The organism is Streptomyces sp. AC512_CC834, from assembly GCF_019049325.1.
Taxonomy (GTDB): domain Bacteria; phylum Actinomycetota; class Actinomycetes; order Streptomycetales; family Streptomycetaceae; genus Streptomyces.
This window is the reverse complement of sequence record NZ_JAGMUO010000120.1, coordinates 218-112,717: the sequence shown is the minus strand read 5'-3', so window position 1 is coordinate 112,717 and position 112,500 is coordinate 218. Positions and strand designations below refer to the sequence as shown.

Annotated in this window: 103 protein-coding genes, 7 tRNA genes and 2 pseudogenes (1 of these 112 running past the window's edge); 80 read left to right on the top strand and 32 right to left on the bottom strand. The window is 72.2% G+C overall.

The features are described 5' to 3' along the window. The 10 genes from KUM40_RS37290 to KUM40_RS37245 all read left to right on the top strand — a co-directional run. Window positions 1-224, top strand: the 3' portion of a protein-coding gene (locus KUM40_RS37290; protein WP_053142264.1) for a hypothetical protein. It extends 37 nt beyond the left edge of the window; 224 of the gene's 261 nt are visible here — the last part of the coding sequence; the start codon falls outside the window, past its left edge; its stop codon occupies window positions 222-224. Between the two features lie 10 nt (window positions 225-234). Further along, complete coding sequence (locus tag KUM40_RS37285; protein ID WP_217170751.1) at window positions 235-429, top strand: hypothetical protein; 195 nt, start codon at window positions 235-237, stop codon at window positions 427-429. A 277-nt stretch (window positions 430-706) separates the two neighbouring features. Further along, window positions 707-994 (top strand): Sec-independent protein translocase subunit TatA, encoded by a 288-nt coding sequence (gene tatA / locus KUM40_RS37280; RefSeq protein ID WP_217170750.1) that lies wholly within the window; start codon window positions 707-709, stop codon window positions 992-994. A 47-nt stretch (window positions 995-1,041) separates the two neighbouring features. After that, the gene (gene tatC / locus KUM40_RS37275) at window positions 1,042-1,992 is read left to right on the top strand and encodes a twin-arginine translocase subunit TatC (RefSeq protein ID WP_217170749.1); all 951 of its coding nucleotides are present in this window, start codon (window positions 1,042-1,044) and stop codon (window positions 1,990-1,992) included. Window positions 1,993-2,091: 99 nt separating this feature from the next. Beyond that, window positions 2,092-4,944, top strand: coding sequence for an RNA helicase (locus KUM40_RS37270; RefSeq protein WP_217170748.1), 2,853 nt, complete (start codon window positions 2,092-2,094; stop codon window positions 4,942-4,944). 391 nt (window positions 4,945-5,335) lie between these two features. Continuing rightward, entirely contained in the window at window positions 5,336-6,958 is a 1,623-nt protein-coding gene (locus KUM40_RS37265) for a sensor histidine kinase KdpD (RefSeq protein WP_217170747.1), read from the top strand. Window positions 6,959-6,984: 26 nt separating this feature from the next. After that, window positions 6,985-7,362 (top strand): roadblock/LC7 domain-containing protein, encoded by a 378-nt coding sequence (locus tag KUM40_RS37260; protein ID WP_167308645.1) that lies wholly within the window; start codon window positions 6,985-6,987, stop codon window positions 7,360-7,362. Continuing rightward, the gene (locus KUM40_RS37255) at window positions 7,359-7,784 is read left to right on the top strand and encodes a DUF742 domain-containing protein (protein WP_217170746.1); all 426 of its coding nucleotides are present in this window, start codon (window positions 7,359-7,361) and stop codon (window positions 7,782-7,784) included. Before KUM40_RS37260 ends, KUM40_RS37255 begins: the two co-directional genes overlap by 4 nt. Further along, window positions 7,765-8,385 (top strand): ATP/GTP-binding protein, encoded by a 621-nt coding sequence (locus tag KUM40_RS37250; protein WP_217170745.1) that lies wholly within the window; start codon window positions 7,765-7,767, stop codon window positions 8,383-8,385. The genes KUM40_RS37255 and KUM40_RS37250 overlap by 20 nt, the downstream gene beginning before the upstream one ends. A 66-nt stretch (window positions 8,386-8,451) precedes the next feature. Next, the gene (locus KUM40_RS37245) at window positions 8,452-9,951 is read left to right on the top strand and encodes a cytochrome P450 (protein WP_217170744.1); all 1,500 of its coding nucleotides are present in this window, start codon (window positions 8,452-8,454) and stop codon (window positions 9,949-9,951) included. Between the two features lie 25 nt (window positions 9,952-9,976). Here KUM40_RS37245 and KUM40_RS37240 read toward each other — a convergent pair whose 3' ends face one another. Then, a complete protein-coding gene (locus KUM40_RS37240) occupies window positions 9,977-10,945 on the bottom strand; it encodes an RluA family pseudouridine synthase (RefSeq protein WP_217170743.1) in 969 nt (322 codons plus the stop codon). Window positions 10,946-11,052: 107 nt separating this feature from the next. Between KUM40_RS37240 and KUM40_RS37235 the strand changes: the two genes are divergently transcribed. Further along, window positions 11,053-11,634, top strand: coding sequence for a GNAT family N-acetyltransferase (locus KUM40_RS37235; protein WP_217170742.1), 582 nt, complete (start codon window positions 11,053-11,055; stop codon window positions 11,632-11,634). 52 nt (window positions 11,635-11,686) lie between these two features. On the opposite strand, the gene KUM40_RS37230 is transcribed toward KUM40_RS37235, so the two are convergent. Both KUM40_RS37230 and KUM40_RS37225 read right to left on the bottom strand, forming a co-directional pair. Further along, the gene (locus KUM40_RS37230; protein ID WP_217170741.1) at window positions 11,687-12,532 is read right to left on the bottom strand and encodes a siderophore-interacting protein; all 846 of its coding nucleotides are present in this window, start codon (window positions 12,530-12,532) and stop codon (window positions 11,687-11,689) included. Between the two features lie 126 nt (window positions 12,533-12,658). Further along, on the bottom strand, window positions 12,659-13,564 hold the full coding sequence (locus tag KUM40_RS37225) for a 5'-3' exonuclease (protein WP_217170909.1): 906 nt from the start codon (window positions 13,562-13,564) through the stop codon (window positions 12,659-12,661). 193 nt (window positions 13,565-13,757) lie between these two features. On the opposite strand from KUM40_RS37225, the gene KUM40_RS37220 reads away from it, so the two are divergent. The 5 genes from KUM40_RS37220 (at window position 13,758) to KUM40_RS37200 (ending at window position 20,302) form a co-directional block, all read left to right on the top strand. Next, window positions 13,758-14,912: a glycine betaine/L-proline ABC transporter ATP-binding protein gene (locus tag KUM40_RS37220; RefSeq protein WP_217170740.1), complete on the top strand. Its 1,155-nt coding sequence runs from the start codon at window positions 13,758-13,760 to the stop codon at window positions 14,910-14,912. After that, window positions 14,905-17,520, top strand: a complete 2,616-nt coding sequence (locus KUM40_RS37215; RefSeq protein WP_217170739.1) for an ABC transporter permease/substrate binding protein — start codon at window positions 14,905-14,907, stop codon at window positions 17,518-17,520. The genes KUM40_RS37220 and KUM40_RS37215 overlap by 8 nt, the downstream gene beginning before the upstream one ends. 469 nt (window positions 17,521-17,989) lie before the next feature. Continuing rightward, entirely contained in the window at window positions 17,990-18,559 is a 570-nt protein-coding gene (locus KUM40_RS37210) for a helix-turn-helix domain-containing protein (RefSeq protein ID WP_217170738.1), read from the top strand. Window positions 18,560-18,569: 10 nt separating this feature from the next. After that, window positions 18,570-19,283, top strand: coding sequence for a helical backbone metal receptor (locus KUM40_RS37205; protein WP_217170908.1), 714 nt, complete (start codon window positions 18,570-18,572; stop codon window positions 19,281-19,283). Window positions 19,284-19,447: 164 nt separating this feature from the next. Next, window positions 19,448-20,302, top strand: a complete 855-nt coding sequence (locus KUM40_RS37200; RefSeq protein ID WP_254396269.1) for a LysR family transcriptional regulator — start codon at window positions 19,448-19,450, stop codon at window positions 20,300-20,302. 552 nt (window positions 20,303-20,854) lie between these two features. On the opposite strand, the gene KUM40_RS37195 is transcribed toward KUM40_RS37200, so the two are convergent. Next, entirely contained in the window at window positions 20,855-21,547 is a 693-nt protein-coding gene (locus KUM40_RS37195) for a gamma-glutamyl-gamma-aminobutyrate hydrolase family protein (RefSeq protein ID WP_217170737.1), read from the bottom strand. Between the two features lie 76 nt (window positions 21,548-21,623). Then, window positions 21,624-22,334, bottom strand: a complete 711-nt coding sequence (locus tag KUM40_RS37190) for an FCD domain-containing protein (protein WP_308401324.1) — start codon at window positions 22,332-22,334, stop codon at window positions 21,624-21,626. A gap of 107 nt (window positions 22,335-22,441) precedes the next feature. On the opposite strand from KUM40_RS37190, the gene glnA4 reads away from it, so the two are divergent. From glnA4 to KUM40_RS37170, 4 genes are read left to right on the top strand one after another with little or no spacing between them, the layout of a single operon-like run. Continuing rightward, complete coding sequence (gene glnA4 / locus KUM40_RS37185; RefSeq protein WP_217170735.1) at window positions 22,442-23,806, top strand: gamma-glutamylethanolamide synthetase GlnA4; 1,365 nt, start codon at window positions 22,442-22,444, stop codon at window positions 23,804-23,806. 26 nt (window positions 23,807-23,832) lie between these two features. Beyond that, a complete protein-coding gene (locus KUM40_RS37180) occupies window positions 23,833-25,245 on the top strand; it encodes an aldehyde dehydrogenase (protein WP_374227458.1) in 1,413 nt (470 codons plus the stop codon). Between the two features lie 6 nt (window positions 25,246-25,251). Beyond that, window positions 25,252-26,064, top strand: coding sequence for a 3-oxoacyl-ACP reductase (locus KUM40_RS37175; RefSeq protein ID WP_217170733.1), 813 nt, complete (start codon window positions 25,252-25,254; stop codon window positions 26,062-26,064). 37 nt (window positions 26,065-26,101) lie between these two features. Further along, window positions 26,102-27,124 (top strand): DUF2510 domain-containing protein, encoded by a 1,023-nt coding sequence (locus KUM40_RS37170; RefSeq protein WP_217170906.1) that lies wholly within the window; start codon window positions 26,102-26,104, stop codon window positions 27,122-27,124. A gap of 6 nt (window positions 27,125-27,130) precedes the next feature. Here the strand turns inward: KUM40_RS37170 and KUM40_RS37165 are convergent, their stop codons facing one another. Continuing rightward, window positions 27,131-28,333 carry an amino acid deaminase/aldolase gene (locus KUM40_RS37165; protein ID WP_217170732.1) on the bottom strand — a complete coding sequence of 401 codons (1,203 nt, stop codon included), beginning with the start codon at window positions 28,331-28,333 and terminating at the stop codon, window positions 27,131-27,133. 893 nt (window positions 28,334-29,226) lie between these two features. On the opposite strand from KUM40_RS37165, the gene KUM40_RS41860 reads away from it, so the two are divergent. Continuing rightward, on the top strand, window positions 29,227-30,666 hold the full coding sequence (locus KUM40_RS41860) for a hypothetical protein (protein ID WP_308401321.1): 1,440 nt from the start codon (window positions 29,227-29,229) through the stop codon (window positions 30,664-30,666). Then, window positions 30,663-31,844 carry a type VII secretion-associated serine protease mycosin gene (mycP, locus tag KUM40_RS37155; RefSeq protein ID WP_217170731.1) on the top strand — a complete coding sequence of 394 codons (1,182 nt, stop codon included), beginning with the start codon at window positions 30,663-30,665 and terminating at the stop codon, window positions 31,842-31,844. Before KUM40_RS41860 ends, mycP begins: the two co-directional genes overlap by 4 nt. A gap of 267 nt (window positions 31,845-32,111) precedes the next feature. Here the strand turns inward: mycP and KUM40_RS37150 are convergent, their stop codons facing one another. Beyond that, window positions 32,112-33,089 carry a class A beta-lactamase-related serine hydrolase gene (locus KUM40_RS37150; protein WP_217170730.1) on the bottom strand — a complete coding sequence of 326 codons (978 nt, stop codon included), beginning with the start codon at window positions 33,087-33,089 and terminating at the stop codon, window positions 32,112-32,114. A 117-nt stretch (window positions 33,090-33,206) separates the two neighbouring features. On the opposite strand from KUM40_RS37150, the gene KUM40_RS37145 reads away from it, so the two are divergent. Next, a complete protein-coding gene (locus KUM40_RS37145) occupies window positions 33,207-33,956 on the top strand; it encodes an SseB family protein (protein ID WP_217170729.1) in 750 nt (249 codons plus the stop codon). Here KUM40_RS37145 and KUM40_RS37140 read toward each other — a convergent pair. Continuing rightward, a complete protein-coding gene (locus KUM40_RS37140; RefSeq protein WP_217170728.1) occupies window positions 33,947-34,315 on the bottom strand; it encodes a DUF1844 domain-containing protein in 369 nt (122 codons plus the stop codon). The two genes, KUM40_RS37145 and KUM40_RS37140, sit on opposite strands and share 10 nt — an antisense overlap. Window positions 34,316-34,702: 387 nt before the next feature. Here KUM40_RS37140 and infC point away from each other — a divergent pair, with 387 nt between their 5' ends. The 9 genes from infC to KUM40_RS37095 all read left to right on the top strand — a co-directional run bounded on the left by infC (window position 34,703) and on the right by KUM40_RS37095 (window position 44,639). Then, window positions 34,703-35,362, top strand: coding sequence for a translation initiation factor IF-3 (infC, locus tag KUM40_RS37135; RefSeq protein ID WP_217170904.1), 660 nt, complete (start codon window positions 34,703-34,705; stop codon window positions 35,360-35,362). 112 nt (window positions 35,363-35,474) lie between these two features. After that, window positions 35,475-35,669: a 50S ribosomal protein L35 gene (gene rpmI / locus KUM40_RS37130; protein ID WP_007829094.1), complete on the top strand. Its 195-nt coding sequence runs from the start codon at window positions 35,475-35,477 to the stop codon at window positions 35,667-35,669. Between the two features lie 97 nt (window positions 35,670-35,766). Beyond that, window positions 35,767-36,150 carry a 50S ribosomal protein L20 gene (gene rplT, locus KUM40_RS37125; RefSeq protein WP_217170727.1) on the top strand — a complete coding sequence of 128 codons (384 nt, stop codon included), beginning with the start codon at window positions 35,767-35,769 and terminating at the stop codon, window positions 36,148-36,150. A 210-nt stretch (window positions 36,151-36,360) separates the two neighbouring features. After that, a complete protein-coding gene (locus KUM40_RS37120) occupies window positions 36,361-37,209 on the top strand; it encodes an RNA methyltransferase (protein ID WP_217170726.1) in 849 nt (282 codons plus the stop codon). Window positions 37,210-37,259: 50 nt separating this feature from the next. After that, the gene (locus KUM40_RS37115; protein ID WP_217170725.1) at window positions 37,260-38,408 is read left to right on the top strand and encodes an ATP-binding protein; all 1,149 of its coding nucleotides are present in this window, start codon (window positions 37,260-37,262) and stop codon (window positions 38,406-38,408) included. Window positions 38,409-38,577: 169 nt separating this feature from the next. Then, window positions 38,578-39,699, top strand: coding sequence for a phenylalanine--tRNA ligase subunit alpha (gene pheS / locus KUM40_RS37110; protein WP_217170724.1), 1,122 nt, complete (start codon window positions 38,578-38,580; stop codon window positions 39,697-39,699). Continuing rightward, window positions 39,699-42,221, top strand: a complete 2,523-nt coding sequence (gene pheT, locus KUM40_RS37105) for a phenylalanine--tRNA ligase subunit beta (RefSeq protein WP_217170723.1) — start codon at window positions 39,699-39,701, stop codon at window positions 42,219-42,221. The genes pheS and pheT overlap by 1 nt, the downstream gene beginning before the upstream one ends. A gap of 443 nt (window positions 42,222-42,664) precedes the next feature. Then, window positions 42,665-44,005 carry a transcriptional regulator gene (locus KUM40_RS37100; protein ID WP_217170722.1) on the top strand — a complete coding sequence of 447 codons (1,341 nt, stop codon included), beginning with the start codon at window positions 42,665-42,667 and terminating at the stop codon, window positions 44,003-44,005. 91 nt (window positions 44,006-44,096) lie between these two features. Further along, window positions 44,097-44,639, top strand: coding sequence for an NUDIX hydrolase (locus KUM40_RS37095; RefSeq protein WP_217170721.1), 543 nt, complete (start codon window positions 44,097-44,099; stop codon window positions 44,637-44,639). Here KUM40_RS37095 and KUM40_RS37090 read toward each other — a convergent pair. Continuing rightward, window positions 44,630-45,502 carry a 3-hydroxybutyryl-CoA dehydrogenase gene (locus KUM40_RS37090; protein WP_308401320.1) on the bottom strand — a complete coding sequence of 291 codons (873 nt, stop codon included), beginning with the start codon at window positions 45,500-45,502 and terminating at the stop codon, window positions 44,630-44,632. The genes KUM40_RS37095 and KUM40_RS37090 overlap by 10 nt on opposite strands. 178 nt (window positions 45,503-45,680) lie before the next feature. Here KUM40_RS37090 and KUM40_RS37085 point away from each other — a divergent pair, with 178 nt between their 5' ends. Continuing rightward, the gene (locus KUM40_RS37085; protein WP_217170720.1) at window positions 45,681-46,922 is read left to right on the top strand and encodes a glycoside hydrolase family 10 protein; all 1,242 of its coding nucleotides are present in this window, start codon (window positions 45,681-45,683) and stop codon (window positions 46,920-46,922) included. Between the two features lie 57 nt (window positions 46,923-46,979). Here KUM40_RS37085 and KUM40_RS37080 read toward each other — a convergent pair whose 3' ends face one another. Together KUM40_RS37080 and KUM40_RS37075 are read right to left on the bottom strand one after the other, a co-directional pair. After that, window positions 46,980-47,174 carry a DUF1918 domain-containing protein gene (locus tag KUM40_RS37080; protein WP_217170719.1) on the bottom strand — a complete coding sequence of 65 codons (195 nt, stop codon included), beginning with the start codon at window positions 47,172-47,174 and terminating at the stop codon, window positions 46,980-46,982. Between the two features lie 31 nt (window positions 47,175-47,205). Continuing rightward, entirely contained in the window at window positions 47,206-48,132 is a 927-nt protein-coding gene (locus KUM40_RS37075; protein WP_217170718.1) for a DMT family transporter, read from the bottom strand. On the opposite strand from KUM40_RS37075, the gene KUM40_RS37070 reads away from it, so the two are divergent. The 3 genes from KUM40_RS37070 to KUM40_RS37060 all read left to right on the top strand — a co-directional run bounded on the left by KUM40_RS37070 (window position 48,131) and on the right by KUM40_RS37060 (window position 50,762). Beyond that, on the top strand, window positions 48,131-49,570 hold the full coding sequence (locus KUM40_RS37070; protein ID WP_217170717.1) for a PLP-dependent aminotransferase family protein: 1,440 nt from the start codon (window positions 48,131-48,133) through the stop codon (window positions 49,568-49,570). The genes KUM40_RS37075 and KUM40_RS37070 overlap by 2 nt on opposite strands. Before the next feature lie 57 nt (window positions 49,571-49,627). Next, the gene (locus tag KUM40_RS37065) at window positions 49,628-50,068 is read left to right on the top strand and encodes a GNAT family N-acetyltransferase (RefSeq protein ID WP_217170716.1); all 441 of its coding nucleotides are present in this window, start codon (window positions 49,628-49,630) and stop codon (window positions 50,066-50,068) included. 73 nt (window positions 50,069-50,141) lie between these two features. Then, window positions 50,142-50,762, top strand: a complete 621-nt coding sequence (locus KUM40_RS37060; protein ID WP_217170715.1) for a histidine phosphatase family protein — start codon at window positions 50,142-50,144, stop codon at window positions 50,760-50,762. Here KUM40_RS37060 and KUM40_RS37055 read toward each other — a convergent pair. Beyond that, the gene (locus tag KUM40_RS37055; RefSeq protein ID WP_217170714.1) at window positions 50,725-51,177 is read right to left on the bottom strand and encodes a DUF6314 family protein; all 453 of its coding nucleotides are present in this window, start codon (window positions 51,175-51,177) and stop codon (window positions 50,725-50,727) included. The genes KUM40_RS37060 and KUM40_RS37055 overlap by 38 nt on opposite strands. A gap of 120 nt (window positions 51,178-51,297) precedes the next feature. On the opposite strand from KUM40_RS37055, the gene KUM40_RS37050 reads away from it, so the two are divergent. Beyond that, window positions 51,298-51,822: an AAA family ATPase gene (locus tag KUM40_RS37050; RefSeq protein WP_217170713.1), complete on the top strand. Its 525-nt coding sequence runs from the start codon at window positions 51,298-51,300 to the stop codon at window positions 51,820-51,822. 31 nt (window positions 51,823-51,853) lie between these two features. Here KUM40_RS37050 and KUM40_RS37045 read toward each other — a convergent pair whose 3' ends face one another. Then, window positions 51,854-53,026, bottom strand: coding sequence for an epoxide hydrolase family protein (locus tag KUM40_RS37045; RefSeq protein ID WP_217170712.1), 1,173 nt, complete (start codon window positions 53,024-53,026; stop codon window positions 51,854-51,856). A gap of 103 nt (window positions 53,027-53,129) precedes the next feature. Between KUM40_RS37045 and KUM40_RS37040 the strand changes: the two genes are divergently transcribed. From KUM40_RS37040 to KUM40_RS37015, 6 genes are all read left to right on the top strand, one after another. Continuing rightward, complete coding sequence (locus tag KUM40_RS37040; protein WP_217170711.1) at window positions 53,130-53,705, top strand: ABATE domain-containing protein; 576 nt, start codon at window positions 53,130-53,132, stop codon at window positions 53,703-53,705. A 100-nt stretch (window positions 53,706-53,805) separates the two neighbouring features. Then, complete coding sequence (gene argC, locus KUM40_RS37035) at window positions 53,806-54,834, top strand: N-acetyl-gamma-glutamyl-phosphate reductase (RefSeq protein ID WP_217170710.1); 1,029 nt, start codon at window positions 53,806-53,808, stop codon at window positions 54,832-54,834. After that, window positions 54,831-55,982: a bifunctional glutamate N-acetyltransferase/amino-acid acetyltransferase ArgJ gene (gene argJ, locus KUM40_RS37030; protein WP_217170709.1), complete on the top strand. Its 1,152-nt coding sequence runs from the start codon at window positions 54,831-54,833 to the stop codon at window positions 55,980-55,982. The genes argC and argJ overlap by 4 nt, the downstream gene beginning before the upstream one ends. After that, entirely contained in the window at window positions 55,979-56,899 is a 921-nt protein-coding gene (gene argB / locus KUM40_RS37025) for an acetylglutamate kinase (RefSeq protein ID WP_217170708.1), read from the top strand. The genes argJ and argB overlap by 4 nt, the downstream gene beginning before the upstream one ends. A gap of 14 nt (window positions 56,900-56,913) precedes the next feature. Then, window positions 56,914-58,122 (top strand): acetylornithine transaminase, encoded by a 1,209-nt coding sequence (locus KUM40_RS37020; protein WP_217170902.1) that lies wholly within the window; start codon window positions 56,914-56,916, stop codon window positions 58,120-58,122. Window positions 58,123-58,129: 7 nt separating this feature from the next. Beyond that, entirely contained in the window at window positions 58,130-58,669 is a 540-nt protein-coding gene (locus tag KUM40_RS37015) for an arginine repressor (RefSeq protein WP_217170707.1), read from the top strand. Between the two features lie 304 nt (window positions 58,670-58,973). On the opposite strand, the gene KUM40_RS37010 is transcribed toward KUM40_RS37015, so the two are convergent. From KUM40_RS37010 to KUM40_RS36990, 5 genes are all read right to left on the bottom strand, one after another. Then, entirely contained in the window at window positions 58,974-59,711 is a 738-nt protein-coding gene (locus tag KUM40_RS37010; RefSeq protein ID WP_217170901.1) for an FAD:protein FMN transferase, read from the bottom strand. A gap of 55 nt (window positions 59,712-59,766) precedes the next feature. Then, window positions 59,767-60,567 (bottom strand): FMN-binding protein, encoded by an 801-nt coding sequence (locus KUM40_RS37005; RefSeq protein WP_217170706.1) that lies wholly within the window; start codon window positions 60,565-60,567, stop codon window positions 59,767-59,769. A gap of 27 nt (window positions 60,568-60,594) precedes the next feature. After that, entirely contained in the window at window positions 60,595-61,977 is a 1,383-nt protein-coding gene (locus KUM40_RS37000; RefSeq protein WP_217170705.1) for a ferric reductase-like transmembrane domain-containing protein, read from the bottom strand. 88 nt (window positions 61,978-62,065) lie between these two features. Beyond that, window positions 62,066-62,794, bottom strand: coding sequence for a L,D-transpeptidase (locus KUM40_RS36995; RefSeq protein WP_217170704.1), 729 nt, complete (start codon window positions 62,792-62,794; stop codon window positions 62,066-62,068). 3 nt (window positions 62,795-62,797) lie between these two features. Further along, window positions 62,798-63,385, bottom strand: a complete 588-nt coding sequence (locus KUM40_RS36990) for a pyridoxamine 5'-phosphate oxidase family protein (protein ID WP_217170703.1) — start codon at window positions 63,383-63,385, stop codon at window positions 62,798-62,800. A 119-nt stretch (window positions 63,386-63,504) separates the two neighbouring features. Here KUM40_RS36990 and argH point away from each other — a divergent pair, with 119 nt between their 5' ends. From argH to KUM40_RS36970, 4 genes are all read left to right on the top strand, one after another. Then, entirely contained in the window at window positions 63,505-64,938 is a 1,434-nt protein-coding gene (gene argH, locus KUM40_RS36985) for an argininosuccinate lyase (RefSeq protein ID WP_217170702.1), read from the top strand. A 126-nt stretch (window positions 64,939-65,064) separates the two neighbouring features. Then, window positions 65,065-66,036, top strand: a complete 972-nt coding sequence (locus tag KUM40_RS36980) for an aldo/keto reductase (RefSeq protein WP_217170701.1) — start codon at window positions 65,065-65,067, stop codon at window positions 66,034-66,036. A gap of 109 nt (window positions 66,037-66,145) precedes the next feature. Next, window positions 66,146-66,697 carry a TetR/AcrR family transcriptional regulator gene (locus KUM40_RS36975; RefSeq protein ID WP_217170700.1) on the top strand — a complete coding sequence of 184 codons (552 nt, stop codon included), beginning with the start codon at window positions 66,146-66,148 and terminating at the stop codon, window positions 66,695-66,697. Next, on the top strand, window positions 66,694-68,226 hold the full coding sequence (locus tag KUM40_RS36970) for an MFS transporter (protein ID WP_217170699.1): 1,533 nt from the start codon (window positions 66,694-66,696) through the stop codon (window positions 68,224-68,226). The genes KUM40_RS36975 and KUM40_RS36970 overlap by 4 nt, the downstream gene beginning before the upstream one ends. Before the next feature lie 111 nt (window positions 68,227-68,337). On the opposite strand, the pseudogene KUM40_RS36965 reads toward KUM40_RS36970, so the two are convergent. Next, window positions 68,338-69,125 (bottom strand): annotated as a pseudogene (locus KUM40_RS36965) (lysophospholipid acyltransferase family protein). A gap of 306 nt (window positions 69,126-69,431) precedes the next feature. Here KUM40_RS36965 and KUM40_RS36960 point away from each other — a divergent pair. The 3 genes from KUM40_RS36960 (at window position 69,432) to KUM40_RS36950 (ending at window position 71,776) form a co-directional block, all read left to right on the top strand. Continuing rightward, window positions 69,432-70,640: a glycerophosphodiester phosphodiesterase gene (locus KUM40_RS36960; RefSeq protein ID WP_217170698.1), complete on the top strand. Its 1,209-nt coding sequence runs from the start codon at window positions 69,432-69,434 to the stop codon at window positions 70,638-70,640. Between the two features lie 74 nt (window positions 70,641-70,714). Next, on the top strand, window positions 70,715-71,221 hold the full coding sequence (locus KUM40_RS36955; protein WP_217170697.1) for a sigma-70 family RNA polymerase sigma factor: 507 nt from the start codon (window positions 70,715-70,717) through the stop codon (window positions 71,219-71,221). A gap of 57 nt (window positions 71,222-71,278) precedes the next feature. Then, window positions 71,279-71,776 (top strand): GNAT family N-acetyltransferase, encoded by a 498-nt coding sequence (locus KUM40_RS36950; protein WP_217170899.1) that lies wholly within the window; start codon window positions 71,279-71,281, stop codon window positions 71,774-71,776. Window positions 71,777-71,798: 22 nt separating this feature from the next. Here the strand turns inward: KUM40_RS36950 and KUM40_RS36945 are convergent, their stop codons facing one another. Then, window positions 71,799-72,215 (bottom strand): hypothetical protein, encoded by a 417-nt coding sequence (locus KUM40_RS36945; RefSeq protein WP_217170696.1) that lies wholly within the window; start codon window positions 72,213-72,215, stop codon window positions 71,799-71,801. A gap of 1 nt (window position 72,216) precedes the next feature. Beyond that, window positions 72,217-72,576 carry a hypothetical protein gene (locus tag KUM40_RS36940; protein ID WP_217170695.1) on the bottom strand — a complete coding sequence of 120 codons (360 nt, stop codon included), beginning with the start codon at window positions 72,574-72,576 and terminating at the stop codon, window positions 72,217-72,219. A gap of 523 nt (window positions 72,577-73,099) precedes the next feature. On the opposite strand from KUM40_RS36940, the gene KUM40_RS42780 reads away from it, so the two are divergent. The 9 genes from KUM40_RS42780 (at window position 73,100) to KUM40_RS36895 (ending at window position 85,222) form a co-directional block, all read left to right on the top strand. Continuing rightward, window positions 73,100-73,234, top strand: a complete 135-nt coding sequence (locus KUM40_RS42780) for a hypothetical protein (protein ID WP_374227457.1) — start codon at window positions 73,100-73,102, stop codon at window positions 73,232-73,234. A gap of 434 nt (window positions 73,235-73,668) precedes the next feature. Further along, window positions 73,669-74,751 carry a methionine ABC transporter ATP-binding protein gene (locus KUM40_RS36930; protein ID WP_217170694.1) on the top strand — a complete coding sequence of 361 codons (1,083 nt, stop codon included), beginning with the start codon at window positions 73,669-73,671 and terminating at the stop codon, window positions 74,749-74,751. Continuing rightward, window positions 74,748-75,485, top strand: coding sequence for a methionine ABC transporter permease (locus tag KUM40_RS36925; protein ID WP_217170693.1), 738 nt, complete (start codon window positions 74,748-74,750; stop codon window positions 75,483-75,485). The genes KUM40_RS36930 and KUM40_RS36925 overlap by 4 nt, the downstream gene beginning before the upstream one ends. Window positions 75,486-75,569: 84 nt before the next feature. After that, a complete protein-coding gene (locus KUM40_RS36920) occupies window positions 75,570-76,397 on the top strand; it encodes a MetQ/NlpA family ABC transporter substrate-binding protein (RefSeq protein ID WP_217170692.1) in 828 nt (275 codons plus the stop codon). A gap of 146 nt (window positions 76,398-76,543) precedes the next feature. Next, the gene (locus KUM40_RS36915; protein WP_217170691.1) at window positions 76,544-77,182 is read left to right on the top strand and encodes a GNAT family N-acetyltransferase; all 639 of its coding nucleotides are present in this window, start codon (window positions 76,544-76,546) and stop codon (window positions 77,180-77,182) included. A gap of 118 nt (window positions 77,183-77,300) precedes the next feature. Next, window positions 77,301-78,527 (top strand): precorrin-6y C5,15-methyltransferase (decarboxylating) subunit CbiE, encoded by a 1,227-nt coding sequence (gene cbiE / locus KUM40_RS36910; RefSeq protein WP_217170690.1) that lies wholly within the window; start codon window positions 77,301-77,303, stop codon window positions 78,525-78,527. 372 nt (window positions 78,528-78,899) lie between these two features. Then, the gene (gene cobT / locus KUM40_RS36905) at window positions 78,900-82,949 is read left to right on the top strand and encodes a nicotinate-nucleotide--dimethylbenzimidazole phosphoribosyltransferase (RefSeq protein WP_217170689.1); all 4,050 of its coding nucleotides are present in this window, start codon (window positions 78,900-78,902) and stop codon (window positions 82,947-82,949) included. 220 nt (window positions 82,950-83,169) lie between these two features. Beyond that, entirely contained in the window at window positions 83,170-84,402 is a 1,233-nt protein-coding gene (cobA, locus tag KUM40_RS36900; RefSeq protein WP_217170688.1) for a uroporphyrinogen-III C-methyltransferase, read from the top strand. A gap of 1 nt (window position 84,403) precedes the next feature. Beyond that, window positions 84,404-85,222 (top strand): RNA methyltransferase, encoded by an 819-nt coding sequence (locus tag KUM40_RS36895; protein WP_217170687.1) that lies wholly within the window; start codon window positions 84,404-84,406, stop codon window positions 85,220-85,222. A 41-nt stretch (window positions 85,223-85,263) separates the two neighbouring features. Here KUM40_RS36895 and KUM40_RS36890 read toward each other — a convergent pair whose 3' ends face one another. Beyond that, the gene (locus KUM40_RS36890; protein WP_217170686.1) at window positions 85,264-86,691 is read right to left on the bottom strand and encodes a serine/threonine-protein kinase; all 1,428 of its coding nucleotides are present in this window, start codon (window positions 86,689-86,691) and stop codon (window positions 85,264-85,266) included. 588 nt (window positions 86,692-87,279) lie between these two features. Between KUM40_RS36890 and KUM40_RS36885 the strand changes: the two genes are divergently transcribed. The 3 genes from KUM40_RS36885 to KUM40_RS36875 all read left to right on the top strand — a co-directional run bounded on the left by KUM40_RS36885 (window position 87,280) and on the right by KUM40_RS36875 (window position 89,681). Further along, window positions 87,280-87,462 (top strand): hypothetical protein, encoded by a 183-nt coding sequence (locus KUM40_RS36885; protein WP_007443462.1) that lies wholly within the window; start codon window positions 87,280-87,282, stop codon window positions 87,460-87,462. A gap of 888 nt (window positions 87,463-88,350) precedes the next feature. Then, window positions 88,351-89,292 carry a phosphotransferase gene (locus KUM40_RS36880; protein ID WP_217170685.1) on the top strand — a complete coding sequence of 314 codons (942 nt, stop codon included), beginning with the start codon at window positions 88,351-88,353 and terminating at the stop codon, window positions 89,290-89,292. 101 nt (window positions 89,293-89,393) lie between these two features. Further along, window positions 89,394-89,681, top strand: coding sequence for a zf-TFIIB domain-containing protein (locus KUM40_RS36875; protein WP_217170684.1), 288 nt, complete (start codon window positions 89,394-89,396; stop codon window positions 89,679-89,681). An 84-nt stretch (window positions 89,682-89,765) separates the two neighbouring features. On the opposite strand, the gene KUM40_RS36870 is transcribed toward KUM40_RS36875, so the two are convergent. From KUM40_RS36870 to KUM40_RS36850, 5 genes are all read right to left on the bottom strand, one after another. After that, window positions 89,766-89,837, bottom strand: a tRNA-Val gene (locus tag KUM40_RS36870). 38 nt (window positions 89,838-89,875) lie between these two features. Continuing rightward, a tRNA-Val gene (locus KUM40_RS36865) sits at window positions 89,876-89,947 on the bottom strand. Window positions 89,948-89,983: 36 nt separating this feature from the next. Then, a tRNA-Val gene (locus KUM40_RS36860) sits at window positions 89,984-90,055 on the bottom strand. 1 nt (window position 90,056) lies between these two features. Continuing rightward, a tRNA-Cys gene (locus tag KUM40_RS36855) sits at window positions 90,057-90,130 on the bottom strand. Window positions 90,131-90,168: 38 nt separating this feature from the next. Then, a tRNA-Gly gene (locus KUM40_RS36850) sits at window positions 90,169-90,241 on the bottom strand. Window positions 90,242-90,418: 177 nt separating this feature from the next. Here KUM40_RS36850 and KUM40_RS36845 point away from each other — a divergent pair. The 3 genes and pseudogenes from KUM40_RS36845 to KUM40_RS36835 all read left to right on the top strand — a co-directional run bounded on the left by KUM40_RS36845 (window position 90,419) and on the right by KUM40_RS36835 (window position 93,200). Next, window positions 90,419-91,488 (top strand): annotated as a pseudogene (locus KUM40_RS36845) (chorismate-binding protein). After that, a complete protein-coding gene (locus KUM40_RS36840; protein ID WP_217170682.1) occupies window positions 91,485-92,306 on the top strand; it encodes an aminotransferase class IV in 822 nt (273 codons plus the stop codon). Before KUM40_RS36845 ends, KUM40_RS36840 begins: the two are co-directional and overlap by 4 nt. A gap of 51 nt (window positions 92,307-92,357) precedes the next feature. Further along, window positions 92,358-93,200: a GNAT family N-acetyltransferase gene (locus KUM40_RS36835; RefSeq protein ID WP_217170681.1), complete on the top strand. Its 843-nt coding sequence runs from the start codon at window positions 92,358-92,360 to the stop codon at window positions 93,198-93,200. Between the two features lie 151 nt (window positions 93,201-93,351). Here KUM40_RS36835 and KUM40_RS36830 read toward each other — a convergent pair whose 3' ends face one another. Next, a complete protein-coding gene (locus tag KUM40_RS36830) occupies window positions 93,352-93,876 on the bottom strand; it encodes a DsbA family protein (protein ID WP_217170680.1) in 525 nt (174 codons plus the stop codon). 366 nt (window positions 93,877-94,242) lie between these two features. On the opposite strand from KUM40_RS36830, the gene KUM40_RS36825 reads away from it, so the two are divergent. Together KUM40_RS36825 and KUM40_RS36820 are read left to right on the top strand one after the other, a co-directional pair. Then, the gene (locus tag KUM40_RS36825) at window positions 94,243-94,704 is read left to right on the top strand and encodes a hypothetical protein (RefSeq protein ID WP_217170679.1); all 462 of its coding nucleotides are present in this window, start codon (window positions 94,243-94,245) and stop codon (window positions 94,702-94,704) included. 211 nt (window positions 94,705-94,915) lie between these two features. Then, the gene (locus tag KUM40_RS36820) at window positions 94,916-95,095 is read left to right on the top strand and encodes a hypothetical protein (protein WP_217170678.1); all 180 of its coding nucleotides are present in this window, start codon (window positions 94,916-94,918) and stop codon (window positions 95,093-95,095) included. 95 nt (window positions 95,096-95,190) lie between these two features. Here the strand turns inward: KUM40_RS36820 and KUM40_RS36815 are convergent, their stop codons facing one another. Beyond that, a complete protein-coding gene (locus KUM40_RS36815; protein ID WP_217170677.1) occupies window positions 95,191-95,751 on the bottom strand; it encodes a CGNR zinc finger domain-containing protein in 561 nt (186 codons plus the stop codon). 278 nt (window positions 95,752-96,029) lie between these two features. Continuing rightward, window positions 96,030-96,443, bottom strand: coding sequence for an SsgA family sporulation/cell division regulator (locus KUM40_RS36810; protein WP_004002642.1), 414 nt, complete (start codon window positions 96,441-96,443; stop codon window positions 96,030-96,032). Between the two features lie 191 nt (window positions 96,444-96,634). Between KUM40_RS36810 and KUM40_RS36805 the strand changes: the two genes are divergently transcribed. The 9 genes from KUM40_RS36805 (at window position 96,635) to KUM40_RS36765 (ending at window position 105,073) form a co-directional block, all read left to right on the top strand. Next, a complete protein-coding gene (locus KUM40_RS36805) occupies window positions 96,635-97,087 on the top strand; it encodes a TIGR02611 family protein (protein ID WP_217170676.1) in 453 nt (150 codons plus the stop codon). 78 nt (window positions 97,088-97,165) lie between these two features. Then, a tRNA-Val gene (locus tag KUM40_RS36800) sits at window positions 97,166-97,237 on the top strand. 379 nt (window positions 97,238-97,616) lie between these two features. Next, window positions 97,617-98,954: an extracellular solute-binding protein gene (locus tag KUM40_RS36795; RefSeq protein ID WP_217170675.1), complete on the top strand. Its 1,338-nt coding sequence runs from the start codon at window positions 97,617-97,619 to the stop codon at window positions 98,952-98,954. Further along, window positions 98,954-99,952, top strand: a complete 999-nt coding sequence (locus KUM40_RS36790) for a carbohydrate ABC transporter permease (protein WP_217170674.1) — start codon at window positions 98,954-98,956, stop codon at window positions 99,950-99,952. The genes KUM40_RS36795 and KUM40_RS36790 overlap by 1 nt, the downstream gene beginning before the upstream one ends. Beyond that, window positions 99,949-100,869, top strand: coding sequence for a carbohydrate ABC transporter permease (locus KUM40_RS36785; protein WP_217170673.1), 921 nt, complete (start codon window positions 99,949-99,951; stop codon window positions 100,867-100,869). The genes KUM40_RS36790 and KUM40_RS36785 overlap by 4 nt, the downstream gene beginning before the upstream one ends. Window positions 100,870-100,881: 12 nt before the next feature. Continuing rightward, window positions 100,882-101,481 (top strand): hypothetical protein, encoded by a 600-nt coding sequence (locus KUM40_RS36780; RefSeq protein ID WP_217170672.1) that lies wholly within the window; start codon window positions 100,882-100,884, stop codon window positions 101,479-101,481. Between the two features lie 247 nt (window positions 101,482-101,728). Continuing rightward, window positions 101,729-104,464 (top strand): Tat pathway signal sequence domain protein, encoded by a 2,736-nt coding sequence (locus KUM40_RS36775; RefSeq protein WP_217170671.1) that lies wholly within the window; start codon window positions 101,729-101,731, stop codon window positions 104,462-104,464. A gap of 39 nt (window positions 104,465-104,503) precedes the next feature. After that, window positions 104,504-104,962, top strand: coding sequence for an SRPBCC family protein (locus KUM40_RS36770; protein ID WP_217170670.1), 459 nt, complete (start codon window positions 104,504-104,506; stop codon window positions 104,960-104,962). A 39-nt stretch (window positions 104,963-105,001) separates the two neighbouring features. Further along, window positions 105,002-105,073: transfer RNA gene (locus tag KUM40_RS36765), tRNA-Val, on the top strand. A 56-nt stretch (window positions 105,074-105,129) separates the two neighbouring features. Here the strand turns inward: KUM40_RS36765 and KUM40_RS36760 are convergent. Further along, window positions 105,130-105,855 (bottom strand): 3'-5' exonuclease, encoded by a 726-nt coding sequence (locus KUM40_RS36760; protein ID WP_217170669.1) that lies wholly within the window; start codon window positions 105,853-105,855, stop codon window positions 105,130-105,132. 171 nt (window positions 105,856-106,026) lie between these two features. Here KUM40_RS36760 and KUM40_RS36755 point away from each other — a divergent pair, with 171 nt between their 5' ends. The 4 genes from KUM40_RS36755 (at window position 106,027) to KUM40_RS36740 (ending at window position 110,631) form a co-directional block, all read left to right on the top strand. Then, a complete protein-coding gene (locus KUM40_RS36755; protein ID WP_217170668.1) occupies window positions 106,027-106,593 on the top strand; it encodes a DUF4365 domain-containing protein in 567 nt (188 codons plus the stop codon). Further along, a complete protein-coding gene (locus tag KUM40_RS36750; RefSeq protein ID WP_217170667.1) occupies window positions 106,590-107,864 on the top strand; it encodes a hypothetical protein in 1,275 nt (424 codons plus the stop codon). Before KUM40_RS36755 ends, KUM40_RS36750 begins: the two co-directional genes overlap by 4 nt. A gap of 92 nt (window positions 107,865-107,956) precedes the next feature. Next, the gene (gene thrS / locus KUM40_RS36745; protein WP_217170666.1) at window positions 107,957-109,933 is read left to right on the top strand and encodes a threonine--tRNA ligase; all 1,977 of its coding nucleotides are present in this window, start codon (window positions 107,957-107,959) and stop codon (window positions 109,931-109,933) included. A gap of 149 nt (window positions 109,934-110,082) precedes the next feature. Further along, window positions 110,083-110,631 carry an HIT domain-containing protein gene (locus KUM40_RS36740; RefSeq protein WP_217170665.1) on the top strand — a complete coding sequence of 183 codons (549 nt, stop codon included), beginning with the start codon at window positions 110,083-110,085 and terminating at the stop codon, window positions 110,629-110,631. A gap of 40 nt (window positions 110,632-110,671) precedes the next feature. Here the strand turns inward: KUM40_RS36740 and KUM40_RS36735 are convergent, their stop codons facing one another. Further along, window positions 110,672-112,333 (bottom strand): hypothetical protein, encoded by a 1,662-nt coding sequence (locus KUM40_RS36735; protein ID WP_217170664.1) that lies wholly within the window; start codon window positions 112,331-112,333, stop codon window positions 110,672-110,674. Window positions 112,334-112,500: the final 167 nt, after the last annotated feature.

The window sequence follows — 112,500 nt, the reverse complement described above, 5'->3', positions numbered from 1 at the left end:
TGTCGCCGGTCGTGTTCAAGGCGGGCTGCCCGGACTGCCGCGGTCGCTTCGAGCTCGCCGCGAGCGCCCTGCGCCTGGCCATCGGCGCCACGAGCCGCACCACCTTCTACTCGTTCACCTGCCCCGAGTGCGGGTCGGCCGTCCGCAAGCCGGCGGGGGAGCGGGTCGTGGAGCTGCTCACCGGCGGCGGGGTCAGGACCCTGCGGCTGCACTCCACGGTCTAGGGTCGACGTCATGTTCTGGCCGATGTTCGCCGTTGCCGTGGGTTTCCTGGGTCTTGCCGTTCTCGCGGTGCTCGCCGTGAAGGTGTTCGTGGAGGCGCAGCGCCTGGGCCGGCAGGTGACGGACTCCGCCCACCGCATCAGCCGGGCCGCGGACGACCTCGAGCGCGCGACGGAGAGCGCGGCCCGTTCCGTGGACGCGCTGTGAAACGTCTGAACCCCGCCGCGGGACCTCGGCGGTGACCCTCCGGACCCTGTGAGTTACGTTTTGGGACTCTTCGCCCTGTCACCTCACCGGTCCCGGACGGTACGCTGCTGATCGCGGCCAGGAACACGAGGCCCGGTCGCGGACGGGAGTACGCACAGGGATTGCCTCACGTTTACCCCTGAGCGTTACGATCGCTGCACAAGCGATCGATCAGACGTCTGTCCGGCCGGTCGGACAGCACCCCCACCCAGCCGCCTCGGTGAGAAGGTAAAGACTTATGTTCGGAAGGCTCGGCGCCCCCGAGATCATTCTCATCCTCGTCGTCATCATCCTGCTGTTCGGCGCGAAGAAGCTTCCGGACATGGCGCGGTCGCTCGGCAAGTCGGCGCGCATCCTCAAGAGCGAGGCCAAGGCCATGAAGGGCGAGAACAAGTCCGACGACTCCGCCCCGGCCGACCCGCCGAACCCCGAGCAGTCCGCGGCGCAGCGCACCATCCAGGCCTCTCCCGGCGACGTGACCAGCTCCCGGCCGGTCACCGAGCCGACGGACACGACCAAGCGCTGACGCAGGGCCGGTGACCTCCGGCCCGCCGCACGAGATGGGAACGTGGGTTGCTGAAGTCTGCCCGCACCAAGGAGAAGGACCCCGAGGGGCGGATGCCGCTCGCGGAGCACCTTCGTGAGCTCCGCAACCGGCTCGCGAAGGCGCTGCTGGCCATCGTCGTCGTCACCGTGGCCGCCGCCTTCTTCTATCAGGAGATCATCAACGTCCTCACGGAGCCGGTCCTCGAGTCGATCGGCTGTGAGAAGTCGTTCGAGGAGCTGGCCCAGTCGACGGCCGGCTCGGAGCCGTGCGCGCAGATCACCATCAACGGTCTGCTCGGCCCCTTCACCCTGGCGCTGAAGGTGTCCCTGACGGCCGGCATCGTGCTGGCCTCCCCGGTCTGGCTCTACCAGTTGTGGGCGTTCGTCGCCCCGGGGCTGCACCGGAGCGAGAAGAAGTACGCCTACGCGTTCGTCGCCACCGGCGCCCCGCTGTTCCTCGTCGGCGCCTACTTCGCCTACGCGGTGCTGCCCACCTCCGCCGAGGTGCTGATCGAGTTCACGCCGGACGACGTCGACAACCTGCTGCCGCTGGACGAGCTGCTCGACCTCGTCACCCGCATGGTGATCGTCTTCGGTCTCTCCTTCGAGCTGCCCCTGCTGCTGGTCATGCTCAACCTCACCGGAGTGCTGACCGGCAAGCGGATGCTCGGCTGGTGGCGCGCCATGATCATGGGCATCACGCTGTTCGCGGCCATCGCCACGCCCAGCACGGACCCCCTGACCATGGTCATGCTGGCCGGTCCGATCTGGGTCCTGTACTTCGCCGCGGTCACCATCTCCCTGCTGAACGACCGCCGGAGAGCCCGCCGCGATGCCCTGGAGCCCGACGACGACGAGGCGTCCGAGTTGGACCTCTCCCCCGAGGACATCGGCGAGGTCGAGGCCGTGACCACCGCCCGCGCCCTGCCCGAACAGGCCACGAAGGACCGCGTCAACGGCTACGACGACGTGACCTGACCTGACCTGACCTGACCTGACCGGGACCGGGGCGGTGACGCCGGACGCCGCCGCCCCCACGGAACCCCCCACCGAACCCCCACACAGCCGATCCCGATAATGATCGTCCTGTTGTCAGTGCGGCCCGGTACGCTCGAAAGCACGATGACAGAGGATCTCTCACCGGCCGAGCGGTACGCGGCAGCCCGCCGCCGCGCTGCCGAGCAGGCCACCGCGCTCGCCTCCTTCCGCGAGATGTACGACTTCGGCCTCGACCCCTTCCAGATCGAGGCCTGTCAGGCGCTCGAGGCGGGCAAGGGCGTCCTGGTGGCCGCACCCACCGGTTCCGGCAAGACGATCGTCGGCGAGTTCGCCGTCCACCTCGCCCTCCAGCAGGGCAGGAAGTGCTTCTACACGACGCCCATCAAGGCCCTGTCGAACCAGAAGTACGCCGACCTGTGCCGACGCTACGGCACGGACAAGGTGGGCCTGCTCACCGGCGACAACAGCGTGAACTCCGAAGCCCCGGTGGTCGTGATGACCACCGAGGTCCTGCGGAACATGCTGTACGCGGGCTCGCAGACCCTCCTGGGCCTCGGACACGTGGTCATGGACGAGGTGCACTACCTCTCCGACCGGTTCCGCGGCGCCGTGTGGGAGGAGGTGATCATCCACCTCCCCGAGTCCGTGACCCTGGTGTCACTGTCGGCGACCGTGTCGAACGCGGAGGAGTTCGGTGACTGGCTCGACACCGTGCGCGGCGACACCCAGGTGATCGTCTCCGAGCACCGGCCCGTGCCGCTGTTCCAGCACGTGCTCGCCGGGCGCCGGATGTACGACCTGTTCGAGGAGGGCGAGGGCCACAAGAAGGCCGTCAACCCCGACCTCACCCGCATGGCGCGGATGGAGGCGAGCCGCCCGTCCTACCAGGACCGCAGGCGTGGCCGGGCCATGAAGGAGGCCGACCGGGAGCGCGAGCGCAGACAGCGCTCCCGTGTCTGGACGCCGAGCCGCCCCGAGGTCATCGAGCGGCTCGACTCCGAGGGGCTGCTGCCCGCGATCACCTTCATCTTCAGCCGTGCCGCCTGCGAGGCCGCCGTCCAGCAGTGCCTGTACGCCGGTCTCAGGCTCAACGACGAGGACGCCCGGGAGCGGGTGCGCGCGCTCGTGGAGGAGCGCACCGCCTCCATCCCGACCGAGGACCTGCACGTCCTGGGCTACTACGAGTGGCTGGAGGGCCTGGAGCGCGGCATCGCCGCCCATCACGCGGGCATGCTGCCGACGTTCAAGGAGGTCGTCGAGGAGCTGTTCGTCCGCGGACTGGTGAAGGCCGTCTTCGCGACCGAGACCCTCGCCCTCGGCATCAACATGCCCGCCCGCTCGGTCGTCCTTGAGAAGCTCGTCAAGTGGAACGGCGAGCAGCACGCCGACATCACCCCCGGCGAGTTCACCCAGCTCACCGGCCGGGCCGGCCGCCGCGGCATCGACGTCGAGGGCCACGCCGTGGTGCTGTGGCAGCGCGCCATGAACCCCGATCACCTCGCCGGACTGGCAGGCACCCGCACGTACCCGCTGCGCTCCAGCTTCAAGCCGTCGTACAACATGGCGGTCAACCTGGTCGACCAGTTCGGCCGGCACCGCTCGCGGGAGCTGCTGGAGACGTCCTTCGCGCAGTTCCAGGCGGACAAGTCGGTCGTCGGGATCTCCCGGCAGGTGCAGCGCAACGAAGAGGGCCTGGAGGGCTACAAGGCCTCCATGACCTGCCACCTCGGCGACTTCGACGCGTACGCCCGGCTGCGCCGCGAGCTGAAGGACCGCGAGACCGAGCTGGCCCGGCAGGGCGCCAACCAGCGGCGTGCCGAGGCCGCCGTGGCGCTGGAGAAGCTGAAGCCGGGCGACGTCATCCACGTGCCGACGGGCAAGTACGCGGGACTCGCCCTGGTCCTCGACCCGGGCCTGCCCGCCGGGCGGTCCAACGGCCACCGCGGCTTCGAGCACCACGACGGGCCCCGCCCGCTGGTGCTGACCGCCGAACGCCAGGTCAAGCGGCTGGCGTCGATTGACTTCCCGGTGCCGGTCGAGGCGCTGGACCGGATGCGGATCCCGAAGTCCTTCAACCCGCGCTCGCCGCAGTCCCGGCGGGACCTCGCCTCCGCGCTGCGCACCAAGGCCGGGCACGTCCCGCCCGAGCGGGCCCGCAAGAAGCGGTCCCAGGCGGCCGACGACCGGGAGATCGCCCGGCTGCGCAAGGAGATCCGCGCCCACCCCTGCCACGGCTGCGACGAGCGCGAGGACCACGCCCGCTGGGCCGAGCGCCACCACCGGCTGCTGCGCGACACCTCGCAGCTCGAGCGCCGGATCGAGGGCCGGACGAACACCATCGCCCGTACCTTCGACCGGATCGTCGCGCTGCTGACGGAGCTGGACTACCTGCGCGGCGACGAGGTCACCGAGCACGGCAAGCGCCTCGCCCGGCTCTACGGCGAGCTGGACCTGCTCGCCAGCGAGTGCCTGCGCGAGGGTGTCTGGGAGGGCCTGTCCCCGGCCGAGCTGGCCGCCTGTGTCTCGGCGCTGGTCTTCGAGTCCCGGGTGGCCGACGACGCGATGGCGCCGAAGGTGCCCTCCGGCCAGGCCAAGGCCGCCCTCGGGGAGACGGTCCGCATCTGGGGCCGCCTGGACGCCCTGGAGGAGGACTTCGGGATCAGCCAGACCGAGGGCGTCGGCCAGCGCGAGCCCGACCTCGGCTTCGCCTGGGCGGCGTACATGTGGGCGTCCGGCAAGGGCCTCGACGAGGTGCTGCGCGAGGTGGAGATGCCGGCCGGCGACTTCGTGCGCTGGTGCAAGCAGGTCATCGACGTCCTCGGCCAGATCTCGGCCGCCGCGCCCGGCGCGGGCTCCACCGTCCCCAAGAACGCGCGCAAGGCGGTCGACGAGCTGCTGCGCGGAGTGGTCGCCTACTCGTCCGTGGGCTGACCGGGACCGCACGCACAGAGGCCCGGCGGGACATCCCGCCGGGCCTCTGTGCGTCCCGGTCACCTTCGGTACCTCACGCCCTCACGCCCTCACTCCTTCATTCCCTCATCACGGTGAGTGATCTTCGTATGCTCGTACGTCGTTACTCCATGTGTTCGAATGACTCCCCGGCGTGCAAATGAGCCCGACCCTACTCCAGTCCCCATGCCCGTTTCAGGTGCTTGCCGAATATGACACAGCGATGATCCGCCCGGACTAAGCTCGCCCGCAGCGCACCGAGTTGAGGTGTAATCGCGCGCTTGTTCCCAATGCGCCGAAGATCCCGACAACTCCCAGACATACCCCGCCGCAAGCTCCCCCATCCCAGCCGATTCGTTTTCAGAGGGCCTACATGGTGAGTGTTGATTCCCCTCCAGGTCGCCGTGAACTTCCCTACGCGCGAACGCTGTTGCTGCCGGCCATACTGATGGCCGCGGCCACCGGGGCCGCCGTCGCGCTGGTGACGGAACCGGCCCGGCTCGCCGTCGGCCTGTGCGGTGCCGTCGCCACGCTCCTGGTGATCACCGCGGCCGCCGAAGCGGTACGCCGCGGACGCACGCTGCGGGCCCTGCGCGCCGAGCACGCCCGTCACAGCGCGTATCTGGAACACCGGGCCGCGAGCCACCACGAGGAGATGGTCCACCTCGGCTCCGAAGTCATCCCGGACGTCCTGCGCTTCATGCGCCGGGGCGTCACGCCCCGTGAGGTGATGAACCGCCTCGGCGAGGTGGACCCCTCCTACCCCGAACTCGGCGAGCCCCAGCACCGGCTGATCCACATGGTCTGCGAGATCGTCGACCACGAGGACTCCATGCGTGAGTCCGCCGAGCGCTCCTTCGTCGACATCGCCCGCCGCGTCCAGGCGATCGTCCACCAGCAGAACAAGGAACTCCGCGAGATGGAGGAGGACCACGGGCGCAACCCCGAGGTCTTCGACGACCTCCTGCGCATCGACCACGGCACCTCGCTGATCGGCCGCCTCGCCGACTCCATCTCCGTGATCGGCGGCGGCCGGCCCGGACGCCAGTGGCCCGAGCCGGTAGCCCTCTACAGCGTGCTGCGCGGCGCCATGTCCCGGATCCTGGAGTACCGCCGGATCAACCTGGCCTCCATCGCCAAGGTCAACATCAAGGGCACCGCGGTCGAGCCGGTCATCCACGCCGCGGCCGAACTCCTCGACAACGCCACCCGCTACTCGCCGCCCGCGGCCAAGGTGCACGTCACCGCGACCGAGGTGCAGAGCGGTGTGTGCATCGAGATCGAGGACGCGGGCGTCAGCCTCAGCGAGGAGTCCCGCGGCCGCATCGAGGGTCTCCTCGAGCAGGCCAAGCGCGGCACCGACGTGCAGGACCTCGCCCACCACCCGCGCCTGGGCCTGTCCGTCGTCGGCCGGCTGTGCACGCAGTTCGGCATGGACGTCTCGCTGCGCGCCTCCGCGTACGGCGGCGTCCGCGCCATCCTCATCGTGCCCAGCAACATGATGACCGACGAGCCCGGCGTCGGCCTCGCCCACGGCATCGGCGCCACCTCGATCCCCACCCCGGGCCCGGACGCCCTGCCCGGACCGGAGCGCAAGCCCAAGAAGCGCCGTCCCACCAGCCCTCGCATCCCCGCCACGGTCTCCCTGGAGGACGACGTCCCCGAGGTGACCGAGTGGACGGCGGGCGGCCTCCCGCAGCGCCGCAGCCGGGTCAAGATGCCGCTCAGCCAGCGCCTCGCCGAGCAGGCGGTCTGGGAGCGGGAGGACGCCGAACGCCAGGCCCGCCAGGCCGCCGAGCGCGCCCGCAACGGCATCCCGGAGCCCGCCGGGCCGGAGCCCGAGCAGGAGAAGGACCAGGGGCTCCCGCCGGGGCACTTCATCGGCGCCTTCTGGGAGGGCCTCAAGCAGCACCCGGGCAGCACCCAGGCCCACCAGCAGTCCAGCAGCAACGAGCCGGCCCACGCCCCGGCAGACGACGAGGGGAACCTCAAGTGATCGAGCAGCAAGGCAAGTTCGACTGGATGCTCAGGGATCTCTACGACGGCGTCCCGGGCATCGAGATGATCGTGGTGCTCTCCGCCGACGGCCTGCGCATCGCCCGCTACTCCGGGGACCCGGACGCCGCCGACCGGGTCGCCGCCGCCTGCGCGGGCCTGCAGAGCCTCGCGAGCGCCGTCAGCCAGGAGATCCCCACCAGCGACGGCGACATGAAGATGGTGCTCATCGAGATGAACGGCGGCTACTTCTACCTGATGGCCGCCGGTCCCAACGCCTATCTCGCCGTGCTCTCCGACGTCCGCTGCGAACCCGGCCGGATGGGCCTGAGCATGGCCGACCTGGTCGCCCGGATCGGACCCCATCTCACCAGTCCCGCACGGCGCAACGGGCAGACCGTATGACTCCTCCCAGGCGCCAGAGGCGATCCCCCGGGCAGGACCGGTCCGCCGCGCCGGCCGCGCCCGCCCCGTCCGGCGCACCCGCCAAGGAGGGCGAACTCCGCAACCCCGAGCGGCTCTTCGTCATCGGCGGCGAAGGCGGCGGCGAACGCGCGGACATCGACCTCGTCACCCTGATCGTGGCCCGTGCCGACCCCCCGGTCTCCGCCACACCGGAACAGGCCGCCCTGCTGCGGCTGTGCGCCGCACCCCTGTCCGTGGCCGAGCTGTCGGCCTACCTGAGCCTGCCGTTCAGTGTGGTGACCGTGCTGCTCACCGACCTGCTGGCGACGGAACTGGTGCAGGCCCGCGCCCCGATCGTCCGCCAGAAGGTCGCCGACCGAAACCTCCTCGAAGCGGTGATGCATGGACTTCAAAAACTCTGACACCATCCCGGGCCCACGCACCGAGGACCGGCTGCCCCACACGGCCGAGGCCGCCGTGAAGATCGTCATCGTGGGCGGCTTCGGTGTCGGCAAGACCACCATGGTCGGCTCGGTCAGCGAGATCAGACCGCTGACCACCGAGGAGACGATGACCCAGGCCGGCATCGGCGTCGACGACAACTTCGGTTCCGCCTCCAAGACGGCCACCACGGTCGCCATGGACTTCGGCCGCATCACCATCACCGACGAACTGGTGCTGTACCTCTTCGGCACGCCCGGCCAGGAGCGCTTCTGGTTCCTGTGGAACGGCCTCTTCGAGGGCGCCCTCGGCGCGGTCGTCCTCGTCGACACCCGCCGCCTGGAGGTCAGCTTCGACGTGATGGGGCGCCTGGAGGAGCGCGGCGTGCCCTTCGTGGTCGCCGTCAACACCTTCCCCGACGCGCCTCGTTACCCCGTCGCGGAGCTGCGGACCGCGCTCGACCTGCCCGAGGAGATCCCCATCCTCGACTGCGACGTGCGGCGCCGGGCCTCCAGCCGGGACGTCCTGATGACCCTGATGCGCATGCTGCACGCCATCGCCATGAAGGGCGCGCTCACCTGACCACGCACGGCCGGCCGACCGACCGACCCCTTGACCCGACCCACACTCTGTCTGCGGAGCGAGACTGTGACGCCTGAACGCCACTCCCCGACCGGAACGGGCGAACCCCTGCTCGAACCACCGCCCGGCTGCCCCGCGCACGGCCTCGGGCCGGGCGGACTGCACCGGCTGCACGAGGCGGACGACCTGGAGGAGCTGTACGAGAAGCTGCGTGAGCGGCACGGGCCGGTGGCACCGGCGCTGCTCCACGACGACGTACCGATGTGGGTGGTCCTCGGGCACGCCGAGAACCTGCACATGGTGAGCACCCCCGCCCAGTTCTGCCGCGACAGCCGGATCTGGACCCCGCTCAACGAGGGCATGGTCAAACCCGACCACCCGCTGATGCCGCACATCGCCTGGCAGCCCATCTGCTCGCACGCCGAGGGCGACGAGCACAAGCGGCTGCGCGGCGCCGTCACCAGTGCCATGTCCGACCTGGACTTCCGGGAGCTGCGCCGGCACATCAAGCGGTACACCCAGCGCGTCGTCAACCAGTTCTGCGAGCAGGGCCGCGCCGACCTCGTCAGCCAGTTCGCCGAGCACCTGCCGATGGGCGTGATGTGCCACCTCCTCGGCATGCCGCAGGAGTACAGCGACCGGATGGTGGAGGCGGCGCGCGACACGCTCAAGGGCACCGAGACGGCGATCGCCAGCCACGCCTACGTCATGGAGGCCCTGGGACGGCTCACCGCCACCCGCCGGGCCGACCCGCAGGACGACATCGCAGGCCACCTCGTCAACCACCCGGCCGGGCTCACCGACGACGAGGTCAGGGAGCATCTGCGGGTGGTCCTGCTGGCCGCCTACGAGGCGACCGTCAACCTCATCGGCAACGTGATGCGCGTCGTGCTCACCGACCCGGGCTTCCGCGCCCAGCTCAGCGGCGGTCAGATGACCGTGCCCCAGGCGGTCGAGCAGTCCCTGTGGGACGAGCCGCCGTTCAGCACGGTCTTCGCCTACTTCGCCAAGCAGGAGACGGAACTGGGCGGTCAGCGCATCCGCGCCGGTGACGGCCTGCTGCTCGGTATCGCACCGGGCAACATCGACCCGCGCATCCGTCCGGACCTGGACGCGAGCATGATGGGCAACCGCGCCCACCTCGCCTTCGGCGGCGGCCCGCACGAATGCCCCGGGCAGGACATCGGACGGGCCATCGCCGACGCCGGCATCGACGCGCTGCTGATGCGGCTGCCCGACGTCCAGCTCGACTGCGACGAGGACGACCTGCGGTGGCGGTCGTCGATCGCGTCGCGGCACCTGGTGGAACTGCCGGTACGGTTCGAACCCAGGGCCCAGCAGGACATCAGGCAGCAGCCGAGCCACACCCCGCACCCGCCGCGGCGCGCCGCCTGGCACGTCGGCCTCCCGAAGCCGGAGGAGCGGCGGCCGCAGCCGCCGCTCCCGTCCCACCCTCCGCAGCCCGTGTCGGCGACGGCCGCGCAGCCCCAGCAGACGCCGGCAGCGGAGAGTCCCCGTCCCCGCGGTGCCTGGCAGCGCTTCCTGCTCTGGTGGCGCGGCTACTGACCGCCGCACCGGCCCTCCTACCCTCCTACGCCGCCCAGTCCTCGTACGCCGACCAGGCGCCCAGGGACCGTCCGCTGCGGAAGCGGTGCTCGCGCCCCGTGACCGGATCGGTGAACCCCAGCTCCCGCGCGAGCAGTTGCAGCGGGCGCCGGAAGTCACCGGCCGGCACGGGGGCGGTCACCTCGGGGTAGAGCGGGTCGCCGAGGATCGGCACGCCGAGGGCGTTCATGTGCACGCGTAGCTGGTGGGTCTGCCCGGTGCGGGGCAGCAGCCGGTACCGCCCGAGCCCGAGCCCGGGTCCGAGCCCGCCGTCCGGACGGTGTTCGAGCAGCTCGACGCGGGTCACGGCGTTCGGCTCGCCGTCGACCTCGCGGGCGGCGAGCACCCCGCGCTCCTTGAGGATCCGGCTGCGGACCGTCCGGGGAAGGGCGAGCGCGGGATCGTACGGGGCCACGGCCTCGTACTCCTTGTGCACCCGCCGGTCGCCGAACAGGCTCTGGTACGCGCCGCGTTCCTCGGGGCGCACGGTGAACAGGACCAGTCCCGCGGTGAGCCGGTCGAGGCGGTGCGCGGCGCCCAGCGTCGGGATGCCCAGCTCCCGGCGGAGCCGTGCCAGCGCGGTCTGGGTGACATGGCCGCCGCGCGGGGTGGTGGCCAGGAAGTGCGGCTTGTCCGCGACGACGACGTGCTCGTCGCGGTACACGATCTCCAGCGGGAAGGGCACCGCGACCTCGGCGCGCGGCTCGCGGTGGAACCACACGAACATGCCCGGCTGGTACGGCGCGTCGCTTGCCACCGGCCGCCCGTCCGCGCCGACGAACCGCCCGGCGTCGAACATGGCGTCGACCACGCCTGCGCCCGCGCCGGACAGCCGCTCCGTCAGGTGGTCACGCACCGTGGACCACGGCCCCGCCGGGGGCAGCCGCACCCGCATCGCGTCGATGCCGTCACGCTGCGGCAGGGGCGAGGGCGGGGGAGGGGTGCGGCGTCTCATCACCAGCCAGCGTACGAGGCGGTGACCTGCGGCGGTGGGGCGAGGCGGTGGGACCGCGGCGGAAAACCGCTGGGCCGCCGACCGGTCCCGTTGGCAGGATGCCGCCCATGCCCTATCTGACCCGCCCGGTCCTCGCCGCAGGCGCCCTCTCCCGTACCCCGCAGCCCACCCTGCCCACCGGCGACGGGCTGCTGCTGCGCCCGTGGCGCACGGAGGACGCTCCCGCCGTGCACGCGGCCTTCCAGGACCCGGTGATGCACCAGTGGCACGTACGCGCCGCCGACTCCGAGGAGGAGGTGCGCGGCTGGATCGGCGAGTGGCAGCGGGCCTGGGAGCAGGAGCGGGGTGTCCAGTGGGCGGTCGCCGACGCGGCCGACGACCGGCTGCTCGGCCGGGTGGCCCTGCGGGAGGTCATGCTGGGCGACGGGGGCGCCGAGGTCGCGTACTGGACCACGGCGGCGGCCCGCGGCCGGGGCGTCGCCGGGCGTGCCACGCGGACGCTCGCCCACTGGGCCCTGGACGAGATCGGCTTCCAGCGCCTTGAACTCCTGCACGCCGTGGCGAACGAGGCCTCGTGCCGGGTGGCCCGGAAGACCGGGTTCACCCTGGAGGGCACCAAGCGTCGCGCCGTGCTTCATCCCGACGGGTGGCACGACATGCACCTGCACGCGCGCGTACGCGGCGACTGAGACCGGGACGTCGCGCCGTCCGACAGCGCCCCCGTGCAGAGCCACCGTGCCGCTACTCGGCGGCGGTCGTGCTCTCCTGCTCGGCCTCGATGCGGGCGTTCCACTCCCGCTTCGAGGCCTGCCAGCCGTCCTCGTTGTGGCCGAGCCGCCAGTAGCCGGAGATGGACAGGTTCTCGCGGGGGAGCTCGCGCTCCACCCGGAGGTACTGGCGCAGTTCCTTCACACAGGCGGCCTCGCCGTGGACGAACGCGTGCACCCGTCCCTCGGGGAAGTCCAGTGCGCGCACGGCCTCGACCAGAGCCCGGCCCACCGGCCGGTCGCCGCGGTGCAGCCAGACGACCTCCACGTCGGAGTCGATCTTCTGCTCCTCCTCGGAGCCGTCGATCTCGACGAAGACGAACGCGCGAGTGCCGTCGGGCAGCGCCTCCAGGGACCGGGCGATCGCGGGCAGCGCGCTCGCGTCGCCGGCGAGCAGGTGCCAGTCGGCGGTGGTGTCGGGGGCGTAGGCACCGCCCGGACCCATGAAGTGGACACTCTCGCCGGGCCGTACGCGCTTCGCCCAGGGCCCGGCAAGACCCTCGTCGCCGTGGATGACGAAGTCCAGCGTCATCTCGAGGTGCTCGGCATCCCAGTGGCGCACGGTGTACGTCCGGGTCACCGGCCACTGCTCGCGCGGGAACTCCGCACGGATCCGCTCCATGTCGAAGGGCTCCGGATACGTCGCGCCCCCGCCGGGGAACAGCAACTTCACATAGTGGTCGGTGCAGGTGTCCGCGGCGAACGCGGAGAGTCCCTCGCCGCCGAGCACCACGCGCTGCATGTGCGGGGTCAGCCGCTCGGTGCGGACGACCTCTGCGGTGTGCGGCTTGCGCGGCTTGCGTGCCGGACGGTCTGCCATGACGGCCTCCCTGCTCCCTGCGTGCGGTCCCTGGTCCCTGCGTGCGGTTCCCGGGGGGTTAGGTTTACCTAAGCTAGCATCCCGGCCCTGCTTGTGGCTCATGGAACGGGCGCCGCGCGGTACGCCTCAGGCGGTGAGCGTGGTCAGCAGCCGTTGCAGTGAGCCGCCCAGACCCCAGCGGGCCGCCAGCCCGTCCAGCGCCGCGGCATCGCGCGGACCGTGCGGCAGCGCGGTGCCGACGTCCGGCAGTGGGACGTCGTCGGCCACCCGGACGACCTTCGGGGCGACCGCGAGATACGGCCGTGCCTCGGTCAGCCGCTTGCGCTGCGAGGGGGTGAGCTTCGCCTTCGGGTCGTCGACGGCGGCCTGAATCCCGGCCAGGTCCCCGAACTCGGCGAGCAGCTTGGCCGCCGTCTTCTCGCCGATGCCGGCCACGCCGGGCAGGCCGTCGCTCGGGTCGCCCCGCAGCAGCGCCAGGTCGGCGTACCCGCGCCCGTCGACGCCGTATTTCTCGCGCAGCGCGGCCTCGTCGGTGAGGTTGAGCGTGCCGACGCCCTTGACCGGGTAGAGCACGCGCACGCCCCGGGCGTCGTCGACGAGCTGGTAGAGGTCCCGGTCGCCGGTGACGATGTCGACCGGGCCGGTGGCCCGCGCGGTGTACGTGCCGATGACGTCGTCCGCCTCGTACCCGGCCACACCGACACGGGCGATGCCGAGCGCGTCGAGGACGGCCTCGATGACCGGCACCTGCGGCGACAGCGTGTCGGGCACCGCCTCGGCGTCGGGGCCCGCCGGGCGCTCCTCGGCCACGCGGTGCGCCTTGTAGGAGTGGATCAGCTCCACCCGCCAGTGCGGCCGCCAGTCGGCGTCCATGCAGGCCACCAGATGGTCGGGCCGGTGGTCCTTCACCAGGCGGTCGATGAAGTCGAGGAGCCCGCGCACGGCGTTCACCGGCGTGCCGTCGGGCGCCCTCACCGAGTCCGGCACGCCGAAGTACGCGCGGAAGTAGAGGGAGGCGGTGTCGAGAAGCATCAGTCGTCCGGTCACGCCTCGCATCATGCCGCAGGTGGCGTGGGTGAGTGAGGGAGGACCTGTGAACTGAATCACTCAGATGTTTGGCGCATAAGTATCCGGGCAGGCGCGCAGCCGGGCCGGAGCTGGTTGATGCATTCAACTGTTAGGGGAGCTTCGCGCCCTGCCCCTGCCCCCGACTCAAGAGGTAAGCGTGTCAGCCAGACTAGAGGCCGAACACCTGTACAAGGTCTTCGGCAGGAAACCGGACCAGGCAGTCGAACGACTGCGCCAGGGGGACGTCCACAAGAACCAGGGGGACGCCCGCGAGGACCAGGGGGACGTCCGCAAGGATCAGGGGGACGTCCGGGAGGCGCTGCGTGCCGACGGCACCACCGCCGCCGTCATCGACGCGTCCTTCACCGTGGAGCCCGGCGAGATCTTCGTGGTCATGGGTCTGTCCGGATCCGGCAAGTCCACGCTGCTGCGCATGCTCAACGGTCTGTCGGAGCCGACCGCCGGGCACGTCCGCTTCGGGGGCCAGGACCTCACCGAGCTCAGCGACCGCGAGGTGCGAGAGGTCCGTTCCAAGAAGATCAGCATGGTCTTCCAGCACTTCGCGCTCTTCCCGCACCGCAGCGTCCGTGACAACGCTGCCTACGGTCTTGAAGTGCAGGGCGTGCCCCGCGCCGAGCGCGAACGCCGCGCCGACGAGGCGCTCGCCATGTGCGGCCTGGCCGGCTGGGAGAAGTCCTGGCCCGACGAGCTGTCCGGCGGCATGCAGCAGCGTGTCGGCCTGGCCCGCGCGCTCGCCACGGACGCCGACCTGCTGCTGATGGACGAGTCCTTCAGCGCCCTCGACCCGCTGATCCGCCGCGACATGCAGGACCAGTTGCTCGACCTGCAGAAGACCCTGAAGAAGACCATCGTCTTCATCACCCACGACCTCAACGAGGCCATGCGCCTCGGCGACCGCATCGCCATGATGCGCGACGGCCGGATCGAGCAGATAGGCACCGCGCAGGACATCCTGATACGTCCCGCCAACGACTACGTCGCCTCCTTCACCAAGGACGTCGACCGCTCCCGCGTCCTGACCGCCGGTGCCGTCATGGAGACCGACGTGCGCGGCGACGAGGCCGACTGCGACTGCGAGACCGCCATGCCCGACACGCCGTTCGCGGAGCTGTGCGCGATCAGCGCCCGCGTGCCCCACGCGGTGGCGGTGCTGGACAGTGACCGTCACCTGGTCGGGGTCGTCCCCGCCCAGCGGCTCATCGGCTTCCTCGGCGACGAGGCCGACATCGTTCCCGGTGTCTGCGCCAGCCCGCGGGACAAGGGTGGCAAGAAGGTGATCAGCCGTGCCTAGGATTCCCCTCGGCGACTGGGTCAACAGCGCCGTCGACTGGCTGCTCAACAACGTCTCCTGGCTCTTCACGTTCCTCAAGGACATCTTCACCGGCGCCTACGACGGCATCAACGCCGTCCTCCAGGCGCCCGAGCCGCTGCTGCTCGCCGGCATTTTCGCCGTGCTGGCCTTCTGGCTGCGCGGCACCTTCGCAGGCATCCTCTCCTTCGCCGGATTCGCCTTCATCGACTCCCTCGAACTGTGGGAGAACGCGATGGTGACGCTGGCGCTCCTGCTGGTCGCCACGATCATCGCCCTGGTGGTGGCGGTGCCGGTGGGCATCTGGGCGGCGCGCTCGGACCGGGTGAGCGCGTTCGTCCGGCCGGTCCTGGACTTCATGCAGACGCTGCCCGCGATGATCTACCTGATCCCGGCGATCCTGTTCTTCGGGACCGGTTCCGCCCCGGGCATCGTGGCCACGCTGATCTTCGCGCTCGCCCCCGGCGTCCGCATGACCGAGCTGGGCATCCGCCAGGTCGACAAGGAGCTGGTCGAGGCGGCGGAGGCGTTCGGCACCACGCCCCGCAACACCCTGCTGCGCGTCCAGCTCCCGCTGGCCCTGCCGACGGTGATGGCGGGCGTCAACCAGGTCATCATGCTGGGCCTGTCCATGGCCGCGATCGCCGGCATGGTCGGCACCGGCGGCCTCGGCGGCGACGTCATGGAGTCCATCGGCCAGCTCAACGTCGGCCTCGGCGCCGAGGCCGGTCTCGCCATCGTGATCCTGGCGATCTACCTGGACCGCATGACCAGCGCGCTGGGCACCCACGTCTCCCCGCTGGGCCGCCGCGCCGCCGCCAAGGCACGCGCCGCCAAGGGCCTGAAGATCTGGTCCTACCGCCCCCAGCCGCAGGTCGCCGTGATCGGCATCGTGATCCTCGGTCTGGTGGCCGGCGGCATGGGCATGTTCGGCGGCACCGACGACGACGCCGACACGGCATCCGGCGGCAAGAACGTCGGCGAGGGCAAGAAGATCTCCATCGGCTACATCCCCTGGGACGAGGGCGTCGCCTCCACGTACCTGTGGAAGGAGATCCTCGAACAGCGCGGCTTCGAGGTCCAGGCCAAGCAGTTCGAGGTCGCCCCCCTGTACACCGCGCTCGCACAGGGCAGCATCGACTTCCAGACCGACTCGTGGCTGCCGACGACCCACGAGCAGTACTGGAAGAAGTACGGCGAGCAGCTCGACGACCTCGGCTCCTGGTACGACGAGACGTCGCTGGAACTGACCGTCCCGGCGTACATGAAGGACATCAATACCCTCGCGGACCTCAAGGGCAAGGGCGACCTCTTCGACGGGAAGATCACCGGCATCGAGTCCAGCGCCGGCGAGACGAACCTGCTCAAGACCAAGATCCTCAAGGCGTACGGTCTCGACAAGGAGTACGAGGTCGTCGACAGCTCCACGCCGGCGATGCTGGCCGAGCTGAAGCGGGCCCTCGCCAAGAAGGAGCCGATCGTCGTCCCGCTGTGGTCCCCGCACTGGGCGTACAACGACTACGACCTGAAGAAGCTGAAGGACCCCAAGGACGCCTGGGGCAAGGGCGACGGCGTGCACACGCTGTCCCGCAAGGGCTTCTCGGACGACAACCCGGTCGTCACCAAGTGGCTGAAGAACTTCTCCATGACGGAGAAGCAGCTCACCAGCCTCGAGGCCGAGATCAACAAGGCCGGCAAGGGACAGCAGCAGAAGGCCGTCCGCACCTGGCTCAAGGCCAACCCGGGCGTCGTCGACAAGCTCGCCCCGGTCGCGGGCGGCTCCGGCGCCACCCCCGCCGAGGCCAAGCGGACGGTCGACGTGGCCTGGTTCCCCTGGGACGAGGACGTCGCCGTCACCTACCTGTGGAAGAACGTCCTGGAGCGGCGCGGCTACAAGCTGAACCTGAAGCAGATGGACGTCGGCCCGGTCTACACCGGCCTGGCCACCGGAGACCTCGACCTCAACTTCGACGCCTGGCTGCCGTACGCCCAGAGCAATTACTGGAAGAAACACAAGGACAACCTCAACGACCTGGGCACCTGGTACGAACCGACCTCCCTGGAGATCGCGGTCCCCGCGTACGTGAAGGACGTCAAATCCCTCGCGGATCTCAAGGGCAAGGCCGACCTCTTCGACGGGAAGATCATCGGCATCGAGCCCGGCACCGGTGAGATGCAGTTGCTGAAGAACGAGGTCATGCCGGGCTACGGCCTGGAGGACGAGTACAAGGTCGTCGACGGCTCCACGCCGGCGATGATGGCCGAGCTCAAGCGGGCCCTCGCCAAGAAGGAGCCGGTGGCGGTCGTCCTGTGGTCGCCGCACTGGGCCTACAGCGAGTACGAGCTGACCAAGCTGAAGGACCCCAAGAAGGCCTTCGGCGAGGGCAACACGATCCGCACCATCTCCAGCAAGAAGTTCCCCGAGCAGTACCCGCAGCTCACCGAGTGGATCAAGAACTTCCACATGAGCGAGGACGAGCTGGGCAGCCTCGAGGCCGAGATCGAGAAGCGCGGTCAGGGCCACGAGGAGGAAGCCGTCGCGGCCTGGCTGAAGGAGCACCCGGACATGGTCGGCCGGATGACCCCGTAGTAGCACGACGCACATGGGACCGGTACGGCATCGTCGTACCGGCCACCCCGAGGGGTGGGCCCGGCGGCGCCTCCTGACGGCGCGCCGCCGGGCCCACCCCTCGGGCCGTCTCCGGCCCGGACACGGTAAGGATTCGGCCAACCACGGAGCGCCAACCCCCTGCCTGAGCATCGCTCCACCGGCCGGGAGCGGCGGGCGGGAACACGGAGGGCCGCCCACGCCTTGAACCGGTAAGGCCTCCGGTACGGCGGAAGGACCCGCCTGCCGGTGGCGAGAACCGTGAGGTCGCGGCCATCGCACCGTGACGTCGATGTGACGGCCGCCTGAAACGGTTTGCCGAACATGCGTAGGGTGCAGAGAACTCATCAGGAGGACGGCGCCCCCGAACGGGGCACGACGGGCACGACGGGCACGACGGCTACGACCGGTACGACCGGTACGACGACGAGTGAAGGAGGGAGCCGGAGCGATGGGCGACCACAAAGATCAGCATCTTCGGGTGGGCGCGGCCGTACGGCGACGGCGCCGGGCCCTCGAACTCACCCTCGCCGTGGTGTCCGAGCGCAGCGGCCTGTCCGTGCCCTTCCTGAGCCAGATCGAGAACGACCGGGCGCGGCCCAGCCAGAGTTCCCTGGAGAAGGTGGCCGACGCCCTGCGCACCACCGCCGTGGAACTGCTCGCCGCCGCCGACCCCGCGTGCAGCGTCGACGTGGTCCGTGCCGAGGACCTCGACCCCGAGCCGGCACCCAAGGTGCGCTCCCTGGTGCGCGGACACCACCAGATGCACGCCTCCGAGTTCACCGGCGACCACGACGCGGGGCGCGAACTGCAGTACCGCAACGACCAGTTGATGTTCGTCGCCGAGGGTGCCGTGGAGATCGAGGCCGAGGGCCGCGCCTACCGGCTCGGGCGTGGTGACACGCTGTACCTCACCGGCGGGGTGCGGCACCGCTGGCGGGCCACGGTGTCCGACACGCGGCTGATCGTCGTCGCCGTCGCCGAGCACATCGAGGCGGTCCGGGAAGGGCCCCGACGGTGAGGACATGCCGGTGAGGGTGGTCTCCCTGGTGCCGTCGCTGACCGAGGCGGTGGCCGGTACGGTCCCCGGGGCCCTGGTCGGCGCGACCGACTGGTGCACGCACCCGGCCGGTCTGGACGTCGTGCGCGTCGGCGGCACCAAGAACCCGAAGACCGACCGGATCCTCTCCCTGGCGCCCGACCTGGTGGTCGCCAACGAGGAGGAGAACCGCGCCCCCGACCTGGACGCCCTGCGCGCCGCGGGCGTCGAGGTGCTGGTCACCGAGGTGCGTACCGTGCCGCAGGCCTTCACCGAGCTGGACCGGGTGCTCACCGCCTGCGGCGCGCCCTCCCGGCCCCGGTGGCTGGACGAGGCCGAGGCGGCCTGGTCGGACCTGCCGTCCTCGCCCCCGGAGCGGCGCCGCACGGCCGTGGTGCCGATCTGGCGCAGGCCCTGGATGGTGCTGGGCCGCGACACCTTCGCCGGTGACGTCCTGTCCCGCCTCGGCGTCGACCACCTGTACGCCACACACACCGAGCGCTACCCCAAGATCCCGGTGGACGAACTGCGGGCGGCCCGCCCGGACGTCGTGGTCCTGCCGGACGAGCCGTACCGCTTCACCGCTGACGACGGCCCGGAGGCCTTCCCCGGCCTGCCCTGCGCCCTCGTCGACGGGCGCCACCTCACGTGGTACGGGCCGTCGCTGGCGGAGGCGCCCCGGGCACTGGCCGCGGCGCTGCGATGACCAGACACCCTGTCCCCAGCAGGGCATAAACTGAAGTTATGAGCAGCAGTACGAGCAGCGGCACGGGCGGCACGCGCGGTGCGGCCGGCGTGGAGGGCGGGCACGGCACAAGGGAGCGGCACGTGTCGGGCTCGCTGGCGCACCGGGTGCCGGACCTCGGGGCGATGGAGCTGCTGTTGGCGGTGGCGCGCCTGGGCAGCCTCGGCGGGGCCGCGCGCGAGCTGGGCATCACGCAGCCGGCCGCCAGCAGCCGCGTGCGCTCGATGGAACGGCAGTTGGGCGTCGCCCTGGTGGACCGCTCACCGCGCGGCTCCCGGCTCACCGACGCGGGCGCGCTGGTCACGGACTGGGCGCGGCGGATCGTGGAGGCCGCCGAGGCGTTCGACGCGGGCGCGCAGGCACTGCGGGACCGGCGGGACTCGCGGCTGAGGGTGGCGGCGAGCATGACCATCGCCGAGTACCTGCTGCCGGGCTGGCTGGTCGCGCTGCGCGCGCAGTTGCCGGACACCGCGGTGTCGCTGCTCGCCGGGAACTCGGCGGCGGTCGCGGAGCGCCTGCTGGCCGGGGAGGCCGACCTCGGTTTCGTGGAGGGGGTGAGCGTGCCGGCGGGCCTCGACTCCGCCGTCATCGCCCACGACCGGCTCATCGTCGTCACCGCGCCGGGCCACCCCTGGGCCCGCCGCAGGCGCCCGCTGGCCGCGGCGGAGCTGGCGGCGACCCCGCTGATCCTGCGGGAGAAGGGCTCGGGCACCCGGCAGGTCCTGGACGAGGCGCTGGGCGGCCTGGCCCGCCCCCTGATCGAACTGTCCTCCACCACGGCGGTGAAGGCGGCCGCGGTGGGTGGCGCCGGCCCCTCCGTCCTCAGCGAACTCGCCGTCGGCGAGGAACTGACCACCCGACGCCTGGTGAGCGTCCCCGTGGCCGATGTCGTCCTGGCCCGCGACCTACGAGCGGTCTGGCCCACCGGCCACCGCCCGACGGGCCCGGCCCGCCAACTGCTGTCCCTGACCAGGGCCTAGGCGTGCCGACGGGTCTGTGGGCGTGTCCGGTCGTGAGGGGCTCGCCCGAGGGCGCTGCGAGTGCTGCGGGTGGCGTGGCCTGGCGGCCACAGCCCGGCGGGCCCGGCTCGCCGAGTGGTGTCGGTTGCCCCGAGGGCAGGCGTGGCGGCGGGTCCGGTAGAGAGGGCTCGTCTGAGGGCGCTGAGGGTGCTGCGGACGGTGTCGGTGGTGCGGGTGGTGCGGGTCGTGTGGCCCGGCGGTCACTGCCCTGGGGGCTCGGCTTGTCGACTGGTGTCGGCTGACCCGGGGGCAGGCGTGGCGGCGGGGGCATGTCCGGTCGTGAGGGGCTCGTCTGCGGGGGCTGCGGGTGCTGCGGGTGCCGCGGGTAGTGCCGGTGGTGCGGGTGGTACGGGTGGTGTGGCCGGCGGTCACTGCGTGGCGGGCTCGGCTCGTCTAGTGGTGTCGGCTGACCCGGGGGCAGGCGTGGCCGCGGGGGCGTGTCCGGTCGTGAGGGTGCCCGTCGGCGGGTGCGCGGGTGGGGTGGCTCGGCTGTCACTGCCCGGCGGGGCCGACTCAGCGCGAGCGGGTCGCGTCGATCAGCGCTCGCATCACCCGTACGTCCTCGCCCATCTCCGGATGCCACTGCACGCCTAGGACCCAGCCGGGGCCGGACGGCAGTTCCAGGGCCTCCACGGTGCCGTCCGCCGCGTGGGCCGAGGCGACCAGGCCCGTGCCGAGCCGGTCCACCGCCTGGTGGTGGTACGTCGGCACGAACGCCTCCTCCGGCACGGCAGCGGCGTACAGCGTCCCCGGCACCGGCCGGACCGGGTGGCCGCCGAACACGCCCACCACCTCGGCGTGGCCCTCGACGTGCTGGACGAGCGTGCCGCCCAGGGCGACGTTGAGCAGTTGCATGCCCCGGCAGATGCCCAGCAGCGGGACGCGCGCGGCCAGGGCCGCCTCGATGAGCGCCAGCTCCCAGGTGTCCCGGGCCCGGGCGGGCGGGCCGGTGCGGGGATCGGGCTCGGCGTCGTAGCGGACCGGCTCCACGTCCGGGCCGCCCGCGATCACCACCCCGTCGAGGCGGGAGACGGTCGCGGCGGCGTGCTCCGGCGCGTCCGGCGGGAGCATCGCGGCCAGTCCACCCGCCCGCTGCACCAGCCGGGGATACCCAGCCGGCAACAACGCCGCCTCCAGCTCCCACACACCCCAGCGCGCCCCGGACTCCAGATACGTGCTGACGCCGATCAGCGGCCTGTGCGCCATCCGTCCTCCGTCCTCCCTCTTCCTTCCATCCCTCGTCCTCGTAAAGGACCGGTCTCATACCTTTTCCGCGCGGCGCTCACGCCAGGAACCCGCGCAGTAGCGCCGCCGTCCCCGCGCAGTGTTCCCGCGTGATCTCCCGCGCCCCGTCCGCGTCCCCGTCGAGCACCGCCTCCACGAGCGCGGCGTGCTGGCGCTGGGAGTGCTCCAGGTTGCGCACCAGCAGCGGGATGCAGTCCAGCAGGTCGTTGAGGGTGGCGCGGACCGCCGCGTACTGCGCCGCCAGGGCCGGTGAGCCGCACAGCTCCGCGAGCGTGAGGTGCAGCCTCGTGTCCAGCCGCCGGTACTCCGGCAGCGGCGCGTCCCGCGTGCCGGCCAGCGCCTCGCGCAGCCGTGCCGCCGACGCCCGCGTCAGCCCGTGCGCCGCGCACAGCCCGGCCGCGCCCACCTCCAGCACCTCCCGGAAGCGCAGCACGTCCTCGATGTCGACCCCGGCCACCCGGCGCCGCAGTTCGTCCTCGCCGCCCGCGTCCGCGCGAGGCAGCACGAACGTTCCGCCGTACCGGCCGCGTCGCGCCTGGACCAGCCCCTGGTCCTGGAGGACCCGCAGCACCTCACGCAGCGTCACCCGGCTGATCCCCAGCCGCTCCGCCAGCTCCCGCTCGGCCGGCAGTCGCTCGCCCCCCGACACCAGGCCCAGCCTGACGACCTGGAGGATCTGCTCCAGCGCCTCCTCGAAACCGTTGCCGGCCCGCACCGGTCGCAGCACCGGCGCCAGCCGGTCCGTCACACTCCCGGAACTCACGCCGGATTCCTCCCGCACGCGGCCGCGCCCCCTTCCCAACCAATGGTTCCCCGCCATACCTTATGGCTCCCGGCCAGAAGGAGGCTCTCCCCGTGGCAGACCGCACACCCCCGCTCGGGGTCGAGGAACTGCACGCCCTCGTCGCCGCCGGTGACATAGACACCGTCGTCCTGGCCTTCCCCGACATGCAGGGCCGCCTCCAGGGCAAGCGGTTCGCCGCGCGCTTCTTCCTCGACGAGGTCCTGGCGCACGGCACCGAGGGCTGCAACTACCTCCTCGCCGTCGACGCCGACATGAACACCGTCGACGGCTACGCGATGTCCTCCTGGGACCGCGGCTACGGCGACTTCGCCATGCACACCGACCCGGCGACCCTGCGCCGGCTGCCCTGGAACGAGGGCACCGCCATGGTCGTCGCCGACCTCGCCTGGGAGGACGGCTCCCCGGTGCTCGCCGCGCCCCGCCAGATCCTGCGCCGCCAACTGGAACGGCTCGCCGGACACGGGCACACCGCGCAGGTCGGCACCGAGCTGGAGTTCATCGTCTTCCGGGACACCTACGAACACGCCTGGGACGCGAACTACCGCGGCCTGACCCCGGCCAACCAGTACAACGTCGACTACTCCGTGCTCGGCACCGGCCGCGTCGAACCCCTGCTGCGCCGCATCCGCAACGAGATGGCCGGCGCCGGCCTCACCGTCGAGTCCGCCAAGGGCGAGTGCAACCCCGGCCAGCACGAGATCGCCTTCCGCTACGACGAGGCCCTGGTCACCTGCGACCAGCACGCGGTCTACAAGACCGGCGCCAAGGAGATCGCAGCCCAGGAGGGCATGTCCCTCACCTTCATGGCCAAGTACAACGAGCTGGAGGGCAACTCCTGCCACATCCACCTCTCCCTCGCCGACGCCGACGACAACAGCGTCATGGCCGACGACCGAGAGGGCGGCATGTCCGAGGTCATGCGGCACTTCCTCGCCGGACAACTGGTGGCGCTGCGCGAGTTCTCCCTCCTCTACGCCCCGCACATCAACTCCTACAAACGGTTCCAGCCCGGCTCCTTCGCCCCGACCGCGGTCGCCTGGGGGCACGACAACCGCACCTGCGCCCTGCGCGTGGTCGGCCACGGCCGCTCCCTGCGCTTCGAGAACCGGCTCCCCGGCGGCGACGTCAACCCGTACCTCGCGGTGGCCGGCATGGTCGCGGCCGGACTGCACGGCGTCGAGCAGCGCCTGGAACTGCCCGAACCGTGCCCGGGCAACGCCTACACCGCCGACTTCGCCCACGTCCCCACCACCCTGCGCGAGGCCGCCGAGCTGTGGGAGAACAGCGCCCTCGCCAAGGCCGCCTTCGGTGACGAGGTCGTCGCCCACTACCGCAACATGGCGCGTGTCGAACTCGACGCGTTCGACGCCGCCGTCACGGACTGGGAGCTGCGCCGCTCCTTCGAACGCATGTGAGGCACCCGTTGTCCGACGTGACCGACGTGACCGACCTGTCTGATCCTTCCGCCGAACCGTCCGACGAGCTACGGGTACTGAACCCCGCCACCGAAGAGGTCCTCGCCTCGGTCCCCGCCGCCTCCGCGGCCGACGTGGACGCCGCCGTCGTACGGGCCGCACGGGCGCAGACCACCTGGGCCGCCCTCGCCCCCGGCGACCGGGCCCGGCTGCTGCGCCGCTTCGCCGGGGCCGTCGACGAGCACCTGGAGGAACTGGCCCGGCTCGAGGTCCGCGAGGCCGGGCACACCATCGGCAACGCCCGCTGGGAGGCCGGCAACGTCCGCGACCTGCTCGACTACGCCGCCGGGGGAGTGGAGCGGCTCACCGGACGCCAGATCCCGGTCGCCGGCGGCTTGGACGTCACGCTCCTCGAACCGCTCGGCGTCGTCGGCGTCATCGCCCCCTGGAACTTCCCGATGCCGATCGCGGCCTGGGGCACGGCACCGGCGCTGGCGGCGGGCAACGCGGTCCTCCTCAAGCCCGCCGAGACGACCCCGCTCACCGCGCTGCGCCTGGCCGAACTCGCCCTGTCCGCCGGTCTCCCCGAGGGCCTCTTCCAAGTACTGCCGGGACACGGGCCCGTCGCCGGCGACGCGCTGGTCGAACACCCGGGCGTGGCGAAGATCGTGTTCACCGGGTCGGCGAAGGTGGGCCGGCGGGTCGCGGCCAAGGGCGCCGCGCTCCTCAAGCCCGTCACCCTCGAACTCGGCGGCAAGAGCCCCAACATCATTTTCGCCGACGCCGACATCGAGGCCGCCGCGGCCGCCGCGCCCATGTCCTTCCTCGACAACAGCGGCCAGGACTGCTGCGCCCGCACCCGCGTCCTCGTCCAGCGCACGGTGTACGACCGCTTCCTCGCCCTCCTGACCCCGGCGATCGAGTCCGTCCGCGTCGGCGACCCGGCCGACGAGAGCACCGAGATGGGCCCCCTCATCTCCCGCGCCCAACTGGACCGCGTCCGCTCCTACGTCCCCGCCGACGCCGCCGCCATCCGCGGCAAGGCCCCCGAGGGCGGCCCCGGCTTCTGGTACCCGCCGACCGTCCTCACCGGTGTCGAGGCGCACGCGCGCGTGGCCGTCGAGGAGGTCTTCGGACCCGTCGCCGTCGTCCTGCCCTTCGAGGACGAGGCCGACGCGATCCGCCTGGCCAACGCCACCGACTACGGCCTGGCCGGCTCACTGTGGACCGGGGACGTCGGCCGCGCCCTGCGCGTGTCCGGCGCGGTCCGCGCCGGGAACCTGTCCGTCAACTCCCATGCCGGCGTCCGCTACTGGACACCCTTCGGCGGGTTCAAACAGTCCGGCCTCGGCCGCGAACTCGGCCCGGACGCGCTGACCGCCTTCACCGAGACCAAGAACGTATTCATCAGCAACGTCTCGACGAACACGGAGGCTTAGCCACTCATGACCGAGCCACTCACCACCGGGCCACTCGTCGCCGAGGACATCGTCTGCCGTCGCCTGGTCGGCCGTACCGCCGTCGTCACCGGAGCGGGCAGCGGCATCGGCCTCGCCACCGCACGACGCCTGGCCTCGGAGGGCGCCCACGTCGTCTGCGGCGACGTGGACGAGACCCGGGGCAAGGCGGCGGCCGAGGACACCGGCGGGACCTTCGTCAGGGCCGACGTCACCGACCCCGAACAGGTCGACGCGCTGTTCCGGGCGGCCTACGACACCTACGGCAGCGTCGACGTCGCCTTCAACAACGCCGGCATCTCGCCGCCCGACGACGACTCCATCCTGGAGACCGGCCTGGAGGCGTGGAAGCGCGTCCAGGAGGTCAACCTCACCTCCGTCTACCTGTGCTGCAAGGCCGCCATCCCCTACATGCGGCGCCAGGGCCGGGGGTCCATCATCAACACCGCGTCCTTCGTGGCCCGGATGGGCGCGGCCACCTCGCAGATCTCGTACACCGCGTCCAAGGGCGGCGTCCTCGCCATGTCCCGGGAACTGGGCGTGCAGTTCGCCCGGGAGGGCATCCGCGTCAACGCGCTCTGCCCCGGCCCGGTCAACACCCCGCTCCTGCGGGAACTGTTCGCCAAGGACCCGGAACGCGCCGCGCGCCGCCTCGTCCACATCCCCCTCGGACGTTTCGCCGAGGCCGCGGAGATCGCCGCCGCCGTCGCCTTCCTGGCCAGCGACGACTCCTCCTTCGTCAACGCCACCGACTTCCTGGTGGACGGCGGGATCTCCGGGGCGTACGTCACACCGGTGTAGCTCGCCGCGTGCGGCGTCCTACAGTGCCGGGATGAGCATGACGCCGCCGCCCGGCTGGTACCGCGACCCGTCGGCCCCGCACCAGGAACGCTGGTGGGACGGCACGGCCTGGACGGAGCACCGGCGCGCCCCCGAGACCGCCGGGTACGGCCCGGCCGTGGGCCGGGCCCCGCAGCCGGGGCAGCAGCCGGCGTACCAGGTACAGCCGGGCCAGCCGGGCCAGCCGTCGACCGTGCCGCTGAACACGGGCGGCGGACCGGGTGGCGGCGGACGCGGGAAGGCCGTCGCCCTCACCGCCGCCGCGGCCGTGCTGGTCGCGGCGATCGTCACCGGCGTGTTCGTCCTGGGTGAGGACGACGGCGGCGACCCCGGGACGCAGGCCCCGCCGGTCACGGCGACCGCCACCGACCCCGCCCCGGTGAGCGACCCGCCGTCACCCTCGCCGAGCCCATCCGAATCCTCCGGATCCTCCGAACCCTCCGCCGACGACCCGGCCGTGGTCGAGGACCAGTTGAACGGCATCACCTTCCCGCTGCCGGACGGCTGGGTCCTGCCCAAGTACGTCGCCGAGGACGACGTCATGATGACCACGGACGGCACCTACGACTGCCCCGCCGACGGGAGCGTGTGCCGGCACGGCCTCGTCGTCTCCCGCACCGTCACCGCGAACGCCGAGTCCTCCCCGAAGACCCTCGCCCGCCAGGACATCGAGGACGCGGCCGACGACGCCTACGACCGCGACCTGATCGGCAACAAACCCTTCGGCGGCATCGAGTCCCACAAGGAGGTGTCGTCCGGTCCCGTCGCGGTCGCCGGACGCGCCGGGTACTACGTGCGCTGGCGGGTGACGACCGCCGAGGGGCCCGGCGGCTACGTGCAGTCGATGGTGTTCCCCTCCACCGTCGGCACGGAGTCCCCGGTCCTCGTCCGCTACGTCTTCGACGCGGGCGAGGACGGACCGCCGCTCGCCGACATGGACCGGATCACCAAGGGCATCCGGCCCGTCGGCGACGCGGACACGGGCGGCGGCGTGGGCAGCGGCATCGGCCCGACGGACTGACCGGGCCTACAGGAAGGTGTGCCCTTCGCCCCGGTAGGTCGGCACCGTCGCCGTCACCGCGTCCCCCTCCACCAGGTGCAGCGTGTCGAAACGCTCGCACAGCTCACCGGCCTTGGCGTGCCGGAACCACACCTTGTCGCCGATGAGCAGGTCGTCGGCGGGCGAGCCCAGCAGCGGCGTCTGGACCTCGCCGGGGCCCTCCTGGGGGTCGTAGCGCAGCCCCTCGGGCAGATACGGCACCGGCAGCCGGTCGGCGCCGGCCGCGCCCGAGGCCGGGTAGCCGCCGCCGAGCACGGTCACGACGCCGACTCCCGGCCGCCGGACCACGGGCTGCGCGAACAGCGCCGCCGGACGGCCGCTGAACGACGTGTAGTTGTCGAACAGCCGTGGCACGTACAGCCCCGACCCGGCGGCGATCTCCGTGACCGCGTCCTCGGCGGCGGTGTGCTGCACGCTGCCCGTGCCGCCGCCGTTGACGAACTCCAGGCCGGGCACCACGGCCCGGACCGCCCGCACCACGGCGGCCCGCCGCTCGGCGAGTTCCCGGCGGGCGGCGGCCTGCATCAGCCGCACCGCCCGCGACCGCAGCGGCCGGCCTGCGACCGCGTCCCCGACCCCGGCGACGTGACCCTCGTACGCCATGATGCCGACGACCTCGAACCCCGGCCGACGCGACACCGCCCGGGCCAGGTCGGCGACCTCGGCGGGGGAGTGCAGCGGGGAGCGCCGGGCCCCGACGCGCACCCGCCCGCCGAGCAGCCTGAGCGAGGTGTCCAGCTCCAGGCAGACCCGCACGACTTCCCGGCCGCCGTCGCGGGCCGCGTCGATGAGGCCGAGCTGCGCCGGGTCGTCGATCATCACGGTCACGGCGGAGGCGAGCTTCGGGTCGGCGGTCAGCTCCGCGTACCCGGCGCGGTCCGCCGACGGATAGGCGAGCAGCACGTCCTCGAAACCGGAGCGCGCCAGCCACAGGGACTCGGCCAGCGTGAAGGACATGACGCCCGCGAAACCGTCCCGTGCCAGAGCCCGTTCCAGCAGCGCACGGCAGCGTACGGACTTGCTGGCGACCCGGATCGGCTTGCCGCCGGCCCGGCGGAGCAGGTCGTCCGCGTTGGCGTCGAAGGCCTCCAGGTCCACGATCGCCACGGGGGCGTCCAGATGGGCGGTGGCCCGGTCGTAACGGGCCCGGTCGGCGGCGCACGCAGTCATGCACGCAGCCTGCCAGACAGGATTACCGCAGGGTAGGGGGACGTTCCGGGCCAATGCCACGCGCACGCGGACTGGTTCCCCCTCGGGCGGGGTCACGTCGTAGAGTGACGCGCACGCACGGCGGATACGACCCCGGCGGCAGGGCCCCGGGGCCCGCGCCGGGATGGCGGTCCTCCCGCGCGGGTATGCGTGCCCGGGACGGATCGTTCCGCGCCGGGCCGGGGCAGGGGACCACATCACCGGCCCGCGTCGGAGAAGCGGCACGGGCCCGAGGAAACGGGGGGTGCATGAGCACGGAAGCGCGCCGCGCCTCCCTTCCCCCGCACCCCGAGACCCCACCCCGCCCGGATACCCCGCCCAGCCCTCAGTCCCCGCCGGGTACGGCCCCCTCTCCCCGCCCGGAGACACCGCCCCGCCCGGCAACCCCACCTCGGCCCGGTACCCCGCCCCGCCCGGGGGCCGCGCCGGCTGCCGACGGCTTTCCCGGTCCGGTGGCCCCGGCCGGCCCGGAGGTCTCGTCGCGTCCGGGTGCTGTGTCCGGTTCGGGGTCTGGGCCTCGGATGGAGTCCGCGCGGGGTGCCGATGATTTTCCCGGTCCGGTGATACCGCCCCGTTCGGCGACGACGTCGCCCCGCCCGGAGAACCCGCCGGGTACCGGCACACCGCTCCGCCCGGAGCCTGCGCCGGGCCCGGATTCCGTGACCCGCTCCGGTGGCTCTCCCCGTCCGGTGACCCCGCGTGGTCCGGAGTCCGCGTCCCGCCCGGAGTCCGTGCCGGGCCCTGGCGCCACTCCCCGTTCGGCGACCCCGGCCCGCCCGGAGACGCCGTCGGGTGCAGGCACCCCGCCCCGGCCGGGTGTCCCGCCCCGACCGGTACAGGCGCCGGACGAGCGCGTGGGTGGCCCGGGCGTCCCGTACCCGGACTTCCGGCGACGCGCCGACGCCCCCTTCACCGCACCCTCCGCTCCAAAGAGCGAGGACACCCCGGGCCGCCGTACGGCTGCGGGCGAGGGGCGCGCGGACGTGCCCGCCCCCTCGGACGACCGTCGGGAGGACCGCCCCGACGACTCCGGAGCCCGGCCCCGCAACCCGCGCTTCCGGCTCGGCGGCTCCCGGTCCGGCGACGACGCGCCGCCACCCCGTGCCTCCGCCCGTTTCCCCGACACCGCGCCGACCGTCGGCCGTGAGGCCGCGGGCGGCGGCGCGATGCCGCAGACACCGCCCCACCGCGCCGGCGTTCCCGCGGAGACCCCGACGGAGACGACCACCCGCCTGCGCCCGATCCCGGCGGAACCGGTACCGGGACCCGCACCGGAAGCCGCACTCGCCGCGGAAGCGGAAACCGAGCCGGAAGCGGAAACGGGACCGGAACCTGGACAGGGACCTCGGACGGGACCCCGCGCGCCACGACCGGCATCCACCCCGCCCTCCGGCCCGGCGGACCGCGCCCCGGCCCCCGCCGGCCCCGACCCCGCCTTCTCCTGGAACTCCCCGGCACCCCCCGGCCACGGGCGGCCCCGGGTCTCGTTCGGGGAGCCCGAGGGGTACGACGGGCCGGCCCGGCCGCGTCGGCTCGGCGGGCGCCCGCGGCCCCAGGCCGTCGCCGCTGCCGTCTGTCTCGTGCTCGGGGTGGGGCTCCTCACCGGAGCCGTCACCGGTAGCTGGCTCGCTGAGGACTCCGGGGACAAGGGTGCGCGCAGCGCGTTCACCGAGGCCGGGGACCTGTGGCACAGCGTGCCCGTGGACCAACTGTTCCCGCCCACAGTCCAGGGCAAGGGCGCAGGACCCGGTGGAGCCGACCGTAGCTGGACGCGGGTCGCCGTCGCCCCGGACAGCGGCTGCGCCGGCGCCTTCGACCGGCTGCTGGCCAAGGTGCTCGACCCGGTCGGCTGCTCGCGCCTGCTGCGCGCCACCTACACCGACGCCACCCAGAGCTACGTCACCACCGTCGGCCTGCTCTTCACCAAGGCCGACGCCGCCGCCATGACCGCGCTGGCGAGCCGCTTCGAGAAGGAAGGCCTGGGCCGCCGGGCCGACCTCATGCCACTGCCGTACGCGGCCAAGGACACGGTCGCCGCGGACTTCGGCGCAGAGCAGCGGGCCTCGTGGACCGTCTCCGTGCTCACCGACGCACCCGTCGTCGTCTACGCCGTATCCGGCTGGGCCGACGGCCGCACCGTCGACGAGCCCGAGCCCGCCGAGGAGGCCACCGAGTCCGGTGCCACGTCGGCCCCCGCCCAGGCCGGCCTCGGCCACGAGGCGCAGGGCCTCGCCGACCGCGTCGAACGCGCCCTGCGCAAGAACGTCGGCCCGGCCACGGAGCACCCCTCGTGAACGCCCACCGCACCCGCCGCGCAGGCGGCGCCCTGAGCCTGTTCCTCGCCGCCGCCCTCGTCCTCGTCCCGGCACCCGCCGCGCACGCCGACGGCATCCGCGCCCAGCAGTGGGCCTTGGCCGCCCTGCACACCCAGGAGGTGTGGCGCACCACCAAGGGCGCCGGCGTCACCGTCGCCGTCCTGGACACCGGTGTCGAGGCCGACCACCCGGACCTGGCCGGCAACGTCCTCACCGGCAAGGATCTGGTCGGCTTCGGCGCGAGCGAGGGCGACCGCGCCTGGGCCAGGCACGGCACCGCGATGGCCGGGATCATCGCCGGTCACGGACACGGCACCGGAAACGCCGAGGGCGTCGTGGGCATCGCCCCGGAGGCGAAGATCCTGCCCGTGCGCGTGATCCTGGAGGACGGCGACCCCGCCCGTGCCAAGGCCCGCAAGACCCGCGGCAACGCCCTCGCCGAGGGCATCCGCTGGGCCGCCGACCACGGTGCCGACATCATCAACCTCTCCCTCGGCGACGACTCCGCCTCCGCGCACCCCGAGCCCGCCGAGGACGAGGCCATCCAGTACGCCCTGAAGAAGGGCGTGGTCGTCGTCGCCTCGGCCGGCAACGGCGGTGAGAAGGGCGACCACATCTCCTACCCGGCCGCCTATCCGGGCGTGATCGCCGCGACCGCCGTCGACCGCTACGGCACCCGCGCCTCCTTCTCCACCCGCCGCTGGTACGCCACGGTCAGCGCGCCCGGGGTCGACGTGATCATCGCCGACCCCGACCACCGCTACTACGAGGGCTGGGGCACCAGCGCCGCCTCCGCCTTCGTCTCCGGGGCCGCCGCACTGGTGAAGGCCGCCCACCCGGACCTCACCCCGGCCCAGGTCAAGGCGCTGCTGGAGGACTCCGCCCGCAACGCCCCCGCCGAGGGCCGCGACGACTCCCGCGGCTTCGGCTTCGTCGACCCCGCCGCCGCCATCGAGGCGGCCGCACGGCTGAAGCCGGAGGGCCTGAAGGCGGCCGCGTACGGCGACAAATACTTCGGCCCAGGACCGGACGCCCCCGCCTCCGACGACGGAACCTCGGCCTGGGCGGCTCCGCTGGCCGGCGGCGCGGGCGGCGTCCTGGTGGTCGCGGCCGTGGTCCTGTGGAGGGGCCGCCGCGAACGCTACGACGCCTTCTGACCCCGCCGACGCCTTCGCCCCGGCACGGCTCCTCGGCTATGTCAGCCCCGAAGGCCTCGCACGGCCCACTCGTCCCTGCCCGGTCCACCCGGCTACGTCAGCCCCGAACGCCTCTCACGGTCCGTTCGGCCCTGGTCGGCTGCGTCGGTCCCGCTCGGCCCGGCAGGGGTTGGTCGGCTGGGTCAGCCCCGACGGCCTCGCACGGTGCGCTCGGCCCCGCTCGGCTCCCTCGGCTACGTCAGCCCCGCACGGGCCCCGCACGCCCCGTCAGCCCTCATCGGCAGCGTGCTCCTCGTCCGTGAACACGGTCACCGCCGCCCGCGCCGCCGCCTCGGTCAGGGTGATGCCCTCCGCCTGCGTGCCGCTGCCCCGCGAGACCACCGCCACCAGGTAGCCGTGGCCGCCGGACTCCACCCGCCCGATGCTGTTGACGACCCACAGCCCGGTGGTGCTGCGTCGCAGCCAGCCGTTCTTCAGCGCCCAGGCGGTACCGCCGGTCCCGTCGGCAGCCGCCGACACACCCCACCGCTGACCGTCGGCGATCCGCCCCATCAGCCCCCGCACATACGCCCGTGAGGCCTCGCTCAGCTCCGAGCCGTCCGCCACGAACACCTGCCGCAGCAGCGCGACCTGGTCGGCGGCCGTGGTCTGCGTCAGCCCCCACAGCGGGCCGTCGCCGCCCGCGGTTCCCGTCAGCCCGAAGCGCACGTTCGCGGCGTCGAGTCCACCGGCCGTCCCGATCGCCCGCCACAGCGCCGACGCCGAGTCGTTGTCGCTGTTCTCGATCATCGCGACGGCGTACGTCTTCTCCTCGGTGGTCAGCGAACGCCCCGCGTCCTGCGCCCGGAGCAGCAGCGCCGCCAGGATGTCGACCTTGACGATGCTCGCCGTGTCGAAGGCACCCGTGCCGTACGAGGCGCTCTCGCCGGAGTCGGGATCGAGCACCGCCACCGACACCTCGGCGCCCTCCGCCACGGTCACCGAAGCCATGGCGGCCGTCAGCCGCTCGTCACGGTCCACCGCCGGCTCGGCCGTCTCCGCCTTCACCGATGCCTCCCCCTCCCCGCCCGAAGGTGCCGAGGCCGACGACGATACGGCGCCGCCGTCCGCACCGGGACGCGCGTGGCCCGGCCAGTACACCGCGCCGGTGACCGCGGCGCCCACGACGGCGAACGCGACCAGGGCGGACCACACCGGGGTACGTCGCCGTTGCCGCCGGGCTCGCCGCGCTCTGGAGGACTCCATGGCCGCGATGGTTCAGGCGGTTGCTGTGCGGGTCGTAGGACGGACGTTAAATCCCGGTCAGAGATCCCTGAGAGGCCGGTGAGGAGCGCCGTCCGCACCCCGATAGGGTCGGGGACCGTGGCGAACAAGAACATTCCCGACTCCGCCTTCTCCGACGACGACGGCTGCGCCGACCCCCGGCTGAGCGCGGCGCTCACCGCCTGGGCCGAGGACCGCACCGCGGTGACCCCCGTGCTGGAGGCGCTCAAGGGCGCCCGGCTGCTGGTACCCGTCGTGGCCGTGCTCGGTGAGGTGGAGGAGGACGAGAAGGGGCTGCGCCGCGAGAAGAGCAGTGACATGGCCGTACCCACCCTGAAGGCCGGCGACCGCACCGCGCTGCCCGCCTTCACGTCCACCGAGTCCCTCGCCCGCTGGGACCCGGGGGCCCGCCCCGTCGCCGTACCCGTGCACCAGGCGCTGCAGGCCGCCGCGCACGAGAAGGCGGACACCGTCGTACTCGACCTGGCCGGACCGGTGCCGTTCGAGCTGACCGGAGCGTTGCTGCTGGCGCTGGCCGAGGGGCGTACGACGGCCGACCCGCTCGCGGACCCGGCCGTGGCCGACGCCGTACGCACCGCCCTGACCGCCGAGCCCGCCGTGCTCCGGGCGCATCTCGGGCCGGGCCGGGCCGACGGCACCCTGGCGCTCGTCCTCGACCCCGGGGCCGACGCGGCGACGGCCGCCCGCGCCGTCGCAGGGCGGCTGGCCGCCGACGAAACACTGAGGGCCCGCCTGGTGCGCGGCCTCGACCTGGCACTGCTGCCGGCCGGGGCGACGCCGCCGGGCGAGCCCTTGTACGTGCGGGGACGGCTCCCGGGTCAGCCGTAGATCGCGCCCGTGTACTTCTCGCCCGGACCCTGGCCCGGCTCGTCCGGCATGAGCGAGGCCTCGCGGAAGGCGAGCTGGAGCGACTTCAGGCCGTCGCGCAGCGGCGCGGCGTGGAACGAGCTGATCTCGGTCGCGGTCGCGTCCAGCAGACCGGCCAGCGCGTGCACCAGCTTGCGGGCCTCGTCCAGGTCCTTGTGCGCGTCGCCCTCCTCGGTCAGGCCCAGCTTCACGGCGGCGGCGCTCATCAGGTTGACGGCGACCGTCACGATCACCTCGACCGCGGGGACCTCGGCGATGTCGCGGGTCATGGCGTCGAAGTCGGGCGTCTCGGGAGAGGGCTCAGGAGGGGTGTCACTCATGCCGGACACGATAGGCGCAGCGGGGGACCCGGCCCCACTCGGTCTCGGTTAGCCCTTCCCCTGCCGAGCTGCTAACCTTGTGTAACGACCGGTCGGACACGTACGCCCACGGCAGCGGATCCGGCCCACAAGTGGAGGCTTTCGAACTCCCACCTGGCCGTCCTCCGGACGGCGGGTCACCGGTCAGGCGGTCCCGTCCCAGCGGCGGCGGCCAGCCCGAAATCGCGCCCCGCGATCACATCGCGGCGGTGCTCCGGTAGTAGTTCGAGGAGCCCCGCCTGTGATCGTCCGGGGCATTTTTCATGCGCCGGCGCGGTTAGGTCTATCGAACACAGACGTTACGCGGCTGTCCGCCAGACCGTCGCGTGGTGCTACCGAGGAGGATCCATCAGCGCCGAGCCCCGCATCAACGACCGGATTCGCGTTCCCGAGGTGCGACTTGTCGGTCCCAGCGGCGAGCAGGTCGGGATTGTCCCGCTTGCCAAGGCCCTGGAGCTTGCGCAGGAGTACGACCTCGACCTCGTAGAGGTCGCGGCGAACGCCCGTCCGCCCGTGTGCAAGCTCATGGACTACGGGAAGTTCAAGTACGAGTCGGCCATGAAGGCCCGTGAGGCGCGCAAGAACCAGGCGCACACGGTCATCAAGGAGATGAAGCTCCGGCCGAAGATCGACCCGCACGACTACGACACCAAGAAGGGTCACGTCGTCCGGTTCCTCAAGCAGGGCGACAAGGTCAAGATCACGATCATGTTCCGTGGTCGCGAGCAGTCCCGGCCGGAGCTCGGCTACCGACTGCTGCAGCGTCTCGCGGAGGACGTCCAGGACCTCGGCTTCATCGAGTCGAATCCGAAGCAGGACGGCCGAAACATGATCATGGTCCTCGGTCCGCACAAGAAGAAGACCGAGGCGATGGCCGAGGCCCGCCAGGCGCAGGAAGCCCGCAAGGCGGACGCGAAGGCCAACCCCGGCAAGTCGCAGAACGCCGCGGAGTCCGACGAAGAGGCGGCCGAGGCCCAGGCCCAGGCCGAGGCACCCGCCGACGCGTGACCCCGGGGGACGCCAGTCCCCAGGACACAAACCGATACCAGTTCGACGCTCCAACCGTGCCCGGTTTCACGACCGGGCACCGGAGCGCCACCGACGAGGAGAGAACGGCGCCATGCCGAAGAACAAGTCGCACAGCGGTGCCAGCAAGCGCTTCAAGGTCACCGGCTCCGGCAAGGTGCTCCGTGAGCGCGCCGGCAAGCGCCACCTGCTCGAGCACAAGTCGTCGCGCCTGACGCGTCGCCTCACCGGCAACGCCGAGATGGCCCCGGGCGACGCCAAGAAGATCAAGAAGCTTCTCGGCAAGTGACGTACGGGCGCCACTGAGCGCCGTACGGCAGGACCGGGACCCAATCGATACCGGGCCGCGTGAGGACCACCGCGGCCCCGCTACAAGGAGTTAACAAGTGGCACGCGTCAAGCGGGCAGTCAACGCCCACAAGAAGCGCCGGGCGATCCTCGAGCAGGCCTCTGGCTACCGCGGTCAGCGTTCGCGCCTGTACCGCAAGGCCAAGGAGCAGGTCACCCACTCGCTGGTCTACAACTACAACGACCGCAAGAAGCGCAAGGGTGACTTCCGCCAGCTCTGGATCCAGCGCATCAACGCCGCTGCCCGCGCCAACGGCATCACGTACAACCGCTTCATCCAGGGCCTGAAGGCCGCCAACGTCGAGGTCGACCGCAAGATCCTCGCCGAGCTGGCCGTCAACGACCCGAACGCGTTCGCCTCGCTCGTCGAGGTCGCGCAGAAGGCGCTGCCGAGCGACGTGAACGCGCCCAAGGCGGCGTGACGCTGGCGCTGGCCTTGAGCCGTCGTCGAAGGGACCCGCAGGCTTGAGCCTGCGGGTCCCTTCGGTTGCCGTTGTGTTCGGTTCGTTGTCTGCCGCGGGTTCGTTGTGGCTTGTCGCGCCCACGCGGCGGAGCCGCACATGGATGCAGCCCCGCGCCCCTACGGGGCGCGTTGCAGTCCGCGTCGATTCAAATGTGAAGGTGAGCAAAGAGTGCGTCCCGCCAGCCCCGAGCTGATCTCCCCCCGGTCCCCCCGTGTCACCGCCGCGCGTCGGCTCGGGAAGCGGAACTTCCGGGGGAAGGAGCGGCTGTTTCTGGCGGAGGGGCCGCAGGCCGTGCGGGAGGCGGCGGGGTTCGGGGGCGCGCTGGTCGAGGTGTTCGCCACCGTCGAGGCCGCCGAGCGGTACGCCGACATCGTCGGTGCCGCCCGGGACGCCGGGGCCCGCGTTCATCTCGCCGCCGAGCAGGTGATCGAGGACATCTCCACCACCGTCACCCCGCAGGGCCTGGTCGGGGTCTGCGGGTTCCTGGACACCTCCTTCGACGAGATCCTCGCCGCCCGCCCCAGACTCGTCGCCGTCCTCGCCCACGTCCGCGACCCGGGCAACGCGGGCACCGTGCTGCGCTGCGCCGACGCCGCCGGCGCCGAGGCGGTCGTGCTCACCGACGCCTCCGTCGACCTGTACAACCCCAAGGCCGTACGCGCCTCCGTCGGCTCCCTTTTCCACCTGCCGGTCGCCGTCGGCGTACCCGTCGAGCGGGCCGTCTCCGGGCTGCGGGACGCCGGTGTCCGGGTCCTGGCCGCCGACGGCGCGGGCGAGCACGATCTGGACGCCGAGCTGGACGCCGGCACCATGGGCGGCCCCACCGCCTGGGTGTTCGGCAACGAGGCGTGGGGGCTCCCGGAGGAGACCCGCGCCCTCACCGACGCCGTCCTGCGCGTTCCCATCCACGGGCGGGCCGAGAGTCTGAACCTCGCGACCGCCGCCGCCGTATGTCTCTACGCGTCGGCGCGTGCACAGCGCGCCGCCGGAGGGTGCCGCTCCGTCACCGAGGCCTAGTAGGGTGACCAGCTCAAGGCCCCTGCGCGGTTGAGAGGTGGGGTACGGGGATGAGCGTCGGCACGAGCAGCGCACCGGGTGCACGCCAGGCGCCGCGGCCGCCCGCGCCCCGCACCCCCGGCGATCTCGCCGACCTCGGCATCGACCCGGACCAGTTGCCCGACGGCCTGGTCGTCGCGGACGAGTACGGACGCGTCGTCTGCTTCAACGCCGCCGCAGCCCGCATCACCGCCACCCCCGCCGCCCAGGCCCTCGGACGGCTCCTGGAGGAGGCGCTGCCCCTGGAGGACCTGGAGAGCCGGCGCTGGTGGCAGCTCACCGACCCCTACGGCGGCCTCGCCATCCGCGTCCGGCAGCCCGAGCGCAACCTCCTGCTCCCCGGCGGCCGGGAGGTCCTCGTCGCCGCCCGCTACGTCCGTACGCGGCCCACCGGCCCCGTCCACCGCGTCGTCGTCACCCTGCGCGACACCGAGGCCCGCCGCCGCACCGAGCGCAGCCACGCCGAGCTGATCGCCACCGTCGCCCACGAGCTGCGCTCCCCCCTCACCTCCGTCAAGGGCTTCACGGCCACGCTGCTGGCCAAGTGGGAGCGGTTCACCGACGACCAGAAGCGGCTGATGCTGGAGACCGTCGACGCGGACGCCGACCGGGTCACCCGCCTCATCGCCGAACTGCTGGACATCTCCCGGATCGACTCCGGGCGGCTGGAGCTGCGCCGCCAGCCCGTCGACATCGGGGCCGCCGTCGGCCGCCACATCCAGGCCTACGTCGCCGCAGGCCAGGAGGCCGACCGCTTCCTGCTCCGCCTCGCCCAACCGCTGCCCGACCTGTGGGCCGACCCCGACAAGGTCGACCAGGTGCTGAGCAACCTGCTGGAAAACGCAGTGCGGCACGGCGAGGGAACCGTCACCATTGACGTCACGCCCGCGGCGTCCCCCCGCGAAGGGGAGTACGGCGAGAACGCAGCTACGTCGGTCACGGTGAGCGACGAAGGGGCCGGCATCCCGGAGGAGTCCATGAACCGCGTCTTCACCCGCTTCTGGCGGGGCAGCAAGCGCGGTGGCACCGGCCTCGGGCTGTACATCGTCAAGGGCATCGTCGAGGCCCACGGCGGCACCATCACGGTCGGCCGCGCCCCCGGCGGCGGCGCCGAGTTCCGATTTACGTTGCCCGTGGCGGCCCCGGCGTACCTCACCTGAGATCCACTCGGAGGGCCGACGACCCCACGGGCGTAATCCAGCGTTCCACAGCCCCGTTAGACTCGGTCTTTGGCACCTTTGCGTCCAGTTCCGCAGACGAAGCGTCCCAGCCCCGTCTGAGGACCGTAGACGGGGCGTCCCAGCCAGCCAATCGGAAGCACGGGAAGAGATGTCGGCACCGAATAAGTCGTACGACCCTGTCGAGGTCGAGGCGTTGAAACCGGAAGAGATCGAGCGCACGCGGGACGAGGCGCTCGCCGCCTTCGCCGCCGCGGACTCCCTCGACGCGCTCCAGGAGGCCAAGGTCGCCCACACCGGCGGCACCTCCCCGCTGGCGCTGGCCAACCGCGAGATCGGCGCCCTGCCCCCGCAGGCCAAGGCCGAGGCCGGCAAGCGCGTCGGCATGGCCCGCGGCGCCGTGAACAAGGCGCTGGCCGCCCGCCAGGAGGAGCTGGAGGCCGAGCGCGACGCGCGCGTCCTGGTCGAGGAGGCCGTGGACGTCACGCTGCCCTACGACCGCGTACCGGCCGGCGCCCGCCACCCGCTCACCACGCTCTCCGAGCGCATCGAGGACATCTTCGTGGCCATGGGCTACGAGGTCGCCGAGGGCCCCGAGGCCGAGGCGGAGTGGTTCAACTTCGACGCGCTCAACATCGGACCGGACCACCCGGCCCGCGGCGAGGCCGACACCTTCTTCGTCGAAGGCCCCGACGGCGGCACCGAGTCCGGCGTCGTGCTGCGCACCCACACCTCGCCCGTGCAGATCCGCTCCGCGCTCTCCCGTGAGCTGCCGGTCTACGTGATCTGCCCCGGCCGGGTGTACCGCACCGACGAGCTGGACGCCACGCACACCCCCGTCTTCCACCAGGTCGAGCTGCTCGCCGTGGACGAGGGCCTGACCATGGCGGACCTCAAGGGCACCCTGGACCACATGGTCCAGTCGCTGTTCGGCGCGGAGATGAAGACCCGGCTGCGGCCGAACTTCTTCCCCTTCACCGAGCCGTCCGCCGAGATGGACATGCTCTGCTACGTCTGCAGGGGCGCGTCCGTCGGCAACCCCGACCGGCCCTGCCGCACCTGCTCCAGCGAGGGCTGGATCGAGCTGGGCGGCTGCGGCATGGTCAACCCGCGGGTGCTCACCGCCTGCGGCATCGACCCGGAGAAGTACAGCGGCTTCGCCTTCGGGTTCGGGATCGAGCGGATGCTGATGTTCCGCCACAACGTCGAGGACATGCGAGACATGGTCGAGGGTGACGTCCGGTTCACCCGGCCGTTCGGGATGGAGATCTGATGCGGGTCCCGCTTTCCTGGCTGCGGGAGTACGTCGACCTGCCGGCCACCGAGACCGGCCGCGACGTGCAGGCCAAGCTGATTTCGGCCGGCCTCGAGGTCGAGACCGTCGAGCACCTGGGCGCCGACCTCAAGGGCCCCCTCGTCGTCGGCCGGGTGCTGACCATCGAGGAGCTGGAGGGCTTCAAGAAGCCGATCCGCTTCTGCACCGTCGACGTGGGGCAGGCCAACGGCACGGGTGAGCCGCAGGAGATCGTCTGCGGCGCCCGGAACTTCGCCGTCGGCGACAAGGTCGTCGTGGTCCTCCCCGGTGCCACCCTGCCCGGCGGCTTCTCGATCTCCGCCCGCAAGACCTACGGCAAGACGTCCCACGGCATGATCTGCTCCGGCGACGAGCTGGGCATGGGCGACGACGGCAGCCACGGCATCATCGTGCTGCCGCCGGAGACCGAGGTCGGCAAGGACGCCATCGAGCTGCTCGAACTGGTCGACGAGGTCCTGGACATCGCCGTCACCGCCAACCGCGGCGACTGCCTGTCCATCCGGGGCGTCGCCCGCGAGGCCGCCATCGCCTACGGACTGCCGCTGCGCGACCCGGCACTGCTCGACGTGCCGGGCCCGAACGCCTACGGCTACCCGGTGAAGATCGCCGACCCCACCGGCTGCGACCGCTTCACCGCCCGCACGGTGACCGGCCTCAGCTCCGAGGCGCGCTCCCCGATCTGGCTCCAGCGCCGGCTCCAGAAGGTCGGCATGCGCTCGATCTCGCTCGCCGTCGACGTCACGAACCACGTGATGATGGAGCTGGGCCAGCCGCTGCACGCCTACGACCGCGACCTGGTCCAGGGCACCATCGGCGTGCGCCGCGCCGAGGAGGGCGAGAAGATCGTCACCCTCGACGGCACCGAGCGGAAGCTGCACGCCGAGGACCTGGTCATCACCGACGACCGCGGCCCGATCGGACTCGCCGGCGTCATGGGCGGCGCCAACACGGAGATCGCCGACCACGGCGCCGCCGAGAACGGGGGGACCGCGACGACCGACGTGGTGATCGAGGCCGCCCACTTCAACCAGGTGGCCGTCGCGCGCACCGCCCGCCGCCACAAGCTCTCCTCCGAGGCCTCCCGCCGCTTCGAGCGCGGCGTCGACCCGCAGGCCGCCGCCGCTGCCGCACAGCGCACCGTCGACCTGCTCGTGCTGCTCGCGGGCGGCACCGCCGAGGCCGGCGTCACCGAGATCAGCGCCCCGTCCGCACCGCACACGATCAGCGTCCCGGCCGACCACCCGGACAAGGTCGCGGGCGTGGCGTACGGCCGCGAGACCGTCGTACGCCGCCTCCAGGAGGTCGGCTGCGACGTGTACGGCCAGGACGAGCTGCTGGTCACCGTGCCGTCCTGGCGGCCCGACCTCACCGACCCGAACGACCTGGCCGAAGAGGTCATCCGGCTGGAGGGCTACGAGAACCTGCCCTCCACGCTGCCCAGGCCCCCGGCGGGCCGCGGCCTGACCCCCCGCCAGCGGCTGCACCGCCGGGTCGGGCGGGCGCTGGCCGGGGCCGGGTACGTCGAGGCGCTCAACTACCCGTTCGTCGGCGAGCAGGTCTTCGACCAGCTCGGTCTTGACGCCGACGACCCGGCCCGCCGTGTCGTCAAACTGGTCAACCCGCTCAGCGACGAGGAGCCCGCGCTGCGGACCACGCTGCTGCCGGGGCTGCTCGCCGCGCTGCGCCGCAACGACGGCCGGGGCGCGCACGACCTGGCCCTGTTCGAGTCCGGCCTGGTCTTCCACCCGCGTGACGAGCAGCGGGTCGCCGCGAACCTGCCCGTGGACCGGCGTCCCGACGCGGACGGCCTCGCCGCGCTGGACGCCGCGCTGCCCGACCAGCCCCGGCACGTCGCCGTGGTCCTGACCGGCGCCCGCGAGCAGGCCGGCTGGTGGGGCAGGGGTCGTCCGGCCGACTGGGCCGACGCGGTCGAGGCCGCCCGGACCGTCGCCCGCGAGGCCGGCGCCGAACTGGCCACCCGCAAGGGCCAGTACGGCCCCTGGCACCCGGGCCGCTGCGCCGAACTGACGGTCACCGTGGACGGCGAGGACAGGGTCGTCGGACACGCGGGTGAGCTGCACCCGCGGGTCCTGAAGACGCTGGGTCTGCCCGCGCGCACCTGCGCGATGGAGCTGGACCTCGACGCCGTGGAGCGGGTCGGCGACGACACCCCGCAGGCGCCTGGCATCTCCACGTTCCCGGTCGCCACGCAGGATGTCGCCCTGGTCGTCGACGCGTTCGTCCCGGCGGCGGACGTCGAGGCCGCGCTGCGCGAGGGCGCGGGTGAACTGCTGGAGTCCATCCGGCTGTTCGACGTCTACGACAACGCGGAGCAGCTCGGTGAGGGGCGCAAGTCCCTGGCGTACGCGCTGCGCTTTCGCGCGGGGGACCGGACGCTGACGGTCGACGAGGCGTCGGCCGCCCGCGACGCCGCGGTTGCCCTCGCGGGCGAGCGGGTGGGAGCGGTGCTCCGTAGTTAGCGGTTCGCCCAAGGGGCGTGGGGTTTCTGCCGGTTCGGCGGCTGCGGGTGCGTCGTGGTCGCTCGCGCAGTTCCCCGCGCCCCTGAAAAGCAAGACACGTTGCGCTGACGTCCCTCAAGGGGCGCGGGGAACTGCGCGATCAGCCACAACGCACCCGCGCTGGACGACGAACCGCAACCCGCCACGTACCCGGCGGAGCCGGCTTGCCGTCCGCCCCGCCACGGAGTGTCGGGCAGGCGGCCGGGCGGACGGCGTGAACACGGGCCGCCGCACTGTACGAGGGGGAGCCGGCGGCCCGGCCGGCCTCTTTCGAGGCAGTTCAGTCAACCGGTCGGGAACTCTCCGCGACAGCGCGCACACGCTGCGGATGCGCGTACTCCGTTCGCACCCCGTGTGAAGACCGACGCACTACGCTGTCGGCACCGATTCACCGGGGGGCACCCATGCAGCCCAACACCCTGCTCGACGCGATCCTGGACGAGGCGGGGATCTCGCACGCGGGACTGGCCGCGCACGTCAACCAGGCGGGACGGGCCCGTGGGCTCGCACTGAGGTACGAACACACCGCCGTCGCACGGTGGTTGAAGGGGCAGCGGCCACGCGGCCAGGTGCCCGACCTGATCTGCGAGGTCCTCGCGGCCCGGCTGCACCGCCCCGTCACGCTCGACGACATCGGCCTCGGCGTGCCCGGTGAACCCGCCGCCCCGCACACCGGGTCGCTGTCCGGGTTCGTGGAGCGGGCGACCGCCCTGTGGCGCTCCGACCAGCAGCAGCGCCCGCACATCCTGGGCGCCCCGGCGCTCACCGGCACGCCCGCCGTGATGCCGGTGTGGGAGTGGGAGAACCCGCCCGAGGACGTGGACGTCTCCCGCGGCGGCCGGCACCGGGTCACCGCGGCGGACCTGGAGATGATCCGCTGCGCCCGCGCCCACTACGAGCAGATGTACCGCAAGGCCGGCGGCATGGCGACCCGCGCCCGCATCGTCGGCTTCCTCAACTCCGAGGCCACCCCGATGCTGCGCGGCAGCTACACCGACGCCACCGGGCGTCAACTGCACCGCGCCACCGGGGGCCTGGTGGCGGTCGCCGGCATCTGCGCGTACGACTCCGACGCGCACGGCCTCGCGCAGCGCTACTTCCACCAGGCGCTCCGGCTCGCGAAGGCCAGCGGCGACCGGGGGCTCGGCGCCTACGTCATCGCGCTCCTGGTCAACCAGGCGCTGTTCACGCGGGAGTACCGGCAGGCCGTCGCCTTCGCCGAGGCCGCGCTGCGCGCCGCCGGCCGGCACATCACCCCGGCGCTCGCCTCCGACCTGTACGCGATGCAGGCCAAGGCGTACGCGCACCTGGGCGACGGCACCGGCGCACTTTCCTGCATCAGGCGGGCCGAGCAGGCCGCCGAGCGCATCCGGCGCGGGTACGAGCCCGACGAGACCGGCTATGTCCAGCCCGGGCTGGTCAACGTCCAGGTCGCCGAGGCCCTGCTCAGCCTCGGTGAACTCGCGGCGGCCGGGGAGCACGCCGCTGCGGCCGTCGACAACCCGGCGCACGACCGGGGGCGCGTGCACCGGCTCGCCATGCTGAGCACGATCGAACTGCGCCAGGGCAACGCCGACAAGGCGGTGGCCACCGCCGTGCGGATGGCCGAGCAGGCCCGGGGGATGGAGTCACAGCGCCTGCGCGACAGGCTCCGCGCGGTGCGCGAGCACCTGGTGAGCAACGGGTGCGCGGGCACGGCCGAGGCCGCCGAACTCATCGACGGGGCCCTGCGCGTACCACTGTGACCCGACGTGACCCGCGGTGACCCGCCGTGCGCCTGCTGCCGGGACGCTGCTGCTGCGATATTGCCACCTACTCAAGGAAGGTGGCAGAACCGTGCAGTGGACGAAACAGAGCGAACAAAATGTGTACTCAAATCGCTGGTTCAGCGTCAATCTCGCCGATGTCGAGCTACCGGACGGCCGGCATCTCGACCACTTCCTGATACGCATGCGCCCCGTGGCCGTGGCCACGGTCGTCAACGAGGCGGGCGAGGTCCTCCTGCTGTGGCGGCACCGTTTCATCACCGACAGCTGGGGCTGGGAACTCGCGGCCGGCGTCGTCGAGGACGGCGAGGACGTCGCGGTGGCGGCGGCCCGGGAGCTGGAGGAGGAGACCGGCTGGCGGCCCGGACCCCTGCACCACCTCATGAGCGTCGAGCCGTCCAACGGACTCACCGACGCCCGCCACCACATCTACTGGAGCGACGAGGGCACCTACGTCGGACACCCCGTGGACGACTTCGAGTCGGACCGCCGGGAATGGGTCCCCCTCAAACTCGCCCCCGACCTCGTCGCCCAGGGTGAGGTCCCGGCCGCCAACATGGCGGCCGCGCTCCTCCTGCTGCACCACCTCAGGGTCGGGCGTGATCAGCCGTAGGAGTAGAACCCCGAGCCGGTCTTGCGGCCCAGGCGGCCCGCGTCGACCATGCGCTGGAGCAGCGGGGGAGCGGCGTACAGCGGCTCCTTGTACTCCTCGTACATCGAGTACGCCACCGAGGCGACCGTGTCCAGGCCGATCAGGTCGGTCAGCTTCAGCGGGCCCATCGGGTGGGCGCAGCCCATCTCCATGCCGTTGTCGATGTCCTCGCGGCTGGCGATGCCCGACTCGAACATCCGGATCGCGGAGAGCAGGTAGGGGATCAGCAGCGCGTTCACCACGAAACCGGAGCGGTCCTGGGCGCGGATCGCGTGCTTGCCGAGCACCTTCTCGGTGAACAGTTGCGCCCGGCTGAGCGTGCCCTCGGAGGTGGTGAGCGCCGGGATCAGCTCGACGAGCTGCTGCACCGGGGCCGGGTTGAAGAAGTGGATGCCGATGACGTGGTCGGGCCGGGAGGTGGCGACCGCCAGCTTCACCAGCGGGATCGAGGAGGTGTTGGAGGCCAGGATCGCGTCCGGCCGGGTCACGACCTGATCGAGCACCTGGAAGATCTCGGTCTTGACCTGCTCGTTCTCGACGACGGCCTCGATCACCAGATCACGGTCGGCGAACTCGCCGAGGTCGGTGGTGAAGCTCAGCCGTGCCTGCGTCGCGTCCAGCTCCTCCGCGGTGATCTTGCCGCGCTCGGCGGCCTTGGCCAGCGAGTTGTGCAGCCGGGTACGGCCGATCTCCAGAGCCTCGCCCGTGGTCTCGGCGACCATCACCTCCAGACCGGAGCGGGCGCACACCTCGGCGATGCCCGCCCCCATCTGGCCGCAGCCCACCACGCCGACGCGTGCGATATCTCCCGAGATGCCGGTCACATCGTCCCTTTCGCTGACTTCACGGCTTTGGCAGCAGGCGTGCCGGGGTCCCCGAAGCCTGCTCCGATCGAGCACGTTACCTCCGAATGGTCACGGATCCGTCCCCCGGGTCGGGCATGCTGAGGGCCCGTACACGATCCGTGACCACGCGGATCCGCTGCGTTCAGGAGGTCTTCCCATGGGCCGTGTCTCGCGCCGTGCGTTCACGGTGGCGGCGTTGTCGGCGTTCACGACGGCGCCCCTGGCGTCGGCGGCCCCGGGCCCCGCGAAGCCGCCGCCGTCGCGCGGTGCCGACACCGGGATGCGGGGCATGTGGCTGGCCACCGTGGCCAACCGCGACTGGCCCACCCGCGCGGGGCTGCGGGCGTCCGAGCAGCGCGCGGAGCTGATCGAGCACTTCGACACCGCGGTCCGGCACCGCCTCAACACGGTGTTCCTCCAGGTGCGGCCCTCGGCCGACGCGCTGTGGCCCTCGACGTACGAGCCGTGGTCGCAGTACCTCTCCGGCAGTCAGGGCCGCGACCCCGGCTGGGACCCGCTGGGCACGGCCGTGCGGGAGGCCCACGCCCGCGGCCTGGAGCTGCACGCCTGGTTCAACCCGTACCGCGTCGCCACGCACGACGACCCGGACCGCCTCGTGTCCTCGCACCCGGCGCGCGAGAACCCCGGGTGGGTGGTGCCGTACGGCGGGCAGCTCTACTACAACCCCGGGCTGCCCGAGGTCCGGGCCTTCGTGCAGGACGCGATGATGGACGCGGTCGCGAAGTACGCGGTGGACGGCGTCCACTTCGACGACTACTTCTACCCCTATCCGGTGACCGGCCAGAGCTTCGACGACGGCGGCACCTACGGCACGTTCGGCGCCGGCTTCGCCACGAAGGCCGCCTGGCGGCGGGACAACATCGACCGGCTGGTGCGCGAGATGGCGGCGCGGGTCAAGAAGGTCCGGCCGGCCGCCCGGTTCGGTGTCAGCCCGTTCGGCGTGTGGCGCAACGCGGCCACCGACGAGCGCGGCTCGGACACCCGGGCGGGCGTGCAGACGTACGACGACCTGTACGCGGACACCCGCACGTGGGTGCGCGAGGGGTGGCTCGACTACGTCGTGCCGCAGCTCTACTGGAACATCGGTCTGGAGGCCGCCGACTACGCGAAGCTGCTGCCCTGGTGGGCCGAGGTGGCCAGGGGCAGCCGCACCCGGCTGTACGTGGGGGAGGCGCTGTACAAGTCGGGGGACCCGGCGCAGCCCGCCGCCTGGCAGGACCCCGCCGAACTGTCCCGCCACCTCACGCTGGCCGCGCGGTACCCCGAGGTCCGCGGACACGTCTTCTTCTCCGCGAAGGACGTCGCCGAGGACCGCGGCGGCGCGATGGCGCGGGTGGTCGCCGACCACTACACGCGGCCGGCCACCGTCCCGCGCTGACCACCGCCGGGCCCTCGGGCTACAGCCGGCTCTCGGACTTCCGCTGCGTCTCCCTGTCTACCGCTGCGTCTCCCGGTGCCGGATCTCCGAGTCGGGGCCGGGCGAGCACACGGCTTCGTGCCCGTCCTCGAACCGGACCCGGTACGGGGGAGTGCCCTGCTCGCCCATGACTTCGACGATCTCCGCGACCTTGTCGTGTTCACCGACCACCCGTCCGTGCTGGACAAGCTGGTCGCCCTTGGTTGCGTGCATCCGTGAGGCCTCCTCACCTGTGTGCCGCTGCTCAACCCCGGGCCCGCTGGGTGACCGCGATGCACACCAGCACCGCCGCGGCCGTCAGCGGAGCGGCCACCGTCAGGTGCTCGCCCAGGAGAAGTACCGACCACACCAGTGTGAGCAGCGGCTGGGCCAACTGCAACTGGCTGGCCTTCGGGATGCCGATGGCGGCCATGCCCCGGTACCAGACGACCAGGCCGAGGAACTGCGAACCGACCGCCACCCACAGCAGCCCCGTCACACTGTGCCCGGTCAGGTGCACCGGCTCGAACGACAGCGCCACGGCGGCCATCGGCACCGTCAGCGGCAGGCACAGCACCAGCGCCCAGCCGATGACCTGCCAGCCCGGCATCACCCGGGCCAGCCGGCCGCCCTCCGTGTAGCCGGCCGCGCACACCAGCAGCGCCGCGAACAGATAGGCGTCGGCCGAGGTCAGGGCGCCGCCGCTCTGCTGCACCGTGAACGCGATCACGGCCGCCGCACCCGCCAGGGCCGCGAACCAGAAGGTGCGCGAGGGGCGGGTGCCGATGCGCAGGGCGGACAGCAGCGCCGTGGTCAGCGGGAGCAGGCCGACCACCACGGCGGCGTGCGCGGTGGTCGACGTCTGCAGGGCCAGCGTGGTCAGCAGCGGGAAGCCCAGCACCACGCCGGCACCGACCACCGCGAGGCCGAGCCAGTGCCGCCGCCCGGGCGGTGTCACCCCCACCGCCAGCAGACAGGCCCCGGCGACCGCGGCGGCGAGGATGCTGCGCACGGCGATCAGGGACCAGGGGCCGAAGCCCTCCAGGCCCCAGGCGGTGGCGGGGAAGGTGAGGGAGAAGGCGACGACACCGAGGGCGGCCTGGACGGTGCCGGAGGACCCGCCGCCGGTGTCCGCGCCCGCCGCGCCGACTGCTATCCGGGACGGTGCGGTAGCGCTACTCTGTGCTCTCATGCATGAGCGTAGCAGCGTCGCTGAACTGGCGGGCGTGTTGCGACGAGAGCTCGACCGCTACTCACCCGGCGGAAAGCTCCCGTCCAGCCGGGCCCTCGTCGACCGGTTCCGGGTCAGCCCGGTGACCGTCTCCCGCGCCCTGGCGCAGCTCGCCGCCGAGGGGCTGGTGGTCACCCGGCCCGGCGCCGGCGCCTTCCGTGCCCGGCCCCGCCCCTCGGCCGCGGCCGCCGGGGACACCTCCTGGCAGGAGGTCGCGCTCAGCGCCGACGGCGCCGCCGACCTCGTACCGCGCTCGGTCGACGCCTCCGGGGTGCTGGTCTCGCTGGCCGCTCCGCCGCCCGGTGTCGTGGAGTTCAACGGCGGCTACCTGCACACCTCGTTGCAGCCGGAGCGGGCGATGGCGGCGGCCCTGGCCCGCGCCGGGCGGCGCCCCGGTGCGTGGGGGCGGCCGCCGATGGAAGGGCTGCCGGAGCTGCGGGAGTGGTTCGCGCGCGGCATCGGCGGAGCCATCACGGCGGCCGAGGTACTGATCACGGCGGGCGGCCAGTCCGCGCTGACCACCGCCCTGCGCGCCCTCGCCCCGCCCGGCACCCCGGTCCTCGTCGAGTCCCCGACCTACCCCGGCATGCTGGCCATCGCGCGGGCGGCCGGCCTGCGCCCGGTGCCGGTCCCCGTGGACGCCGACGGCGTGCGGCCCGCCCTGCTCGCCGACGCCTTCCGGGCGACCGGCGCCCGCGTCTTCGTCTGCCAGCCCCTGTTCCAGAACCCGACCGGCGCCGTGCTCGCCCCCGAGCGGCGCGGCGAGGTGCTGCGCATCGCCCGGGCGGCCGGCGCCTTCGTCGTGGAGGACGACTTCGTGCGGCGGCTCGTGCACGAGGACGCGGGCCCACTCCCGGCCCCGCTCGCCGCCGACGACCCGGACGGCGTCGTCGTCCACGTCTGCTCGCTGACCAAGGCCACCTCGCCCAGCTTCCGGGTGAGCGCCCTGGCCGCGCGCGGGCCGGTCCTCGAGCGCCTGCGGGCCATCCAGGTCGTCGACACCTTCTTCGTGCCCCGGCCCCTCCAGGAGGCGGCGCTCGAACTCGTCGGCTCTCCCGCCTGGCCGCGCCATCTGCGCGCGGTCTCGGCCGAGTTGAAGGCACGCCGGGACGCCATGACGTCCGCGCTGCGGCTGCAACTGCCCGAGATCTCCCTGCCCCACATCCCCTCCGGCGGCTACCACCTGTGGCCGCGCCTGCCGGAGGGCGCCGACGAGGTCGCCCTGACGGCGGCTGCCCTGCGCGCGGGCGTCGCCATCACCCCGGGCCGCCCCTACTTCAGCGCCGAACCCCCGGCCGCCCACTTCCGGCTGAGCTTCGCGGCGGTGGCGAACGTCGGGGAGATCGCGGAAGGGGTACGGCGCCTGCGCACCGCCTGCCCGGAGGCGTGGGGCGGCTGACGGAGGCGGGGGATATCCGCTCGACGCGCTCCCACCTGCCCTGCGAGCATCCCCGGCATGACCGACACGCCGACGCTCCCCGAGGGCTACGAGATCTCCACCGACCCGCACCGGATCGACGCCGGGCGCGTGCACCACTGGCTGTCCACCGACGCCTACTGGGCCCTGGGACGGCCCCGCGACAAGCACGACCGGGCCGTCGAGGGCTCGCTCAACTTCGGGGCGTACGACGCGGTGTCCGGGGAGCAGGTGGCGTACGCCCGGGTGGTCACCGACCGGGCCACCTTCGCCTGGCTGTGCGACGTGTACGTCGATCCCTCGGTGCGCGCCAAGGGCCTCGGTACGGCGCTGATCGCGGCGGTGCGCGCGCACCTGGAGCCGTACGGGCTGCGCCGCATCCTGCTGTCCACGCACGACGCGCACGGCGTGTACGAGAAGCTCGGGTTCACGGCGCTGGACCGGCCCGACCAGTGGATGGTGCTCGCCTTCGGTCGGTGAACCGTGGCGCACCCTGGGTAGCCCACAGGTAACACCCCTTGACCTGGGTACCTTTGCGCTCCACCATCACCGCATGGCGCTTCGGGTCACGTTCGTCGCGGCTGCGCGCAGCTCACCGCTGCTCGCGGAGCGCTTCGACGACGACCGGCCGCTGGACCAGGCCGGATGGGACGAGGTACTGCGCGCCGCGGGCGGCCTGCTGCCGCTCGCCGCCGCCGAGTTGCGCTACTGCTCACCCACACCCCGCAGCCGTGCCACCGGAGACGCGCTCGGCTGCGCGCCCCTGGTCCAACTCGCCCTGCGGGAGTGCGACATGGGCCGGTGGCGCGGTATGACCCTCGGTGAGGCCATGGCCCGCGAGCCGGCCGCCGTGGACGCCTGGCTCGCCGATCCGCGGTCGACCCCGCACGGCGGGGAGTCGCTGCTGGGCTTCATCACCCGGGTCGGCGGCTGGCTCGACACCCGTCCCGGCGAGGACGGCGACCGCATCGTCGCCGTGGCCGAGCCCTCCGTGATCCGGGCCGCGCTGGTCTACGTGCTGAAGGCACCGCCCGCGACGTACTGGAACCTGGACGTCCGCCCGCTGTCGGCGACCACCGTGACGGGCCGCGCGGGCCGCTGGAGCCTCCGCTTCGAAGGGGCGCAGGTCCAGGGAGCTACGAATCCGGCGTATCGCGACGGTAATCCGTTGTGAGCAGCAGGTCCTTGGCCGGGCCGCCCACCCGCCACACGGTCCGCCAGTGGTCGCGGTCCCGGACGGTGAACTCGCCGCGATAGAGGTCGGCGGCGCACGGGTGGTCCGCCACATGGTGTCCGGAGGTCAGGTCCAGGCCGTGGAAGGGGCGGCCGTCCGCGAACCGCACGTCGGCCAGGCCCGGCCCGCTCCCCGCCTCGTAGCGCAGCGTCCGCTCGGCGGGCCGGGTCACGCCCTGCCAGGTGAAGGCCCCCGACTCCCGGCTGAGCAGCCCACCACCGTCGAGGGCGTCGAACACCGTCGTCCCCTCGAAGTGCCCCTCCGCGCCGCTCGCCAGATCCCGCACCGACCGCTCGGTGCGCCACCGCCCCGCGAGGTACGCCAGCACATCCGGTACCGGCCACAACTCGCCCATCTCCACTCCCTCTCCCGCTCCGTCTCTCCCGCTCCCCTGGGAGCGCCCCGGCGAACACGGCCGTACCCGATCACTGCTGAGCCCGTACCCGGGCCCCGCACGGCGGTAGCGTCGGGTGCCATGATCGTATGGTTGAACGGCACCCACGGCGCGGGCAAGACCACGACCAGCACACTCGTGCAGCGGCTGCTCCCGGACTCACGGGTGTTCGACGCCGAGAAGGTCGGCGAGACGCTCATGGACATCACGCCGGGGCTGCCCGGGACCGACAATTTCCAGCACTGGCCGCCGTGGCGGCCGCTCGTCGTCGAGACCGCCCGCCGCGTGCTCGACTACACCGGCGGCACCCTGGTGATGCCCATGACCGTCCTGGTCGAGCAGTACTGGCGCGAGATCAGCACGGGCCTCGCCGAGCACGGCATTCCCGTACGGCACTTCGTTCTCCACGCCGACCGGGCCACCCTCCGCGGACGCATCGCGGGGGACACCGTCCTGGGCCCCGACTCCCCTTTCCGCCTGCGATACCTCGAGCCCTACGCCGAGGCGGCCCGCACGTGGCTGCACGCCGAGGCCGAGGTCGTCGACACCACGCACCTCACGCCCGCCGAGGCCGCCCTGCGGATCGCGGAGGCTGTCAAGAGCTGAGGGGAGGGGGTGCCGGGTCGCCGAGCCGAGGTCACCGCTGAGCGGCCAGCACCGCCGCGAGGCCCTCCTGCAGGTCTCTGACGAAATACCCGGGAACCTCCAGCGACGGGAAATGTCCCCCGACTTCGGGCGACCTCCATCGCACGATCCGCCGGTACCGCTCCTGCGCCCAGGGACGCGGACACTTCTCGACGTCGCCGGGATACATGGTGAGTGCTGACGGCACGTCGACCCGGAGTTCGGGATCGAGCGAGTCGTGGCTTTCGTAGTAGATGCGGGCCGCCGACGCGCCGGTCCGCGTCAGCCAGTACAGGGTGACGTCGTCGAGAACGCGGTCCCTGGAAATCCTCTCGAACGGGCTGTCCTCGGTGTCCGACCACTCGGTGAACTTGTCGAGGATCCAGGCGAGAAGCCCGACCGGTGAGTCGACGAGCGAGTAGCCGATGGTCTGCGGCCGGGTCGCCTGCTGCTTCGCGTACGCCGCGCGGTGGCGCCAGAAGTCACGGGTCTCCTCGGCCCACTCGCGCTCGAGCGCCGTCAGACCGTCCGTTGTCAGACCGGGCGGTCCCTGGGCGAACGTGGTGTGGATGCCGAGGACGTGCGCCGGGAATCTGCCGCCGAGGACCGTGGTGATGTTGCCGCCCCAGTCGCCGCCGTGGGCCGCGAACCTGCTGTAGCCGAGCCTTCCCATCAGTTCCACCCATGCGGCCGCGATCTTTTCGGTCCCCCACCCGGTGGTGGCCGGCCTGTCGCTGTAACCGAAGCCCGGCAGCGACGGGACCACGACGTGGAACGCCGGCGCGTCCGCGTCTTTCGGGTCCGCCAGCTCGTCGACCACATCGATGAACCGGGCGACGCTGTCCGGCCAGCCGTGCGTCAGGATCAGAGGAGTGGCGTCCGCGCGCGGGGAGCGGCGGTGCAGGAAGTGGATTCCCAGGCCGTCAATGGTCGTGCGGAACTGGCCGAGCTGGTTGAGGCGCTCTTCGAACGACCGCCAGTCGTACCCGGTGCGCCAGTAGTCCACGACATCGACGAGGTCGGCGAGCGGAACGCCCTGCTCCCATCGGCGAGGGCCGGGCGCCGCGTGACGGACCGTCTCGGCCTCCGGCAGGCGCGCCGCGGCCAGTCGCGCGCGGAGATCGTCGAGGTCGGCGTCGGTCGCGCGGGCCTCAAAGGCTCGCACGTCGCTGGTCGGACTGGGCATGAGACCTCCTGGACGTCGTGGAAGCGGCTACGACCTGCCGCGAACCGCCTAAGACGGTTCTAGCAGTCCTCCGCGCCCGGCCGCAACCGGCTAAGGTGGTTCCATGTGTGCCGCGTTCCCCGACTTCCGTCTCGGCAAGGTCCTGGCGATGAGCTTCACCGGGACTCTGTCGGAGCGTCACGGCGACCCTGTGGAGCGCATCCCCACGCCGCACCGACTCGTCGACTGGCTGGCGGTGAGCGGCCTCGCCGTGGACTCCTGCACCCCCGCCCAGCTCGACCTCGCCCGTGAACTGAGGGAGTCGATTCACGCCGCCGCGACAGCGGCCGCGGTCCAGGACGCTCTGCCCGCGTCCGCCGTCCAGGTCATCAACGACCGCAGCGCCCAGGGCCGGGCCGCGGCGATCCTGACGCCCGAGGGTGAGCGGCGGTGGCGGCTCGGCTCCGCCTCCCGCGTGGAGGATGCCCTCAGCGTGATCGCCGCCGACGCGATCAGTGTCGTCTCGGGCGAACGGGACGGAAAACTGGCCTTGTGTGCCTCGCCGACCTGCCAGGCCGCGTTCTTCGACACCAGTCAGAGTCGTACGCGTAAATGGTGTGACATGAACACGTGCGGGAATCGCCAGAAGAAGGCGCGCTTCCATGCCAGCCGGCGCAAAAGCTCCAGATCGGCGGAGTGATCGCCACCTCGGCCACAGGTGTCCCGGCTCCCGCCATTCGCTGGATTGCATAAACGTGCGGCTGTACGTATAGTCATGCCATCCAGGAGGAGGGTTTTCCATGGCGGTACGTGCGGCGGTGGCCGGAGCGAGTGGGTATGCGGGCGGTGAGCTGCTGCGCCTGCTCCTGACCCACCCGGAGGTCGAGATCGGCGCCCTGACCGGCAACTCCAACGCGGGCCAACGACTGGGCGCGCTGCAGCCGCACCTGCTGCCGTTGGCCGACCGAGTGCTGGAGGCGACGACGCCCGAGGTGCTCGGCGGTCACGACGTCGTCTTCCTCGCGCTGCCGCACGGGCAGTCCGCCGCCGTCGCCGAGCAGCTCGGACCTGACGTCCTCGTCGTCGACATGGGCGCCGACTTCCGGCTCAGGGACGCGGCCGACTGGGAGACGTTCTACGGCTCCCCGCACGCCGGCACCTGGCCCTACGGCCTCCCCGAACTTCCGGGTGCCCGCACCGCGCTGGAGGGGTCCAAGCGCATCGCGGTGCCCGGTTGCTACCCCACCGCCGTGTCACTGGCCCTCTTCCCGGCCTACGCCGCCTCGCTCGCCGAGCCCGAGGCCGTGATCGTCGCCGCGTCCGGCACCTCCGGCGCGGGCAAGGCGGCCAAGCCCCACCTGCTGGGCAGCGAGGTCATGGGCTCCATGTCGCCGTACGGCGTCGGCGGCGGACACCGGCACACCCCCGAGATGATCCAGAACCTCGGCGCGGTCGCCGGCGAGCCGGTCACCGTCTCCTTCACGCCGACCCTCGCGCCGATGCCCCGCGGCATCCTCGCCACCTGCACCGCCAAGGCGAAGCCCGGGGTCACCGCCGAGTCGGTCCGGGCCGCCTACGAGAAGGCCTTCGCCGACGAACCGTTCGTGCACCTGCTGCCCGAGGGACAGTGGCCCGCGACCGCCTCCGTGTACGGCTCCAACGCCGTCCAGGTCCAGGTCGCGTACGACGCCGCCGCGGGCCGTGTCATCGCGATCAGCGCCATCGACAACCTGGCCAAGGGCACCGCGGGCGGTGCCGTCCAGAGCATGAACATCGCCCTGGGTCTCGCCGAGACCACCGGACTGACGACGATCGGAGTTGCGCCGTGAGTGTGACGGCAGCGAAGGGATTCACGGCGGCCGGTGTCACGGCCGGGATCAAGGAGAGCGGCAACCCCGACCTGGCCCTCGTGGTCAACACCGGCCCCCGCCGCAGCGCCGCGGGCGTCTTCACCTCCAACCGCGTCAAGGCCGCGCCGGTCCTGTGGTCCGAGCAGGTGCTGAAGAGCGGTGAGCTGACCGCCGTCGTGCTCAACTCCGGCGGCGCCAACGCCTGCACCGGGCCCAAGGGCTTCCAGGACACCCACGCCACGGCCGAGAAGGTCGCCGAGGCGCTCGGTACGGGCGCGGGAGAGGTCGCCGTCTGCTCCACCGGGCTCATCGGCGTACTGCTTCCGATGGACAAGCTGCTCCCGGGTGTGGACACGGCCGCCGGTCAGCTCTCCGAGCACGGCGGCGAGAAGGCCGCCATCGCCATCAAGACCACCGACACCGTGCACAAGACGTCCGTGGTCACGCGGGACGGCTGGACCGTCGGCGGGATGGCCAAGGGCGCCGGCATGCTCGCCCCCGGCCTCGCCACCATGCTCGTCGTCATCACCACCGACGCCGACCTGGAGACCGAGGTCCTGGACCGCGCCCTGCGCGCCGCCACCAAGGTCACCTTCGACCGCGTCGACTCCGACGGCTGCATGTCCACCAACGACACCGTGCTGCTGCTCGCCTCGGGAGCCTCGGGCGTCACCCCGGAGTACGCCGCGTTCGCCGAGGCCGTACGCACCGTCTGCGACGACCTCGGGCAGCAGCTCATCCGCGACGCCGAGGGCGCCAGCAAGGACATCAGGGTCGAGGTCGTGAACGCTGCGACCGAGGACGACGCCGTCCAGGTGGGCCGCACCATCGCCCGCAACAACCTCCTCAAGTGCGCCATCCACGGCGAGGACCCCAACTGGGGCCGAGTCCTCTCCGCGATCGGCACGACCTCCGCCGTCTTCGAGCCCGACCGCCTGGGCGTCGCCATCAACGGCGTCTGGGTCTGCAAGAACGGCGGCGTCGGCGAGGACCGCGAGCTGGTCGACATGCGCTACCGCGAGGTCCACGTCGTCGCCGACCTCGCCGCCGGCGACGCCACGGCCACCATCTGGACCAACGACCTCACCGCCGACTACGTCCACGAGAACAGCGCGTACTCATCATGAGCAGCGGAATGAGCAACGCACCCACGCGGAAGCACACCGCGCTCCCCAAGGCCCAGATCCTCATCGAGGCGCTGCCCTGGCTGACCCGGCACCACGGCAAGACGGTCGTCATCAAGTTCGGCGGCAACGCCATGATCGACGAGGACCTGAAGGCCGCCTTCGCCCAGGACGTCGTCTTCCTGCGCCACGCCGGTCTCAAGCCCGTCGTCGTGCACGGCGGCGGCCCGCAGATCAGCGCCGCGCTCGACAAGCACGGCATCGTCAGCGAGTTCAAGGCCGGCCTGCGCGTCACCACCGAGGACGCCATGGACGTCGTACGGATGGTGCTCGCCGGGCAGGTGCAGCGCGAACTGGTCGGGCTGCTCAACCAGCACGGACCGTTCGCCGTCGGCCTCACCGGCGAGGACGCGCACACCATCACCGCCACCCGGCACCGGCCCGAGATCGACGGCGAGTTCGTCGACATCGGACGGGTCGGCGAGATCACCGAGATCGACACCGGCGCCATCGAGGCCCTGCTCGCCGACGGCCGCATCCCGGTCGTCTCCTCGATCGCCCGTTCCCAGGACGACGGACATGTCTACAACGTCAATGCTGATACGGCGGCTGCGGCACTCGCTGCGGCGCTCGGCGCCGAGACTCTCATGGTCCTCACCGACGTCGAGGGCCTCTACGAGGACTGGCCGGACTCCGACGAGGTGATCAGCCGCCTCACCGCGTCCCAGCTCGAGAAACTGCTGCCGGACCTGTCCTCGGGCATGGTGCCCAAGATGGAGGGCTGCCTGCACGCCGTACGGGGCGGCGTCACCACCGCCCGCGTCATCGACGGCCGGGTCCAGCACTCGATCCTGCTGGAGATCTTCACCGACGAGGGCATCGGCACGATGGTCGTGCCGGACGAACAGGGGGAGTCGTGAGCAACGGGGGAGCCGTGAGCAACGCGGAGCTGACCGAGCGGTGGCAGGACACGCTCATGAACAACTACGGCACACCGCGCCTGCCCCTGGTGCGCGGCGAGGGCGCCCGGCTCTGGGACGCCGACGGCAAGGAGTACCTCGACTTCGTCGGCGGCATCGCGGTCAACGCGCTCGGTCACGCCCACCCGGCGGTGGTCGAGGCGGTGAGCCGGCAGATCGCCTCCCTCGGCCACGTCTCCAACCTCTTCATCGCCGAGCCGCCCGTCGCGCTCGCCGAACGGCTGCTCCAGAACTTCGGCCGCGACGGCAAGGTCTACTTCTGCAACTCCGGCGCCGAGGCCAACGAGGGCGCCTTCAAGATCGGCCGGCTGACCGGACGGCCGCACATGGTCGCCACCCACGGCGGCTTCCACGGCCGCACCATGGGCGCCCTGGCGCTGACCGGCCAGCCCGGCAAGCAGGAGCCGTTCCTGCCGCTGCCCGGCGACGTCACGCACGTACCGTACGGCGACCCGCAGGCGCTTGCCGCGGCGGTCACCGAGGACACGGCGCTGGTGATCATCGAGCCGATCCAGGGCGAGAACGGCGTGGTCGTGCCGCCCCCCGGCTATCTGAAGGCGGCCCGGGCCATCACCGCCGCCACGGGCGCGCTGCTCGTCCTGGACGAGGTGCAGACCGGCGTCGGGCGGACCGGGCACTGGTTCGAGTACCAGGCCCACGAGGGCGTCCTGCCGGACGTCGTCACCCTCGCCAAGGGCCTCGGCGGCGGACTGCCGCTGGGCGCGACGGTCGCCTTCGGACGCGCCGCCGAACTCCTCCAGCCGGGCCAGCACGGCTCGACCTTCGGCGGCAACCCGGTCGCCTGCGCCGCCGGACTCGCCGTCCTGGACACCATCGCGGACGACGGTCTGCTGGACAACGTCAAGCGGCAGAGCGAGAAGATCCGCGGCGGCGTCGAGGCGCTCGGCCACCCGCTGATCGGCCACGTCCGGGGCGCGGGCCTGCTCCTGGGTATCGTGCTCACGGAGCCGCTCGCCGCCCAGGTGCAGCAGGCGGCTCAGGACGCCGGAATCCTGGTGAACGCGCCCGCACCCGATGTCGTACGGCTGATGCCCGCGCTGAACCTCGGCGACGACGTGGTGGAGACGTTCCTCGGGGCGCTGCCCGGCATCCTTGACCAGGTCGCCGACGTGGCGCACGGGGACGGACGATCCGGAGAATGAGACGACGATGAGCCACGCGCAGGAGCACGAGCAGACGGCCGGGCCCGCCCTGCCGCAGACCCGCACCGCACGTCATCGGCGGATCGTGGACATCCTCAACCGGCAGGCGGTGCGCTCGCAGAGCCAGCTCGCGAAGCTGCTCGCCGACGACGGGCTCACCGTCACCCAGGCGACGCTCTCCCGGGACCTGGACGAGCTGAACGCGGTGAAGATCCGCAACACCGACGGCGACCTCATCTACGCGGTGCCCAGCGAGGGCGGCTTCCGCACCCCGCGAGCGCCGCTCGGGGAGTCGGCGAAGGAGGAGCGGATGCGGCGGCTCTCCGCGGAGCTGCTGATCTCCGCGGAGGCGTCCGCGAACCTCGTGGTCCTGCGGACCCCTCCGGGGGCGGCGCAGTTCCTGGCCTCGGCGATCGACCAGGCGGAGCTGCACGACATCCTGGGGACGATCGCGGGTGACGACACGCTGATGCTGATCAGCAGGGAGCCCACGGGCGGGCAGGCGCTGGCGGACCACTTGCTGCGGTTGACGCAGAACGGGGGCTGAACGGGGCGGCGAGGTGGCCGGCCGACCCGCGGGTGCGCCGTGGCTGGTCGCGCCCACGCGGCGGAGCCGCACATCGGGACAGCCCCCGTGCCCCTGGGGGGTGCAGCGAGGCAGAGCGCAGCAGCCCCCGCCCTTACCTGCGGGCCCCGCCGTAGCTGCGGGCAGTCGTGCCTCCCCCAGTGCCTGAACGGCCTCGGAGGTACCCCCAGGGCGGCTCCCGTCCCACAGAGACCGGCACCACGCGAACGCGGGCGAGTGAAGCGCCGGTACCTCAGCAGCGGCGCCGGTCGCCCACGCTCCCCGCTCACCCCAGCCACCCCGCCAACCCCCCCGTGCACCGCACCTCGTCCCCCGCCGTGATCAGCAACCCCTCCACCCCCTCCAGCGCGTCCAGCCACCGCAGCCCCTCCCGCGCCCCCATCGCGAAGGCTGCCGTCGCCCAGCAGTCCGCCCAGGTCAGCCGGGGTGCCACCACCGTCACGGAGAGCAGGTCGGTCACCGCCGAGCGGCCGGTGCGCGGGTCGACGACATGGGCGCCGCGTTCGGCGGAACCGGACGTCGCCACGGCCAGCTCGGCCGCCCCCGCCGCGGAGACGACCGCCGCGAGCCCGCCCGGACGCAGCGGGTCCGACACGCCGACCCGCCAAGGCCGTGCCGCACCCGGCGTGCCGAGCAACTGCACGTCCCCGCCGCCGTTGACACTGACGCCACTCGCACCGGCCGCCGCGATCCGCCGCGCGGCGCGCTCCACCGCCCAGCCCTTGACGATCCCGGTCGGGTCGAGCCGGCCCCGATACCTCGTGCTGAACCAGCCCTCGCTCACCCGTTCCGCCTCGGCCGCCAGCTCCAGCACCTCGGCGACCTCGGGCACGCAGGCGCCGAGGGTCAGCTCTCCGCGTGCCAGCCGGGACAGCTCACTGCCGTCCCGGTAGGTGCTGAACACCGCGTCGGCCCGGTGCAGTCCGGCGACCGCCTCGTCCAGCGCCGCCCGTACGGCCGTGGGTTCCCCGCCACGGACGTCGAAGGAGAAGACGGTCCCCATCGTCTCCTCCACGTGACGCACCGCGGCGGGAGTCTGTGCGGACTCGGCCACGGTGTCAGCCACCGGCCCGGTCCAGTGCCGACTGGAGGGACTGCTGGTATCCGGCGCTGGTGTAGGTGGCGCCGGAGACGGCGTCGATGTCGGCGTTGCCCGCGGCGATCGCGGCCTGCTCGAGTTTGGGTACGGCGTCGGCGGTGACCTGGTCGCTCCGGCCGCCCTTGGGTGCCTGGAGGGTCTCGGCGGCGGTGATCTTCCCGTCGGTGACGGTGACGCGGACCTGCACGGGCCCGTACTGGGTCTGCGCGGCGTCGCCGGTGAGGACCTGCGTGCCCCGGGCGTCCCCGCCCGAACCCTCCCCGGCCTCGCCCGATCCCTCCCGGGCCTCGCCCGATCCCTGTTCGGCCGATCCGCTCGCGGCCGCCTTGTCGAGTGCCGACTGGAGGGACTTCATGTATCCGGCGCTGGTGTAGGTGGCGCCGGAGACGGCGTCGATGTCGGCGTTGCCCGCGGCGATCGCGGCCCGGTTGAGTTTGGGTACCGCGTCGGCGGTGACCTGGTCGCTCCGGCCGCCCTTGGGCGCCTGCACGGCCTCGGCCTTGGTGATCTTCCCGTCGCTCACCGTGAGCCGGACCTGCACGGGGCCGTACTGGGTACTGGCCGCGTCACCCGTGACGGTGCCGGCCCCCGCGCCCCGGCCGCCCTGCGGCGACTGCGCGGCAACCGGTGGAGCCGCGCCGCCCGCCGCCGAGGCGGAGCCCGGGTCGGACGCCGGTTTCAGCGACAGCAGCAGCACGATCCCGGACACGGTCGCGGCGCCGGCGAGCACGGCACGCCGAACGGGGTGGCTTTTCCTCATCTGTCCTGGACTCCTGATGTCCGTCGCTCACATCTCGAACGACTCGTGATGGATACGGCGGGCGGGGACCCCCGCGCCGCGCAGTGCCTCGTACACCGACTGGGCGAAGCCGGGCGGTCCGCACAGGAAGACGTCGTGGCGCTCGACGTCCGGGATCTTCCGGGCCAGGGTCTCCGCGGAGATGTCCGGGCGTTCCCCGTCCGGGCTGTTGACCGCGTACATCAGCCGGGCCCCGCGCTCCTCGGCGATTCCGGACAGCTCGTCCCACAGCGCCAGGTCCTGGGTGCTGTTGGCCCGGTAGAGCAGCGTGATGTCGCCGGAGGCGCCGGGCAGCGTCTCGAACAGCGCCCGCATCGGTGTGATCCCCACCCCGCCCGCCACCAGCAGCACCTTGCCGCGGCTGCGGCGCTGGGCGGTCAGGGCGCCGTACGGGCCCTCCGCCCACACCCGGGCGCCGGGCGTCAGCTCGCGCAGCCGGGTGCTGTGGTCGCCGATCGCCTTCACGGTGATCCGCAGCATGTCGGGACGCGGCGCCGCCGACAGCGAGTACGGGTGCGAGCTGAACCGCATCCCCGGCGCCAGGAACCGCCAGCGGAAGAACTGTCCCGCCTCCGCGCCCATCCGGTGCAGCCGGCGCCCGCCGATCAGCACCGACACGATCCCGGGCGTCTCCTCGATCACCGCCTCGACCCGCATCCGGTGCCGCAGGTTCAGCCGGAGGGGGGTCAGGACGCGGTACCAGAGCACGAGCGCGGTCACCGAGCCGTACAGCACGTACCAGACGGTCTTGGCGACCGGTTCGACGGCGAAGTCGTTGCCGGTGGTGAGCTGGTGCCAGAAGGTCAGGAACACCGCCACGTAGGTCAGCAGATGCACGTGGTACCAGAAGTCGTACGGGATCAGGCGGCGCACCGGGCCGACGGAGAGCAGCCCGATCAGCACCAGCAGGCCGGTGCCGATGGCCGCCTTGCCCATGTCGGGCAGTTGGTTCACGGAGTCGACCGTCTGCGCGACGATGTCGCCGAGGCCCTTGCCGGCCTGCGCCGCGTAGCCCCACATGATCAGGAAGACGTGCGCGAGGACCAGGCAGAGGGTGTAGCGGCCGGTCATGGCGTGCCAGCGGGCGACCCGGTCGGACCCGACGCGCCGCTCCAGCGCCGGCACCCGGGCCATCTGGAGCACCACAAGCGCCATCAGGTATCCGGCGAGCAGACCGGTGATCCGGCCCGCGCCCAGGAGCTTGCCGGTGTCGTCGGAAATGGCGGGCGTGTTGCGCCACCACAGCCACAACACGCCCGCCGCGCCCGCCCACACGGCGAGCAGCAGGGGGACGGCGGGGGAGCGGCGCGGACGGATGCGCCGCATCGTCTGACGGCGGGCGGCACGGCCGCCGGCGAGCGTGGTGGTCACGGTTCCTCCGTGGGGACTCGGCCCTTGGCCCACAGATACGCGCCGCGCCGGTCCAGCGTTCAGCCGCTGCCGGTAGTGCCGTCCGTGTTCAGTAGCGGGTGATCGCCGTGGCCCCGGCGGAGGTGCCGATCGCGATGTGCGGCCGCTCCTTCGGCTTCGCCCACCGCAGGATCCGCCGCATCGCGTCCTTCGGTACCGACACGCATCCCGCTGTCGCGCCGCGCCCGTTGACGTGCAGGAAGATGCCCGCGCCGCGCCCGCGCACCGGGCGGTGGTAGTTGAAGCCGACGACCAGGGCGTGCGCGTACTGCGCCGGGTAGGTGATCAGATGTTCGGCCTCGGTGGCGCGGCAGTCGGCGGGGCGCGGTTCGGTCCAGCGGTTGTAGGAGCGGGAGGCGTTGTCCTGGCACCACCAGGAGTCCTGGCGGACCGGGCGGTACCGGTACGCCGTCCCGCGCGGCGCCGCCTCGATGCCGAAGGCGTACGGCAGGTCGTACAGCCCGGTCGGGGTGGTGCTGGTGCCCTGTACGCGCGTCGTCCCGGCGGTGAGTCCGCCGGACCCGAAGCGGGCGGGCGCGGAACCGGCCCGCACCCACCGGTCCCCGCCCCCGGCCTCGCCCTCGCCCACGTGGTCCCACCAGGTGACGGTGCCCGTCGTCGAGCCGGTGTCCGGCGCGAGGGCGGTGATGAGCTGGCCGCCGCCCCCGGTGTCCGCCATCCGCTCCGGCAGCGGCCCGGGGGCGGGCCCACCGCCGGGCGCGGCACCGAGCACGAGGAGGGACGCGGAGACGAGGACGGCGACGACACCTGGGCGCATGGCTCAGACGGTAGAAGGAGGCAGCGGCAACGGCAGCCCGGGAAGGCCGTCAATGCTCGAGGCGATGTGGTCCTTCTTGGTGAAGTACGCGCTGAGCGAGGCGTCGTCCTCACGCGCGAACCGCTTGCCGTGCAGGTCCCGGTCGCTCTCGTACGCCATGAAGGGGACGGCGTATCCGCAGGTGTCGCGGATGAGTTCGGCGCTCACGACGATGATCGCGCGCAGTCCGTGTGCCGTGGTGTCGATGTCCGGGAAGTGGGTGAGCAGCTCCGGGAAGCGGGGGTCGTCGCGGAAGACCGGCTCGCCGCGGCCGTGCACCCGCACGATGTTCGGCGGGCCCTGGAAGGCGCACCACATCAGGGTGATCCGGCCGTTCTCCCGCAGGTGGGCGACGGTCTCCGCGTTGGAACCGGCGAAGTCGAGATAGGCCACGGTGAGTTCGTCGAGCACCGCGAAGCAGCCCGTGAGGCCCTTGGGGGAGAGGTTGACCGTGCCGTCGCCGGCCAGGGGAGCGGTGGCGGTGAAGAAGAGGGGCTGCGCCTCGATGAAGGTACGGAGTCTGCCGTCTATGCGCTCATAAGTCTTTCCCATGTCTAACGATTATGAGGGTGCGGGACGCGATGCGGGCCGGCACTCCGCGAGATTGACGAATCATGCAGGGTTCTGCATACTCATGCAGGACAGTGATCGTACGGTGAGGAGTGACCCAGGTGAGCAGCAACAGCGGTGACGTCCGGCTCTGGGGCGGCCGTTTCGCCGACGGTCCCGCCGAGGCCCTGGCGAAGCTGTCCGCGTCCGTCCACTTCGACTGGCGGCTCGCGCCCTACGACATCGCCGGATCGCGTGCCCACGCGCGCGTGCTGCACGCGGCGGGGCTGCTCACCGAGGACGAGCTGACCCGGATGACCGCCGGGCTCGACCGGCTCGAGGCGGACGTCGCCGACGGTTCCTTCGTCGGCACCATCGCCGACGAGGACGTCCACACCGCCCTGGAGCGCGGCCTGCTGGAACGGCTCGGCCCCGACCTCGGCGGCAAGCTGCGCGCCGGCCGCTCGCGCAACGACCAGGTGGCCACCCTCTTCCGCATGTACCTGCGCGACCACGCCCGCACCGTCGGCGGCCTGATCGCCGACCTCCAGGACGCGCTCGTCGGCCTCGCCGAGGCCCACCCGGACGTGGCGATGCCCGGCCGCACCCATCTCCAGCACGCCCAGCCGGTGCTCTTCGCCCACCACGTCCTCGCCCACGTCCAGGCGCTGGGCCGGGACGCGGAGCGGCTGCGCCAGTGGGACGAGCGCACGGCCGTGTCGCCGTACGGCTCGGGGGCGCTCGCGGGCAGCAGCCTCGGCCTGGACCCGGAGGCGGTCGCCCGCGACCTCGGCTTCGAGCACGGCAGCGCCGGCAACTCCATCGACGGGACCGCCTCCCGCGACTTCGTCGCCGAGTTCGCCTTCATCACCGCGATGATCGGTGTGAACGTCTCCCGGATCGCCGAGGAGATCATCATCTGGAACACGAAGGAGTTCTCCTTCGTGACCCTCCACGACGCCTTCTCCACCGGCTCGTCGATCATGCCGCAGAAGAAGAACCCCGACATCGCCGAGCTGGCCCGCGGCAAGTCCGGCCGCCTCATCGGCAATCTCACCGGCCTGATGGCCACCCTCAAGGCCCTCCCGCTCGCGTACAACCGCGACCTCCAGGAGGACAAGGAGCCGGTCTTCGACTCCATCGACCAACTGGAGATCCTGCTCCCCGCCTTCACCGGCATGATGGCCACGCTCACCGTGCACCGCGAGCGGATGCAGGAGCTGGCCCCGGCCGGTTTCTCGCTCGCCACCGACATCGCCGAGTGGCTGGTCAGGCAGGGGGTGCCGTTCCGCGTCGCGCACGAGGTGGCCGGCGAGTGCGTGAAGGTGGCCGAGGCGGACGGCAAGGAGCTGGACGAGCTGACCGACGAGCAGTTCGCCAAGATCTCCGCCCACCTCACCCCCGAGGTGCGCACCGTCCTCGACGTCCCCGGCGCCCTCGCCTCCCGCGACGGCCGCGGCGGTACGGCGCCCGGCGCGGTCGCCGTCCAGCTCGCCGAGGTGAAGGCGGACGTGGCGGCCCAGCACGCGTGGGCGACGGCCACGAAGCAGGGCTGACGCGGACCCCGGCAGGACCGGAACCGAGTCCCGGCGGGGCCGGATCCGAGTCCCGGGGCGAGCCGAAGGGCCTCGCGGGTTACGTTGGTCGCACGTCTCACCGGAGCCGACCGAACGGAGCCCGCGATGCCCTTCGCCCGACTGGCCACAGCAACGACCCCGACCTGCCACATCGGCCTCGGTCTCGCCGCCGTCGGGCGCCCCGGCTACATCAACCTCGGCCGGGACGCGGACCTCGGGCAGGACCGCAGTGTGGAGGCGCTGCGCACCCGCACCCACGACCTCCTCGACGCCGCCTACGCGCAGGGCGTCCGCTACTTCGACGCGGCCCGCTCCTACGGGCGCTCCGAGGAGTTCCTGGCCGGCTGGCTCCGGGACCGCCCCGACGTCGACGACGTGGTCGTCGGGAGCAAGTGGGGCTACACCTACACCGCCGACTGGTCGACCGAGGCCGAGCGGCACGAGGTCAAGGACCACGGTGTCGCGACGTACGAACGCCAGCGCGCCGAGACCGACGCCCTGCTCGGCGACCGGCTCGACCTGTACCAGATCCACTCGCTCACCCCGGACAGTCCGGCCCTCACCGACAAGGACCTGCACGCCAGGCTGGCCGAGGCCGCCGCGCAGGGCAGCACCGTCGGCTTCTCCACCAGCGGTCCCGCGCAGGCCGACGCCATCCGCGCCGCGCTCGCCGTGACCGTGGAGGGCGAGCCCCTCTTCCGCACCGTCCAGTCGACGTACAACGCGCTGGAGACCTCCGCCGGACCCGCGCTGGCCGAGGCGTACGACGCCGGGTTCACCGTGATCGTCAAGGAGGGCATGGCCAACGGCCGCCTCGCGGAGCCCCAGGCGCCCGACGTCCTGAGGGCCGTCGCGGAGGAGACGTCCCTGGGCTGCGACGCGGTCGCCCTCGCGCTGATCCTGCGAGAGCCCTGGGCCGGTGTCGTCCTGTCCGGCGCCGCGACCGTGAACCAGCTCGGCTCGAACCTGCACGCCGCCGTCGTCGATCTCGACGACGACCAGGTGGCGCGACTCGGCGCACTCGTCGAGGAGCCGAACGCCTACTGGGAGCACCGCGGGCAGCTTCCCTGGCACTGATTCCGGGCAGCGCCGACTCACGCCTTCAGGCGGCCCCGGCCGCCTGAAGGCGTGAGCCACGCGCGCCCAGCGTGAGACAAATATGTCTCATATGGGTTATGGTCGTCTCATGGCTGTCGACCGTGACCACGTACTGCGCAGCGCCGCGGCCCTGCTGACCCGCAGAGCCACCGCGACCATGGACGAGGTCGCCAGGGCTGCCGGACTGAGCCGCGCCACGCTGCACCGGCACTTCGCCGGGCGCGACGCCCTCGTGCGGGCGCTGGAGTCACTCGGCATCGCCGAGTGCGAGGCCGCCCTGGACGCGGCCCGCCTCGACGACGGAGCGGCGGCCGACGCGGTGCGCCGGCTCGTGCGCGAGATCGAGCCCGCCGCAGGGCTGCTCGCCTTCCTCTACAGCGAGAACCAGTTGTTCGAGGGCGAGGAGCAGAACGAGGGCTGGGCCCGCATCGACGCCCGGATCGCCGCCGTCTTCCGGCGCGGCCAGGAGAGCGGCGAGTTCCGCATCGACCTCACCCCCGTCTGGCTCACCGAGGCGCTCTACGGCCTGCTGGCCTCCGGCGCCTGGGCGGTGACCGAGGGCCGCGTGGCCCGCAACGACCTGACCCGCATGATCGTCGAGCTGCTGCTCGGCGGCGCACTCCGGAGAGAGCAACCATGACCAGCACCCTGCAGCCGGCCCACTCGACCGGGGCGGTGAAGGGCCCCGGCCGCTGGCTGGCGCTGTCCGTCCTGGTGCTGGCCGTGCTGCTGGTGGCCGTCGACGCGACCGTGCTCGGTCTCGCGACCCCCTACATCAGCGAGGACCTCGCCCCCTCCGGCACCCAACTGCTCTGGATCGGCGACGTCTACTCCTTCGTCATCGCCGGCCTGCTCGTCTCCATGGGCAGCCTCGGCGACCGCATCGGCCGCAAGCGGCTCCTGCTCGTCGGCGCCGCGGCGTTCGGCGCGATATCCGTCCTCAACGCCTACGCGCACACACCCGAGCTGATGATCCTCGCCCGGGCCCTGCTCGGCGTCGCGGGCGCCACCCTGATGCCCGCCACCCTCGCCCTGATCCGCAACCTCTTCCACGATCCCCGCGAACGCAGCCTCGCCGTCGGCATCTGGGGCGCCACCGCCTCCGCCGGCACGGCGGTCGGCCCGATCGTCGGCGGGTTCCTGCTGGAGCACTTCTGGTGGGGTTCCGTCTTCCTGATCAACCTGCCCGTGATGGCCGTCCTGGTCGTCGTCGGCGTCAAGCTGCTGCCCGAGTCCCGCAACCCGGACCCGGGCCCCTGGGACCTGCTCAGCGTCACCCTCTCCCTGGTCGGCATGGTCGGTGTCGTGTACGCCGTCAAGGAGGCCGCCGCCCACGGGTTCGCGTGGGCCACGCTCGCCGCGGGCCTGCTGGGCGCCGCCGCGCTCTACGGCTTCGTGCGCCGGCAGCTCACGATGCCGAAGCCGCTGCTCGACATGCGGCTGTTCCGCAACCGTGGCTTCAGCGGCGCGGTGCTGGCCGACCTGCTGACCGTCCTGGGCCTGTCCGGGCTGGTGTTCTTCCTCTCCCAGTACCTGCAACTCGTCCAGGGCAGGCGGCCCTTCGAGGCGGGCCTGGCGGAACTGCCCGCCGCCGTCGGCGCGGTGGTCGCCGGTCTGCTCGCCGGCCGCGCGGCCCGGCGCTTCTCGGTCCGTGCCGTGGTCGCGGGGGGTCTCGCCGCCGTCGGTCTCGCGCTCGCCGCGCTGACCGTCATCGGGCAGAACACCGGCTACCCGCTGATCGGCGCGGCCCTGCTGGTGGTCGGCGTCGGCGCCGGGTTCTCGTTCACCGTCACCGCCGACGTGATCCTCTCCAGCGTGCCCGGGGAACAGGCGGGCGCCGCGTCCGCCGTCTCCGAGACGGCGTACGAACTCGGCGCCGCCCTCGGTATCGCGGTGCTCGGCTCGATCGTGACCGGTGTCTACCGTGACTTCACGGGCCCCGCGGGCACCCCGGCCGCCGCGCACGAATCGCTGGGCGGCGCGGTGGAAGCCGCGGCCGGCCTCCCGTCCCGTACGGCCGAGACCCTGCTGGACTCCGCCCGTCAGGCCTTCGTCGACGGCCTGACCCTCGCGGCGGGCGTCGGTGCCGCCGTCCTCCTGGCCGCCGCCGCGGCCTCCTGGTTCCTGCTGCGGGGCCAGCGCCTGGAGGACGGGGTGGAACACCCGTAGAGGACCTGTCCGGTCCGGTCCCGGCCGCACGGCGCCGGAACGCGGACGGCGGGCCGCTCACCGAGCGACCCGCCGTTCACGTGTACAGGTTCCGCTACAGGTTCCGCGGAACTACGCCGCCTTCGCCTTGCTCGCGTACATGTCCACGTACTCCTGGCCGGACAGCCGCATGACCTCGGTCATCACCGAGTCGGTCACCGCCCGCAGGACGTAGCGGTCGCGGTCCATGCCCTCGTAGCGGGAGAACTCCATCGCCTCGCCGAAACGGACCGTGACCTTGCCCGGCCGGGGCAGACCCGCGCCGCCCGGCTGGAGCTTGTCGGTGCCGATGACGGCGAACGGGACGACCGGGGCGCCCGTCATCAGAGTGAGCCGCGCGATGCCGGTCCGGCCCCGGTAGAGGCGGCCGTCGGGGGAGCGGGTGCCCTCCGGGTAGATGCCGAAGACCTTGCCCTCGTCCAGGATGCGGCGCCCCGTCATCAGCGCCGCGACCCCGCCCCGCCCGCCGTCCCGGTCGACCGGGACCATGCCGACGCCGGTGAAGAACCAGGCCATCAGCCGGCCCTTGAAGCCCTTGCCGGTGACGTACTCGTCCTTGCCGATGAAGAAGACCTGCCGGTCGCAGTTGAGCGGCATGATCACCGAGTCGATGAAGGTGAGGTGATTGCCGGCCAGGATCACCGGACCGTCGCCCGGGATGTTCTCCACGCCCTCCACCCGAGGGCGGAACATCAGGCGCATGATCGGACCGAGCACTGCCTTGATGAGCGCGAAGCGGGACAACGGGTCCTCCGGTGTCGGGGTGCGGCATGAATCCGCCGCGGAGCCTGTGGCGGTACGGGTCTGTGGCTGTATGAGTCTGTGCAGGTGAGGACATTACTCGCGGTCCGGGGGGTCACGCACCTCGGGTCACCCGGGCCTTACCCGGTGTTGACGCGTGTTCACCTGCCGTGCCGTGACGTCGCCCGGCCCGGATCGAAGCACGGGCTCGGCGCGGACCGCGCGAGGCGCGCCGACCGAGCAGCGCCACCGACCCTTGTGGCATGCGCGTACCCCGCTCCGCCGGGGCCAAGCCGACGGCATGTCAGGCATCCGGTCCGGTACGACATCCGCACGCACCCGCGTGTTCCGGCCACGGTCTCCCGCTCGTCATGTACGCGCCCCTACGATCGGCCCGCACTGACGGTCGACGGCAGGAGGGCCCCATGGGAACGCAGGAGTCGGACGAGCGGGCGGACGGCGGCACCGGACGGCGGGCGCTCCTGGGCGCGGCGGTGCTCGGCGCGGGCGGGGCCGTACTGGGCCTGTCCGGCACGGCGAGAGCCGCCGGCACCGACGCCCGGCAGGACACCCGGCAGGACGCCCGGCACGGCGGCGGACACGGCGGCGGCGTGAAGGGCCTGCCCGTTCCCACCGTCATCGGCCACCGGGGGGCCAGCGGCTACCGCCCCGAGCACACCTTCGGCTCCTACGAGCTGGCCCTCGACCTGGGCGCCGACATCGTCGAGGCCGGTGACCTCGTCCCGACCAGGGACGGTCACCTCGTCTGCCGGCACGAGCCGGAGATCGGCGGCACCACGGACGTCGCCGACCACCCCGAGTTCGCCGACCGCGAGCGCACGAAGCTCCTCGACGGCGTCTCCACCACCGGCTGGTTCACCGAGGACTTCACCCTCGCCGAGCTCAAGACGCTCCGCGCGATCGAGCGCATCCCGGCCAACCGCCCGCACAACACCCTCTACGACGGCCGCTGGGAGATCCCCACCTTCGAAGAGGTGCTCCGCTGGCAGAACGAGCAGACCCGCAGGCGCGGCAGGCAGGTCTGGATCTACCCGGAGCTCAAGCACCCCACCTACTTCCGCAAGCTGGGCCTGGGCACGGAGGAGCGCCTGGCGCGGCTGCTGCGCAAGTACGGCAAGGACGGGAAGCACGCGCCCGTCATCATCCAGTCCTTCGAGCCCACCAGCATCCGGCGGATGAACAAGCTGGTCGGCAACCCCCTTGCCGTCCTGCTCTCCGGCGCGGACAGCCGCCCCTGGGACTTCGTCGAGACCGGCGACCCGCGCACCACGGCCGACCTCATCACGCCGAAGGGCCTCAAGGAGATCGCCTCCTACGCGCAGGGCATCGGACCCACCCTGGACCTGATCATCCCCAAGGACTCCGCCGGGCGGCTCACCGAGCCGACGACGCTCGTCCGCGACGCGCACCGCGCGGGCCTGATCCTGCACCCGTACACCATGCGCAACGAGAACCCCTTCCTGCCCGCAGACTTCCGCAAGGGCGGCGACCCCGACGCCTACGGGGACGCCTTCGGCGCGTTCCGGACCTACTTCGCCACCGGCATCGACGGCGTCTTCACCGACAATCCGGACACCGGCGTCCTGGCCCGCGAGGACTTCGTCAACGGCTGAGCGGACAACCCCGGTTGGGGTGAGCTTCGACCGTCCGGGCAACCCGCCGCCCGGGCGGCCGCGTCGACGTGCATATGACGCACGACCTGCTCACCTCCCTGCGCCCCCTGCTCACGGCCGAGGCCTCGGCCGAGGCATATGCGTCCGGCGCCGAGCCCGGCGACCTCGAACAGGAGGTCTGGCTGCGCCTGCTGGAACGCCTGGAGGCCGACGGCCCGCCCCACGACCCGCACCGCTGGCTGCGCAGCGCCGTCCGCACCGAGGCCCGCCGCACCCGCCGCAGGGCCCGCAACGAGCGGCCGTACGGCACCGAACCGGCCGGTGCCGCCGAGTGCCGGCCCGAGTACCAGCCCGAGCAGCTCGCGCTCACCGCGGCCCGGCACCGCGCCCTGCGCGACGCCGTGCGCCGGCTGCCGGGCCGCTGCCCCCGGCTGATGGAGGCCCTGTTGTCGCCGCGGGACCTCACATACCGGGAGATCGCGGGGGAGTTGGGTATCTCACAGGGCAGTCTTGGCCCGGAACGTTCCCGATGTCTGGGATGTCTCCGGCGAATGCTGGCGCCGGAGGTTGCGGCCCGCTGAGGACGGGGATAGGAGTGGGGGACCACAGGTGATCAGGTGAGCGGGAGGCATGCGCACATGGGCATGAGCGTGACCATCTCGGCGGCGACCGGACAGGACGCCGAACAAATCTTCCGGCTGCAGTACCTCTGCTTCCAGAGCGAGGCGGCGCTGTACGGCAACTACCGCATCGACCCGCTCGTCCAGACCCTGGACTCCGTGCGCGAGGAGGTCGCCGCCGACTGCGTCTTCGTGGCGCGGCTCGGCCAAGAGGTCGTCGGCTCGGTGCGCGGGCGGGCGACCGAGGACGGCGCGGCGTCCATCGGCAAGCTGTGCGTCCACCCCCGCCTCCAGGGGCACGGCATCGGGGCCCGGCTGCTGCGGGCCGCCGAGTCCAGCCTGGTCGAGGAGCGCGGCGCCAAGCGCTTCCGGCTGCACACCGGGCACCGCAGCGAGAGCAACCTGCGGCTGTACCGGCGCGTGGGCTACGAGACGGTGGGGACGGCCGAGGGCACGGACGGCGTGCCCATGATCGTCCTGGAGAAGCCGGCGGAGACGTACGCCACCACGGCCTGAGGACCGCCGGGCCCCGTGACCGCTACGCGGTGCGGGCCCGGCGCAGCCAGTACAGCGCCGACAGCGGCAGCAGCACGGGAATGAAGAGATACCCCATCCCGAAGTCCGACCACACGGTCGCGTCGGGGAAGGCGGACGGCTCCACCAGCGTCCAGGTGCCCACCGTCAGGACGCCCACCAACTCGGCGGCGCAGCACACCAGCGCCGCCCTGCGGGCCGCCTCGCCGCCGCGCACCAGGGTGTACGTGATGAATCCGTAGACGACGCCCGCGAGCGCCGACAGCGTGTAGGCGAGCGGCGCCCGGTCGAACTCCGTCGCGATCTGGTACGCGGACCGCGACACGGCACCGACGACCATCACGCCGTACAGCCACACCAGCAGGATCCCGGGCCCGCCGATCAGCCGCTTGCGGGCCGGCTTCTCCTGAGTGGTCACCATGTCAGCCTCCCCAGATGTCATACAGCCGCACCTCGAGAACGGCGAGGACGACACCGCCCGCGGCGACCGTCACCGAGCCCCAGCGGGTGCGCTCGGCCAGCGACATGAACCCCGCCGCGGGCACACAGGCGAAGGCGCCCAGCAGATACGCCACGAAGATCGTCGTGCCCTGGTCCGGTTCCTCGCCCCGCGCCAGCAGCACGATCCCGACCACCAACTGGATCAGCGCCAGCAGTGAGACCGCGGCCATGCCGATGAAGTGCCAGTCCTTCGTCGGCTGGTCACGGTAGGCCGCCCAGCCGCACCAGGCGGCGAGCAGCAGCGCGGCGACGCCGGTCACCAGCGTCAGGACGTCAAGCATGGCAGCGAGCCTATTACGGCCCAAAGGGCCCGCAGTCTCCGGCCCCGCGGGGTCGGAGACAGGAAGCTCCACGCACAGGCCCTCCTGTTCGACAACGACGGCACCCTCGTCTCCTCCCTCGCATCCGTGCGCCGCTGCTGGACACGGTGGGCCGTCGAGTACAGGATCACGGCCGAGCGGTTCGGGCGGGAGGAACTGCACGGGCGGGCGGCCGGCCACCGAGACAGCCGCCGAACTGCTGCCCGCCGACCGCTGGGCCGTCGTCGCCTCCGCCCCCCCCGACGCCTCGCCGAGGTCCGTCTCGACGCCATCGGCATCCACCCCAAGACCCAGACCCGAGGGCCTGTCCGGCGGACCATGCCTGAAGGGCGTGGGGACATGCCCCCGGCGGTGTTGTCGCCGGTGGTCAACGCTCTGCGTTGACGCCCTCCTCCGCCTTGCAACTGCACGCACCAGACCACCCCGAGCCCTACCTGCTCGGCGCACGCGCCCCGGGCGTCGACCCGGCGCCGGCATGACCACCGTGGCGTTGGCCACAACCCACCGGGCCGACGAACTCGACGCCGACCTGGTGGTCACCGACCTGTCGGCCTTGTCCGCACTGGTCACCGACGACGGAGTCGAGATCACCGTCCGGGGCCGATCCGCCACCCCGTGACCGGCATCGTCTCACCGTTGTCCAGAATCCGGACCGCGGTCTCCGGTCAGGACCATACGTCTGCTTTACTGATCGCATGAGCACGACGAGCGACCGCACCCCTGCGACCGAGGCGACGACGACGCCCGGTGCTCGTTGTATGTCTCGTCGCATGTCACGTTGTGCGTGTCGAATGTGCGCCTTCTAGAGGGCCCCCGCACCACCTGAGCCTCGCGCCCCGAAGCGAGCGCCGCTCATGTCCGCCACCGCGCCCCGCGCACGCGGCTGAGCCACGCCCCGCGCACACGTTTCTCCGCCGGTTTCCACCGCCACCGCGCGCACCGCCGCCGCGAGAACCATGCCGCGTTCCGAAGGCCCCCAAGAACCCTTAAGAAGAACGCCCCGTGCCCGGCGCCCACCACCGCGCCGCGCACTCGACAGTGACGGAAACCCACGTGATCACCACCACGGGCCTCACCAAGGTCTATCGTTCACGCGGCCGTGAGGTCACCGCCCTGGACGGCGTCGACCTGCACGTCCGCGAGGGCGAGGTGTACGGCGTCATCGGCCAGTCCGGCGCCGGCAAGTCCTCGCTCGTCCGCTGCGTCAACCTCCTGGAGCGCCCCACCGCCGGTACGGTCACCGTCGCGGGACAGGACCTCACCGCGCTGGCCGGCCGCGGCCCCCGCGCCGGCAAGGAGCTGCGGCAGGCACGCAGCCGAATCGGCATGGTCTTCCAGCACTTCAACCTGATCTCCTCCCGGACCGTGCAGGACAACGTCGAACTGCCGCTGGAGATCCTCGGCAAGTCCGGCAAGGAGCGCTCCCGCAAGGCCCTGGAACTGCTCGACCTCGTCGGCCTCGCCGACAAGGCGGGGGCCTACCCCGCCCAGCTCTCCGGCGGCCAGAAGCAGCGCGTCGGCATCGCCCGCGCCCTGGCCGGCGACCCCAAGGTCCTGCTCTCCGACGAGGCCACCAGCGCCCTCGACCCGGAGACCACCCGCTCCATCCTCCAACTGCTGCGCGACCTGAACCGGCAGCTCGGCCTGACCGTCCTGCTCATCACCCACGAGATGGACGTCGTCAAGAGCATCTGCGACTCGGCCGCCCTCATGGACAGGGGCCGCGTCGTCGAGTCCGGCACGGTCGGCGAACTCCTCGCCACCCCGGGCTCCGAACTGGCCGCCGCGCTCTTCCCGGTCGGCGGCGATGCGTCCGGGGACGACCGCACCGTCCTGGACGTCACGTTCCACGGCGAGGCCGCCACCCAGCCCGTCATCTCCCAGCTCTCCCGCACCTACAACATCGACATATCGATCCTCGGTGCCGCCATCGACACCGTCGGCGGCCTCCAGATCGGCCGGATGCGGATCGAACTGCCCGGCCGCTACGAGGACAACGTCGTGCCCATCGGCTTCCTGCGCGAACAGGGCCTGCAGATCGACGTGGTGGACGAGACGCCGGACGAGATGCCGGGTGAGACGCCGGGCGAGACGCCGGGCGAGCCGTCCGTGCTGGTGAAGGAAGGTGCCAAGTGACCTGGTCCGAGACGCAGCCCCTGCTGGAACAGGCCTCCTGGGAGACCCTGATCATGGTCGGCTGGTCCACCCTGATCGCCGTGGTGGCCGGGCTTCCGCTCGGTGTACTCCTCGTCCTCACCGACCGGGGCGGCCTGCTCCAGAACGTCGTGGTCAACAAGGTCATCGGCCAGGTCGTCAACATCGGCCGCTCGATGCCGTTCATCATCCTCATGGTCGCGCTGATGAGCTTCACCCGCTGGGTCACCGGCACCACCATCGGCAGCGAGGCCGCGATCGTGCCGCTCGCCATCGGCGGCATCCCGTTCTTCGCGCGGCTCGTCGAGACCGCCGTGCGCGAGGTCGACGGAGGGCTCGTCGAGGCCGTCCAGTCCATGGGCGGCAACACCTGGACCATCGTCCGCAAGGTCCTGGTCCCCGAAGCCCTTCCGTCGCTGATCGCCAGCACCACCACCACGATCATCGCCCTCATCGGCTACTCCGCCATGGCCGGCACCGTCGGCGGCGGCGGCCTCGGCGACCTCGCCGTCCGCTACGGCTACCAGCGCTTCGACACCGGCCTCATGTGGACCACCGTCGCGCTCCTCGCCGTCGCCATCTCGCTCATCCAGTTCGCCGGCGACTTCGCGGCCCGCACCCTGCACCGCCGGGGCGGACGCGGCGGCGCGACGCCGAAGCTCCGGCTGCTCAGGGCCAAGGAGCCCGCGGCGGCCGACATCGGCAAGGTCGCGTAGGCCCACGCGCGGGCCCACCCCCGATCCAGGACTCCCCGCACCACCCGAGGCGGGGTCGCACCACCTGAAGGAAAGGCACTTTTCGTGCGTAACACCGCCAAGATCACCACCGCCGTCCTCGCCGCCGGAGCCCTCACCCTCGGCCTGACCGCCTGCGGCTCGGACAAGGACTCCGCCTCCGACATCTCCGGCCCGCTGGTCGTCGCCGCGAGCCCCACCCCGCACGCCGAGATCCTCACCTACATCAAGGACAACCTGGCGAAGGACGCGGGGCTCGACCTCGAGGTCAAGGAGTTCACCGACTACGTCACGCCGAACACGGCGACGGAGGACGGCTCCGTGGGGGCCAACTACTTCCAGACCCAGCCGTACCTCGACGAGTTCAACGAGAAGAACGGCACCCACATCGTGTCCGTCGTCGACGTGCACCTGGAGCCGCTCGGCCTCTACTCCCACCAGGTGAAGAAGGCCGACGACCTGAAGAGCGGCGCGACCGTCGCCGTCCCCAACGACACCGTCAACGAGGGTCGCGCCCTGCAACTGCTCGCGGCCAACAAGATCATCACCCTCAAGGACGGTGTCGGCACCTCGGCGACCCCCGCGGACATCACCGAGAACCCGAAGAAGCTCGAGTTCAAGGAACTGGAGGCGGCCCAGACCCCGCGCTCCCTGGACGACGTGGACGCGGCGGTCGTCAACGGCAACTACGCCATCGAGGCCGACCTGAAGCCCGCCGAGGACGCCCTCGTCCTGGAGAGCGCCCAGAACAACCCGAACAGCAACCTCCTCGCCGTCAAGGAGGGCCAGGAGGACGACCCGCGCGTCAAGAAGCTCGCGAAGCTCCTCAACTCGCCCGAGGTGAAGAAGTTCATCGAGGACGAGTACGACGGCGCGGTCCTGCCCTCCTTCTGACCCTCCTCCCACGCCCAACCCCGCGTCACCCACCGGGTCCGCTCCGTGCTCACGGGGCGGACCCGGTGGTGTGGTTGAGTGCTTTCATGCTGCATGCTGGGCAGTTCGAGCAGGCCCTGACGGTTACCCAGGTTACGGAGCGGCGCATGACGAGCACCTTCCCCAACATCTCCATCAGCACGGAGCGGTTGGTGCTGCGCCCCCTCGACGAGGACGACGTTCCCGCGCTGGCCGCGATGATGAACGACGAGCAGGTCGCCGCCTGGACCCACGTCCCGCAGCCCTTCACCGAGGCCGACGCCGGCACCTGGATCGGCGACCACGCCCCCGCCGAGCGCACGGCCGGCCGGGGCCTCGACCTCGCCGTCACCGAGTTCCTCACCCAGCGACTGGTCGGCGTCGTCCAGCTCACCAAGACCAACTGGCACGTACGGTCCACCGAACTCTCGTACATAGTCGCCCCCTGGGCCCGGGGCGAGGGATACGCCTCCGAGGCGGCGCTCGCCACCTCCCAGTGGCTCTTCCGTGACCAGAAGTTCGAACGCGTCGAGCTGCGCACCGCGGCCGACAACACCGCCTCCCAGCAGGTCGCCCAGAAGATCGGCTGCATCAGCGAGGGCGTGCTGAGAGGCGCCTGCATAGCGCGCGTACACACCGACGACGGTGTCTGGAGGGACGTACGCACCGACTTCATCGTGTGGAGCCTGCTGCCGGAGGACCTCGAGGGCGCCACCGGGCAACTGACCGACAGCGACGGTTTCACCACCTTCACGGACTGGAACTGATGCACGGGGGCGGACGGCGCCACCCTCCCGTACCCAGGCCGCACCGGATACCCTCACGGGGCGCGCCGGCGAACGGTTCCGCGACCACGACCTGCGAAAACCCTGGAGACTGACGACGATGGCCGACCGTGTCACGGTGATCGGCTGGGACGGTTCGCCGCTGACCGCCGCGGCGCGCTCCGCACTGGGTGCCGCCACCCTCGTGGCAGGCGCCCCCCACCACCTGGCACTTCCCGAGGTACCGCCCGCCGCCGAACGCATCCGCCTCGGCAGCGTCGCCCTCGCCGCCCGCCGCATCGCCGCCCACCGCGGCACGACGGTCGTGCTCGCCGACGGCGACCCCGGCTTCTTCGGCGTCGTACGCACCCTGCGGGCCCCCGAGTTCGGCCTGGAGGTGGAGGTCGTCCCCGCGGTCTCCTCCGTGGCCGCCGCCTTCGCCCGTGCCGGTATGCCCTGGGACGACGCCCACGTGGTCGTCGCCCACCCCCGTACGCTGCGACGCGCGGTGAACGTGTGCCGGGCCCACACCAAGGTCGCGGTCCTCACCTCACCCGGCGCCGGACCCGCCGAACTCGGCCTGCTGATGGAGGGCATCCACCGCACCTTCGTCATCTGCGAGGAACTCGGCACCACGCGCGAACGGGTCACCGTCGTCACCTCCGACAAGGCCGCCGACCACACCTGGCGCGACCCGAACGTCGTCATCGTGGCCGGCGGCAGCGCCGGTCCGGGCACCGCGAGCGACGGCGCCGGCTGGATCGCAGGGCGCGACCCCGCCACCGGACCGCGCGGCTGGTCGCTGCCCGCCGCGGCGTACGGCGGCGAGCTGGGCGAGGGCGAGAGGGACCTGCTCCGCACGGCCCAACTCGCCCGGCTCGGACCGCGCCCCGGCGACCTCGTGTGGGACATCGGCTGCGGCAGCGGCGCCTTCGCCACCGAGGCCGCCCGCGGCGGCGCCGCCGTCATCGCCGTCGACCGCGACCCGGAGGCCTGCGCGCGCACCGAGGCCGTCGCACGGCACTTCGGCGTCCAGCTCCAGACCGTGCACGGCACCGCCCCGCACATCCTGGAGAACCTCCCCGAACCGGACGTCGTCCGGGTCGGCGGCGGGGGAGCGGCCGTGGTCTCCGCGGTCGCCGACCGCCGCCCGCAGCGCATCGTCGCGCACGCCGCGACCCGCGACGCGGCCGAACTCGTCGGCAGGGACCTGACGGAGCACGGATACCGAGTCGAGTGCGCCCTGCTGCAGTCCGTCGGACTCGACACCCGGGCCTGGACGGAGACGGAGCGGAGCGTCGCGTTCCTGCTCAGCGGTGAGATCGTGCGGCGCGAGGCACCTCGTTGACGACCGACGACGACCGCGCCCCGTGATCGGTTCGTCATACCGCGCGGGGTAGGCTGGCGGATTGTTGTACCGCACTGGGACACCCGGCAGTTCGTCGGGCAATGTCCGTAAAAACCCGCTCCTTCTGGGCTGGGTGTGGTACGGCACAACCGGAGGACGCGCAACGTGGCGCAGTCCACAGCGGGCCGTCGCGGATCAAGCTGTCGCGGCGGGGGAACGCCCGCGACAATGCCACTCAATGGCTTTGTCGTCTTTTCCTGCGGGTCGTTCGTGCCGCTCGGCACGCACGCTCGTTCTTCACTGCGGGCGGTCGGTGCGCCGTCCCGGGTGAGCTGGTCGTAGAAGCACTAACCGATGGGCGAGGGGTTACGCATGACCGACACCGGCCAGATCCCGGGCGAGGGGCTGCCGGAGAACGCAGGCATGGTGGAGCAGCCGGGAGTCCCCGCACCCGGCGCGTACGCCTACCTCTCCGAGGCCACCGCCGAGGACGAGGACCTGTTGTTGCTGCCGGGAGCCCAGAGTGCCTGGGGCAATGAGGTCGCGCCGCCTGCGCCGGAGCCGGTCGTGGAGACCGTGCACCAGCCGGGCCCGCACGAGATGTCCGGCCGCGACAGCGGCTCGGTCGACCTCGGCGGCGTCCGCCTGCCCGACCCGGCGCCGGACCCCGCGTCCGCCCCGGTCCCGTCGCGCAGACCCCTGCACCTCGGTCCGCCGATCCCCGACACCTCGGCGAGCCCGGTCCGTTCCCTCGCCGACCGCGGTCCCGCCGACGCGCCGGTACGGCACCCGGGTCCGCCGACCGCCGGCCCCGAGTACCTCGACGTTCCGCAGGCCGCCGCCATGCCTCCGCAGGCGGCGGCACCCTGGGGCGGGCAGACGGCACCGCAGGCCCAGGAGGTCCAGGAGGTCCAGGAGGCTCCGGTGAGCGCCGGGGCCGGGTATGCGGAAACGGTTGTTCCGGTACCGGACCAGGCGCTCGTGACCCGCGTGGCGACGGAGGCCGTGGCGGCGACGGGCGGGGCGACCGCGGGCGAGTCCGGCGAACCGGGCGAGGCCGCCGGGCCCGCGGAGGAAGCCGTACCGGTACCGGCTCCCGAGGCGGTCACCGCGGACCCCGTGACCGGGCCCGTCGAGGAGGCCGGTGAGCCCCCGCGGTTCCACGCTACCCCGGGGACGCCCGAAGGCACGGAGATCGAAGAGGCCCCCGAGCAGCCGGCCCCGGAAGGTGCACTCGAAGGAGCATCAGAGGGAGCACCGGAAGGGCCCGAGGAGCCCCGGGTGGCCGACGCCACCGAGGCTCCCGAGCCGGAAGCCGCCCAGGCACCGGACGCGTCCGCGGCCGTCGGAGGCCCCGAAGCGGCCGCCCCTGACGCCCCTGACGCCCCCGTTCCGGCGGTCGCCGCCGAACCCGTGCCGACCCCGGCCCCGGAGGCACCGGAAGCCCCGGAGGCCGCAGAGCAGGCCACGCCGGTACAGGAGGAGCCCGCGCACCCCCAGCCGGTGGCGCCGCAGCCCGTACCGGAGGAGGCGCCCCACCCACACCCGGACGTCCATCCCGCGCCGCAGGCCACGGCCCCCCAGCCGGAGCTCCAGGCCGACCCGCAGGAAGCCGCACCGCAGCCGGTGGTCCAGGCTGCCCCGCAGGCCCCTCCACCGCAGCCGGAGGTCGAGCCTGTGGGCGAGGCCGAGCCGGTCGTCGAGCCTGTGGCCGGAGCCGGAGCCGGAGCCGGAGCCGGAGCCGGAGCCGTCGCCGAGGCCGGAGCCGGAGCCGGAGCCGGAGCCGGAGCCGAGTCCGAAGCCCTCGCCGAGGCCGGAGCTGTCGCCGGGGCCGTGCCGGTCGTCGAGCCGGTGACCAAGGCCCAGCCCGTGGCCGGAGCCGGAGCTGTCGCCGGGGCCGAGCCGGTGGTCCAGCCGGTGACCAAGACCCAGCCCGTGGCCGAGGCCGGAGCCGGAGTCGAAGCTGTCGCCGGGGCCGAGCCGGTGGTCCAGCCCCTGACCAAGACCCAGCCCGTCGCCGAGGCAGAGCCGACGCTCGAGCCCGTCGCCGAGGCCGAGCGCGAGGCCCAGGCCACCGCCGAGCACCCCCCGGCCCCGCACGCCCCGAACGCCCCGCACGCACCGCAGCCCGCTCAGGGCCCCCAGTCCCTCATGGACGCCGACGTACCGCAGGAAGTGGCCGTGGCCGACAGCACGCCAGAGCCCGTGGCGAGCGACGCGACGTCGCCCGCCGACACCGCCGCAACGGACCCCGTGCCCGCGGGGGCCCCGGTCGCTGCGCGACCGCACTCCGACCAGCCCGTGGGCCAGTTCATGCCGGTCGACGGCGGTCAGGTGCCCACCACCCCGCACCTCGCGCCCACGCCGCCCGAGGCCGTTCTGGTCCCGCCGGAGGCCCTGGCACCGCAGGCCGTCGCCGAGGAACCGGCATCGGCCGACCCGGTGGCCGCGGTACCGGCGCCGCGCGAGGCCGACCCCGAAGTGGCCCAGAACGCCGACGACCTGGACACCCGAGGCGCCGGCCAGGAAGACCACGTGGACGAAGCGGTCGACGCGGTCGACGCTGCTCACGAGCCCCACGGAGCGCACGCGTCCCAGGAAGTACCCGCGATGCGGGAAGACCCGCACGACGTGAGCACGGCTGCGGCTGCTGCCGCGGTCGCGATCGCCGAAGCGCGACAGCCCACCGGCCCGGCGGCCCCCGCCTACGACGACGCCGAGCGCGAGGCCGTACTGAAGGTCATGCGCGAACGCCGTGACATCCGCAACGGCTTCCGGAGCGACCCCATCCCGCACGAGGTGCTGCTCCGCGTCCTGGAGGCCGCCCACACCGCGCCCTCCGTGGGCCACTCGCAGCCCTGGGACTTCGTCGTCATCCGGTCCGCCGACACCCGCCGCGCGATGCACGAACTGGCGATGCGTCAGCGCGACGCGTACGCGAAGTCGCTGCCCAAGGGCCGGGCCAAGCAGTTCAAGGAACTGAAGATCGAGGCCATCCTCGACACCCCGGTCAACATCGTCGTCACCGCCGACCCCACCCGTGGCGGCCGGCACACCCTGGGCCGGCACACCCAGCCGCAGATGGCGCCGTATTCCTCCGCGCTCGCCGTCGAGAACCTCTGGCTCGCCGCCCGCGCCGAGGGTCTCGGCGTCGGCTGGGTCAGCTTCTTCGACGAGCGCGAGATGGTCCGCGCCCTCGGCCTGCCCGAACACCTGGACATCGTCGCCTACCTGTGTGTCGGGTACGTCGACGAGTTCCCGGACGAGCCCGAGCTGATGCAGGCCGGCTGGTCCAAGCGCCGCCCGCTGTCCTGGGTCGTGCACGAGGAGACGTACGGCCGACGCGCGCTGCCCGGCGAGGCGCCGCACGACCTGCTCGCCGAGACCGTCGCGCAGATCCGCCCGCTGGACGCCAAGGCGCTCGGCGAGGCCTGGGAGCGGCAGAAGCGCATGACCAAGCCCGCCGGCGCGCTCGGCATGCTGGAGATCATCTCCGCCCAGTTGTCCGGGCTGTCCCGCCAGTGCCCGCCGCCCATCCCGGAGCCCGCGGCCGTCGCGGTCTTCGCCGGCGACCACGGCGTGCACGCCCAGGGCGTCACCCCCTGGCCGCAGGAGGTCACCGCCCAGATGGTGGCCAACTTCCTGGGCGGCGGAGCGGTCTGCAACGCCTTCGCCACCCAGGTCGGCGCCGAGGTGTGCGTCGTGGACGTCGGGGTCGCCACCGACCTGCCCGCCACGCCCGGCCTGCTGCCCCGCAAGGTCCGCGCGGGCACCTCCGACATGACCACCGGCCCCGCGATGAGCCGCGAGGAGGCCAAGCAGGCCATCGAGGTGGGCATCGAGACCGCCCGCGACCTGGTGGCGGCCGGCAACAAGGCGCTGCTCACCGGCGAGATGGGCATCGCGAACACCACCGCGTCCGCCGCGCTCATCTCGGTCTTCACCGGCGTGGACCCGGGCGAGGTGACCGGCCGCGGCACCGGCATCAACGACGAGACACTGGTCCGCAAGACCGAGGTCGTCCGCCGCGCCCTCGAACTCCACCAGCCGGACCCCGCCGACCCCATCGGCGTCCTCGCCGCGATCGGCGGCTTCGAGCACGCGGCCATGGTCGGTCTGCTGCTCGGCGGCGCCTCTCTGCGTACGCCGGTGATCCTGGACGGCGTCAGCGCCGGCGCCGCCGCCCTGGTGGCCCGCGCGATCGCCCCCGAGGTCCTCGCGGCCTGCATCGCCGGTCACCGCAGCGCCGAGCCCGGCCATGTCGCCGCGCTCAACAAGCTGGGCCTGCGCCCGCTGGTCGACCTCGACCTCCGCCTCGGCGAGGGCACCGGCGCGCTGCTCGCGCTGCCGATGGTGCAGAGCACCGCGCGGGCGATGCACGAGGTGGCGACGTTCGACTCGGCGGGAGTCACCGAGAAGTAGCCGGCCCCGGCGGCGGCGGGGAGGAGCGACGCGGCGACGATCCCCCGCCGCTGCACCCCCGCCGTATGCCGGACGCGTCTCGTGCCGTCCCCGCGCGTCTCCTAGAATCCGCACGTATCCCCACGTCAGACACGTCAGACACCTCAGACACGTAAGACACGTCAGGGCCGCTCCAGAGCCGCAGCGCCCGCCGCACCGCCAGGACGAGGAGCCCTCCCTCATGGCCGAACACCCCGCCTACCCCGTAGGCCTCCGCCTCGCCGGCCGTCGCGTGGTCGTCCTCGGCGGCGGACAGGTCGCCCAGCGCCGCCTGCCCGCCCTGATCGCGGCGGGCGCCGACATCCGCCTCGTGTCCCCGGAGGCGACCCCGTCCGTCGAGGCGATGGCGGACGCGGGCGAGATCACGTGGGAGAAGCGCCCGTACACGGAAGGCGACCTCGCGGACGCCTGGTACGCCCTGATCGCCACCGGCGACACCGGGGCCAACACCGCCGCCTCCGCCGAGGCCGAGCGGCACCGCGTGTGGTGCGTGCGCTCCGACGACGCCGACCGGGCGACGGCGTGGACCCCGGCGACCGGCCACAGCGAGGGCGTCACCGTCGCCGTGCTCACCACCGACGCGCGCGGCCGCGACCCCCGCCACACCGCCGCCATCCGCGACGCGGTCGTGGAGGGCCTGCGCGACGGCACCCTCGTCGCCCCGCACCACCGCACCCGCACCGCCGGAGTCGCCCTGGTCGGCGGCGGCCCCGGCGACCCGGACCTGATCACCGTCCGCGGGCGGCGCCTGCTCGCCGAGGCCGACGTCGTCATCGCCGACCGGCTCGGCCCCCGCGACCTGCTCGCCGAACTGCCTCCGCACGTCGAGGTCATCGACGCGGCGAAGATCCCGTACGGCCGTTTCATGGCCCAGGAGGCCATCAACAACGCGCTGATCGAGCACGCCCAGCAGGGCAAGTCGGTGGTACGGCTCAAGGGCGGCGACCCGTTCGTCTTCGGGCGGGGCATGGAGGAGGCGCAGGCGCTGGCCGAGGCGGGCATCCCGTGCACCGTCGTGCCCGGCATCTCCAGCTCCATCTCGGTCCCCGGCGCGGCCGGCATCCCGGTCACCCATCGTGGCGTCGCCCACGAGTTCACCGTGGTCAGCGGCCATGTCGCCCCCGACGACGAGCGCTCCCTGGTCGACTGGCCGTCCCTCGCGAAGCTCACCGGCACCCTCGTGATCCTCATGGGCGTCGACAAGATCGGCCGGATCGCCGAGACCCTCGTCGCGCACGGCAGGTCCCCGGACACCCCCGTCGCCCTCGTCCAGGAGGGCACGACGGCCGCCCAGCGCCGGGTCGACGCGACCCTCGCCACGGTCGCCGACACGGTCGTCGAGCACGAGGTCAGGCCGCCCGCCGTCATCGTCGTCGGCCAGGTCGTCGCCGTCGGCCCGCACGGGACCGCGTGACATGGCCGAACTCGTCACGATCGACAACCCGGACGACCCGCGCCTGCACGACTACACCGGCCTGACCGACGTCGAACTGCGCCGCAGACGCGAACCGGCCGAAGGCCTGTTCATCGCCGAGGGCGAGAAGGTCATCAGGCGGGCCGGTGAGGCGGGCTACACGATGCGCTCGATGCTGCTGTCCGCCAAGTGGGTCGACACCATGCGCGACGTCATCGACGAGGCCCCCGCCCCGGTGTACGTCGTCGACCCGGCGCTCGCCGAACGGGTCACCGGCTACCACGTGCACCGCGGCGCGCTCGCCTCGATGCAGCGCAAGCCGCTTCCCACCGTGGCGGACCTGCTGACGACCGCCCGCCGTGTCGTCGTCATGGAGTCCGTCAACGACCACACCAACATCGGCGCGATCTTCCGCTCCGCCGCCGCCCTCGGCATGGACGCGGTCCTGCTCTCCCCGGACTGCGCGGACCCCCTGTACCGGCGCAGCGTCAAGGTCTCGATGGGCGCGGTCTTCTCCGTGCCCTACGCCCGCCTCGACACCTGGCCGGGCGGTCTGGCGACGGTCCGCGAAGCGGGCTTCACGCTCCTCTCCCTCACCCCGGACGAGCGGGCCGAGCCCCTCGACGCGGTCGCCCCGCACCGTATGGACCGGGTGGCCCTCATGCTGGGCGCCGAGGGCAGCGGGCTGTCCCGGCGGGCCCTGGCGGCGTCCGACGCGTGGGTCCGCATCCCGATGTCCCACGGTGTCGACTCGCTGAACGTGGGCGCTGCCGCGGCGGTCGCCTTCTACGCGGTGACGGCGGGCCGGCCCCCGGCGTAGACCCCGCCCGCCCGGCGGACTCTCCGGCGAAGCCCCAGCCCCTACAGTCCGGTCGCCGCAGTCCCGGTCGCCCGCCGCTCGGGGTCCTCGTCCGGCACATCCACCCGCTCCAGTTGCCGTGCCGCCCGTACGCCGTCCCGCTGCTCGCCGCCGAGCCCGCGGGACGGTCCCTGACAGCCCTGTGCGGCGGCGATACCCAGCGCCACCAGCAGCGTCACCACCACGAACACGAACAGGCGCTGCCGCAGCAGCCGCGGATTGGCGGGCCGCCGCCAGCCGCCCCCCGTGGTCCTCGGCGCCGTACGGCCGGCCCCGTTGCGCGGCGCGGGACGACCGCCGCCGTTGGTACGGGGGGTGTTCCGGCCGTTGCCGTTGCCGTCGCGGGAGGCGGGGGTGGGCCGGGACGAGGACCGCCCTCCGGTGCCGCCGCCCCGCGAGGGCGCGCCGCCGCGCGGCGGAGTGGCACCCCGGGGCGCCGGTCCCCGCGACCCCGACGTGCTCCTCGGCGCGGGCGTGCCCGGCGTGCCCGGCCGGCCCTGCGGCCGTCGCTGGGTCCGCTCCGGATAGGTGTCGGCGAGCCGCCCCGTGGGCAGGTCCGCCTCGGCGCTGCGCGGCGCGGGCGGCCGTACGTCGGCCACGCCCTGCGACTCCCGGGTGGCGATCTCCTTGAGGCGCAGCGACAGTTGCAGGGTGCTGGGGCGCTCCACGGGATCCTTGGCCAGGCACGCCCGCACCAGCGGCGCCAGGGCGTCCGGGACGCCGTGCAGTTGCGCCTCCTCGTGGACGACTCGGTAGAGCATCACCTCGGAACTGCCGTGCCCGAAGGGCGAGTCGCCCATCGACGCGTACGCCAGCGTGGCCCCGAGCGAGAAGACGTCTGTCGCCGGTGTGACCGCGGCCCCGCGCACCTGCTCCGGCGCGAGGAAACCGGGGGAGCCGACCGCAGTGCCGACGTGGGTGAGCGTGGAGGCACCCGTCGCCCAGGCGATGCCGAAGTCGATGATCCGCGGCCCCTTCGGGGACAGCAGGATGTTGGACGGCTTCAGGTCCCGGTGCACCACCCCGGCCTCGTGCACCGCGACCAGACCCTCGGACAGCGCGGCGCCCACGGCCGCGACGTCGGCCGCGGCGAGCGGCCCGCCGTCGGCGACCTTGTCATGCAGGGAGGGGCCGGGCACGTACTGCGTGGCGAACCAGGGACGGTCCGCCTCCAGGTCCGCGGCGACCAGCCGCGCGGTACAGCCGCCCCGGATGCGCCGGGCCGCCGAGACCTCGCGTGCGAACCGCGACCGGAACTCCTGGTCCTCGGCCAGGTCCGGCCGGATGACCTTCAGCGCGACCCGCTGCCCCTTCTTGTCGGAGCCCAGGTAGACCACGCCCATCCCACCCGCGCCGAGCCGCCTGTGAAGCCTGAACGAGCCGACAACGCGCGGGTCCTCGCGCCTCAGGCGCATCATCGCCATGTTCATCCCCGCTGCCCGGTCCCTGTGACGAGCCACAGCTTACGTTTCCACAGCCGCCCGCGCGCAGAGGCCGCGCCCTCACGGGACGACGGATTGTCAGTGCCCGGTGGGAGAGTTGAGGGGTGGTCAGCGAACGCGTGAGCAGGCCGGCCCCACTCCGACGGTGATCCCAACCGGCCCCCGAGGCCCGGCGATTGGACCGGGGGAGAACCCCCGGGTGGAGGCGGCGGAAGGCAGTCGGGCGGCGCCGCGCACCTCGGCCGTGGGGGCGGATGGAGCAGGGCACGGGGCGGCTGCGGGGGCCTGCGGGGAGCCGGCCGAAGTGAGCGATGTCACCGGACAGCCAGGAGATACCGGGGCACGGTGGGCACCCCGTCCGGGAAGACCCGGAGACCCGGGAGCCGGTCTCCACCCAGGGGAGTACTCGGCAGGTCATGGCTCATCCTCCGGGAGGCCCGGCAATCGGTACGAGGGCATGACGTCCGACGATCGCCGGACGCATAGATTTGAGGTCAAGCGGCGGGTGCAGCACTCGTCCCCCGAGGTCAGACACCCGCCGCTGCACGAGACAACGAAACGGTCAGGAGAGGGACCATGGCCCAGACGGTTCCGCGGACGCTCGTCCGCACACGGGAAAGCCGCCGTCAGGGCCGTCGCCACCCCGCGGTGGCGACGCTCATGGCCCTACCCCTGGCGGTCCTGCTCCTCCTCGTCTTCGACGGGTGGGAGACAGTGGCCACACAGGCGTCGTCCGTGGGTGTGGTGCTGGGGCGCTGAGCGGCGACCCCAGGCCCGGAAGAGCGGTCCGGGCGGGGACATCCATCCATGAAACCCCGTGGGGACGGGGGTGCGGCGGACGGCAAAATGCCGGCGCAGCTGGGGAGCTGCGCCGGCATTGCTTTGCCTACGACACGGCGGGTACGGCGGAGACGGCGGGGGCCGCTGGCACCCGCGGGGACGCACGGACGGCGGGACCGCCGGACGCGCGGTAGGAGGCGGGGACGGTGGGGGCCGCCGGCACCCGCGGGGACCGCACGGATCCCGGCGACCGCACGGACGGCGGGCACCGCGGGGACGGCGAGGGCCGTTGGCACCCACCGGGGACCGCACGGACCCCGGCGACGGCGAGGGCCGCTGGCACCCGCGAGGACCGCACGGACGCCGGGGACCGCGCGGACGGCGGGACGGCGGGGACGTCACGGGCGGTGGGACCGCCGGACGCGCGGTTGGCGGGGAGGACGGCGGGGGTCGCTGGCCCCCGCGGGGACCCCACGGACTCCGGCGCCCGCGCGGACGGCGGGGACGGCACGGACGGCGGCGGGGACGGCGAGGGTCGCTGGCACCCCGGCGACCGCGCGGACGGCGGGACGGCGGGGACGGTGGGACCGCCGGACGCGCGGTAGGCGGGGAGGACGGCGAGGGTCGCTGGCACCCGCGGGGACCGCACGGACCCCGGCGCCCGCGCGGGCGGCACAGACGGCGGCGGGGACGGCGAGGGCCGCTGGCACCCCCGGCGACCGCACGGACCCCGGTGACGGCGAGGGTCGCTGGCACCCCCGGCGACCGCACGGACCCCGGTGACGGCGAGGGCCGCTGGCACCCCCGGCGACCGCACGGACGGCGGCGAGGGCGGCTGTCGCGCAGCCCCTGCGTACCCTCACCCTCGTGACAACGGACGCCCTCCTCCCCGCCCTCAAGGCCCGCGTCAGGGAAACGGCCCACGCCCGCACCCCGGCCTGCCCCTGCGGCGCGGCCACCGCCACCGCCACCCTCGCCGACCGCCCGGACGCCACCGTCGTCCGGCACGCGGGCACCGTCGCCAAGGCCCACGCGGCGGACGCCGACCCCGCCGGGCTGTCCCGCCGTGTCACCGTCGCCGCCCGCCTCCCCGGCGTACTCCTGCCCCCGCTGGCCCCGGCCCCGGTGCTTCTGCACGGGCGGCTCGTCACCTACTGGCCCTACGGCGCCCCGGTGGACCCGGAGGATCCGGACGCGGCGCCGTGGGAGGCCGCGGCCAGTCTGCTCGCCCGCCTCCACCGCACCACGCCCCCCACGGCCGTACCCGCCATGCGCGGCCCCGCCAAAGCGGCCCAGGCCCTCGCCCGCCTCCGGGACACCGCCCCTCACCACCCCGCCACCGCACCCGTACGCGCGGCCTGGGCCGCTCTCCCCGCCTGGGCGCGCGGCGAGGGCACCATGCCGGACACGACCACCCTCTGCCACGGCGACCTCCACCTCGGCCAGCTCATACGCCACCCCGCCCCCGAAGGGCCCTGGCTGCTCATCGACGTCGACGACCTCGGCACCGGCGTCCCGGCCTGGGACCTGGCCCGCCCGGCGGCCTGGTACGCCTGCGGGCTCCTCCCGCCCGACGAGTGGCACCGCTTCCTGACCGCCTACCGCGCGTCCGGCGGTCCCGCCGTCCCCGCCGACGGCGACCCCTGGCCCGCCCTGGACGTCCCGGCCCGCGCCCTCACCGCGCAGACCGCCGCCCGGGCCGTCACCAAGGCGGCCCGGGCGGACCGGCCGCTGGACGAGGTGGAGCGGACCCTGGTCGACGCCTGCGCGCGCATGGCCACCGTCCGGCCCTCCGCCCCCCGTAGTTGAGCCGAAGTTCCGCGAAGTAGGGTGCAACCGACCCGCGGCCGGACAGAGTCTGTCCTGGCGATACGCGAAGCAGGACCGACCGGCGAGGAGTTGAGCCGAGCATGCAGTGCCCCAAGTGTCACGCACCGATGCACACCTACAACCGCAACGGCGTTCAGATCGAGCAGTGCAGCGGCTGCCGCGGCATCTTTCTCGACTACGGCGAGCTGGAGTCGCTGACCCGCCTGGAGAACCAGTGGTCCCAGCCCGCTCCGCCGGCGCCGCCCACCGCGCCGCAGGCGTACCCGGCCGCTCAGGCTCCGGCCTGGGGCGCCCCGCACGGCGGCGGCCACGGTCACTACGGCCACCACCGTCAGAAGAGCTTCGGACGCATGCTCTTCTCGAGCTGATCCGCGGTGTGCGGGCTCGTCCGGACGAGCCCGCACACGACGAAGCCCCCGGCCGTACGAGACGGCCGGGGGCTTCGGGTGATGTGGACGATACTGGGATTGAACCAGTGACCTCTTCCGTGTCAGGGAAGCGCTCTCCCGCTGAGCTAATCGTCCTGGGAGTGATGCGAGTACAGCCTGAAACAAGTGAAGCGTGCGCGATACTGGGATTGAACCAGTGACCTCTTCCGTGTCAGGGAAGCGCTCTCCCGCTGAGCTAATCGCGCGGAGATCCATACGGATCAGTGATCCTCGCGGATCAGTGGACGATACTGGGATTGAACCAGTGACCTCTTCCGTGTCAGGGAAGCGCTCTCCCGCTGAGCTAATCGTCCTTGGAGGTGGAGACGGGATTTGAACCCGTGTAGACGGCTTTGCAGGCCGTTGCCTCGCCTCTCGGCCACTCCACCAGGAGTGTAGAGGACCCGGGAGGCCCTCTGTTCCCGCGAGCGGACGACGAGGTTCGAACTCGCGACCTCAACCTTGGCAAGGTTGCGCTCTACCAACTGAGCTACGTCCGCCTGTCGATGCGGCCCGCTCGCGCGGCCCGGCGACGTGATGAACTCTAGCGGATTCCGGGGCCAGCACAAAAACCCGTTTGTGCAGCGTGCTGCGGTGCGTGCGCCCGCGAACCTGGTCAGGGCACCCGGAAGGACACGTTCGGGCCACCCCGGGGACACCGGCCTAGACTCGGTCACGTGCTCGACCTGCCTCCCCTCGCCCGCTTCGGCGACCGTCTCGCCACCGGTCTCCTCGACGTCACGAGCGATCCCGCGGCCCTGGACTCCGAGGGTTTCTGGGCGGTCGGCGCCGACTTCGAGGGCCGTCTGACCTGCGCACGCTTCGCGGACGTACGCACGGAGCCGGTGCCCGCGCCCACGCCGGGAAGGTGGCGGGGCCCCGCCGTCGATGACTGGGCGTCCTCCCTGGAACACACCGCGTACACGACCGGCGTACGGCGCATCCGCGAGCACATAGCCGCCGGCGAGGTCTACCAGGCCAACCTCTGCCGGGTGCTCTCGGCGCCCGTCGCCCCCGACGCAGACGTGGACGTGGACGCGCTCACCGCCCTGCTGGCCCGCGGCAACCCGGCGCCGTACGCCGGCACGATCCGGCTGCCGGGGCACGGCGTCGAGATCGCCACCGCGTCGCCCGAGCTGTTCCTGCGCCGGGACGGCCGGACCGTCGAGTCCGGCCCGATCAAGGGGACCGGACGGACCGAGGCCGACCTCCTGGAGAAGGACTACGCCGAGAACGTGATGATCGTGGACCTGGTCCGCAACGACCTCGGGCGGGTCTGCGCCACGGGCAGCGTGACCGTGCCCGACCTGTGCGCCGTCGAGAAGCACCCGGGCCTCGTCCACCTGGTCTCCGCGGTACGCGGCGAACTGCGCGCGGGCACCGGCTGGCCGGAACTGCTCGACGCGGCCTTCCCGCCCGGCTCCGTCACCGGCGCGCCCAAGTCCAGCGCCCTGCGGATCATCGACGCGCTGGAGACCGCCCCGCGGGGCCCCTACTGCGGCGGTGTCGGCTGGGTCGACGCCGACCGGGGCACCGGCGAGCTGGCCGTCGGCATCCGCACCTTCTGGATCGACCGGGCCGTCGACGGGGCCGCCGGGCGGCTGCGCTTCGGCACCGGCGCCGGCATCACCTGGGGCTCCGACCCGGAGGGCGAGTGGCGGGAGACCGAACTGAAGGCGTCCCGGCTGCTCGCGGTAGCGTCGGGGCGTACGAGGTGAACGGAACTGGAGAGGCGCTGACGACGTGAAGATCTGGCTCGACGGTGGGCTCACGGACATCGAATCCGCCCGCGTCTCCGTCCTCGACCACGGGCTGACCGTGGGCGACGGCATCTTCGAGACCGTGAAAACGGTGGACGGCAGGCCGTTCGCGCTGACCCGGCACCTGGACCGGCTGACCCGCTCGGCCCGCGGCCTGGGCCTGCCCGACCCCGACCTCGACGAGGTCCGCCGCGCCTGCGCCGCCGTCATCGACGCCAACCCGGTGCCGCTCGGCCGGCTGCGCCTCACCTACACCGGCGGCCACGGCCCCCTCGGTTCCGACCGCGGCGAGCACGGCCCGACTCTCGTCGTCGCCCTCGGCGAGACCGGCCGGCGCGCCGACTCCACCGCCGTGATCACCGTGCCGTGGACCCGTAACGAGCGCGGCGCGCTCACCGGCCTGAAGACCACCTCCTACGCCGAGAACGTCGTCGCCCTGGCCCGCGCCCGCGAACGGGGCGCCTCGGAGGCGCTGTTCGGCAACACAGTCGGGCACCTGTGCGAGGGCACCGGGTCGAACGTCTTCGTCGTCCTCGACGGCGAGATCCACACCCCGCCCCTCGCCTCCGGCTGCCTCGCCGGGATCACCCGCGCGCTGGCCGCCGAGTGGACCGGAGCCCGCGAGAGCGACCTCCCGCTGGACGTCCTGGACCGCGCCGACGAGGTGTTCCTGACCTCCACGCTGCGGGACGTGCAGGCCGTGCACCGCGTCGACGACCGTGAACTGCCGGGCGCCCCGGGACCGGTGACCGCCAAGGCCATGCGGATCTTCGAGGAGCGGTCCGGGGACGACCTGGACCCGTAACCCGCCGATATTCGGCTGCCGTTCTCGCCCGCGCTGGGTAGAACTGCCGTGATGACCACGACCCTGCGGCCGACCGAGCCGCTCCAGCGCACCGCCGACGGGACGCGCTCGCGCCACTACCAGGTGTGCGTGAACAGCCGGCCCGTCGGCGTGCTGCACCTCGCCACCTCGCCCGCCCTCGGCGACTCGGTGGCCGTGATCCGCGAACTGCGCGTCGACGAGCCGGACCGCCGGCGCGGCCGGGGCACGGTGGCCGCGCTCGCCGCCGAGGAGGTCGCGCGCGGCTGGGGCTGCCGGCAGATCGAGACGAGCGTCCCCGGCGTCCTCGGCGCCCCCGGCGATGCCGAGGCAGGCGTACGGCTCGCGCAGGCGCTCGGCTACGTCCTGCGCAACCGCGGCATGACCAAGCCGCTCGGCGCCACCCCGCCCGCCCTGCCCCCGGGCAGCCGCGCACGGCCCATGACCCCGGAGGACTTCGCCGCCTGGCATGCGCACGAGTCGGAGCAGTACGCCCGCACCTGGATGGAGCGGGGCGTGTCCGAGACCGAGGCGTACGCGAAGGCTCGCCGCGATCACGAGACGCTGCTGCCCCAGGGGCTGGACACCGAGGACATGCTGTTCAGCGTGCTGGAGCACGAGGGCGAGCGGGTCGGCGTCCTGTGGCTGGCGCTGCGGGAGGACGGGGCCTACGTCTTCGACGTCGAGGCCGACGCGGCCCACCGCGGCCGGGGCCACGGCCGCACCTTGATGCTGGTGGCCGAGGCCCAGGCGATCACCGCCGGCCGCGCACAGATCGGCCTCAACGTCTTCGCGGGGAACACCGCGGCCGAGCGGCTCTACGAGTCACTCGGCTACGAAACCACGCGGTACACGTACTACAAGCCGCTGCTTTGACGCGGGCCCGACTCGCCCCTGTGCCCCTGTGCCCCTGTGCCCCTGTGCCCTTGTGTCCCTACGGGCCGCCTGGTCACATGTTCGGTAGCGGCGGGCGCGCGGCCGGGACCGGGGCCGTGCCCCGGCCGGGACCGGCGGCCGGTTCCAGTCCTCAGTCCCGCTGCTCGGCCAGTAGCCGGTCCGCGATCTCCTCGATGCGCTCGCGCAGCCCTTCCTGACTCTTGCCGCCGTCGAGGCGCTCGCCGCCGATCACGTACGTGGGGGTGCCGGTCACGCCGATCGCCTTGCCCTCGGCCTGGTCGGCGTCGACGATCAGGATGTGCCGGCCGTCGATGAGTGCCGTGTCGAACTCCTCCGAGTCCAGCCCAAGTTCCCGGGCCACCTCCACCAGGAGGGGCTCTCCCGCACGGTCCAGCTCCGCGACCCGGTCCAGGACGGCCTCGGCGTACGGCCAGCCCCGGCCCTGGGCGACGGCCTCCTCGGCGGCCTGCGCGGCGGCGAAGGCGTGCTTGTGCTTCTCCAGCGGGAAGTGCCGCAGCCGCACCTCCAGGCGGTCCCCGTACCGGGCGCGCAGGGCACGGAGATCGTCCAGGGCGCTGTGGCAGTCCGGGCACTGGAGCTCGCACCAGACGTCGAGGACGGGCGCGGCGGAACGGGCGGGGGAGGAGTCACTCATACCCTCATCCTCCCAGCCCACAGAGCGGCGCCCCAACCGGCGTCGTACACCCTTCACGGCCCCCTGCACGGCACCCGGGGATGAACCGACCCTGAGAGCCGACCCCTAGGGGGCGCCGTTTGGATCTTGCCGCCGGTCGCAGCGCCCCGCACGCACGCCCCCACTGCCGTACGGGCGTGGGAGAGTCGCCGTCGCCCCCGCCCGGGTCGGGCACACGGCACCGTTGCCCGGAGCCGCCCTGATCCGCACGACGCCCCCTAGATCTCCCTGATCTCGGCCCCCCGGCATAGCCTCACGGCGTCCCGGCGGTGCAGGATGGAAGGGACGAAGTACTCATGCCCGACCGAGCCCAGCCTGGAGGACCGGATGATTGCCGAGACCGTCTGCTCCGCGGTGTCCGCGGCGGGCCTGGGCATCGCGGCGGTCACCGCGTACCGCAAGCGTTTTCTCACCGCCGCCCGTATCGCCGCATACTCGCTGGTCCCGATCGGCCTGGTGATGACCGGAGTCGTCGAGTGGCTGGCCGACACGGCCTTCAGTCCGGTGGCCTGGGCCGGCTTCGGGGTCCTTGGCGTGGCCTGGGTGCTCTTCATGACGACCCGCGCCGTGGAGCGCCGCCGCGGCGGCACCCGCAAGGAGCGCAAGGCCGCTGCCCGGGCCGCGGCACAGCGTGACGCGGTGGCCCCCGGGGCCTCCGCGCCCTCCCTCGGCTCGGGCTCCCGCCCGGCCGCCGAGCCCGCGCCCCCGTCCCGGCCGGCGAAGGCGTCCCGGGGTGGTGAGGACGACTTCAGCGACATCGAGGCCATCCTCAAGAAGCACGGGATATGACGGCCGCCGCCGCTGAGGTGGAGTCACTGAGGTGGAGTCGCGGATGTGGAGTCGCCGAGGTGGAGTGAAACGACACAGCGGTCCCAGGCCGACAGAGCGTGCTCCGGAATGATCACGATCCGACCGGACATTGCGACATTCAACGAACTCCCGGTCTTTACGGGCGTGTTGATCGCGTAGACCCGGTCCGCTGAGTCATGATCGCGGCGAGATGCCGGACACCACTCAACTGGATACCCAGTTGGACACGAGACAGAGCGAAACCGCGCGGGTGCAGGACGAACCACGCGGCTGCCTCTTCGCCCTTTCCCAGCCACCGCTCATGATCTTCCTTGCGGTGATCGGGTGTCTGCTGCTCATGGCTTCGTTGCACGATCTGCTGTTGCTGTGAGCCGTACCCGCGCTCCCCGGCGCCATCCGCCGGGGGCCGCGTCGCCATCAAGGCAGCCGACAGGCAGCTCACTCGTGCCGGTCCGGAGGGCGGCGTCAGCCCGCCGCCTCCTTGCGCCGGGCCCGGTAGGCGGCCACGTGCAAGCGGTTTCCGCAGGTGCGGCTGTCGCAGTACCGCCGCGAGCGGTTGCGGGAGAGGTCGACGAAGGCGCGCCGGCAGTCGGGGGCCTCGCACCGCCGCAGCCGCTCCTGCTCCCCGGCGACCACGAAGAACGCCAGGGCCATCCCGCAGTCGGCGGTCAGATGGTCCGCGACGGAGGCGCCGGGCGCGAAGTAGTGGATGTGCCAGTCGTAGCCGTCGTGGTCGGTGAGCCGGGGGGTGGTGCCGGCGGCCGCGACCAGGTCGTTGATCAACCCCGCCGCGGTCCGGGCGTCGGGGGCGGCGAAGACCGCCGCGAACCGCCCGCGGATCCTGCGCACCGCCGAGAGATCGGGTTCCGAGAGCACACCGACGTCACTGATGTCGTGCGTTCCCACGAATTCCTGGAGGGCCGCGACGTCCGCCAGCCCGTCCGGAGCCGCTTCGTCCTCCGGCACGGTGTTCACCAGATCCACCACGGTGTCGAGCGCGCACCGGGTGTCGTGGGTGATCAGCACGTTTCGCTCCCTGGCCTGGGGGTCGGGCGGGCGCCCGCCGATGCTGGCCGATGGTAGTGGCTCGGGCGGCGGGCGAACCGGCCGCGAGCCGGTCCCGGTCGTCGGTTGCCCCTACAACGGCGGCCGGCCCGCCTTCGTTCCCCGGCGCCGCGCACGCGGCGGCGCCGCCCCCGCGGAGATCCGCGGCGACGACGCCGGTGTGTGCCGTATGCGGTTGTCCGGGCCCGTGCCGTCACCCCGAGTCGACGGCGACGGGCGGCTTCACGCGGGGCCCCGCCCTAGCTTTCCGCCAGGATGTGCGAGAGCTCCTGATCGAGATCGAAGTGCCGGTGTTCCGTGCCGGGAGGCACGGCGGCGTCTGTGCGCTTCAGGAAGGACTCCAGGGCCCGTGCCGGGGCCTCGAGCAGTGCCTCGCCCTCCGGAGAGCTGAGAGCGATACACACGACGCCCTGGCCGTGGCTGCGGGACGGCCAGACACGGACGTCGCCCGTGCCGGTGGGGCGGTGGAGACCTTCGGCGAGGAGGTCGCGGGCGAACACCCACTCGACGGTCTCCTCGGCTCCGGTGTGGAAGGTGGCGTGCACGGCGTAGGGGTCGGCCGTGTCGTACCGCAGGCCTGCGGGGACAGGCAGGGAGGACTCGCTCGACACAACGAGGCGCAGGTGCAGCTCGCAGCTGACCGTGGTGTTCATAAGCGCCAGGGCCTTTCGCTCAGTGTGCGCTCGGGGATTCGCACGTCGGCGAAATCGACATGCCACCTACGGTGCCGTTGTAAACCCCTCTGAGTGTTTTGCGTGTGTTTACGTAACTCTTCCGGCCGAGAGATCGTTCGGGTCCTGCGCCCATTCCGGTGACAGGTTTCGCTCGGGTAGTGTTTGGCCGTATGAACACGGGGAGTGACAAGCACGGCGAGGCAGCCGTGGCGGAAGACCGTACGGGGACGGACGAGGCCACGGCCGAGCGCGCGCTCGGTTCGCGGGCACCGGATTTCGTCAAGGCACGCCGTGCCCTGCACCTGAGCTGGCAGGTCGGCGTCTTCGTCGTCGGCCTGGCGGTCGTGGTGGCCGGCGTCGCCATGCTGGTGCTGCCCGGACCGGGCTGGGTCGTGATCTTCGGCGGCATGGCGATCTGGGCGACCGAGTTCGTCTGGGCCCAGCTCGCGCTGCGCTGGACCAAGCGCAAGGTCACCGAGGCGGCGCAGCGTGCCCTCGATCCGAAGGTGCGGCGCCGGAACATCATCCTGACCTCGATCGGTGTGGTGATCATCGCCGTGCTGGCCGGGATCTACCTGTGGAAGTTCGGCCTCCAGATGCCCTGGAAGATCGAGGACCAGTGATCGCCCGCGGGGGTGCGCCGTCGCGGCCCCCGCTGGTCACGGGCGCCCCTGACATGGGGTAATCTTCTTCCTGCGTCCGGGCGATTAGCTCAGTGGGAGAGCGCTTCGTTCACACCGAAGAGGTCACTGGTTCGAACCCAGTATCGCCCACCGGATCATCAGGCGGCCCGGCTCACGATCGTGAGCCGGGCCGCCTCGTCGTGCGGGTGCGCCCGGAAGTCCGCCCAGGGTGTCCGAAGGGCCCGCGCGGCCGTTCCGCTTCCGCCCGTGTTCATCCAACCGTGACCTTCGGCGTCGCGGCCCGCCCCGGGTTCCCAGTCGTTCGGCCCGTCGGTCGCGCCGCGCCGACCTGGGTGTTCGCCCGTCGCCGAACAGCGCGTCCGGGAGCGGTGTCCAGGCCGGTCACGGCCCGCGCCCGGCAATTCCTGTCCGAATCATTGACGCGCCTCCAGGCCCTCCGTACCTTGTGCCAGCAAGCGCTTACTTGAAACGATTCATGAGGCGAACGCGACGTCCCGGGGAGGCTCGTATGCAGCAGGGCGGGAATGCGAAGAGGCATGTGAACAGGCATGCGAACAGGTATGCGGAGAGGCGGACCGGGAGGCGGGCGATCCTCAAGGCGGCCGGGGCCTCGCTGGCCGTCGCGGGACTGGGCGCCACGGCCACCGCGTGCGGCGGCGGCAGCGGCTCGGGGGACGGAACGGTGACGATCCGTTACTCCTGGTGGGGTGCCGAGGACCGGGCGGAACGCATCAACAAGACCATCGCGCTCTTCGAGAAGAAGTATCCGCAGATCAAGGTCAAGACCGACTTTCAGCCGTACACCGACTTCTGGAAGAAGTTCAACACGCAGGCCTCCGGAGGGAATCCACCGGACGTCTTCCAGAATGCCATTGGTTTTCTCCGGAAATACGATGCCAAGAATGTCCTGCTCGATCTGAGTGAGCAGGTCAAGGCGGGAAACCTCGCCATGGACGGATTCCGCGCGGGTCTGGAGAAGTTCGGCGAGATCGACGGCAAACTCCTCGGCGTGCCCGTCGGTTCGAACTCGATGGCCCTGGTCATCGACAAGCCCGTCTACACCCGGGCCGGCGTCAAGCCCGAACAGGGCTGGACGTGGGACGACTTCGACGAGGCGATGAGGAGAATCCGCGACAGGACCGGCCGGGCCGGCGACAGCGGCATGTACGGCGTCATGTACCTCTACGACCTGTACCTGCGTCAGAACGGCAAGGCCTTCTTCACCGAGGACGGACTCGGCTTCACCGAGGCGGACCTGACCACGTGGTGGACCAAGGCGGAGAAGGGTGTGAAGTCCGGCCTGTTCGCCGACGCCAAGAAGGTCGCCCAGATCAAGCCCAAGTCGGCGCTCTCCGCGGAACTCGCCGGCAGCGAGTTCACCTGGGACAACTTCACCGTCCGCTACACCTCCGAGGGCAAGAGCGAGTACGGACTCGCGCCGATCCCCACCACGGACGGCAAACGGACCGGCCAGTACCTCGGCTCCTTGATGCTCAGCGGCTACAAGCGCACCGAGCACCCGAAGGAAGTCGCCCAGTTCATCGACTTCATGGTGCACGACCCCGAGGTCGCCAAGATCATGGGCTATGACCGCGGTGTCCCCGCGACGCATGCCCAGTACGACGCGTACCGGCCGACCGACCCGGTCAACAAGGCCATCGCCGCCTACGAGGAGTCGCTCGTCGAGGCGGGCGTCCTGGAGCAGATCACCCCGCACCCGAACGGGGCCGACATCTGCGAGGCCGCGTTCCTGCGCATCGCCGAGGAGATGGCGCTCGGCACCCGGTCGGTCGAGGACGCCGTCGAGCAGTTCTTCACCGAGTCGAAGACGGCTCTCGCCGGCTGATGGGAAGCGCCGTGACACACGCCCCCGCGAGGGAGGGACTGAGGAACTCCGAGCCGCGGCACGGTCCACGCAAGTCCCCGCGCCCCGCCGAGCTGAAGCGGCGGGGCCGCCGGGAGAACCTGGCCGGCTACCTCTTCATGTCCCCCTGGATCGCCGGATTCCTCCTGCTGACCGCGGGACCGATGGTCGCCTCGCTCTACTTCGCGTTCACCGACTACAACCTCTTCGACGCCCCCAGGTGGATCGGCCTGGACAACTTCTCCGAGATGTTCGGCGACCCGCGCTGGCGCCACTCGGTCCGGATCACCCTGTGGTACGTCGTGGTCGGCACGCCGATCAAGCTGATCGCGGCGCTCGGGGTCGCGCTGCTGCTGGCGCAGAAGCGGCGCGGTCAGGCCTTCTACCGGGCCGCCTTCTACGCGCCGTCCCTGATCGGCGCGAGCGTGTCCGTCGCGATCGTGTGGAAGGCGATCTTCACGGACGACGCGATCGTCGACCGTACGCAGCAGCTCTTCGGGTTCGACGCCGGCGGCTGGACCGGCGACCCGGAACTGATCATCTACAGCCTGGTGGCGCTGACCGTCTGGCAGTTCGGCGCCCCCATGGTCATCTTCCTGGCCGGCCTCAAGCAGGTGCCGCGCGAGCTGTACGAGGCGGCCGACGTCGACGGGGCCGGCAAGCTGCGGCAGTTCTGGAACATCACCCTGCCGATGATCTCCCCGGTCCTCTTCTTCAACGTCCTGCTGGAGACCATCCACTCCTTCCAGATCTTCAGCTCGGCCTACATCGTCGGCGGCGGCGCCGGAGGCAACGCCTGCGGTCCCGCGGACGGCACGATGGTCTACACCTGCTATCTGTACGTCCAGGGCTTCGAGAACAGCCGCATGGGCCTGGCCTCCGCCATGGCGTGGATGCTGCTGGTCGCGGTCGCCCTGGTCACCGCGGTGCTGTTCTGGTCCCAGAAGCGCTGGGTGCACTACGAGGAGGGCGGCCGATGAGCGCGCAGGCCACCGACGTCACGGCCAACGAAGCCACGGCCACCGACGTCCCGCACGCCCCGCCCGCGAAGGGGGCCCTGAGGCGCCGGCTGCCGGGCTCGCTCGCCTGGCACCTCGGGTCGCTGGCGATCCTCGCCGTGATCCTCTACCCGGTGCTCTGGGTGATCGGCGGCTCCTTCAAGGAGAGCGGCGACATCGTCGGCAGCCTGGACCTCTTCCCGGGCGACCCGATCACCTCCAACTACACGAGCCTCGCCGACGGCATCGCGGACATCTCGATCTCCACCTTCTTCCTCAACTCGCTCTTCCTCGCGATCGGTTCGGTGGTCGGGATCGTCGTGTCCTGCTCGCTGACGGCGTACGCCTTCGCCAAGATCAGGTTCGCCGGCCGCAACCTGCTGTTCACGCTGATGATCGGCACCCTGCTGCTGCCCTACCACGTGCTGCTGATCCCGCAGTACGTGCTCTTCCGCAACATGGACCTGATCAACACGTACACCCCGCTCCTGCTGGGCAAGTACCTGGCCACCGAGGCGTTCTTCGTCTTCCTGATGGTGCAGTTCATGCGCAACCTGCCCAGGGAACTGGACGAGGCGGCCCGCCTCGACGGCTGCGGGCATCTGCGCATCTACTGGTCGATCGTGCTTCCGCTGTGCCGGCCCGCCCTGATCACCAGCGCGATCTTCACCTTCATCAACTCCTGGAACGACTTCATGGGCCCGCTGATCTATCTCAACGAGCCGAGCAAGTACACCGTCTCCCTCGGCCTGAAGATGTTCGTGGACCAGGAGGGGCTGGCGAACTACGGCGGCATGATCGCCATGTCACTCGTCGCCCTGCTGCCCGTCCTCGCCTTCTTCCTGGCCTTCCAGCGCTATCTGATCGACGGCATGGCCACGTCCGGCCTGAAGGGCTGAGGTGAACCGATCATGACCGAGGCGCGTGCCAAGGCCCGTCCGGAACCGGGGGAGTCCCGGCTCGCCCAGGGGTTCGCCCTGTTCGCCGAGTGCCTGCTCACCGGCGTGTGGATCGCGGTGGCCGCGCTGCCGCTGGTCACCTACCCCGCCGCCTTCGCGGCAGGCGCACGGCACCTCGGGCGCCGGCTCGCCCACGAGAGCGGCGGCCGGCGGGAGTTCGTGGCCGACTTCCGGGCTGCGGTGCGCCGCGGGTGGCTCGTCGGGGTCGCCGGGTGGATCGCCCTGGCCGCCGTGTGGGTGGACGTGCAGGCCGTACGCAGCGGTCTGCCAGGCGGTCCGCTCGTCGGCGCCGTCGGGGTGCTCGCCCTGATCGGCGCCGCCGTGGCCGGGCTGCGGGCCGCGGCGGCCTGGCGGCCCGGCTCCTCCTGGCGGACGCTGCTGGCGCGGGCGGCCCGCCGCACCGTGCTCGACCCCGCCGGTTCCTTCCTGATCGTCGGCGGGCTGGCCGTCGTGGCCTGCTCCGCCTGGTTCAGCGCTCCGCTGGCCGTCGCCGTCCTCGGCGCCGTCGCCGCGGCGGCCGTCGCCGTGGAGGAGCGCTACCGGCGCCGCTGACCGGCGGCGCCCGAGCACCCGGGCCGGCGCTCCGGCACCGCGCCCCGACTGTCATGCCCTTGACATAGACCGTCTCAACACCTCACACCTCACACCTCAACACCTCACACCTCAACACCTCACACCTCAACACCTCACACCTCAACACCTCACACCTCAACGTCTCGACACCTTGACCCGACTGGCACCACCTCGCACAGCCATGCCCTTGACCACCCCCTGCACACCCGCACGGAAAGGAAAGGCCATGTCCCCCATCCCCCGCAGGTCCCTTCTCAAGGCGGCCGCCGTCGCCGGCGCCGCCGCCCAGTTCAGTTGGGCGCTGGGCACGAAGAACGCGCAGGCCGCGCCCGCCGCCCGCACCGCCGACGACAGCCCCGTCACCCTGACCTGGCTGGAGGACGGCGGCCTCGGCGCCGCCCCAGGCTCCACCGTCGGCGTCCCCTGGCCCAAGGGCACCTTCCAGGAGGACCAGTCGTTCGCCGTCACGGACGCCGACGGCAAGGCCGTACCCGTGCAGTCCTGGCCCCTCGCCCACTGGCCCGACGGCTCCCTCAAGTGGACCGCGCACGCCGTCGGCCCGGGGAACGGCAAGCTCACCCTGGCCGCCGGCGCCCCCGCCACCCCCGCCAAGAAGGTCACCGTCGACCGGCACGGCGGCATCATCGACATATCGACCGGCGTCATCACCGCGAGAATCGGGAAGTCCGGATCGACACTGATCAAGTCGGTCACCAGAGGCTCCACCGAGATCGCGAAGAACGGCCGCCTCGTCCTGCTGCGCCAGCCCGAGATCGAGGACGGCGACCAGGGCACGGTCAAGTACGAGCGCTTCGACGGCACGATCGACGAGGTGAGGGTCGAGCAGGAGGGCCCGGTCCGCGCCGTCGTCCGCATCGACGGCGAACACCGCAAGGGCCACCGCGGCCGGCTGCCGTTCTCCATCCGCCTCTACTTCTACGCGGGCGCCGACTCCTTCCGCATGGTGCACACCATCACGTTCGACGGGAAACAGGAGCCCGGCAAGGCGAGCGGCGACTTCGTCCGCGGCCTCGGCGTCCGCTTCACCGTGCCCATGCGCGACGAGTCCTACGACCGCCACATCCGCATCGGCGGCGAGGGCACCGGCCTGCTGCGCGAGGCCGTCAAGGGCATCACCGGACTGCGCCGCGACCCGGGCACCGCCGTACAGGCCGCGCAGTTCGCCGGCGAGAAGCTGCCCGACCCCGCCACCTGGGACCAGCGGGTCACCACCCGCCTGAAGTACATCCCCGAGTGGGGCGACTACACCCTCTCCCAGCTCTCCGCCGACGGCTTCACCCTGCGCAAGCGCACCAAGAAGGGCCACGGCTGGATCGGCGCCGGCGGCGGACGGCGCGCCTCCGGCTTCGGCTACGTCGGCGGCGCGAGCGGCGGCCTCTCCTTCGGGCTCCGCGACTTCTGGGAGAAGTACCCCGCCCAGCTCGACATCCGCGACGCCCAGACCGACGAGGCCGAGGTCACCCTCTGGCTCTGGTCGCCCGAGGCCCCACCCATGGACCTGCGCTTCTACCACGACGGCATGGGCCAGGACACCTACGCCGAACAGCTCGAAGGCCTCAACATCACCTACGAGGACTACGAACCCGAGTTCGGCACCCCCTACGGCATCGCCCGCACCTCGGAGCTCATGTTCTGGGCCAACGCCACCACCCCGACCGCCGGGAAACTCGCCGAGCAGGTCGAGACGGCCCGCGTCCTGCCGCAGTTGGCGGCCCCGCCGGGACAGCTCATCAAGGCCAAGGTCTTCGGCCCGGGCCTCTACTCCGAACCCGACCGCACCACACCAGCCAAGGCGAAGATCGAGGACCACCTCGACTTCCTCTTCACCTACTACAAGGACCAGGTCGAGCAGCGCCGTTGGTACGGCTTCTGGGACTACGGCGACATCATGCACACCTACGACACCGCCCGGCACGTGTGGCGGTACGACATCGGCGGCTACGCCTGGGACAACTCCGAACTCTCCCCGGACCTCTGGCTCTGGTACGCCTACCTGCGCTCCGGCCGCGCCGACATCTTCCGCTTCGCCGAGGCCATGACCCGGCACACCGGCGAGGTCGACGTCTACCACCTGGGCCAATGGGCCGGCCTCGGCACCCGGCACGGCGTCCAGCACTACGCGGACAGCGCCAAGCAACAGCGCATCGCCAACACCACCTACCGGCGCTTCTACTACTTCCTCACCGCCGACGAACGCGTCGGCGACCTCATGCACGCCAACGTCGACTCCGACGAGACGTTCCTCGCCCTCGACCCGCTCCGCAAGATCCGCACCGAGCCCTACACGCCCGACCGGCACGCCCTCTCGATCGGATTCGGCACCGACTGGAGCGGCCTGGTCTCGGCGTGGCTGACCGAGTGGGAACGCAAGGGCCCCAAGTGGGAGAAGGCCCGGGACCGCGTCCTGTCCACCATGGAGACCATCGCCGCCCAGCCCAACGGCTTCGTCCAGGGCAGCGGCCTGTACGACCTGGACACCGGGAGGTTCGCCGTCGCCGACGCCCCGAAGGTCGAGGTCTCCCACCTGTCGGCCGTCTTCGGCCTGAACGAACTGTGCGCGGAACTCATCGACCTCGTCGACATGCCCGAGTTCAACGAGGCGTACTACGACTACTGCCGCTACTTCAACGCGACCAAGACGGAACAGGCCGAGCGCTACGGCTCCGACTTCGGCAGCCTCATCCTCTTCCAGGGCCACTCGCGCCTCGATGCCTACGCGGCCGTGCAGACCGGCGACGAGAAGCTCGCCACGCGCGCGTGGGACAAGTTCTACGACTCCGACGGCTACAAGGAGTCGGCCCCCTGGAAGACGGAGAAGCTGAGCGGTCCCCTCGCGCTGGTACCGGGCAGCGAGGCGAGCTGGGTCTCCACCAACGACACCGCGCTCTACGGCCTCGCCGCCATCGAAAACCTCGCACTCCTGGGGGACAGGATGCCGTAGCCGGCCCCAGACGGAGGCGGGCGCGGGCACACTGCACGGGTGGACTGGAACCATTACCGATTCCGCAGCCTGTGGCCGCTGCCCGCGCCCGCCCCGGACGCCTACCGGGCACTGGAACGGATCGAGGACTACCCCCGCTGGTGGCCACAGGTGCGCGCGGTCACCCGCCTCGACGACACCAGCGGCATCGCCCGCTTCCGCTCCCTGCTCCCGTACGACCTCACGGCGACCCTGCGCGAAGGCCGGCGCGAGCCCGCGGCGGGCGTGCTGGAGGTGGAGATGAGCGGCGACCTGGAGGGCTGGGCGCGGTGGACGGTCGCCCCGCGCGGCACGGGCTCCCTCGTCCGCTACGACCAGGAGGTCGTCGTACGCAAGCCGCTGCTGCGCCGCCTCGCGGTGCCGGGCAGGCCCCTGTTCCGGGCCAACCACCGGCTGATGATGCAGGCCGGACGGCGCGGCCTCGCCGCGCACCTGGAAAGCGGTCGGCAAGCGGTTTGATGGAAACGCGCGGGGGCCTGTATTGTTCACTGCGTTCCCGGGCGATTAGCTCAGTGGGAGAGCGCTTCGTTCACACCGAAGAGGTCACTGGTTCGAACCCAGTATCGCCCACGCTCGCGACAGCGACGTGTGTCCGCGGACCACGCGGACCACGTCGCTTCGTTGTGTCACGCCGCCGTCGGCAGGTCCGGCCGCAGAGGCCAGGCCGGGTCCACCGCATCCTCGGTGCCGTTGAGCGCGAACCACGCCTGAAGCCCGCGCGCCTGACCCGCGTGCCACACCGCCTGGAGCGTGTGCAACTCGGCGGGGCTCAGGCGCTCAAGCCGCCCCGGGAAGCGCCGCCCCACCGCCCGTACGACCTCCAGCGCCGCCTGCGCGTCGGCCGCCGCCTCGTGCGCCCCCGCCAACTCGACGCCGTAGTGCGCGCACAGGTCGGTGAGGGTGCGTCGGCCCTTGCGGTAGCGGTCGAGGTGCTTGTCCAGCACACGCGGGTCCAGCACGTGCAGCGACGTCCGCTCCAGCCAGCGGGCCAGCGACGAGGCACGGTGCCGGCGCAACTCTCGGTCCAGCAGCGTGAGATCGAACGGCGCGTTCATCACCACGAGCGGACGCCCGGCGCGAGCCTGTTCGGCCAGCGCCTCGGCCATCTCGTACATCACCGGCGCCGGCCAGCGGCCGTGGCACCGCACGTGCTCCTCCGTCAGCCCGTGCACCGCCGTCGCGGCCTCCGGGACCGGCACGCCCGGGTTCACCAGCCACCGGGTCACACGCGGCCGCAACCCCGGCGCGTCCTGGACGACGAGCGCCGCCGACACGATCCGGTCGACCTCGACGTCCACACCCGTCGTCTCCGTGTCGAAGGCGGCCAAAGGCCCCTCGAACCAGCTCGTCATAGGGCACTCAACTCCTCCTGAGAGCGCGGCGACTGACGCGCCGTCCTGTGTCCCGTTTCGGTGATACCCGGGCTGTTTGCGCCGTACGCCGGAAGGACACAACAGGAGTACGGGTCTTTGCAGTTCACAGACCCGCAGTGGGGATACACCAGTTCTGGAAGGCTGTTGGCCATGGCCATAGCGCAGCCCGAACGGGGCGGGCTGCTGCCCGAGCGCACGGCGCCCCTGCGCGGCTCTCTCGCCACCACCGCCTGCATGGAGACCTTGCAGGTCGGCTACCTCCACGCGGTCGCCGCGGCGGCCGGCTGCTCGCTCTCCCAGCCCTTCCCGGACAACGGCATCGACTGGCACGTCAGCCACAGCGCCCCCGGGCACACGGTCGACGACGAGATCACCATCAAGGTGCAGCTCAAGGCCACCTACCAGATCCCGCCGACCCCTCCAGGCCGGTTCTTCTCCTTCACGCTCGACAACGACCACCTGACCAAGCTCGCCCGCACCCCCGTCTCCGTGCACAAGATCCTCGTCGTGATGATCGTCCCCCGGTCACGGGACCAGTGGCTGCGGGCCGGCCACGACCGGCTCGACCTCAGGCACTGCTGCTACTGGACCAACCTCGCCGGACATCCCGTCACCGGCCGGCGGCGCACCACCGTGCGGATACCGACCGCGCGGGTCTTCGACGACCGGGCGCTGTGCGAGATCATGACGCGGGTCGGGACGGGAGGGAAACCATGACGCACCGCCCGACCGGCGAACCCCTGCGGTCCGTACGGCCGCACCCGGCCGACCCCCTCGACGACACCCCAGTCGCCTCCGTCACCTCCGTCGACGCTCGCCCACCCGAGCCGGGCACCGTCGACCCGGCCGTGCTGACCGCCCTGCTCCACCGGCACGGCTGGCGACGGCGCGGCGGCGCCCCGGGCCGCTACGGCCGCTGGACCCCGCCCGGTCCCGCGGCGGGCGTCACCAGCCTGCTGGTGCCCGCCGGCCGTGCCTTCCCCGACAGCGACGACCTGCTCGGCGAGGCGCTGCTCGCCCTCTCCCGCAGCGGCACGCCCGCCGCCCGCGAGATCCTTCTCTCCCTCACCGTCCCCAGCGACGAGGTCCGCTGGGGACGCGACGTACCGGCGGGCCCCGGCGACGCCGCGTCCTGGACCGCGGAGGAACAACTGCGCTCCGCCGCCCGCCGGATGCTGCTCGCCGGAGCACTCGCCACGCGCGCGCGTGCGGGCTACTACGGCGCCCGGCACCGGCGTGCCGCCGGCGCGGCCCTGGAGAACGTCCTGGTGGGCCCCGCCCCCGGCGGACGCAGGCTCACGGCGTTCCTGCCGGTCACCACCGGCCGCCCCCTCGCCGTACGCCTCCACCACGCCGTCTGCGCCGCCCGCGAGGCCGTGGACTACCGGCGGGCCACCGGAGGCATGGAGGCCTTCGACTCGGCCGTCGCGGCCGGCGTCAGCCACGAACTGACCGAGGCACTCGTCGCCCTGGTCCGGGGCACCGAGGGCGCCACGATCGCCGTCGCCTGGGCACCGGCCGCGGGCGTCCCCGAGGGCTGCGGCGCACTCACCGAACCCGTCGAGTTCTCGCCCGGCGACCTGCCCGCCCTGCGCGAGGCCGCCGCCCGCTACCTGCGCGTCGAGCCCTCCGTTCCGGTGCGCCTCACCGGCACCGTCGTACGCATGCGCCGCACCGGACCGCGCGGCGCGGGCACCGTACGGCTGCGCGTGCTGGCCGGGGCGGACGTCCCGCACGTACGGATCACGCTGGACGAGGAGGCCTACCGGATCGCCGGGCACGCCCACCTCGTCGGGCTGCCGGTGCGGGTGCTCGGGCGGCTGGAGAGCCGGGGCGGGTTCCGCCGGCTCACCGGCGCCTGCGAGATCGCCCCCGTGCAGGTCGACGACGCGGAACGGGACCGGCTCCTGAAGGCCGTCCAGGAGCACGTGGAGGTCGCGGCCCACTTCGAGGAGACCTGCGGCGACGGAGGGGAGCGCGGGGACTGATTTCGCGGTGGGCGGGCCCGGGTCGGTACGATCGCCCTCATGCGTGCGCTCCGGTATGGCGCCGCAGCCCCACCTTCAGTCAGGAGAGACCGGTGTCAGACGTCCGTGTGATCATCCAGCGCGATTCCGAGCGGGAAGAACGCGTGGTGACGACGGGCACTACGGCCGCGGAGCTCTTCGCCGGCGAACGCTCGATCGTCGCCGCCCGCGTGTCCGGTGAGCTCAGGGACCTCGCCCACGAGGTCAAGGACGGCGAGACCGTCGAAGGCGTCGAGATCTCCTCCGAGGACGGCCTGAACATCCTGCGCCACTCCACCGCGCACGTCATGGCGCAGGCCGTGCAGGAGCTGTTCCCCGAGGCCAAGCTGGGCATCGGCCCGCCCGTCAAGGACGGCTTCTACTACGACTTCGACGTCGAGAAGCCCTTCACCCCCGATGATCTCAAGCGCGTCGAGAAGCGGATGCAGGAGATCCAGAAGCGGGGCCAGAAGTTCTCCCGCCGCGTGGTCACCGACGAGGCCGCCCGCGAGGAGCTGGCCGACGAGCCGTACAAGCTGGAGCTGATCGGCCTCAAGGGCTCCGCGTCCCACGACGACGGCGCGGACGTCGAGGTCGGCACCGGCGAGCTGACGATCTACGACAACCTCGACGCCAAGACCGGCGAGCTGTGCTGGCGGGATCTCTGCCGGGGCCCTCATCTGCCGACGACCCGGAACATTCCCGCCTTCAAGCTGATGCGCAACGCCGCCGCCTACTGGCGCGGCAGCGAGAAGAACCCGATGCTGCAGCGCATCTACGGCACCGCCTGGCCCACCAAGGACGAGCTGAAGGCCCACCTGGAGTTCCTCGCCGAGGCCGAGAAGCGCGACCACCGCAAGCTCGGCAGCGAGCTGGACCTGTTCTCCATCCCGGAGCAGATCGGCTCGGGCCTCGCCGTCTTCCACCCCAAGGGCGGCATCATCCGCCGGGTCATGGAGGACTACTCGCGTCGGAAGCACGAGGAGGAGGGCTACGAGTTCGTCTACACCCCGCACGCGACCAAGGCGAAGCTTTTCGAGACCTCGGGCCACCTGGACTGGTACGCCGACGGCATGTACCCGCCCATGCAGCTCGACGAGGGCGTGGACTACTACCTCAAGCCCATGAACTGCCCGATGCACAACCTGATCTTCGACGCGCGCGGGCGGTCCTACCGTGAATTGCCCTTGAGACTGTTCGAATTCGGCACCGTGTACCGGTACGAGAAGTCGGGCGTCGTGCACGGCCTGACCCGGGCCCGTGGCTTCACCCAGGACGACGCGCACATCTACTGCACCCGCGAGCAGATGTCGGAGGAGCTGGACAAGACCCTCACCTTCGTCCTGAACCTGCTGCGCGACTACGGCCTGAACGACTTCTACCTGGAGCTGTCCACCAAGGACCCCGAGAAGTTCGTCGGAACCGACGAGGCCTGGGAAGAGGCCACCGAGACGCTGCGCCAGGTCGCCGAGAAGCAGAACCTGGAGCTCGTGGCGGACCCGGGCGGCGCCGCGTTCTACGGCCCGAAGATCTCCGTCCAGACGCGCGACGCCATCGGGCGCACCTGGCAGATGTCGACCATCCAGCTCGACTTCAACCTGCCGGAGCGCTTCGACCTGGAGTACACGGCCGCGGACGGCACCAAGACCCGCCCGGTCATGATCCACCGCGCGCTGTTCGGTTCCATCGAGCGGTTCTTCGCGGTGCTCCTGGAGCACTACGCGGGCGCGATGCCGCCGTGGCTCGCTCCGGTGCAGGCGGTGGGTATCCCGGTGGGTGACGCTCACGTCGAGTACCTGGAGAAGTTCGCCGCGGCGGCCAAGCAGAAGGGCCTGCGGGTGGAGGTCGACTCCTCCTCGGACCGTATGCAGAAGAAGATCAGGACGGCCCAGAAACAGAAGGTCCCGTTCATGATCATCGTGGGTGACGACGACATGAACGCGGGTACGGTGTCGTTCCGTTACCGCGACGGCTCGCAAGAGAATGGCATCCCGCGTGACGAAGCGCTGGCGAAACTCGTTGACGTCGTAGAGCGCCGCGTGCACGTGTGATTGCTCCCCGCCTGAGCGGGGATGTTCCGATGCAGGAGATGCGGAATCGGGGACAGAGGTTGTGCTCCCCGCACCAGCGGGGCTTCGGGCCCCCGGGATCTTTCCGGGGGCCCTCCCTGTCAGTGCAGGCGACGCCATATGCTGCACGCATGACGAGTGAGCCGGAGCAGCAGCTAGGAGTGGGGACGCCGGACGCGTTCCAGCGTCTGTGGACGCCCCACCGGATGGCCTACATCCAGGGCGAGAACAAGCCGAGCGGCCCCGGTGCCGACGACGGCTGCCCCTTCTGCTCGATCCCGGCCAAGTCCGACGAGGACGGACTGATCATCAGGCGTGGCGAGCTGGTCTTCGTGGTGCTCAACCTGTATCCCTACACGGGCGGTCACGCCATGGTCGTCCCGTATCGCCACGTAGCCGATTACACGGACCTCACCGTCGGGGAGACCGCCGAGCTGGCCGAGCTGACCAAGCAGGCGATGACGGCTCTGCGCACGGCCTCCGGAGCCCAGGGGTTCAACCTGGGGATGAACCAGGGCGCGGTGGCGGGCGCGGGTATCGCCGCTCACCTGCACCAGCATGTGGTGCCTCGCTGGGGCGGCGACACGAACTTCATGCCCGCGATCGGCCACACAAAGGTGCTGCCCCAGCTCCTGGGCGACACCCGCAAGATGCTGGCGGAGGCGTGGCCCACCGCGTAGCGGCACGAAGGTCCTCGCGCGCGCCGGCCTCGAACGGGGCCTACGCGTTGTAGAGGTCGGCTTTCCCCGGTGTCGGATCCTGCACCGCCGTGCTGAGGAACGCCGACCGCGAGCCGAACTTCTCGGTGTCCACGCCGTTCTCGTCAAGGACCTTGATCGCCGCGGAGTGCACCACGCGCAGCACCGGGGCCGCCGCCCGCAACGCGTCGTCGGCCATGAAGCGGTGCCGCCACGGCTGGTCCGCCCACGCGTGCCGCAGTCCGAAGGGCTCGGGCAGGCCGATCGTGCCGCCGAGCCAGTTCAGCAGCGGCGGATACCAGGTGAGCGGGGCGCGGACGGCGAGGCGTACCACCTCGTTCGCGGTGACCAGCGGGAGCATCACCTTGCGGGTCTCCCACGGTTTGAACGACTTGCTGACCTCTTTCGAGGGTGCCTCCGGCTTGGCGGTGAACAGCGGGTTGACCGGGCCCAGCGCATGGCCGGTGACCTCGATGCGCAGCGTCTCGTGCAGCACGGTCACCGTGATCAGCATGGTGATGACGAGCTGGCCGTCCCACAGCGTCCACTGAACACCGAGGTAGTGCCGGTCACCGGCCCCGAACTGCTGCTTGTTGCAGATGTCCTGTATCGCGTGCTGTTTGACCTGGTACGCCTCGACGTCCGTGCCCTCCGGGCGGGACACCGCCTTGGCGCCCTCGCCGATCGGCGTGACGACCCAGTGCCGTATGGACGGCTTGGTGAAGCCGCCGGTGTTCAGCGGGCCGCGTTCCAGCATGCGGAGCTGGTCGTGGATGGACTTCACGACGTCCCAGCTACGGAAGGGGTGGATCTCCCGGGACGGGTCGGCCGGCACCAGGTTCTCGGCGAGCTGCCAGCTCCCCCAGCGGGTGCCCATGCCGAGTATGCCCTTGGGGCCGGCGTAGAAGACGGAGTTGGACTGCTGCTCGGCGCCGAGTTTGGCCAGGGACTGGCGCAGTTGCTCGGCGGCGGTCTCGTTCGGGTTGCTGGGGACCGCTTCGGGGACCTTGGCGCCGACGCCGCTGCCCGAAAGGAGACTGCTCCAGCGTTCCCGCAGGTCCTTGGCGGTGCCCTCGCAGATTCGCTTGGCCCAGAACCAGCCGACGACCGGAACGACGACCGCCGCGCGCGCGTACCAGGCCCAGAAGCCGGAGAAGGGCATCTTGACGAGGAACAGCACGGCCAGCGCGGCGATCGCCACGAGTACGGCGGTGCCCAGCGCCCCGGCCTGCTTGTTCTCCGCCTTGGCGACGGTGGTGCGGATCTGGAAGCCGAGCAGCCAGATCAGCATGCCGGGCAGGAACAGCAGACCGCACAGCACGATCACCGTGGACAGGCGGCCGTCGCGCGTCTTGCGGATGCCGTTGGCCGCCAGACAGTGCTCGACGACCACCTGCGGTTCGGCCCCGAAGGACTGGATGAGGGGCTTGCGGCCGCTGCCGAGCATGCGGTCGGCCACGGCGCGGGAGAAGGCCTCGCCGAGGTTGGGACGGAAGATCGTGGCCCAGGAGCGGCCCGCGTTGAGGGTCGTCTGGTGCCACTCGTTGTCGGCCTTCTTGATGTCCGCGAGCTCGCTGTCCCGGTAGGCGGCCGAGGCCAGCGCGAAGGTGGCCGTCTGGCCGCCGTCGTCCGTCCGCGGCACCTGCGGTCCGAAGAAGTCCGCGTAACCGCCGTCAACGGTCATTCCCGCCCCCGATCGCCACCACTGTCGCTCCTGCGGCCTTCCCGACTTCCCTGCCCCGCACACCTGTTGATCTGGTCATCAGCGTATCCGTCGCCACCGGTGTGCGTCACGGGACGCCCGAAGGCGCCCCGGCGCGCGCGGGTCGGGGCGGCGCGGAGGTCCCGCGC

What these genes read in the sequence shown, in the direction of transcription:
- KUM40_RS37285 (WP_217170751.1), top strand. Translation starts at nt 235, where the DNA reads ATGTTCTGGCCGATGTTCGCCGTTGCCGTGGGTTTCCTGGGTCTTGCC.
- tatA (WP_217170750.1), top strand. Translation starts at nt 707, where the DNA reads ATGTTCGGAAGGCTCGGCGCCCCCGAGATCATTCTCATCCTCGTCGTC.
- KUM40_RS37270 (WP_217170748.1), top strand. Translation starts at nt 2,092, where the DNA reads ATGATCGTCCTGTTGTCAGTGCGGCCCGGTACGCTCGAAAGCACGATG.
- KUM40_RS37265 (WP_217170747.1), top strand. Translation starts at nt 5,336, where the DNA reads ATGGTGAGTGTTGATTCCCCTCCAGGTCGCCGTGAACTTCCCTACGCG.
- KUM40_RS37260 (WP_167308645.1), top strand. Translation starts at nt 6,985, where the DNA reads ATGCTCAGGGATCTCTACGACGGCGTCCCGGGCATCGAGATGATCGTG.
- KUM40_RS37255 (WP_217170746.1), top strand. Translation starts at nt 7,359, where the DNA reads ATGACTCCTCCCAGGCGCCAGAGGCGATCCCCCGGGCAGGACCGGTCC.
- KUM40_RS37250 (WP_217170745.1), top strand. Translation starts at nt 7,765, where the DNA reads ATGGACTTCAAAAACTCTGACACCATCCCGGGCCCACGCACCGAGGAC.
- KUM40_RS37240 (WP_217170743.1), bottom strand. Translation starts at nt 10,945, where the DNA reads ATGAGACGCCGCACCCCTCCCCCGCCCTCGCCCCTGCCGCAGCGTGAC.
- KUM40_RS37235 (WP_217170742.1), top strand. Translation starts at nt 11,053, where the DNA reads ATGCCCTATCTGACCCGCCCGGTCCTCGCCGCAGGCGCCCTCTCCCGT.
- KUM40_RS37230 (WP_217170741.1), bottom strand. Translation starts at nt 12,532, where the DNA reads ATGGCAGACCGTCCGGCACGCAAGCCGCGCAAGCCGCACACCGCAGAG.
- KUM40_RS37225 (WP_217170909.1), bottom strand. Translation starts at nt 13,564, where the DNA reads ATGCTTCTCGACACCGCCTCCCTCTACTTCCGCGCGTACTTCGGCGTG.
- KUM40_RS37210 (WP_217170738.1), top strand. Translation starts at nt 17,990, where the DNA reads ATGGGCGACCACAAAGATCAGCATCTTCGGGTGGGCGCGGCCGTACGG.
- KUM40_RS37200 (WP_254396269.1), top strand. Translation starts at nt 19,448, where the DNA reads ATGGAGCTGCTGTTGGCGGTGGCGCGCCTGGGCAGCCTCGGCGGGGCC.
- KUM40_RS37195 (WP_217170737.1), bottom strand. Translation starts at nt 21,547, where the DNA reads ATGGCGCACAGGCCGCTGATCGGCGTCAGCACGTATCTGGAGTCCGGG.
- KUM40_RS37175 (WP_217170733.1), top strand. Translation starts at nt 25,252, where the DNA reads ATGACCGAGCCACTCACCACCGGGCCACTCGTCGCCGAGGACATCGTC.
- KUM40_RS37170 (WP_217170906.1), top strand. Translation starts at nt 26,102, where the DNA reads ATGACGCCGCCGCCCGGCTGGTACCGCGACCCGTCGGCCCCGCACCAG.
- KUM40_RS37165 (WP_217170732.1), bottom strand. Translation starts at nt 28,333, where the DNA reads ATGACTGCGTGCGCCGCCGACCGGGCCCGTTACGACCGGGCCACCGCC.
- KUM40_RS37150 (WP_217170730.1), bottom strand. Translation starts at nt 33,089, where the DNA reads ATGGAGTCCTCCAGAGCGCGGCGAGCCCGGCGGCAACGGCGACGTACC.
- KUM40_RS37140 (WP_217170728.1), bottom strand. Translation starts at nt 34,315, where the DNA reads ATGAGTGACACCCCTCCTGAGCCCTCTCCCGAGACGCCCGACTTCGAC.
- rpmI (WP_007829094.1), top strand. Translation starts at nt 35,475, where the DNA reads ATGCCGAAGAACAAGTCGCACAGCGGTGCCAGCAAGCGCTTCAAGGTC.
- KUM40_RS37115 (WP_217170725.1), top strand. Translation starts at nt 37,260, where the DNA reads ATGAGCGTCGGCACGAGCAGCGCACCGGGTGCACGCCAGGCGCCGCGG.
- pheS (WP_217170724.1), top strand. Translation starts at nt 38,578, where the DNA reads ATGTCGGCACCGAATAAGTCGTACGACCCTGTCGAGGTCGAGGCGTTG.
- pheT (WP_217170723.1), top strand. Translation starts at nt 39,699, where the DNA reads ATGCGGGTCCCGCTTTCCTGGCTGCGGGAGTACGTCGACCTGCCGGCC.
- KUM40_RS37100 (WP_217170722.1), top strand. Translation starts at nt 42,665, where the DNA reads ATGCAGCCCAACACCCTGCTCGACGCGATCCTGGACGAGGCGGGGATC.
- KUM40_RS37085 (WP_217170720.1), top strand. Translation starts at nt 45,681, where the DNA reads ATGGGCCGTGTCTCGCGCCGTGCGTTCACGGTGGCGGCGTTGTCGGCG.
- KUM40_RS37080 (WP_217170719.1), bottom strand. Translation starts at nt 47,174, where the DNA reads ATGCACGCAACCAAGGGCGACCAGCTTGTCCAGCACGGACGGGTGGTC.
- KUM40_RS37070 (WP_217170717.1), top strand. Translation starts at nt 48,131, where the DNA reads ATGCATGAGCGTAGCAGCGTCGCTGAACTGGCGGGCGTGTTGCGACGA.
- KUM40_RS37075 (WP_217170718.1), bottom strand. Translation starts at nt 48,132, where the DNA reads ATGAGAGCACAGAGTAGCGCTACCGCACCGTCCCGGATAGCAGTCGGC.
- KUM40_RS37065 (WP_217170716.1), top strand. Translation starts at nt 49,628, where the DNA reads ATGACCGACACGCCGACGCTCCCCGAGGGCTACGAGATCTCCACCGAC.
- KUM40_RS37060 (WP_217170715.1), top strand. Translation starts at nt 50,142, where the DNA reads ATGGCGCTTCGGGTCACGTTCGTCGCGGCTGCGCGCAGCTCACCGCTG.
- KUM40_RS37055 (WP_217170714.1), bottom strand. Translation starts at nt 51,177, where the DNA reads ATGGGCGAGTTGTGGCCGGTACCGGATGTGCTGGCGTACCTCGCGGGG.
- KUM40_RS37050 (WP_217170713.1), top strand. Translation starts at nt 51,298, where the DNA reads ATGATCGTATGGTTGAACGGCACCCACGGCGCGGGCAAGACCACGACC.
- KUM40_RS37045 (WP_217170712.1), bottom strand. Translation starts at nt 53,026, where the DNA reads ATGCCCAGTCCGACCAGCGACGTGCGAGCCTTTGAGGCCCGCGCGACC.
- KUM40_RS37040 (WP_217170711.1), top strand. Translation starts at nt 53,130, where the DNA reads ATGTGTGCCGCGTTCCCCGACTTCCGTCTCGGCAAGGTCCTGGCGATG.
- argC (WP_217170710.1), top strand. Translation starts at nt 53,806, where the DNA reads ATGGCGGTACGTGCGGCGGTGGCCGGAGCGAGTGGGTATGCGGGCGGT.
- argB (WP_217170708.1), top strand. Translation starts at nt 55,979, where the DNA reads ATGAGCAGCGGAATGAGCAACGCACCCACGCGGAAGCACACCGCGCTC.
- KUM40_RS37015 (WP_217170707.1), top strand. Translation starts at nt 58,130, where the DNA reads ATGAGCCACGCGCAGGAGCACGAGCAGACGGCCGGGCCCGCCCTGCCG.
- KUM40_RS37010 (WP_217170901.1), bottom strand. Translation starts at nt 59,711, where the DNA reads ATGGGGACCGTCTTCTCCTTCGACGTCCGTGGCGGGGAACCCACGGCC.
- KUM40_RS37005 (WP_217170706.1), bottom strand. Translation starts at nt 60,567, where the DNA reads ATGAGGAAAAGCCACCCCGTTCGGCGTGCCGTGCTCGCCGGCGCCGCG.
- KUM40_RS36995 (WP_217170704.1), bottom strand. Translation starts at nt 62,794, where the DNA reads ATGCGCCCAGGTGTCGTCGCCGTCCTCGTCTCCGCGTCCCTCCTCGTG.
- KUM40_RS36990 (WP_217170703.1), bottom strand. Translation starts at nt 63,385, where the DNA reads ATGGGAAAGACTTATGAGCGCATAGACGGCAGACTCCGTACCTTCATC.
- KUM40_RS36980 (WP_217170701.1), top strand. Translation starts at nt 65,065, where the DNA reads ATGCCCTTCGCCCGACTGGCCACAGCAACGACCCCGACCTGCCACATC.
- KUM40_RS36975 (WP_217170700.1), top strand. Translation starts at nt 66,146, where the DNA reads ATGGCTGTCGACCGTGACCACGTACTGCGCAGCGCCGCGGCCCTGCTG.
- KUM40_RS36970 (WP_217170699.1), top strand. Translation starts at nt 66,694, where the DNA reads ATGACCAGCACCCTGCAGCCGGCCCACTCGACCGGGGCGGTGAAGGGC.
- KUM40_RS36960 (WP_217170698.1), top strand. Translation starts at nt 69,432, where the DNA reads ATGGGAACGCAGGAGTCGGACGAGCGGGCGGACGGCGGCACCGGACGG.
- KUM40_RS36955 (WP_217170697.1), top strand. Translation starts at nt 70,715, where the DNA reads ATGACGCACGACCTGCTCACCTCCCTGCGCCCCCTGCTCACGGCCGAG.
- KUM40_RS36950 (WP_217170899.1), top strand. Translation starts at nt 71,279, where the DNA reads ATGGGCATGAGCGTGACCATCTCGGCGGCGACCGGACAGGACGCCGAA.
- KUM40_RS36945 (WP_217170696.1), bottom strand. Translation starts at nt 72,215, where the DNA reads ATGGTGACCACTCAGGAGAAGCCGGCCCGCAAGCGGCTGATCGGCGGG.
- KUM40_RS36940 (WP_217170695.1), bottom strand. Translation starts at nt 72,576, where the DNA reads ATGCTTGACGTCCTGACGCTGGTGACCGGCGTCGCCGCGCTGCTGCTC.
- KUM40_RS36915 (WP_217170691.1), top strand. Translation starts at nt 76,544, where the DNA reads ATGACGAGCACCTTCCCCAACATCTCCATCAGCACGGAGCGGTTGGTG.
- cbiE (WP_217170690.1), top strand. Translation starts at nt 77,301, where the DNA reads ATGGCCGACCGTGTCACGGTGATCGGCTGGGACGGTTCGCCGCTGACC.
- cobT (WP_217170689.1), top strand. Translation starts at nt 78,900, where the DNA reads ATGACCGACACCGGCCAGATCCCGGGCGAGGGGCTGCCGGAGAACGCA.
- cobA (WP_217170688.1), top strand. Translation starts at nt 83,170, where the DNA reads ATGGCCGAACACCCCGCCTACCCCGTAGGCCTCCGCCTCGCCGGCCGT.
- KUM40_RS36895 (WP_217170687.1), top strand. Translation starts at nt 84,404, where the DNA reads ATGGCCGAACTCGTCACGATCGACAACCCGGACGACCCGCGCCTGCAC.
- KUM40_RS36890 (WP_217170686.1), bottom strand. Translation starts at nt 86,691, where the DNA reads ATGAACATGGCGATGATGCGCCTGAGGCGCGAGGACCCGCGCGTTGTC.
- KUM40_RS36885 (WP_007443462.1), top strand. Translation starts at nt 87,280, where the DNA reads ATGGCCCAGACGGTTCCGCGGACGCTCGTCCGCACACGGGAAAGCCGC.
- KUM40_RS36875 (WP_217170684.1), top strand. Translation starts at nt 89,394, where the DNA reads ATGCAGTGCCCCAAGTGTCACGCACCGATGCACACCTACAACCGCAAC.
- KUM40_RS36835 (WP_217170681.1), top strand. Translation starts at nt 92,358, where the DNA reads ATGACCACGACCCTGCGGCCGACCGAGCCGCTCCAGCGCACCGCCGAC.
- KUM40_RS36830 (WP_217170680.1), bottom strand. Translation starts at nt 93,876, where the DNA reads ATGAGTGACTCCTCCCCCGCCCGTTCCGCCGCGCCCGTCCTCGACGTC.
- KUM40_RS36825 (WP_217170679.1), top strand. Translation starts at nt 94,243, where the DNA reads ATGATTGCCGAGACCGTCTGCTCCGCGGTGTCCGCGGCGGGCCTGGGC.
- KUM40_RS36820 (WP_217170678.1), top strand. Translation starts at nt 94,916, where the DNA reads ATGCCGGACACCACTCAACTGGATACCCAGTTGGACACGAGACAGAGC.
- KUM40_RS36810 (WP_004002642.1), bottom strand. Translation starts at nt 96,443, where the DNA reads ATGAACACCACGGTCAGCTGCGAGCTGCACCTGCGCCTCGTTGTGTCG.
- KUM40_RS36805 (WP_217170676.1), top strand. Translation starts at nt 96,635, where the DNA reads ATGAACACGGGGAGTGACAAGCACGGCGAGGCAGCCGTGGCGGAAGAC.
- KUM40_RS36795 (WP_217170675.1), top strand. Translation starts at nt 97,617, where the DNA reads ATGCAGCAGGGCGGGAATGCGAAGAGGCATGTGAACAGGCATGCGAAC.
- KUM40_RS36790 (WP_217170674.1), top strand. Translation starts at nt 98,954, where the DNA reads ATGGGAAGCGCCGTGACACACGCCCCCGCGAGGGAGGGACTGAGGAAC.
- KUM40_RS36785 (WP_217170673.1), top strand. Translation starts at nt 99,949, where the DNA reads ATGAGCGCGCAGGCCACCGACGTCACGGCCAACGAAGCCACGGCCACC.
- KUM40_RS36780 (WP_217170672.1), top strand. Translation starts at nt 100,882, where the DNA reads ATGACCGAGGCGCGTGCCAAGGCCCGTCCGGAACCGGGGGAGTCCCGG.
- KUM40_RS36775 (WP_217170671.1), top strand. Translation starts at nt 101,729, where the DNA reads ATGTCCCCCATCCCCCGCAGGTCCCTTCTCAAGGCGGCCGCCGTCGCC.
- KUM40_RS36760 (WP_217170669.1), bottom strand. Translation starts at nt 105,855, where the DNA reads ATGACGAGCTGGTTCGAGGGGCCTTTGGCCGCCTTCGACACGGAGACG.
- KUM40_RS36755 (WP_217170668.1), top strand. Translation starts at nt 106,027, where the DNA reads ATGGCCATAGCGCAGCCCGAACGGGGCGGGCTGCTGCCCGAGCGCACG.
- KUM40_RS36750 (WP_217170667.1), top strand. Translation starts at nt 106,590, where the DNA reads ATGACGCACCGCCCGACCGGCGAACCCCTGCGGTCCGTACGGCCGCAC.
- KUM40_RS36740 (WP_217170665.1), top strand. Translation starts at nt 110,083, where the DNA reads ATGACGAGTGAGCCGGAGCAGCAGCTAGGAGTGGGGACGCCGGACGCG.
- KUM40_RS36735 (WP_217170664.1), bottom strand. Translation starts at nt 112,333, where the DNA reads ATGACCGTTGACGGCGGTTACGCGGACTTCTTCGGACCGCAGGTGCCG.